Here is a 111,495-nt window from a genome sequence, read left to right on the forward strand (position 1 = left end):
GCGTGACCCCGTCTGTGGGGTCCCGTCTGTGGAATCCAGGCTGGCCTCAGCGGCGCACGACCACGCGGATCTCATGGATGGCGCGGCTGAGCCTTGCCCGCGTCTCGGCCGGTTCCTGCGCCACCGCATCCAGCATCGCGCGCATATCGGCGCGCGCACCGTGAAGCTGGTCGAGCAGCGACATGACCAGCCCCAAAGCCTCGTCATCAAGGGCGAATCCTTCGGTCAGATCGACCAGCAGGCTAAGCCGGGCAATGTCGATCTCGCGGAAAACCGGACCTTCCGCCGAGCTGATCGGCCTGACGACCCCGACCCGGATATAGCGGTCAAGCTGGCCTGACGACAGATCAGGCACGGCCACCAGAGTTTCCCGAACCGTGTAATGGCGGCTCATCAGCTCCTCCTGTGCGGATCATAGGCATGGGTTTCGCGCCATTTTTCGAAGAAGGCCGCGAGTTCATCGTCAATGACCGGCGGCATGACGATCCTGAGAACGACATATTGATCGCCGCGTTGGCCGCTGGCGCCCTTGATGCCCCGGCCCTTCAGCCGAAGCTTGCGCCCCGACGAGGCGCCACGCGGGATCGACATCATCACCTGACCATCAATGGTCGGAACCTCGACCTTGCCGCCCAGAACGGCCTCGTCGATGGTGATCGGAATGGTGATCTCGAGGTCATCCTCGGTCCGGACCCAATCGGGATCGGGCGCGACGGTCAGGGTCAAAAGCGCATCGCCCGGACCACCATCGCCCATGCCCGCGCCGCCTTTGCCACGCAGGCGGATGGTCTGGCCGTCATGGGCACCTTCGGGGATCTTGACCTCGAGATTGCTGCCGTCGGGCATGGTGATCCGGGTCGAGCCCCCCCGCGCGGCCGTCATGAAATCAATCTCGAGCGTGAAACGCTGATCGGGCCCGCGCATGTCGAAGCTTTGCGCGCGGCTGGAACGCCCGCCACCTGCCCCACCCGCACCGGCGCGCTGGCCGAAGAGATCGGAGAAGACATCGTTCAGATCGTCGAAATTGCCATATTGCTGGCGATAGGGATTGTCGCCGCTTTCGGCATATTCGCGGTAGTAATGGCGCTGTTGCTGACGCTCTTGCCCGGTCGCGTCGATTTCACCGCGGTCAAAGCGCGCGCGCTGCTCGGGGTCTTTCAGGAGATCATAGGCGGTCGAGGCCGCCTTGAACCGCTCGGTCGCGGCCGGATCGGGATTGAGATCGGGGTGATCGGTCTTGGCGATCTTGCGATAGGCCTTCTTGATATCGGCCTGGCTGGCCGTTTTGCCCAATCCCAATGCCTTATACGGATCGTCGGCCATCGCCCGTCCCTTTCACATTCTCCGCTCAACGTCCAAAGACGCCGTCGGTTTCACCCAATTTACACGCTGCCTTCCTTTGGGCCCTCAGTCAAACGCTTGCAAGCCCTGCGAGGGCGGGAGGCCTCGGCAGAGGGGGCTCTGCCCCCGTCCTGCGGACTCCCCCGGGATATTTGGGCATGAAAGAGGGGCGGTTCAGGTCTTGGGGCGGAAGGCCTTGATGCGGGCGGGGTCGGTTTCGATCCGGGCCGCGCCGATCAGGTCGAGGCAATAGGGCACAGCCGCGAAAACCGCATCGAGGCAGGTCGCGATCGCCGAGGGTTTGCCCGGGATGGTGATCATCAGCGTCGCGCCGCGGATGCCCGCGCTTTGGCGCGAGAGGATGGCGGTCGGGACTTCGCGCAGGCTGGCGCGGCGCATTTCCTCGCCAAAGCCCGGGAGTTCTTTCTCGATGACATCGGCCATCGCCTCGGGGGTTTCGTCGCGCGGCGCGGGGCCGGTGCCGCCGGTGATGAGAATGAGGTCGGCGCGCGGGAGATCGGCGCTGCCATCGGCGAGATCGCGGAGCGTGGCTGCGACATTCGCCCGCCCGTCGGGGATGATGCGGCGGGTGATCTGGACGGGCGAAGTCACCGTGGCGCGCAGCCAATCCTCGGCGCCCGGACCGCCCTTGTCCTCATATTCGCCGCGGCTGGCGCGGTCGGAGACGGTGACGATGGCAATATGAGCAGGGGCAGTCTGGGCGGTCTGGGTCACGGCGGGCTCCTGTTTTGCGGGTATCATGGCGGGGCCGCGCAGAAAAGGAAACGGGCCGCGAGGTGTCCCCCCCGCGGCCCGCTGTTGGTCTGGCGGTCCCTGGTCGGGCCGCTTATTTCGTCTTGGCGCGACGTGCGTTGCGAGCGGCGATCAGTTTGAGGCGCAGGGCGTTCAGGTGGATGAAGCCCGCCGCGTCTTTCTGGTCATAGGCACCGGCATCTTCCTCGAAGGTGACGTGCTTTTCGGAATAGAGCGATTCATCCGACCAACGCGCGACCGTGCGGGCGACGCCTTTGTAGAGCTTGAGACGGACGGTGCCCGAGACATGCTCTTGCGTCTTGTCGATCAGCGCCTGCAGAGCCTCACGCTCGGGCGAGAACCAGAAGCCGTTGTAGATCAGCTCGGCATAGCGCGGCATGATCGAATCTTTCAGATGGCCCGCGCCGGAATCGAGCGTGATCTGTTCGATGCCGCGATGGGCCTCGAGCAGGATCGTGCCGCCGGGGGTTTCATAGACGCCGCGCGATTTCATGCCGACGAAGCGGTTTTCCACGAGATCAAGCAGGCCGATGCCGTGCTTGCCGCCGAGTTCATTCAGGCGCGTCAGGATGGTTGCCGGCGAGAGCGCCTCGCCATTGATCGCGACCGCATCGCCCTTTTCAAAGGTGATCTCGACGAATTCGGCCTCATTCGGGGCGTCTTCGACCGGGACAACACGCTGGAGCACATAGTTCGGCGCTTCCTCGGCCGGATTTTCCAGCACGCGGCCTTCCGACGAGGTGTGCAAGAGGTTCGCATCGACCGAGAACGGCGCTTCGCCGCGCTTGTCTTTGGCGATCGGGATCTGGTTCTGCTCGGCGAACTCCAGCAGCTTGGTGCGCGAGCTCAGATCCCACAGACGCCAAGGCGCAATCACCTTGATCGCCGGATCGAGGGCGGCGACGCCGAGTTCGAAACGGACCTGATCGTTGCCCTTGCCGGTCGCGCCATGCGACACCGCATCGGCGCCAGACTTCTGCGCAATATCAACGAGATACTTCGAGATCAGCGGGCGCGCAATCGAAGTGCCGAGCAGATAGAGACCTTCGTAAAGGGCATTGGCGCGGAACATCGGGAAGACGAAATCGCGCACGAATTCTTCGCGCAAGTCGACGATGTGGATGTTCTCTTCCTTGATCCCCATCAAGAGCGCCTTCTGGCGCGCGGGCTCAAGCTCTTCACCCTGACCGAGGTCGGCGGTGAAGGTCACGACCTCGCAACCGTATTCGGTCTGAAGCCATTTCAGGATGATCGAGGTGTCGAGCCCGCCCGAATAGGCAAGGACGACTTTCTTGGGCGCGTCGGACATGCGGCTTATCCTTTGTCGAAATCCAGCCGGGCATAGGGCTTTTCCCCGCTTGTCACAAGAGGCTGGGCGCAGCTAGATCTGAAGCCAAGCAAAGAGCCTTCGCCCCGGCCAGACAGGGAGCCAAGATCCGCCATGCTTTCCGCAATAGCCACCCTTCGAGATTGGTATATCCGGCAGCGTCTGCGGCTGCGCGAGCTGCGGCGGATCTGCATGAAGCAGACCACGGTTGCGGCGCTGCTTTGGTTGATCGGGCTCATCGTGATCGTGCTGGTGCCCCTGCCCACGCTTGCTTTGACGCTTGCCGCGCTCTTCATCGCGCTGTTGCCGGTCTCGGTGCTGCTGCTCTGGCTGATCCATATCCCGGCGATCTGGAACATCCATGCGAGCCTTGTCGCGATCATCGTCTTTGCCTCGACCGCGCTGCTGTCGGTCGTTGGCCGCTATCTGTCCGGGGTGATCCTCAACGACATGTTCGCCGAAGCGCCGTCCTTCTTCCCCATCGCTTATGCGACCGGCACCTTCTTCGGCACGGTCTTTGCGATGGTGGTCCTGCTGGCGTGCTGCACCTTGGTGATTCTGTGCTTCAATCTGATCTTGATGCTGTTTTCGAGCGCGGCGCATCACCTCTCTTGGGTTGCAGGTCTGAGCCATCCCTACCGGCGGCGCGGCTGGTATAATCTTGGAAGCGCCCTCATCTTCATCTTGGCCTTCCTCGGGACAACCATCTCGGCCGCGGTGCTGCTGGAGCGATCAGAGACCGTGTTGCAATGGGTCGCGGTCGAGGCCGATTTCTTCCCCGACCACCATTGTGCCACCTCCGGTTGGCCCGAGGGCATCACCCGCGTGGCCTTTGTCGGGGATGAACAGGTGCTGGGCTATCTCGGCGTCGAGGATCGCATCGTGGTTCTTCCCTGCCAGCGCCGCCCCCTCCAAGGTGGCGCGCCGCGCTAGTTCCCCTTGCCATTTCAGGCGATCCGCTTCATTCGCTTTTTCATGAAAAACTTTGCCGACTCTGTCCGCCAGGCAGAGGCCGCGCTGCGCGACCTCTTCGAGCCGACCCCGCTTCAGAAGAATGACCACCTTTCGGCGCGATACGGCGCTGAAATCTGGCTCAAACGCGAGGATCTGACCCCGGTGCGCAGCTACAAGCTGCGTGGGGCCTATAATGCCATGCGCAAGATCGGCGCGGCGAACGGGCATTTCGTCTGCGCCAGCGCCGGCAATCACGCGCAGGGCGTAGCCTATGCCTGCCGCCATTTCGGCGCGAAAGGCACGATCTTCATGCCGGTGACAACGCCGCAGCAAAAGATCGCCAAGACGCGGATGTTTGGTGGCGAGAATATCGAAATCGTGCTGACCGGCGATTATTTCGACCAGACGCTGGCGGCGGCGCAGGAGTTTTCGCGGAAAACTGGCGCGACGTTCCTGTCGCCCTTTGACGATCCCGATGTCATCGAGGGTCAAGCGACGGTCGGACTTGAGATGCTGAGCCAGCTTGGCGGCGCCCCCGATCTGGTGATCCTGCCGGTCGGCGGGGGCGGTCTGTCCTCGGGCGTGGCCAAGCTGCTGGCCGAACTTGCACCCACGACCAAACTTGCCTTTGCCGAGCCCGAGGGCGGCGCGAGCCTCAAGGCCGCGCTGATCAACGGCGCGCCGGTCTCGCTGCCGCGGGTCGATAATTTCGTTGATGGCGCGGCGGTTGCGCGGGTTGGCGAGCTGACCTTCGCGGTGCTGGGCCAATACCAGCCCGAGCAGGTCTTTGCCGCGCCCGAGGACCGGATCTGCGCCACCATGCTCGACATGCTCAATATCGAGGGGATCGTGCTGGAACCTGCCGGGGCACTGGCGGTCGACGTCCTGCGCGATCTTCCCGATCTGGCGGGTAAGCGCGTGGTTTGCATCTGCTCGGGCGGGAATTTCGACTTTGAGCGCCTGCCCGAAGTCAAGGAAAGGGCGCAGCGCTATTCGGGTCTCAAGCGCTATTTCATTCTGCGCTTGCCCCAGCGCCCCGGCGCCTTGCGCGATTTTCTTGAGCTTCTCGGCCCCGATGATGATGTCGCGCGCTTTGAATATCTGAAGAAATCGGCGCGGAACTTCGGCTCGGTCTTGATCGGAATCGAGACCAGCAGCCCCGAGAATCTGACCGCGCTTTGCGCCCGGCTCGACGCGCAGGGCTTTGGTTATCGTGATATCACGCATGACCAGATCCTCTCTGAGTTCCTGATCTGACATCCTGCCAGCGCTGCCCGCTTAGGGTGGCACTGGCGCGATTGCGCGCCAGCTCGCCCATGAACAGCTGCTTGCTTTGGGCATAGATATCGAACACCCGGTCGAGGCGGACCTCGCCCATTCGCCCCGAAATCACCAATTGCTCGAATTCGTCGCAGATCGCGGCAAGTGCCCGGAATCCAAGGTTGCGCGCACATCCCTTGAGGAAATGGAAATCCCGCTCCATCCGCTGGGGGTCGTCACCCGCGAGCCGAAAGGCGATCGTCTCGATCTCGTCGAGGAAGAGTTCGAGGATCGGACGGAACTCGTCATCGCCAACCTCTCGCTGCATTTCCCGGACCCTGCCCCAGTCGATCATTGCCCACCTGATTCTTGCACTGCGCCAAGTCTTAACGCAGCCGGATTAGCGCCAGGTTAAAGGCGTGATTTCCTAGACTTAACCGATTTTTCATGGCCCCGACATAAGCTGCGGCAATGTCACGAACGAATCGCACTCCTGCCCGGGCCAGCCCTCCCCCCCCCAGTCGGCTGGTGCTGCTGGCCGATACCAGCACCGGGCAGCGCCGCATGTTGGCGGTCCAGCTCTTGCGCGCGAATTACCGCGTCGCTGAGGCTGCCTCGCTCGAGGAGGCCAAGGCGGTTCTGACCTGCTGCGACCCCGATATCGTGATTTCGGATTGGTATCTTGCCGGGGGCTCGGGGCTCGATCTGTGCCGTGAGCTGCGCGGTTCGGGCCGCACCAGCTACAGCTTTTTCATCCTCCTGACCTCGAAATCGACCAAGGAGGATCTTGCCGCCGGGTTGCAGGCCGGCGCGGATGAGTTTCTGACCAAGCCGATTTCCGGAGCCGAGCTTTTTGCGCGGCTGAGCGTGGCCGAGCGGATCCTGACCATGGAGGCACGTCTGCGGCGCACCAATACCGAGCTTCAGCAAGCGGTCGACCGGCTGAATGACGCGCAGACCGCAATGAACCTCGACCTGCGCGACGCGCGCGTCTTGCAGCAGCGCCTCATCCGCGAGCGCACCGGCCAGTTCGGCGATTTCCACATCTCGCTGCTGTTGCGTCCGGCCGGTCATATTGGCGGCGATATGGTCGGCTTCTTTCCGATCAACGGCCGCCGCATCGGTGCCTATGCCCTCGACGTGTCGGGTCACGGCGTGACGGCGGCGCTGCTGACGGCGCGGCTTGCAGCTCAGCTTTCCGATGCCAGCGATCAAAATCTCGCGCTGCGGATGAGCGAATATGGGCTTTATGACGCTTGCGCCCCGATCGAGCTGATGACGTTGCTGAACCGCCAGATGCTCGATGAGCTGCGTACCGATGCCTATTACACGATGGCCTATGCCGATCTTGACTACCTAACCGGGCAGGTCCGACTGGTTCAGGCGGGCCATCCGCATCCGGTCGTCCAGCGCGCTGATGGCCGGATCGAGCGGATCGGGCGCGGCGGCTTGCCCGTCGGCGTCGTCAAGGATGCTCAATTCGAGGAAATCTGCCTGCATCTCGCGCCCGGCGATCGCCTGCTTTTGGCCTCGGACGGGATCACCGATTGCGAAAATCCGGCGGGCCAGCCCTTGGGGGATGAGGGGTTGACCGCGATCTTGCGCACCAATGCCCGGGTGCATGGCCCGGGCTTTCTCGAATCCCTGTCCTGGTCGCTGTCGAATTACATCAACAGCAGCCGGGTCGATGATATGTCGGCGGTCCTGATCGAGCGCGCCTTGCCCGGAAGTGCGGCGCCTGCGGTCTCATAGCGATGCCAGATAGCGCCGCACCGTGTCACGCGAACCGGGATCGGGCAGAAGCGCCGGAACCTCGGCCAGATCGACCCATGCGGCGCGGTGCCCGGCTTCGACCGGCGGACCAAGGCAAAGGATCGGGCGCGCGATCCAGATGCTGCAGAGCTTCTCGGCCCAGAGATCGTAATCCGGCATATAGCAATAGCGCCGGTAGGTCGCGAAAAAGCGCGGCGCGGAAATCGTCCAGCCGGTTTCCTCGATCACCTCGCGATGAAGCGCCGGGATCGGCGCTTCTCCGGGCTCGATCCCACCGCCGGGCAGTTGAAACTCGGGCTCTGGCGCCTGCTGAAAGGTCAAAAGCGCGCGGTGATCGCGGATCAGCAGCGCATAAGCGCCGGGCCGACGGCGGTAGTGCCGGTCAGGACGGATCTCGCCAAATCTCGGGATCATTGCGGGCCTCGCTGTCTTTGCTGCCCTCTCTTTGGCGAGCGCGATGAGCAAAGACAAGCGGCCCCGACCACCTGTGAGATCGGAGCCAAATTGTCGCGTTCGCGTCAGCGATCAGGCGAAGGCCTGCAACCCCGTGATCGCGCGGCCAAGGATCAGCGCATGGACGTCATGCGTGCCCTCATAGGTGTTCACCGTCTCGAGGTTGACCATGTGGCGCATGATCTGGAACTCCTCGGAAATCCCGTTGCCGCCGTGCATATCGCGCGAGGCGCGGGCAATCGCCAAAGCCTTGCCGCAGTTGTTGCGCTTGATCAGCGAAATCATCTCGGGCGCAGCTTTGCCCTCATCCATCAGACGACCAACCTGCAAAGCGGCCTGAAGCCCCAGCGTGATTTCGGTCATCATATCCGCGAGTTTCAGCTGGAAAAGCTGGGTCTGGGCGAGCGGCTTTTTGAACTGATGGCGATCCAGCCCGTATTGACGCGCGGCGTGATAGCAGAATTCGGCCGCGCCCATCGCGCCCCAGGCAATGCCAAAACGCGCGCGGTTGAGACAGCCAAACGGCCCCTTCAGCCCCTCGACATAGGGCAGCAAAGCCTCTTCGCCGACCTCGACATTGTCGAGCACGATCTCGCCGGTGATCGAGGCGCGCAGGCTCAGCTTGCCCTCGATCTTCGGCGCAGTGAGACCCTTGGTGCCCTTCTCCAGCACGAAGCCGCGGATCTTGCCGCCATGCGCATCCGATTTGGCCCAGACGACGAAAACATCGGCGATCGGCGCGTTCGAGATCCACATTTTCGCGCCATTTAGGACATAGCCACCCTCGGTCTTCTTCGCCGTGGTGCGCATCCCCGCAGGATCAGAACCCGCATCCGGCTCGGTCAGGCCAAAGCAGCCGATCCACTGGCCCGAGGCGAGTTTCGGCAGATATTTCCGGCGCTGCTCTTCCGAGCCGTAAGCATAGATCGGATACATCACCAGCGAGCTTTGCACCGACATCATCGAGCGATAACCCGAATCAACCCGCTCGACCTCGCGCGCGACCAGACCGTAGCTGACGTAATTCGCGCCAAGCCCACCGTATTCCTCGGGGATGGTGACGCCCAAAAGGCCCATCTCGCCCATTTCGGCAAAGATCGCGGGATCGGTTTTTTCCGTGCGATAAGCCTCGATCACGCGCGGTTGCAGCTTGTCTTGCGCATAGGCGCGGGCGGCGTCGCGCAGCATGCGCTCATCTTCAGAGAGCTGGCTGTTCAGATCCAGCGGATCCTCCCAGTTGAAGCGCGAAAGCTCGGGGCGTTCCTTGGCTTTGAGCGGAGCAGGTTGTGTCATGGTCATCCCGTGCGGCTGAATATGCGGTTTGGGTCTAATCTAGCCCAAGTCTTCCTTGCAGAAAAATGAGAATCGATCCTTAGTTCATGTCAAATCCGCATGATCTGGTGACCATGGCCAAGGCCTATACCCCGACCCTGTCCGAGCTTCAGGCCTTTGTCGCCTGTGGCAAGACCCTGTCCACGACCGATGCCGCCAAAGAGTTGGGCCTGACGCAAAGCGCGGTCAGCCGGGCGGTGATTTCGCTGGAAAACCGCATGGGGGTCGCGCTCTTTCACCGCGCGCGCCAGCGGCTCAGCCTCTCAGACACCGGGCGAGCCTTTCTGCCCGATGCCGAGGCGATCCTGTCCGATCTCGACCGCTCGGTGCTGCGGGCGATGGCCTTTGGTTCCAATCAGGTCATTCGGCTCGCCTGCCTGCCGACTTTGGCCGAGCGCTGGCTGGTGCCGCGTCTGCACAGCTTCAGCCAGCTTGCCCCGCAGGTTACGTTCGACATCGCCTCGCGGCTCGATATGCCGGATTTCGCGAAAACCCCCTTCGATCTGGCGATCCACCATCTCGATCAGGCGCCTCCGGGCAGCGAGGCGACGCCGCTGATGGACGAATATCTGATCGCCATCGCCAGCCCCGCGCTCGCCCGCCAGATCCGTTTCGACACTCATGCGCAGGATCTGACCGAGGAAAGCCGGCTGCTCACGCGCTATCCGCTGCTGCAACAAGAGACCCGGCCGCATCTCTGGCTCGACTGGTTCGGCGCCAGCGCGATTGACCCGGTCACCTTCACCCGGGGCGCGCGCTTTGCGCATTTCGGCATGGTGGTGACGGCGGCGCGGGCGGGTATGGGCGTGGGCCTTGTGCCGGAACTGCTGGTCGAGGATGAGCTGCGGCTCGGCACGCTCGACCGGGTCAGCGATCGGCGGATGCGCGGCTCGACCTACGCTTTGATCGAGCCCGCCCGGCGTGGCGGGCCCGCCAGCGATACCGAATTCCGCGACTGGCTGATCCGCGAGGCGCAACGCCACGCGGATTAAAGCCCCGCTGCGGCGTCTCGCTACGCTGCCGCTTTTGCCGCCAAAGCCGCGATGATGCTCTCTTCAAAAAGGGCGAGCCCTTCTTCCAGCAGATCCTCGGGGATGGTCAGGGGCGGCAGCAGCCGGATCACCGTATTGCGCGTGCCGCAGGCCAGAAGGATCAGACCGCGCCGCTCGGCCTCGGCGATGATTGCGGCAACGAGCGCGGGATCCTCGGCGCCCTCGCTCCCGACCCGCCCGAATTCGACCGCATTCATAAGACCAAGCCCGCGCACCTCCAAGATGGCGTCACAGTCTTGGGCGAAGCCCTCCAACCGGCTGCGAATCCGCGCGCCAAGCCGGGTGGCGCGGGCAAGGAGATCCTCGTCTTCAAGCACGTCGAGCACGGCGCCCGCCGCCGCGACCGCTAGAGGATGCCCGGCATAGGTGCCGCCCAGCCCGCCAACCGGCGCGGCATCGACGATTTCGGTGCGGCCCGTGACCGCCGACAGAGGAAAGCCGCCCGCCAGCCCCTTGGCCATGGTCACGAGATCGGGCACGACCCCGGCATGGTCAAAGCCGAACATCCGGCCAGTGCGCCCGAGCCCCGCCTGCACCTCATCGGCGATCAGCACGATCCCGAACCGGTCGCAGAGCGCGCGCAGATGCGCGAGAAAACTCGGCGGCGCAATATTGAACCCGCCCTCGCCCTGCACCGGCTCGATGATGATCGCGGCAACGCGTTCGGGATCGAGATCCGACACGAGAAGCGTGTCGAGCGCGGCGCGCGCCTGCGCCTCGCTGACCCCGTGAAGCGGGTTCGGGAAGGGCGCATGGAAAATCTCGGCCGGCATCGCACCGAAGCCTTTTTTGTAGGAAACCTTCCCGGTCAGCGCCATGCCAAGCAGTGTCCGGCCATGAAAGGCCCCCGAAAAGGCGATGACGCCCGAGCGCCCGGTATAGGCGCGCGCCATCTTGATCGCATTCTCGACCGCCTCGACGCCGGTCGTCGCCAGCATGGTCTTTTTCGCGAAATCGCCCGGCGTCAGCGCATTCAGCCGCTCGGCCAGCGCCAGATAGCTTTCGTAAGGCGAGACGTGAAAGCAGCTATGGGTGAAATCCTGCGCCTGCGCCGCGACCGCCGCCATCACCTTCGGATGCCGGTGGCCGGTGTTCAGAACCGCGATCCCGGCGGCGAAGTCGATGTAGCGCTTGCCCTCGACATCCCAGATCTCGGCATTCTCGGCCCGAGCGATATAAATCTGGCGGGTCGAGACGCCTTTGGCGACGGCGGCATTACGGCGGGCAACAAGTTCGGATATGCTGGGCATGACAGGGCTCGATCAGGATAAAGGGCGAATCTGCGCAATATCCTGAGCGATCTTAAAGCCAAGTTACAGCCGAAATCGTCGGCTTCGCGCATGTTGGAGGAAAAATGGACGGATTCGACGTTGGCGAAAGGCTGCGCGCGCTGCGATCTGGCGCCGGACTTTCGCAGCGCCAGCTGGCCGAAGCATCGGGGGTCCCGCATGGCCAGATCTCGATGATCGAGACAAATCGCTCGAACCCCTCGGTTGCCTCTCTGCGCAAGATCTTGGGCGGGCTGAACATCACCCTGTCAGAGTTCTTCGAGCCCGATACCGATTTCGTGCAAGAGGTCTTTTTCGGCCCCGACGATCTGCGCAATCTCACCCAGCGGCTTTATTCTCGCGCCGCCGATGCCTCGGGGCGGATCACTTTCCTGCAGGTCGGCGACGCCCGCGCCCATAATCTGCAGATCCTTTACGAGCGCTACGAGCCCGGCGCGGATACCGGCGAGACCATGCTGGAGCATCACGCGAGCGAGGGTGGCATCGTGATTTCGGGCGAGATCGAGGTCACGGTCGGCGAGCGCAGCCGTGTGCTCAAGGCCGGGGACAGCTATCTTTTCGCCTCGAACCTCCCCCACCGTTTTCGCAATCTGTCCGACGCCGAGGCGGTGGTCATGTCGGCCTGCACGCCGCCCTATCTCTAGGCGTCAACGGCCCGAAGCTGCACGCAGTGCAAGCTCTTCCTCAAGTCGCGCCAGCAAATCGGTGCGGGTGACGATGCCGATGATCCGGCCACTTTCGAGGATCGGCACCGCCTCGCGCACGCCTTCGGCAAGGATCGGCAGCAAGGCGAAAGCGGGCGTGTCCGGGGCGAGCCGGGGCCCTTCGCTGCGCATCAGATCTTGCGCAGCCACGCCGCGCGACAGGCCGAAAAGCGAGCGCACCGCGCTTTGCATCCGGCGCCGGTCGGCCTGATTGTCCTCGACCCCGCGGCGGATCAGGTCGATCTGAAAGATCATCCCGCGAAAATTGCGATCGCCATCCGTGACCGGCAGCGCGGTAAAGGCGAGCTTGGCGAAGAGCTCGGCGACCTGCGGCAGCGTGGTCTGGACATCGACCGTCGCGGGGTTTCGCGTCATGATATCGCCGCAGGTCAGCGTGCCAAGCCGCATCGCCGCCGCACGGTCTTCAGCCGCCGCGATCAGCCGGGCGAGGTCCTCGACCCCGATATTGGCGCTTTGGCGGAAATCCGACAGCAGGTGACCAAGTTCCTCGCGGGTGAGGCCCAGAGGATCGCGCTGCGGCTCCTCTTCAGGTTCCGGCTCATGCGCGGGCTCGGTCTGGCGGAAAGGATAGCGCCGCCCCGTCAGGCTGGCATAAAGCGCGGCCAGCGCGACCAGCATGGCGGTGCCGAGCATGACCGGGCTCAGGACGAAATCAAAGCCGGTGTCGCGGATCATCTCGGGGCTGAGCGCGGCGGTCAGCGCGACCGCGCCGCCAGGTGGATGGAGCGCGCGCGTCAGATGCATCAGCAAGATCGCCCCGCCCAAGGCGGCGGCAAGGCTGAGCTCGTAATTCGGGATCCAGAGCGCCGCCGCGACGCCCGCAATCGCCGCGACGCCATTGCCCACAATCGCCGACCACGGCTGGGCGAGCGGGCTGTTCGGCACCGCGAACAGCAGAAACGAGCTCGCCCCGAACGGCGCGATCAGATGCAGCCCATGGGGCGAGCCAAGCCCGGTGACGCGCAAAAACAGCCCGACCACCAGCACCGCCGCAAAGGCCCCGAACGAGGCCCGCACCATTTCCCGGCCCGGCGCATGGCCCATGACCGGACCAAGTTGACGCAGCGAGAAACGGTGATGCGGCTGGCTCATCAGGGCAAGGCTCTGGTCTGGTAAAGGCGCACCTTCAGCCCGCCATGCGCGACATAGGGCCCGGCCTCGAAGGGCAGGCCGGTGGCTTTGGCAAGGCTTTGCTCGCTGGTGACAAGGGCGATGCGCCAGCCGGAAAAGCGCTCTTTCAGCACCTGCCCGAGCGCGCCGTGCAGTGCGAAAAGCGGCTTCTTGTTGCCGATACGCGCGCCATAAGGCGGATTGATGATCACGAGACCCGCCGGGCCTTCGGGCGGGGTGATCTCGCTGATCGGGCGGTTGTCGAACTGGGTCAGCTCAGTCACGCCCGCGCGTTCGGCATTCTTGCGGCTGGACGTGATCGCCCCGGCATCGCGGTCGCTGCCGTAAAAGCGAAAGCCCGGCGCGGACCGGGTTGCGCCGTGGTGCAGCTTCTCGAAGGCCGCCGGATCGAAACTGGCGAAATCCTGAAAGGCGAAGCTGCGCGAACGACCGGGTTGCAGGCCAAGCGCGATTTCGGCGGCCTCGATCGGAAAGGTACCCGAGCCGCACATCGGATCCAGCACCGGCTCGGTCCCGGTGAAACCGGCCTCGCGCAGAAACATCGCGGCCATGGTTTCGCGCATCGGCGCCTTGCCCACCGCTTCCTTATGGCCGCGCTTGTGCAGCGACTCGCCCGTGGAATCGAGCGAGATCGTGCAGAGATCATCCTCGATCCGCACCTTCACGACCAGCGTGGCCGCCGGATCAAGCACCGCGCCCAGTTCCTCGACCAAAGCGCGTTCGATGCGCTGGCTGGCCGCGCCCGCGTGATAGACCTTCGACTGTCGGCAGGTGGTTTCGACCTTGAGCCGCGTGCCCCGGTGCAGGAAATCGGCCCAGGGGAATTTGCGCGCCCGCTTGTCGAGCTGCGCCAGATGCAGCACGCGAAACGCGCCGATGCGCACCAGCACCCGCGTCGCCCCGCGCAAGTCGAGATTGGCGCGCCAGACCTCGGGCCAGCCGCCACGAAAGGCCACGCCGCCGTCGGCCAGTTCTGCGGGGAAACCGGCCTCGCGGGCCTCAGTGAGAAGCGGGGCCTCAAGCCCCGGCGTGGCGACCAGATAGATGTCGAATTGCGCGTCTTTTTCCATTTCGCCCGAATATAGGCTCTGGTGGTGAACGACCAGTTAAATCCGGCCGCCCGTCCGGTGTCACTCGCGCGAGAGATAGCGCTCGGCGAGATTGACCCAGAAGGCCGCGCCGACGCCGAGGGCCTCGTCGTTGAAGTCGAATTTCGGGTGATGGAGCCCCGGATCATTCGGCCCTTTCGCCGTGCCGAGGAAGAAATAAGTCCCCGGGCGCTCGACCAGCATATAGGCGAAATCTTCGCTGCCCATCATCGGGCGGGCGAAATCGACGGTCTTGTCCTCGCCCCAGACCTCGCGCGACAGATCGCGAGCGAAGGCGGTTTCCTCGGGATGATTGATCGTCGCGTCATAGCTGCGGCTGTAATCGACGGTCGCGGTCATGCCGAAGCTTTCCGCCTGCGCCGCGGCGATCAGCTTGATGCGGCGTTCAATCTCGTCGCGGACCTCGGGGTTGAAGGTGCGGATGCCGACGACGATTTCGGCGGTCGAGGGGATGATGTTCGAGACCGTGCCACCATGGAAGGCCGCGACCGTCACCACGGCGGGATCAAGCGCCGCGATATTGCGCGAGACAATGGTTTGCAGCGCCATGACGATCGAGGCGCCCGCCGTGATCGGATCGGCGGTGAGCTCAGGCGTCGAGCCATGGCCGCCATTGCCATGCACCCGGATCGTGCATTCATCGACCGCGGCCATAATCGGCCCATCGCGGAAGGTGAACTGACCAAAGGGCAGCGAGGGGTCATTGTGCATGCCAAAGACCGCGTCGCAGGGGAATTTCTGAAACAGCCCCTCTTCGACCATGATCTTGGCCCCACCCCAGTTTTCCTCGGCGGGCTGGAAGATCAGATGGATGGTGCCGTCGAAATTCTGGCGCTCGGCCAAGGTGCGCGCCGCCGCAAGCAAAGTCGCGGTATGGCCGTCATGGCCGCAGGCATGCATCAGCCCCGGGGTTTTCGAGGCATAGGCCGCGCCGGTTTCCTCGGTGATCGGCAGCGCGTCGATATCGGCGCGCAGCCCGATGGCACGGTTGCCGGTGCCGCAGCGCAAAGTCCCGACCAGCCCGGTTTTCGCCAGCCCGCGCGTGACCTCATAGCCATAGCTTTCGAGCGCGCGCGCGACGACATCCGAGGTCCGCTCTTCTTCCAGCCCGAGCTCGGGATGGGCGTGGAGGTCCTGGCGCAAGGCGATGAAATCCCCGAGCGCGACGATGTCCTTGGGCGAAACGAATGTCATGTCAGACACCTCTGGTCGGAATGCGGTTTTCGAAATAGCGGAAGATCAGCACGAGCACCGCCGTCAGCAGGAAATAGATGAGCCCAAGGAAGAGCAGCGGCTCATAGGTCAGCAGCGTGTTCGAGCGCACCCGCGAGATCACCCCGTAGAGATCGACCACGGTGATCGTCGCGACCAGCGGCGTCGATTTGAGCTGAAGCACGGTTTCGCCATTCAGCGTCGGCAGCGCGCGATGGAGCGCACGCGGCAGCCAGATGCGCCAGAAGAGCTTCCAGCGGCTCATCCCGAAGGCACGGCCTGCCTGCAGCTCTCCCGGAGGCACGCCGGCGAAGGCACCGCGCATGACCTCGGCCTCATAGGCGGCGAAGGAGATCGTCAGGGCGGCGACGCCATAGGGCCAGGCCTCGCGCAGATAGGGCCAAAGGAACGAGCTGCGCAGCCCCGGGATCATCGGAAAGAGCGAGCCGAGCCCGTAATAGAGCAGCCAAAGCTGCAAGAGCAGCGGCGTGCCGCGGATGACCGTGCAGAAGGCCTTGGCGGGCGCGGCCAGCCACCACGGCCCGGTGACCTGCACCAGCCCGATCGGTACCGCGAGCACAAAGCCAAGCGCGACGGTCGAAAACAGCATGGCCAGTGTCACCCAGAGCCCATGCCACATCAGCCCCTGATAATCCTTGAGCCAGTCCCAGCGGCCATACCAGACCGCCAGTGCAAAGCCCAAAGCGGCAATCGCAATCAGCACGATGCGATGGGGTTTCAGCCAGCGCTCGTTCGGGGCGACATGGGCGGGAATGTCGGGCGCGGTGACCGCGCGGGGGTCGAGATCGCTCATGCGCGCGCCTCCGCAATGCCGCGCCGTGCGCGCCGTTCAATCATGCGGATGATCACCGTCGAGACCAGCGTCAGCAGCAGATAAAGCATCCCCGCCGCGAGGAAGAAGGTCAGGTAATGCTTGGTCGCGCCCGCCGCCTGCCGCGTGACCAGCGTCAGCTCGGAGAAGCCGACGACAGCCAGAAGCGCGGTGTCCTTGGTCGCGATCAACCAGAGGTTGGCAAGCCCCGGAATGGCGAAGGGCAGCATCGCAGGCAAAGTCACGCGCCGCAGCACCTTGCCGGGCGACATGCCATAGGCGCGCGCCGCCTCGATCTGGCCGGGCGCGATGGATTTGATCGCGCCGCGCATGACCTCGGTTGAATAGGCGCCCTGCACCACACCGATGACGAAGATCCCGGCGGCGAGCCCCGAAATATCGACCGGCCCCTGTCCCAGCAGCGCCATGACCTGATTGAGCAGATCGGTGCCCGCGTAATAGAGGATCAGGATCAGCACGAGCTCGGGCACGGCGCGCACGACCGTCGTATAGACTTCCAGCAGATCGCGAATGACCGGCCCGCCGTAAAGCTTGCCCATCGCGCCGAAGATCCCGATCAGGATGCCAAGCGCATAGCCGCCGACAGCGATCTCGATCGAGTTGAGAAAGCCCGCCAGAAGCGCGCCTCCCCAGCCCGGCGGGTCAAGCGCGAGAAGTCCCCAGTTTATCGCCATGAATGTGGCATCCCGTAATTTGGCATTCTGATTTTGGCGCGGGCAGGTTCTCCCGCGCCAGCTTCGGGCAAGAAATCACCTGCCGTAGATGTCGAAATCGAAGTATTTCTTGCTGAACTCTTGATAGGTCCCGTTGTCGCGGATCGCGTGGATCGCCGCCGAGAGCTTATCGCGCAGTTCAGTGTCGGTCTTGCGCACGCCAATCGCCGAGCCGATGCCGAGAATATCCGGATCATCCGCGACAACGCCTTTGAAATCGCAGCAGTCCTTGCCCGCATCGCTGGCGACAAAGGCGCGCATGGCGACCTCATCGGCCTCGACCGCATCAATCCGGCCCGCAGCGAGATCGCTGTTGGCCTCGTCCTGGGTCTGATACTCGCGCACCGTCGCACCGGCGGTTTCGAAATGGGCCTGCGCATAGCGCAGATGGCGGGTGCCGACCTGCGCGCCGATGACCTTGCCGGCAAGACCTTCCGGCGTCACCTCGATCTTTTCATCCTTGAGCCCGATCACTGCGGAATTGGTGCGGTAATAGGGGTCCGAGAAATCGATGACCTTCTTGCGCTCGTCGGTGACCGACATCGAAGACACGATCATGTCGATCTTGCCGCTTTGCAGCGCCGGGATGATCCCGTCCCAAGCGACCGGCGTGATCACGCAATCGAGTTTCGCCTCGGCGCAGACCGCTTTGGCCAGATCGACCTCCCAGCCGGTCCAGTTGCCCGAGGCATCGGGCACGGTGAAGGGCGGATAGGGTTCGGCCGAGATCCCGACCTTCAGCGGATCGGCCGCCGCGGCCGACAGGCCTGCGAGGCTGCAGCTCGCCGCAAGGAAAAGGCCGGTCAGTACATTCTTCATGACATTCGTCCCGTAATCTGAGGTCCAACGCAAAAGGAGCAGCCCCGCAGCGTCCTGCGCTGCGGGGCGGTCACATCATTCGAAGATGTCGATATCGAAGTATTTCTTGTTGAACGCCGCATAGCTGCCATCCTCGCGGATGCCCTTGATCGCGGCATTGAGCTTTTCTTTCAGCGCGGTGTCGCTTTTGCGCAGCCCGATCCCGGCAGCGGTGTTCATCACCTCGGGATCATTGGGCACGGTGCCCTTGACGTCGCAGCAAGCTTCGCCCGTCGGCGATTTCAGGAAATCCTGCATGGCAATGGCATCGGCCTGCGTCGCATCAATCCGGCCCGCGACGAGATCGTTGTTCGCCTCGTCCTGGGTCTGATATTCGCGCAGGGTCACGCCCGCCGGAGCGAAATGCTTCTGGGCATAGGCCATATGCATCGTGCCGACCTGAACGCCCAAAACCTTGCCTTTCAGCTCTTCCGGGGTCGCGCCAAAGGTCTGTTCCTTCGGCCCGATGATCACCGCATTCGAGCGATAATAGGGATCCGAGAAATCAATGACCTTCGAGCGATCCGGCGTGATCGACATCGACGAGATGATCATGTCGATTTTGCCGGTGTTGAGCGCGGGAATGATCCCGTCCCAGGCGACCGGGGTGATGACGCATTCGAGCTCGGCCTTCTTGCAGACGGTTTCGGCGAAATCGATCTCCCAGCCGCTCCATTTGCCCGAGGCATCGGGCGAAGTGAAAGGCGGATAGGGTTCAGCCGCGACGCCGACCTTGAGAGGGGCCGCCGCCGCCGGAGCAAGGCTGGCCAGCCCCGCCAAAGCCGCGACAGACAAAGTTGCGAGCAGTTTTTTCATGATATCCCCTGTTGCTGTTGGACTTTGTTTTTCAGTCTTTATTTGGCTGTTTTCGGGATCAATGCGCCGATTGGATAAACCGCTTGAGCCGCTCTGATCGCGGCGCATCGAAGATCTGTTCCGGCGTGCCCTGCTCTTCGATCACCCCGCCGTGGAAATAGACGATGCGGTCGGCGACGTTGCGCGCGAATTTCATCTCATGGGTGACGAGGATCATGGTGCGGTTTTCCTTGGCCAGATCGCCGATCACGCTGAGCACCTCGCCCACCAGCTCGGGATCAAGCGCCGAGGTCGGCTCGTCAAAGAGCATCACCTCGGGATCGACGGCGACGGCGCGGGCAATCGCCGCGCGCTGCTGCTGGCCGCCCGAGAGAAAGGCGGGATAGGTGTCGCGCTTCTCGTAAAGGCCGACGCGGCGCAGCAGGGTTTCCGCCGTGGCAATCGCCTGATCCTTCGGCACGCCCAGGACATGGACCGGCGCCTCGATCACGTTTTGCAAAACCGTGCGGTGCTGCCAGAGATTGAAGCTTTGAAAGACCATGGCAAGGCGAGAGCGGATGCGCTCGACCTGCTTGCGGTCGGAGGGCACCTGCCCGCCGGCGCGGTCGGATTTCATCGCAATGGTTTCGCCGTGAACCATGATCTGCCCCGAGGTCGGGGTCTCGAGCAGGTTGATGCAGCGCAGGAAAGTCGATTTCCCCGAGCCGGACCCGCCGATGATCGCGATGACCTCGCCCTTGCGCGCTTCGAGCGAGACGCCCTTGAGCACCTCAAGCGCGCCGAAACGCTTGTGCAGATTGCTGACCTCGATTGCGTTCGCCGCTTCTGCCAAAGGCAGCCCTCCTCAGTTTTTGCTGTGGCCGACCGGGTCTCCCGTCCCTGTCCGCCGCTTTCCTCCTGCCTGCCGCGAATCACTTTCGCCACAGACATGCTCCGAAGATAACCGATCATTTCAAAAACTATACTCTTGAATAATTGTTATTCACTTGCATAGTTTGACGTTGAACGATCAAGAATCACTAAGCGTTTCCGGCAAGCGGGGGCAAGACCCCGCTTTCAGGGCCGGTCACAGACAGGAATCAGGCCCCGCATGGCAACAACCTTCCGCCGTATGCAGGATTTCGACCGCCGCGCCGAGCTGATCCGCGCGACGCTCGACTGCATTGCGGACAAGGGCATCCAGGGCACGACGGTGCGTGCGGTCGCGACTTATGCCGGGGTCAGCAACGGCTTGATCCGCCATCATTTCGCCTCGAAGGAAAACATGATCCTCGCCGCCTACCGCGAGACGGTCGAGATGATCACCGCGCCCGGACGCGCGATCATCGACGCCCCCGAGATGGAGCCACATGAGCGTCTTGCCCGCTTCGTGCGTGCCAGCATCGGCGGCGCGGTCGCTGATCCCCGGGTGTTTTCGCTCTGGGCGGCCTTTATCGCGCAGGTCAATGTCGATCCCGAAATGGCGCGGATCCATGACGACGGCCATTTGCCCTATCGCAGCGCGCTGGAACCGATGATCGCCGCCATCATGGCCGCGGAAAACCGCGCCCTGCCCGATCGGCGCCGCGAGCGGCTGGCGATTGCGCTCAATGCGGTGCTCGACGGGCTGTGGCTTGAGGGCTGCCTCTATAAAGAGGACCGTTGCCCCGAAGATTACGTCGAGCTTGGTCTCGAGACCGCCGAGGCTTTGCTCGGCACGACACTGCCCCGCATTGCGGAAAGGGAATAACCATGCGCTACGCTTCCGTCACCGATCGCCTTGCCAATCTTGGCTCTGACAAATGGGACCTGCATCTGCGCGGGCGGGAAATGGTGCGTCAGGGCCAGCCGGTCATCGAGCTGACCATTGGCGAGCCGGATCTGCCCCCCGATACCGGTCTGATCGAGATCTGCGCCGATGCGATGCGGCAGGGCCGGACGCGCTATTCGAACGGGCGCGGCGAGCCCTCGGTTCTGGCCGCGCTTTCCGCCAAATACACCGCCCGCAGCGGCCGCGCGATCGGCTCGGAAAACCTGCTCTGCTTCCCCGGCACCCAGACCGCGCTTTATGCGGTCTTCATGGGGCTGGTCGAGGCGGGCGACAAGGTTCTGGTGCCCGATCCCTATTACGCGACCTATGAAAGCGTCGTGCGCGCGCCCGGCGCAGAGATCGTTCCGGTCAAGCTGCGCAAGGAAAACCGCTTCCACCTGACCGCCGAAGACCTTGAGGCCGCGATCACCCCCGGCTGCCGCGCGCTGTTGTTGAACTCGCCGCATAACCCGTCGGGCGCGGTGCTGACGCTCGACGAGATCCGTGCGATTGGCGAGGTCTGCCGCAAGCATGACCTCTGGATCGTCTCGGATGAGGTCTATGAACAGCTGACCTTCGGCGCGGAATTCGCCTCGCCGCTTGATCTGCCGGAACTGGCCGAACGCACGGTCGTCGTCTCGTCGATCTCGAAATCCCATGCCGCGCCGGGCTTTCGCTCGGGCTGGGCGGTCGGGCCTGCCGAATTCTGCGAGCGCGTGCTGCCGCTGTCGGAATCGATGCTGTTCGGTGGCCAGCCCTTCATCGCCGATATGACCGCCCATGCGCTCAGCTCCGACGTGCCGACCGCCGCGATCATGCGCGAGCAATATGCCCGCCGCGCCGCATTGGTTGCCGCGCGTCTTGGCAATGTCGGCGGGCTCCAGCCGCTGCCGCCCGAAGCGGGCATGTTCATCCTGCTCGATGTCGCGGGCACCGGCCTCTCGGGCGAGGCCTTCGCCGAGACGCTGCTGCGCGATCAGCTGGTTTCGGTGATGCCGGGCTCGTCCTTCGGGGCCGAGGCCGAAAACCTCGTCCGCCTGAGCCTGACCGTGCCCGATGCGACCTTGACCGAGGCCTGCGACCGCATTGCCCGCCACGCCGATGCGCTGAGCGCGTCCCAAGATCTCGACGCGACCGACGCCCTCGTCTGAGCGCCGGACCACCTTTTCACGGGGCGCGGCGGCGGCAGAGGAGCCGTCCTGCATCCCGCCACAACATGAGGGGCGCCTGCGCCCAACAGGGAGAGAGCAGATGAATTTCGGCCTGACCGAAGAACAGGACATGATCGTTTCGACGGTCCGCACCTTTGTCGAAAACGAGATCTATCCGCATGAAGCCGAGGTCGAGCGCCTTGGCTATGTCCCCCATGAGCTTGGGGAAGAGATCAAGAAAAAGGTGCTCGATCTCGGCTTTTACGCCTCGAACTTCCCCGAGGAAGCCGGTGGCCCCGGCCTCTCGCATGTCGATTTCGCGCTGGTTGAGCGTGAGCTCGGCCGTGGCTCGATGGCCTTGACCCATTTCTTCGGCCGTCCGCAAAACATCCTGATGGCCTGCGAAGGCGAGCAAATCGCGCGCTACCGCGATCCGGCTGTGCGCGGCGAGCGCATGGACGCTTTGGCCATGACCGAGCCGGATGCCGGTTCGGACGTGCGCGGCATGAAGACCACCGCGCGCCGCGAGGGCGGCGACTGGGTACTCAATGGCACCAAGCATTTCATCTCGGGCGCGGAACATGCCGATTTCGTCATCGTCTTTGTCGCGACCGGCGAGGAAGTCGCGGGCAATGGCATGGTGAAAAAGCAGATCACCACCTTCCTCGTTGACCGCGGCACCCCCGGTTTCACCATCCGCGACGGCTATAAATCGGTCAGCCATCGCGGCTACAAGAACATGATCCTTGAATTCGAGGATTGCCGCCTGCCCGATGCGCAGGTTTTGGGCAAGGTCGGCGGCGGTTTCGAGGTGATGAACGACTGGCTTTACGCCACCCGCATCACTGTCGCGACCATGGCCGTTGGCCGCGCGCGCCGCGTCTTTGACATGATGCTCGACTATGCCGCACAGCGAAAGCAGTTCGGCCAGCCAATCGGCCGCTTCCAGGGCGTGGGCTTCCAGATCGCCGACAGCATCACGGAAATCGACGCCGCCGACTGGCTGACCTTGGCCGCCGCATGGCGTCTCGATCAGGGCCTGCCCGCCAACCGCGAGATTGCCTCGGCCAAGGTTTATGCGTCCGAAATGCTCGCCCGCGTCACCGACCGCGCCATTCAGGTCTATGGCGGCATGGGGCTGATGGACGACTTCCCGATCGAGCGCTTCTGGCGCGATGCCCGCGTCGAGCGCATCTGGGATGGCACCTCGGAAATCCAGCGCCACATCATCTCGCGCGATCTGCTGCGTCCGCTGGGGGCCTGAGATGAAGGACGAGATCATCCAAAAACCGGGCCGCGACCTCTCGCGCCTGTTGCGTCCGAAATCCATCGCCGTGATCGGCGGCGGCTGGTCGGTCGCGGTCATCAAGCAATGCAAGCGAATGGGCTTCGAGGGCGAGCTCTGGCCCGTCCACCCGACGCGCGACGAAATCGCGGGCTATCCCTGCTATAAATCTGTGGCCGATCTGCCTTCGGCCCCGGATGCGACCTTCATCGGCGTGAACCGCGACGCAACGCTCGAGGTCGTGCGCGATCTCTCTGCGCGCGGCGCGGGCGGGGCGGTCTGCTTTGCCTCGGGCTTTGCCGAGGTCGCCGACGGGGCCGAGCGCACCCGCGATCTTCTGGCCAATGCCGGTGAGATGGCGGTGCTGGGTCCGAATTGCTACGGCTTCATCAACTATCTCGACGGGGCGCTTTTGTGGCCCGATCAGCATGGCGGCAAGCGGGTCGAGACCGGCGTGGCGATCATCGCGCAAAGCTCGAATATCGCGATCAACCTGACCATGCAAAAGCGCGGCCTGCCTTTGGCCTATGTGCTGACGGCGGGCAATCAGGCGCAAACCGGGCTGTCAGGTCTGGCTGATGCGGCGCTCGACGACCCGCGCGTCACAGCGCTTGGTCTGCATATCGAGGGCTTTGACGATCTGGCGAAACTTGAGGCGGTCTTTGCCAAGGCCCGCGCCAAGAAGATCCCCGTCGTTGCGATCAAGGTCGGCACCTCGGCTGCGGCGCAGGCGATGACCATGTCGCATACCGCTTCGCTCTCGGGCGCGGATGCCTTGGCCGATGCCTTCTTTGCCCGCGTGGGCGTAGCGCGCGCCCGCTCGCTCGACGAATTTGTCGAGACGCTGAAGCTTCTTCACGTCCTTGGCCCCTCGCCGGATGCGACGCTCGGCTCGATGAGCTGTTCGGGCGGCGAGGCCTCGCTGGTTGGCGATCTCGCCGATGCCAATGGCCTGGATCTGCGCCCCCTGACCGAGGCCGATGCCGTGCGCGTCAAGGCGACGCTGTCGGATATGGTGACGATCTCGAACCCGCTCGATTACCACACCTTCATCTGGGGTGATGGCGCGCGGATGCAGGCGACTTATGCGGCTTTCCTTGAAAGCGGCTATGGGCTTTCGATGCTAGTGATCGACATCCCGCGCGACGACCGTTGCGAGGACAATGGCAGCTATGCCGCGATTGAGGCGGCGCTGGCGGCAGGTAAGGCGAGCGGACAACGCTTTGCTTTGGTGTCGAGCCTGCCCGAAAACCTGCCCGAGGCGCTGACCGATCAGGTCATGGCCGCAGGCATCGCGCCGCTGATGGGTCTGGAAAGCGCGATCCGCGCCGCGCGTCACGCCGCCGACATTGGCGCCGCTTGGGCGCGCCCCCTGCCCGCGCCGCTGGCCTTGGCCGGTGAAGGCGAGGCTTTGGCCGCGCTCGATGAGGCACGCTCGAAAGAGGCTCTGCGCGCCATCGGCATCCCGACGCCCAAGAGCAAGGTGGTCGACACCGCCGCAGAGACCGCCGCTGCCGCCGCCGAAATCGGCTTCCCGGTCGTCTTGAAAGGCGTGGGCGATCACCTGCTCCACAAGACCGAAATGGGCGCGGTCGCGGTCAATCTGAAAACCGCCGCCGAAGTCGAAGCCGCCGCCGCGCGCATGGCTGATCTGAACTGCCGCTTCCTTGTCGAGGAAATGGCGCAGGGCGTTGTCGCCGAGCTGATCGTCGGCCTGTCCCGCGATCCGCAATTCGGGCTCTTCCTGACCATCGGCGCGGGCGGGATTCTGGTCGAGATTCTGAAGGATTCGCGCTCGCTTCTGCTGCCCGCAAGCCGCGATCAGATCCGCGAGGCGCTGCTCTCGCTGCGCATCGCGCCGATCCTGCACGGCTATCGCGGCAAGCCCGGCGGTGATCTCGAAGCCACGATCGACGCGATTGCCCGGCTTGCAGACCATGCCGCCGCGCATGGCGACGAGATCGAGGAACTCGACATCAACCCCTTGATGATCCTGCAAAATAGCGTTGTCGCCGTTGATGCGCTGCTGCGTCCCAGAAAGGTTTCCCATGTCTGACACCACCTCTGATATCGTGAAAACCCGCCGTGACGGGGCCGTGCTCGAAATCACCTTCGACCGGCCCAAGGCGAATGCCATCGGCCAGCCTTCCAGCCAAGAACTGGGCAAAGTTTTCGCCGCTTTCCGCGACGATCCCGAATTGCGCGTGGCGATCTTCACCGGCGGCGGAGACAAGTTCTTCTCGGCCGGTTGGGATCTCAATGAGGCCGCCGATGCGGGCGGCTCGGGCTATGTCGCCGATTATGGCGTCGGCGGGGTCTATGGCTTTTCCGAGCTCGAAGGCCTGAACAAGCCGATCATCTGCGCGGTCAATGGCTATGCCATCGGCGCCGGGTTCGAGATCCTGCTCTCGGCCGATTTCGTCATCGCCGCAGAGAACGCGCAATGCTGGTTGCCGGAAACCACGCTTGGGGTTCTGCCCGATGTGGGCTCGTTCCTTTTGCCGAAAATGCTACCCAAGGTCATCGCCAATGAGGTGCTTTACGGCGGCCTGACCTTGGAGCCCGCCGATCTCTTGCGCTGGGGCATCGCCAATCAGGTCGTCCCGAAAGGTCAGGCGCTCGAGGCGGCGCGGGCGCTTGCACAGCGCATCCTACGCTCGGCCCCGCTTTCGGTCGAGGCCGCCAAGGAGACCGTGCGTCTGGCCGAAAAGATGAACCTGCGCGAAAGCTATGCCGCGATGCGCGCGGGCGAGTTTCCGGCCTTCCAGCGGCTCATCGACAGCGAAGACGCGCTCGAAGGTCCGCGCGCCGCCGTCGAAAAGCGCGATCCGGTCTGGAAGGGGCGCTAAGCCCCTTCTCCTTCCGATTTTGACCGCATTCCCGGACGGATCTCACCCGACTGATTCCGCCGAGGCCGATGCGAAAGGATTCTGACGTGAAAACTGTCGCCAAATATCTTCTGGAAAGCCTTGCCGCCTATGGCACGGATACCGTCTTCGGCATCCCGGGCGTGCATACGGTCGAGCTTTATCGCAGCCTGCCCAACAGCGGCATCCGCCACGTCACCCCCCGCCACGAACAGGGCGCGGGCTTCATGGCGGATGGCTATGCCCGCGCCTCGGGTCGGGTCGGGGTCTGCTTCACCATCACCGGGCCGGGGCTGACGAATATCGCGACGGCGATGGCACAGGCCTATGCCGATTCGATCCCGATGCTGGTGATCTCCTCGGTCAATTCGCGCGGGCGGATGAATTCGGGCGAGGGTTGGCTGCACGAGCTGCCGAACCAGCAGGCCTTTGCCCGCGAGGTCGCGGCCTTCAGCCAGACCGTGCTGACGCCCGAGGATCTGCCGCGCGCGCTGTCGCGGGCCTTCGCGCTCTTCCGCTCGGCGCGTCCGCGTCCGGTCCATATCGAGATCCCGATGGATGTCATGGGCCTCGATGCGAGCCATTTGCCGCGCCTCAACCCCGAGGCGCTGCCGCTCGCGCCGATGGCCGCGCCCGCCTCGCTCAAACGCGCGACCGAGCTGCTCGATGCAGCCAAAACGCCGCTGATCCTTGCCGGTGGCGGTGCGATTGACGCGGCAGATGAGCTGCGCGCGCTGGCCGAAAAGCTCTCGGCGCCGGTGGTGATGACGGTGAACGGGCGCGGGCTTTTGCCGCTCGGCCATCCGCTTGCAATCAATGCGAGCGCCTCGACAGCGGCAGTGCGCGAGGTCATGGCGCGCGCCGATTGCATTCTTGCGGTCGGCACCGAATGCGGCCCGACCGATTACGACATGTATGTCACGGGCTATCCGAAACTCGCCGCCAAGTTGATCCGGCTGGATATCGACCCCGAGCAGACCATGCGCGGCTTTGCCCCCGATCTGGTGCTGGTCGGCGGCGCGAAAGCCTCGCTGGCCGGGCTGGTTGATCTGGTGGCCACCGCCCCGGCACGCGATCACAGCGATCTGGCGACGGTCAGCGCCAAGGCGCGGGCCGAGCTCTCGGAGGTTTTGCAGGTCGGCGCGAAACTTGTGGACTTCATCCGCGACACGCTGCCCGAGGTGCCGATTGTCGGCGATTCGACCCAGCCGGTCTATGGTGCTCAGCTTGACTATGCCGCGCCCGCGCCGCGCCATTTCTTCTGCTCGGCCTCGGGCTTTGGCACGCTCGGCTATGGCCTGCCCGCAGCTTCGGGCGCGGCGCTGGCGGTCAAGGGGCCGGTGATCTCGCTGATCGGCGATGGCGGGATCCAGTTCACCATCGGCGAGCTTGCCGCCGCGCGCGAGCTCGACCTGCCGGTGATCGTCCTTCTGTGGAACAATTCGGGCTATCGCGAGATCAAGACCGCGATGATCGACATGGATGTCCAGCCCGAGGGCGTCGATATCTGGACCCCGGATTTCCAACTGCTCGCCCAAGGCTTTGGCTGCGTGGTGGAAAAGCCCGAAGCCCTTGCGGCTTTGCCCGATCTGCTGCACGCCGCCGCGCGCCGCGCCGGCCCGACGGTGATCGAGCTCGACGAGGCCATGCTGCTGCGCGATCTCGGGTAAGCTTTGGGTAGGGTGCGCTTCAGCGCACCCACCGCAGCTCAGGCAAACCGCACATCAATCAGCATTGGCCCGTCATGGGCCAAGGCTTCCGCCAGCGCGGCATGAAGCGCCTCGAGCGTTTCGACCGCGACGCCCCGCACCCCGAAGGATTGCGCAAGCCCCGCCCAATCGATGGCCGGGCGATCCAGCGACAGCATATCGAAGGCGGTCTGACCGGGATTGGCCCCAACCTTGGCATATTCGCCCAAGAGGATCGCATATTTGCGGTTGTTGAGCAGCAGCGTCGTGCAGGGCAGGTTCTCGCGCGCCTGCGTCCACAGCGCCTGCAGCGTATAGGCGGCCGAGCCATCGGCCTGAATGTCGATGACGCGGCGATGGCCCTCGCCTTGCTCGCGCGCGCCAATTGCCGCGCCGGTCGCCATCGGCAGGCCCTCGCCAATCGCGCCGCCGACCAAAGGCAGCCAATTGCAGGGCGCCGCCGCAGGCAGACGCGCCGGAAAACCACCGCCGAGGGTCAGCGCCTCGTCGATGACAATCGACTGATCGGGCAGCAGATCGCAAACGACTTCGGCAAAACCCTCGGGCTCGATCGGGCCGGTCATCGCGATCTTTTCGCGCGGGGCGGCGGCGGGCGGGGTCGCGGGCGCAATGCCAAGCGAAGCCATCAGCCCCTTGAGCCCGGCGAGCGCGTCCTGATCGCCGCGTGACAGCGTGATTACCTCGGCATCCGCGCGCATCACCAGACTCGGGCGGCCCGGATAGAGGAAAAACGCGGTCGGCGGCGGACAGTTCACCAAAATGACCGTGTCAAAGGGCGCAAGCGCGGCCATCGCCACCTCGACCACATAGGGCACGCGCGGGATCGCCATGCGCCCACGTCCCATCGGTTGATTGGCGACCAGCGGGCTTGCCATCAGCTCGATCCCGGCGGCCTTGAGCCCGGCGAGCAAGGGCTGGGCCGCGTCGCTCAGCGCGGGGGTGCCAAGGATCATGATGGTGCGACCGCCTTGCCGGATGCGGCCCGCGGCATGGTCGATCTGGCTCGGCACGACCGGCAAGGCGGCAATCGCGGGCAGCGGCGCGCCGATCTGGCCGCCCTCGCCCCAGGACACATCGGCGGGCAAGACCAGCGTCGCGATCTGGCCGTAACCTGCGCCTGCCGCCTGCACGGCACGCGCGGCATCCGGGCCGATCCGCTCGGGCGCGGTCGAATAGGCATACCATTGCGAACAGGCTCCGGCGAGCGCCGCGACATCGGCGGTCAGCGGGCTGTCGAAGGGCACATGCGCGATCGCATGATCGCCGACGACATTGACCACGCCAGCCCCGGCGCGGCGCGCGTTGTGGAGGTTTGCGATCCCATTGGCGAGCCCCGGCCCGCAATGCAACAGGGTCGCGGCCGGTTTGCCGGTGATGCGGAAATAGCCATCCGCCATTCCGGTGACGACGTTTTCCTGCAAGCCGAGCACGCAGGCGATGCCCGGAATCCGATCCAGCGCGGCGACGAAATGCATCTCGCTGGTGCCGGGATTGGCAAAACAGGTCGTGACCTCCGAAGCCAGAAGCGTGTGAACCAGAGCCTCTGCTCCGGTCATCGCCGGATCATGATTGGGCTCTGGGCTTTGATCTTGCATGATTTCCTCCTGTCCGGGGTCGCGGGCGATGCCCAGCCTAGGCCGAGGGCCCGCGCCGTGCCAACCCTCGCATCGCCTGAAAAATTGCTAGCCATAAATTTGTTGAACGTCCATCCAGATTTTCTGTTGACAGCTCGGCCCATTTCGTTGGACGACTATCCAATATTCTTTATCTGGGCATATGCCGTATCCGGGCTTGGGAGGGCCTCGCGGCAAGGGAGGAATGATGAAGAGAGTGCTGACCCGCTGCATTGCGGGGCTTTTGCTGACGACCTGTCCGGCCTTCGCCGAGGATGTCGTGACCTATGCATCCTACGGCGGCGCCTATCAGGAGGCGGTGCGCAAGGCCATTCTCGATCCGATCGAGAAGGACACCGGCATGAAGATCAAGGATAGCGCGATCTCGGCCGGGATCACCGAGGTCCGCACCCGCGTGAAAGGCGGCGCCAATGATCTCGACGTGGTCGAGCTTTACGGCGGCCAGTGCCAGCAGGCGGCCGATGAGGGTCTGCTCGTGGCGCTTGATTACGGGAAGCTGACCAATGCGGCGGGCGTGCCGAAAGAGCTGCAGGGCAAGGAATGGGTCGGCTTCACCGCTTATTCGACCGTCATCGCCTGGAACAAGGATGTTTATGGCGATCACCCTCCGAAGGACTGGAAGGACTTTTTCGACACCGAGAACTTCCCCGGCACCCGGGCGATGTCGGCCTATAGCGGGCAGACCAATCTTGAAGCGGCACTCATGGCCGATGGCGTCGCCCCCGATCAGCTTTATCCGCTCGATGTCGAGCGCGCCTTCAAGAAGCTCGACGCCTTCAAGCCCCATGTCGATGTTTGGTGGAGCTCGGGCTCGCAGGCGACCCAGCTTGCGACCAGCGGCGAATCCGACATGCTGACGATCTGGGCCGCGCGGATTGAGGCTGCGATCAAGGAAGGCGCGCCCTACGATTATACACTCAATCAGGGCATCATGGATGTCGAATGTCTGGTGATCCCCAAGGGCTCGCCCAATCCCGAAGGCGCGATGAAGCTGGTGAACCTGATGCTCTCGCCCGATTATCAGGCCAATCTGCCCAAATATATCCCCTATGGGCCGATGAATGCCGATGCCTTCAAGTCCGGAAAGATCACCCCGGAAGAGGCCGCGCGCATCATCACCTCGGATGAGAACCGCCCGAAACAGGTGATGATCAACTCGGCCTATTGGGCCGAACATGGCCAGAAGCTTCAGGAACGCTGGAACGCTTTCCTGCAATGACCGGGGCATGACCGAAGTTGGGGCGGCATCTGCCGCCCCGCCTGCCCGGTTCCCCATCCGTCCCGCTTCGATCCCCGTCCCTTCATCGAGAGGCTTTCGATGACCGTGCCTTCTGCGACCGCTCTGCCCGTCACGATCACGGCGCTCTCCAAGCATTACGGCGCCGTCCGCGCCGTCGATGACGTGAGCTTCGATGTCGCCCCGGGTGAGTTCCTGACCCTGCTTGGCCCCTCGGGCTCGGGCAAGACCACGCTTCTGATGATGATCGCGGGGTTTAGTCGTCCAAGCGCGGGCTCGATCCGCATTGCCGGGCAGGAAATCGTCCATCTGCCGCCGCATAAACGCAACATCGGCATGGTTTTTCAGAATTACGCGCTCTTTCCCCATATGAGTGTCGGCGAGAATATCGCCTATCCGCTGAAGCTGCGCGGCGTCGGCCGGGCCGAGCGTGAGGACTGCGCGCGGCGTGCGCTCGATCTCGTGCAGCTCGCCGGGCTTGAAAGCCGCCGCATCAGCCAGCTCTCGGGCGGCCAGCGCCAGCGCATCGCCTTGGCCCGCGCCATTGTCTTCGAGCCGCGCATCCTTCTGATGGATGAGCCACTGTCCGCGCTCGACAAGCAATTGCGCGAATCGATGCAGATCGAGATCCGTCGCATTCACGACCGGCTCGGGATGACCACGATCTCGGTGACCCATGACCAGCGCGAGGCGCTGACCATGTCCGACCGGATCGCGGTTTTCGCCAAGGGCAAGCTCGCGCAGATCGCGGCGCCCTCGGATCTTTACGAAAAGCCGCAATCGCGCTTTGTCGCGGAATTCATTGGCGAATCCTCCTTCCTGCCGGTCAAGCGCACCGCCGAGGGCTGGAGCCATGCCGGCCAGCCCCTGCACCTGCCTGCGGATACTTCGGCAGAGGGCGACGCGGCACTGTTGATGCTGCGCCCCGAACAATTGCGCCTGCGCCCTGTGGACAGCGCCACCCCCGAGCCCGATCTCAACCGCTTTCGCGGCCGCATCGAGGAGGTCGTCTATCAGGGCGAGAGCCTGCTGCTCGACGTGGCGCTCGACGGCGGGCGGGTGCTCTTGCGCCTACCGAACCGCGCGGGAGAGGCACGCTCTTGCCCGCCGCGCGGCGCAAGCGTCGATCTGTTGCTGCATCGCGATGACACGCGCCTTGTCGCGCAGGCCGGGGCAGAGGCATGAGCGCGCGCGCCCTCGCCCCCGGTCTGCTTGGCGACAACAGCGCGGATCTCGCGCAGGAGCGGCGGCGCGAAAACCGCATGATGCTGGCGCTGACGCTGCCTGCGCTGATCGTGGCGGGCGTCTTGATGCTGGTGCCGGTCGGTTGGCTCTTCTCGCTTTCCTTCGTCGGCGCTGACGGAGGGCTTTCCGTCGAGAATTACAGCCGGATCTGGACCGATGGCGCCTATGTCGCGATTTTCGTGACCACGTTCAAAATCGCGCTTCTGGTCACCGCGCTTTGCGTGGGATTGGGCTATCCGGTCGCCTATGTCATGGCGATCCTGCCCGAGCGCTGGTCGCGCCTCGTCATGCTTCTGGTGCTGGTGCCGTTCTGGACCTCGCTTCTGGTGCGCACCTATGCCTGGCTGGTTTTGCTGCAACGGCGCGGCGTGGTGAACACGCTGCTGCAAGACCTTGGCCTGATCTCGAAGCCCTTGATGCTGGTCAACAATATGACCGGGACAGTGATCGGCATGGTTCATGTCATGCTGCCCTTCCTGATCCTGCCGCTCTTCGCCTCGCTGCGCAGCATTGACTGCAATCTCACGCGGGCGGCGGCCAATCTGGGCGCGGGGCCGACGCGCGCCTTCTTCACCGTCTTCCTGCCGCTGACCATGCCGGGGCTGGTCGCGGGGACGATGATGGTCTTCGTGATGTGCCTTGGCTTCTACATCACCCCCGCGCTTCTGGGCGGCGGCAAGGTCAATATGATCGCCCAGCGCATCGAGCAATCGGTCTCGCTGTTCCCGACATGGGGGCCTGCCGCGGCGCTGGCCGTGGTGCTGCTTGTGTTGACCGCGGGATTTCTGGGCGCGAGCTGGCTGATCGTGCGCCGCCTGAAAGTCGAGGTCTGAGCCATGGAAAGCCATATCCCCCATCGCAACCGGTTGTGGCTTTACGCCCTGACCGCGCTGGTCCTGATCTTTCTGGTCCTGCCGACGCTGGTGGTCATTCCGATGTCCTTCACCTCGGCCAATTCGCTGGCCTTCCCGCCGCCCGGCTGGTCGCTCCGCTGGTATGAGAACTTCTTCGGTCAGGAGAAATGGCTGAGCGCGACCTGGGTCTCGCTGCGCATGGCCTTTGCGACCATGGTGATCTCGACCGCGATCGGCACGGCGGCGGCCTATGCTTTACATGTCGGGCGGTTCGCGGGGCAGAACCCGATCCGGGGCGTGCTGATCGCGCCCTTGATGATCCCGGCGATCCTGCTCGCAATCGGGCTCTTTTTCGTCTTCGCGCGGCTGGGGCTTTTGAACACGCTGACCGGGCTCGTGCTGGCGAATACTTTAGTCACCCTGCCCTTCGTCATCATCACCATGAGCGCCGGGCTGAAGAGCTATGACATGGCGCAGGAAATGGTCGCGCGTAGCCTTGGGGCAAACCGCTTGACCGCCTTTCTCACGGTGACGCTGCCGCAGCTCAAGCTCTCGCTCGCGGCCTCGGCGCTGCTCTCGTTCATCATCGCTTTCGACGAGGTCGTGCTCTCGGTCTTCATCTCGGGCGGAGACACCGCGACCCTGACCAAGGTCATGTTCACCACATTGCGCGATGATGTCGATCCGACGATTGCCGCCGTCTCGACCCTGCTCATCCTGATCGCGACCCTGCCGCCGGTGCTGGTCCAGATCCTCAGCCACAGCAAGGAGCCTAAAGCATGATCGACGCCCTGAATGCCGAATGCGCCGGCTATGTCGAACTGCACGCCCATGGCGCGGTTCTTGAAATCCGCATGGTCAAGGGTCCGGTCAATGCGATTTGCCGCCCGCTGAGCCGTGCGGTCGGTCGCGCCGCGAGTTTCCTGCAAGACAGCCCCGATTTCCGTGTCGGCCTCTTGACCAGCGGCTGCGCCCGCGCCTTTTCGGCGGGGCTCGATTTCACCGAACATGCGCGGGTGCAGGCGGGCGAGGAGCTTGGCGATTTCGGCCCGGGCGGCTTTGGCGGGATCTCGACGCTGTTCTCGCTGAAAAAGCCGCTGATTGCGGTGATCGAGGCCCCGGCGGTCGGGGGCGGGTTCGAGATCGTGCTCGCCTGCGATCTGATCCTCATGGCCGAGGAGAGCTGGCTTCAGCTGCCTGAAATGCAGCGCGGCATTATGGCTGATGGCGGCGGCATCCAGCGCCTGCCCCGCCGCCTGCCCTATAACCTTGCCGTGGCGAAACTGCTGACCGGCGATCCGATCACCCCGGACGAGGCCCTGCGCCACGGTCTTGCCTACGCCGTCACGCCGCGCGCGGAACTGGCAAAGGCGGCACAGGATCTGGCGCAACGGCTCGCGCGCGACGCGCCTCTGGCCCAGCAGGCGCTGAAAGAGGTGCTGCGCGCGATCGAGCACATGCCGATCGAGGAGAGCATGATGATCCACGGCCGCAGCGATCCCGGCTTTGAAACTTACGCCGCGATGTGGGCCTCGGAAGATGCCCGCGAAGGCCCGCGCGCCTTCCTGGAAAAACGCCCGCCCCGTTGGCGCGGCGCCTGAGCCCCGCCCACAGGGCCCGACCCCATTCCCTGATCTTTCATCCGGCCGCAGCGCGCGGCCCCAAAGGACGATTGCCATGACCAGCTTCATCGAAACCGAGCGCCACGGCCCCGTCGCCGTCATCGCGCTGAACCGGCCAGAGGCGCGCAATGCGCTTGGCATGGGCCTGACGCTTGAATTGCGCCGCGCCATCCGCGCCGCCTCCGAGGATGCCACCATCCGCGCCGTCATCCTGACCGGGCGCGGGCGCGCCTTTTCCGCCGGGGCGGATGTCCATGAATGGGCGGAAAAGCTTGAAGGGCGCGACCCCTATCCCGATCTCGACTGGGTTGAGGAAAGCCTGAAGCTTGTCCAGCAGATCCATGACATGCCGAAGCCCACCATCGCCATGATCGACGGGGCGGCGGTCGGCGCGGGGCTCGACATCGCGCTCGCCTGTGACTTTCGCTATGCCTCGCACCGGGCGAAATTCATCTGCTCTTACCTCAATGTCGGCTATGCGCCCGATTGCGGGGGCAGCTGGCTGATGCCGCGCATCATGGGGCTCGAGACCGCCAAGCGTTTTGCCTATGGCACCGAGGTCTGGGACGGCCAGCAGGCCTTCGAGAACCGGCTGGTCAGCCATGTCACCGCGCCCGAGACGCTCTGGGAGGAAACCCTCGCCTATGCAACTAGGCTCGCCAGCGGTCCGACCGTGGCGATCGGGCTGACCAAGGCGCTGATGCAGCAATCCTTCACCCGCTCGCTCGCCGATCAACTGATCGCCGAACAGGCCGCAGGCAAGATCTGCGGCAAGACCCAAGACCATGCCGAAGGGCTGGCCGCCGCCAACGCGCGCCGCGCCCCCGTCTTTACCGGCGCGTAACGGAGAACCATCATGGATTTCAGCCTGAGCTTCGAGCAGGATGCGATTGTCACCTCGCTCACCGATTTCATCACCCGCGAGCTTTACCCCCATGAAAAGCTCGTCGAAGAGCTGCGCCATGTCCCGGCCGAGATCGCGCAGGACATTCGCCAGAAGGCCCGCGCGGCTGGGTTCGGCGCGATGAACATGCCCGAGGAGCTGGGCGGCGCGGGGCTCGATTACGAGACGCTGATGCAGGTCGAGCGCGTCATGGGCAAGCCCTCGGCGCCGCTGGCGCTTCTGGTGCGCCGCCCGACCAAGATCCTCCTGAAATGCGAGGGCCAGCAGATCGAGGATTACCTGATGCCGGTCATCCGCGGCGAGAAAGAGGATTGCTTTGCCCTGACAGAGCCCGGCGCGGGTTCGGATGCGCGCGGCATCGTCACCAAGGCAGAGCGCGACGGCGGGCAGTGGATCATCAACGGGGTGAAACAGTTCATCTCGCACGCCGATATTTCGGATTTCATCATCCTGATCGCGGTGACCGGCTATGACGAGACGCCCAAGGGTCGTCAGAAGCGTTTCACCGCCTTCCTGATCGACGCCGATGCGCCCGGGGTGCGCATCGAGCCGATGAAGTCGATCTGCACGCGCGGCTATAATCCGAATATGATCTATCTCGACAATGTCCGGGTCGGCGATGACAAGATCCTTGGCCGCGAAGGCGAGGGCTTCAACTTCGCCAATGACTGGCTCTACGCGGGTCGGGTCGCCCTTTCGGCCCATTGCGTCGGGCGGGCAGAGCGGATCTATGACATGGCCTGCGACTGGGCCGCGAACCGGCGCGCCTTTGGCAAGAGCATCGGCGAGTTTCAGGGCACAGGCTTCAAGATCTCGGATATGGCGGTCGATATCAAATTGGGCGATCTCATGGTCAAGGAAGCCGCCTGGAAGATCGAGCAGGGCAAGATGGACCGGCGCGAAAGCTCGATGGTCAACCTTTACTGCTCGGAAATGGTCTTCCGCGTCGCCGACAATGCCGTCCAGATCTTCGGCGGCATGGGCATGATGGAGGATTTCCCAATCCAGCGCTTCTGGCGCGATGCAAGGATCGAGCGGATCTGGGAAGGCACCTCCGAGATCCACCGCGACATCATCGCCCGCGATACGTTGCGTTCCTATCGCAACTAGACCATTCTGCCATAAGGGATAGCAGTGATGAAACGTGCCGAAAAGCGATTGATGACAATGGAGAAACGCCGGGAGGATCTGATCCTCGCGGCCCTTGGCTCTATCCGCAAGCACGGTTTCATGAACTCGACCATCTCGACGATCAGCGCGGAATCCGGGCTGTCGCGGGGGCTGATCAGCCATTACTTCGAGAACAAGGACGAGCTTCTGTTTGAAGCCTTCCGCTATCTCATCCGCTCGCTCGAGGATTTCCACATCGCCGTGGTCTCGCAGGCCGGGGAAGACGCCTTCCGCAAGCTGCTCTATTCGGCTTTGGTGCCCTTCCTGCGCGATCAGCATTACCGCGAGGTCTGGCTGCACTTCTGGTCTTACGCCCAGATGCAGCCCGATCTGCTGGGCATCCACCGCGATCTTTGGGGGCGCTATCGCCGCTCGATCCGGCGGCGGCTCGAGCGTGCGGCGACAGAGCGCGAGGTGGCCTTCGATCTCGACACGACGACGCTGATTTATACCCAGCTGATCGACGGGTTGTGGATGGGGCTGGTGATGGAAGAGGCCTATGACCGCCACGATTGCTGTCGCATCCTGCGCGACTGGCTCTGTGCGCTCTTTGGCGAGAACCCGGCTGATTTCCCCTTCGACGAGATCGACCTAAGCGAGCTTTCGGATCTGATCGCGGTTCCCTGATCTCGCCGCGGGCCCCTGCCCGCCTGCGCTGTCCCTTATGGCCTGACTGCCTTTTCTCTTGCCGGTGCCCGCCGATGGGCCTCGGACCATTCAGTTCAGGGTATCCCCATGACCGCACCGAACCATCCCGCCCCCACCTCGGACATCTCGGCTTCCGGGCTCTCTGCCGCACGCCGCGCCAATCTTGGCCGCCTGCTGGCGCCCCGCCATATCCTCTTGATCGGCGGCGCGCAGGTCGAGGGCGCTTTGCGCAATCTCAAACGCCATGGCTATGCGGGCGAGATCTATGTCGTGAACCCAAAACGCGCCGAGATCGGCGGCCATCCCTGTTTGCGCAGCATTGCCGAAGTGCCGGTCGCGCCCGATGCGGTCTATCTGGGCATCAACGCCGATGCGACCATCGCCGCCCTGCACGAGCTGGCAGAAAAGGGCGCGGGCGGGGTCATCGCCTATGCTTCGGGCTTTTCGGAGCTCGGCGAGGCCGGGGCCGCGCGCAACCGCGCCCTGATCGCGGCCTCTGGCGAGATGGCAGTGGTCGGGCCGAACTGCTACGGGCTCGTGAACTACGTCAATGCAGGCTCGATGTGGCCCTCGGGCTATCAGCCGCTGACGAGCGGGCGCGGCGCGGCGGTGATTGCCCAAAGCGGCAATGTCGCGATCCATCTGAGCGCGAACCAGCGCGCCGTGCCATTTTCCTATCTGATTTCAGCGGGAAATCAGGCGGTTCTGGGCTTTGAGGACTATATCGACCATCTCGCCGATGATCCCCATGTGACCGCGATCGGGCTCTTTCTCGAAGGCATTCGCGACGTCCCGGCATTCGCGCAATCCTGCCTGCGTGCCAGTGCCAAGGGCAAGCCGGTGATCGTCTGCCGCTCGGGCCGGTCCGAGCTGGGCGCGGCGATGGCCGCCAGCCATACCTCCTCGCTCGCCGGGCAGAACGAATATTACGACGCACTGTTTTCGCGGCTGAACGTGATGAGTGCCGAGACCGTGCCGCAATTTCTCGAGCTTCTGAAACTCGCCTCAGCCGCGCCCGAGATCAAGGGCCTGCGCGCCGCGGCCTTTTCCAGCTCGGGCGGCGACAATGGTCTGGCCGCCGATTTCCTGTCCTTCGCAGGCTTCACCCTGCCGCCGCCGACGCCCGCGCAGACCGCCGCGATTGCCGCCTTGCTGCCCGATTATGCGCAGGTCTCGAACCCGCTCGATTTCACCGCTGGCTATTGGGGCAATGAGGCGCTGCTGACCCCGATCTTCACCGAGATGCTGACCGGCGAGGTCGATTTCGGTGTGATGATCATGGATCACCCCCATCCCAAGGTCGGCGAGGACAGCGGCGAGCCGATCCTCGCGATGATCCGCGCCCTTCATGCGGCGGGCAAGGCCAGCGGCAAGCCGGTCTTCATGGCCTCGGTCAATCCGGAATCGATCCCCGAGCCGGTGCGAGATTGGATGACCGAGATCGGCGTGACGCCGCTGCAGGGGCTCCATGATGCGGCCGAAGTGCTGGGGCGCTGGACGCGCTATCTGGCGCGGCGGGCCGAGCACCCCCTGCCCCCCGCGCGGCTGCCCTTGCTGGCCGCGCCCGCCCGCACGGTCAACGAAGGCGAGGCCAAGGCGCGGCTTGCCGCCCATGGCCTGCCGGTGCCCGCCGGTCGCATCCTGACGCTGGCCGAGCTTGCGGACTTGCCAGACGATCTGGGGGGACGCTTCGTCCTCAAGGTGCTCGACGACCGCCTGCCCCACAAGACCGAGGCCGGGGGCGTCGCGTTGAACCTCGCCACACGCGCCGATGTGGTCGCGGCGGCGGAAACCATGGTGCAGCGCGTTACCGCCCATGATCCCCGCATCACGCCCGAGCGCTTCCTCCTAGAACCGATGCAGCCCGCGCCTCTGGCCGAGCTGATCATCGGCGCCAAGCGCGATCCCCTGTTCGGCATGGTGCTGGTCATCGGCGCGGGCGGGATTCTGGTCGAACTGATGGCCGATGCCAAACCGCTCTTGCTGCCGGTGACCCGCGCCGAGGTCGAGGCCGCGCTGACCGGGCTCAAATCCTTCGCGCTTCTGGATGGGTTCCGCGGACGCCCCAAGGCCGCGCTCGCGCCGATTGTCGAGGCCGTCATGGCGGTCGCCGCCTATGCCGAGGCCCATGGCGACAGCCTGAGCGAGATCGATGTGAACCCGCTTATGGTCTATCCGGGTCATGTCGTGGCGGTCGATGCGCTGATCGTCGAAGGGTGATCTTGCGAAAAGGAAAGCCCCCGGAAAGGGGGCTTTCTGTCATCTTCGTCAGCAGCGCTGCCGCTCAGGTCAGTACTCAGACGGGTGCGAAGGCCGCCTGAGCGCGCGTGATCGCGGCGCGGCAATCGGCAACGATCCGCTCGATCAGCTCGGCGGCGCTTGGGATGTCGTCGATCAGGCCGATGCATTGGCTGGCCCAGACCAGACCCGCATCAACCTCGCCCTGCTCCAAAGCCTCGCGCCCGCGTGCGCCCGCGACGAGATGGTGGATGTCATTGAATTCGCAACCACCTTCGCGCCGCTCGATCGAGATCACCTCATCGGAGACCGCATTCTTCAGCACGCGACCGGTGTTGCGCAGGGTGCGGAAAATCAGGTTGGTGTCGCGCTCATTGGCCGAGACCAGCGCGGCCTTGATGCTGTCATGAATCGGCGCCTCGCGCGTGGCGCAAAAGCGCGTGCCCATATTGATGCCCTCGGCCCCCAGCATCATCGCCGCTGCCATCGCGCGCCCATCGGCAATACCACCCGAGGCGACCAGCGGCACTTTCACCGCGCGCGCGGCGGCAGCAAAGAGCACGAGCCCGCCGATATCATCCTCGCCGGGATGGCCCGCCGCCTCGAAGCCGTCGATCGAGATCGCATCGACCCCCGCGCGCTCGGCTGACAGCGCATGGCGGACCGCCGTGCATTTGTGAATGATCTTCGCGCCTTTTTCATGGGCGCGGGCGATGAATTCCGCCGGGCTGCGGCCCGCCGTCTCGATCACCTTCACCCCGCCCTCAAGCGCCGCTTCCAGATATTCGGCATAGGGCGGCGGGCTCGCGGTCGGCAGGATGGTCAGGTTCACGCCGAACGGCTGGTCGGTCATCTCGCGGCAACGGGCGATTTCGCGGGCCAGCGCCTCGGGATCGGGCTGGGTCAGCGCGGTCAGGATGCCAAAAGCCCCGGCATTCGAGACGGCCGAGGCCAGCTCGGCCCGTCCGACCCATTGCATCCCCCCCTGAATGATCGGGTAGCGCGTTCCGAGCAGCTCGGTGATCCGGGTTTGCATGATCTCTCCTCTCAAATTTCGGGCATCTGAGCCGCCGGTTAAGGATCTTGTCAAGAAATTTTGGCCAAACGTTCAAGCTTTCCTCTGCGCCTGCGAAATGACAACTTCGCCACCGCAGCACGGCGAGGCGCAGACGCTGCGCGGGAAGTGACGGAAATCCGCTCAACCGCTGGCCGCCATCTTGCGTTTTGTTGCGAGCGCACGGGCCGCTGTGTAAGAGATTAGGATGGGCACCCGGAGGTGCCCTCCCACCCTTTTCCGCAGTGAATTCCAGGAGGCTGCCCTGTCTGACGCATCGAGTGCAGGTGATCTGACGCGGATCTTGGACCGCGGCTTGGGCGGAGAGGATATGGGCTGGTCGCGCTCTGGGCGGATGATCGCGGCCTATCTGCGCGACAACTGGCGCAACCTGCCCTATGAGACCGGCGCCTCGATCGCCGCCGCCGTCGAGCTGAGCGAGATGACGGTGATCCGCTTCATTCGCCAGCTGGGTTATTCCAATCTCAAGGATGTCAAAGAGGCGCTCAAAAGCGCCGAGCCGCGCGAGGGGGCCGATGTCGAGGATCTCGCCCGTCGCCTGAATGTCCAGAACCTGCAAAACGAAGAGCTCGAGCAGGGCTTTCAGGACGAGGTCAGCGCGATCTCCGAGGTCTATAAGCTGACCGCTCTGCCGCGTTGGGGCTATTGCACCGATCTGCTCGCCCGGTCGGAATTCGTCAATATCGTCGGCTTCAGCTATGTCAAAGGCATGGCGCTGGATTTCGCGACGCGGTTGCAGCTGATGCGCCCGCAGGCCCGGTTCGTCGAAAAGGGCTGCGGCCTTTATCCCGAAATTCTCGACATGTCGGGGCGCAATCATTGCCTGGTGATCGTCGACACGTCGGAAAATCCGCGCAAGGCCGCCCATCTGGCCGAGCGCGTGCGCGCGCAGGCGATCCCGCTGATCATCGTCACCGACCGCCGTTCGAACTGGGCCTATGATTATACCGAGCTGGTGCTGCAAGCGCCCAGCCACCCGACCGCGCGCTGGAGCTCGCCCGCGCCGATGGCGATCGCGCTGAACCTGCTTCTGAGCAGCGTTTTCGCGGCGATTGGCCCGGCTGCGGCGACTCGCTATGGCCGTCTGACTCAGCCGACCGAACAGATCGATGAGCCGCCGCGTCCCGCAGGGCGGCAGCTCATTTTGGGCGATCTCTGATCAGACGGCGCTGACCTCGGCGCTCGCACTGTCGAGCAGGGCCAGATCCTCGGCGCCAAGCCGCAGGCTTGCCGATTTCGCAAGGCTCTCGAATTGCGCCACCGAGGTCGCGCTGGCAATCGGCGCGGTCACGCCCTTCTGGGCCATCAGCCAAGCGAGCGCGATCTCGGCGGGCTTGGCATCATGGCCGGCCGCGACCTGATCGAGCGCGGCGAGGATCGCGGTGCCGCGCGGGTTCAGATAGGTCTCGATCCGGCTGGCCCGAGACGAGCCCGCGACATCGCTCGCCTGACGGTATTTCCCGGTCAGAAAGCCCGCAGCCAGCCCGTAATAGTTCACCACGCCAATGTTTTCGCGCAGGCAAAGATCGCGCAGCGGCCCCTCGAAAGTGTCGCGGCTGTAGAGGTTATATTCGGGCTGCAGCACCTGATAGCGCGGCAAGCCGGTCTTGGCCGCCACTTCAAGCGCCGCGCCAAGCTGGGCCGCGCTGAAATTCGAGGCCCCAATCGCGCGGATCTTGCCCACCTCGAGCAGCTTTTGATAGCCCGCAAGCGTGTCCTCATGGGGCGCCTCGGGGTCGGGCCAATGCGAGAAGTAAAGGTCGATCTCGTCGATGCCCAGCCGTTTGAGCGAGCCCTCGACCGCCTCGGCGATCCAGCGCGAGGACAGCCCCTTTTGACCGGGACGGCCAAGATCAGAGCCAACCTTGGTGAAGATCACCACCTTCTCGCGCATTCCCGGCCGCGCCTTCAGCCAGCGCCCAATCACGGTTTCAGATTCACCGCCCTGATGGCCCGGCACCCAGGAGGAGTAGACATCGGCGGTATCAATCGCATTGAAACCATGGTCGACAAAGGCGTCGAGCAGATCGAAACTGGTCTTCTCATCTGCGGTCCAGCCAAAGACATTGCCGCCAAATACCAGCGGCGCGATCGAAAGCCCGGTAGAGCCAAGGGCACGCTTTTCCATCACGGATCTCCTGCATAAGACCTTGCCAATCTGGGCGGTCGGTCGGGTTGGCGCAAGGCGTGGCGGTGTTTAAACCGCCTCGTTCAGTCGTGTTTCCATCAGGTCGATTTCGCGCACCAGCTTGTTCACGGTTTCGCCGGGCAACTGACGACCACGGGCGAAGCGGTAGATCTCTTGCCGCTCGGCATTGAGCCCGGTCTTCCACAGATCAAGCTCGATCGCGAATTGCCTGCGGTTGAGATTGGGCGCGCCGGTTTCGGCATCATCCTCGCCGTCGAGCGCGTCAATGCGCTGGCGGTAGCGATCCATGACATGAGCCGCCGCTGCCGCCCAGATATCGGGCTCCTCGCTGATCGTGCTCAGGACATGTTCGCGCGCCTCGATCGCGCGCAAAGCCGCCTCGGCTGCGGCGATGCGGGCATGATCCTCTTCGCGGGCGTGATGGGGTTCAGGCGGCAGTTGCAGCCCCTTGAGGACGAACGGCAGGCCGATGCTGGCCAAGATCAGCGAGAGGATGATCACCCCCGCCGCCAGACAGATCGCCAGATCGCGCGCCGGAAAGGGCGTGCCGTCATTGAGCGTGAAGGGCAAGGTCAGGATACCGGCCAAAGTGACCGCGCCCCGCACCCCGGCGAGCGAGGTCGCCATGATCAGGCGACGGCTCGGACGGTTGGTCTTTTGCCCGGCGCGTCGTTGCCCCATCCGGAAGATGGTCAGCTTCAGCGATACCCAGACCCAGAGATAGCGTAGCACACCCAGAGCAAGCGTGATCGCCAGCACATAGATCAGCAACCAGACCGGATCGGTGTGCCCGGTCTCGCCGACGACCCCGATGGCACGGCGCACGATATGGGGCAGCTGCTCGCCCAGCAGAACGAACATCAGCCCGTTGAGCGTGAACTGGATCGCATCCCAGACCACGGCGCGCTGCACCCGGGTCGAGGCGAGATCCTGCCCGCGCAACTCGGAAAAGCCCATCGTCATCCCTGCCGAGACCGCCGCAAGAATGCCCGAGGCGCCGATTTCTTCGGCCAGCAGATAGGCCGAGAAGGGAATGAGCAGGCTGATCAGGATCTCGGATCCGGTCTCTTCGCCGAAGCGGCGGCTGACCCAGCCCTTGGCGATGCCGACCCCAAGCGTCACGAGCACGCCGCTGAGGATGCCGCCCACAACCATCCACAGAAAGCTCACCGCCGCCTCGGCGGGCGAAAAGACGCCGGTCAGCGCCGCGACCACGGCAAAGCGCATACAGACAAGGCCCGACGCATCATTGAAGAGCGCCTCGCCCTCAAGGATATGCATCAGCCGCTTGGGGATGCCGAGCCTGCCCGCAATCGACGAGACCGCGACCGGATCGGTCGGCGAAATGATCGCCGCCAAGGCAAAAGCGACCGGCAAGGGCATCGAGGGGATCATCCAATGGATGAAATAGCCGACCCCGAAGACCGTGAAAAAGACCAGTCCGAAGGCCAATTCAAGGATCGTCGCCTTGTTGCGGAAAAAGCCCTCCTTCGGCATCCGCCAGCCGTCGAGGAAGAGAAGCGGCGGCAGGAAGAGCAGGAAGAACACATCTGGCTCCAGCCGCACGCCGAAATCGGTGACCGAGGCGAGCCCGGCGCCAAGTGCGATCTGGATCAAGGGAAGCGGCAGCGACAGCCGGGGCATCCGCACGATCACGCCGCTGATGACCACCGCCACAAGCATGATCAGGATCGTCGAGATTGCCTGCATATGCCGCCCCTTTTGCCCGTCCGTTTCTTGTCCGTCACGGTTGAGCCGTCACGTTTCGCCGACCGGTGTATGCGCCCGGATTGCCCAACTCGGCGCGAGGCCATCCGCCTCCCGAGCAACCGCTTCGACCACCAGCCAGCGCGACGGAACAAGCGCCACTGCAAACCGGTTCCCGGCCCCGGCCCGATGCTCCGGCGAAAGTGAGCGCGCGCCCGGTCGCTCAGGTGCAATCCAGCCTGCGGCGCGCTATCTCTGAGGGCAAGGCCCTTTTCCATGGAAGGAGAATGCGATGAAGATCATCAAGGCAGAGGCGCGGCAATCAGGCCCCGGCCCGGCCGATTACTTCACCGGTCAAGTCACGATCACGCCGATCTTCACGGCCGAGGCGCCGGGTCGCGTCGCCAGCGCAAGCGTCAGCTTCGCCCCCGGCGCGCGCACCGCTTGGCACACCCATCCCGCAGGCCAAACGCTGCTGGTGACCGAAGGCCAAGGCTGGGTCCAACGCGAGGGCGGCCCGATCGAGGACATCGCGGTGGGCGATGTCGTCTGGTTTCCGGCAGGCGAGCGCCACTGGCATGGCGCGGCGCCGGATCAGGCCATGACGCATATCGCGCTGCAGGAAATCGTCGATGGCACCCCTGTCACCTGGCTCGAACTGGTGAGCGACGCCGAATACGGCGGCGCGGATTAAGTAAAGCGAAGGGGCCGGTCCTCGGACCCAGCCCTGCCGCATCTGCCGCTTATTCCGGCAAGGCGACCGGGCCAAGCTCGGCCCACAGCTCGCCCGGACCGGGGTTCTCGGCGTGGCTTGCGCCGCCCAGATGCGCCATGACGCCCCAGACCGCGTTCAGCGCCGTCTGAACCGCGCCCTCGACCCAAGCCGGCGTCCAGCTGATCCCGTCGCCGGCAAGGAAGATGCCGCGCTGCGAGGCCGGCATGTCGGCCTGCATGAAATGGCCATACATGCGGTGATTGTAGCGGTAATGGCCGGGCAAAGCGCCCTTGAACGCGCCAAGGAAGTTCTCGTCCGCCTCCCAGCTCACGCAGATCGGATTGCCGCGAATATGGCTGCGGATATCGACCCCGGGATAGACGCGGCCAAGCGCGGACAACGCCAACTCAACCCGCTTTTCGCAAGACAGAGGCAGCACCTTCAGCGCATCGGTCATCCAGGAATAGCTCAGGCAGATGACCGAGGGCTTGTCCGGGCCATTGTCGAAGAAATAGGTGCCGCGCGTCAGCCGGTCGGTCAGCGTCATCGACAAAACCGGGCGGCCGGTTGCCGGATCAATGTCCTTCCAGAACGGGCGATCGACCATGACGAAGGTTTTCGCCGCCTGCATATAGCGCGTGCGGTCCAAGGCCATCCAGAGCTTCTGGTCAAAGATCTCTTCATCGACCGCGACCGAGGTTGTCAGCAGATGGCTCTGGCAGGTCACGAGGACGGCGGCATAGCTGCGGGGATTGTCCCATTGATCGGTAACGGTAAAGCCGCCCTCGCCATTGCGCGCGATCTTGACCGCCCGCCCGAGCGTCGCCCCGCCGTTGAGGCTCGCCAAGGTCGTGCCCTCGGGCCAATGGGCGCAAGCGGCGGGCTGGCGCCAAAGCCGGTGCAGCACGTTTTCGACGCCGCCGACGATATAGCGCTGGTGGTCGTCGAGCTCGAGCAGGTTGACGCGCAGGATCTCCAGCATCGAATTCGGGAAATCGCTGTCCCAGCCGCCGGTGCCGAAACCGACTTGGCCAAAAACCTCGCGGTGCCGGAAGCTGAGGTTCTGGAAGGCTTTCGAGGACACGACGAAATCGTAAAAGGTGCGCTCGTCCCATTTCTCGACAATCGGGTCCCAGATCGCTTTCAGCCGCGCCACATCGCGGTCGCGCACGGCCTGCATCAGATTGGCGAAATCGGCGTGCTCCTCAAGCGCCGCGCGATAGGCCACCGCGACCTCGTGGTAGAGCTTCGGCAGATCGTCGAGCGTCTTGGCGAAATGCGTGTCGCCCTCGAGGTCGATCACAGTCGAGCCTGCCGCCTCGGTCAGCGGGTTCGGGAAGGGGCGGCTCTCAAGGCCGACCAGATCGACATAGTGGTAAAAGCCATGCGACGAGACCGGAAAGCGCATCCCGCCCAGCTCGGCAATCACATCCTCGGTGCCCTCGAAAATCTCGGAGCGCAGGCGGCCGCCGAACTTGCCGGATTCGTAGATGATCGGGCGCAGACCCAGCTTCATCAGCTCATATCCCGCGATAATCCCCGAAGCCCCTGCCCCGATCACCGCGATTTCCTGCCCGTGATGCGCCTTGGGAATCGCGCCGAGCCCGGCGGGATGTTTCAGCCAGTCGTCATAGGCGAAGGGGAAATCGGGACCGAAGGCGGTGACGGGTTTCTGTTCGCTCATGGCGCGCCGGGCTTTCTTTGGAGGCTGGAAAATGGCTAAACTTGCCGGGCTAGTATGGGCATGAGAGGGGCAAAAAGTGAAGTTGGCACTCTGGCAGACCGCGCCGACAAATGGCCGGATCGAGGCGGTTTTCTCGGCAGTTTGCAGTCAGTTGCGGGCAGCGGCGGCTGCGGGGGCAAAACTGCTGGTCGCGCCCGAGCTGGTTCTGCCGGGCTATAACCGCCCCGATCTGCACGCGGCTTTGGCGCAGCCTCTGGACGGGGAATGGATCACGCGCCTGCGCGATCTGGCGCGCGAAACCGGCTGCGGCATCTGCCTTGGCTGGGCCGAGCGCGCGGGCGCGGCCGAGCCCGCCGCCGTCTATAATGCCGCGACGGCCATCGGCCCGGATGGCGCGATTCTGGCGCATTACCGCAAGATCCAGCTTTTCGGCCCGATGGAGAGCGCGAGTTTCGCGCGCGGCGATCAGCTGTGCCCGGTGTTCGAGATCGAGGGCCGCCGCGCCGCCATGCTGATCTGCTATGACATCGAATTCCCCGGCCATGCCGCCGCTCTCGCGCAGGCCGGGGCGCGGCTGATCCTTGTCCCGACCGCCAATCCGACCGGGTTCGAGCATGTCCAGAACCGCCTCGTGCCCGCCCGCGCGCATGAAAACAACGCGACCGTCGCCTATGCCAATCTCTGCGGCAGCGAAAACGGGCTGAGCTTTGGCGGGCGCTCGCTGATCGCCGGGCCGGATGGCGAGCCCTTGGCGCAGGCCGGTGCGCGCGGCGAGGCCTTGCTGGTCGTTGACCTTGCCGCAGCCGATGCCGTCCCAGAGGAATTGCGCGGTGTGGTTGCGCAAGAATATCGCCCAGCCCGCGGCTGACGGTGCATTCAGACCCCGGTAACCTTCTTCTCAGATAGCGGCCCGCAAACGATCACGGAGAGTTGACTCACGGGTATAACCAAGGAAAATCAACGTGTTTTTACTTGGTTCGAGGCCCTTAGATGAAACTCTCCGTGCTCGTTAGTCTGTTCTTACTTGGCATTCTGGCCTCCTGCGGCCCAACCCAGCCCGTGATGCTGACCCCCGCAGAGGTTGAAAGCTCGGTGGTGGCTCAGAAGATTGGCCGGACCTGTTTTCAGCAGGGGCGGCTGCGCAATGAGGCCGCCTCGGTCGCGCTGATCAATCAGGTCGAAACCAATCTCGCCCGTCGCGCCAGCCCGACCGATGTCGCCGCAAGCCAGCGCAAGTTCGCCAATGAGCAGGTGAAGGTCGAACACTGCCGCAATTTCGAGATGCTGGCGCTGCAAAACCAGAACCAGATCGCTCAGGCGAATGCGAACCGGATCGCGCAGGCGGCGGAAGATCAGGCCAATGCCGCGCGGACGGCGAATTGGCAGCGCCAGTTGCAGGCGCAACAGGCGATCTATCAGCCGCGAACGACCCAGTGCCAATATTACAAATGGGGCAATATGACGAGCTGCTCCTCCTTCTGACCTCGCGCCGTCCAGCCCCGACGGCCAGCCCCATGCGCCTTGGCAACGGTCGCGCTTTCTCTGCGGCGGGACGCCGAGCTGTTCTTGAACTCGTCGCGTGATTGGCGCAGACCAATCGGGCCAGAGCGCGCAGGTTCAAGACGCTGCATCGCGCGGAACAGACAAGACAGACGGGCGGAAGCATTCATGGAAATCTTTACCGCAAGCGGGCTGACCGCGCTGGTCGAAGTCATCGGCATCGACCTTGTCCTCGCCGGAGACAATGCGGTGGTGATCGGCCTTGCCGCCGCCGGTCTGCCCGCCGAGTTGCGTGCCCGTGCCATTCTGGTCGGGATCCTCGCCGCGACCGTGCTGCGCATCGGGCTCGCGCTGATCGCGACCTGGGTGCTCGGCATTCCGGGCGTGATCTTTGCGGGCGGGCTGCTGCTCTGCTGGGTGTGCTGGAAGATGTGGCTCGAGCTGCGCGCCACCCCCGACGCCCATGGGACGGACGAAGATGCGACCCGCCCGGCCAAGGTCAAAACCTTCGGTCAGGCCGCACTGCAGATCGTGATTGCCGATGTGTCGATGTCGCTCGACAATGTGCTGGCGGTGGCAGGCGCCGCGCGCGAGCATCCGACCGTTCTGGTAATCGGACTGATCTTTTCGATCGCGCTGATGGGGCTTGCGGCCAATTTCATCGCGGGCCTGCTGAACCGGCACCGCTGGATCGCCTATCTTGGCTTGGCGATTATCGTCTATGTCGCGCTCAATATGTTGTGGCGGGGCGGTGAAGAACTGCTCGCTCTTGCGGGCTATCTTCCGGCCGCCCCCGCTCCACAGGGCTGAACGCCAAAGCCATTACGCCTTGCTGCGTGCAAACCAACCCGTCAACCGCGACCACATGCTTTGCTCCGAAGAACGGCGGCTGTGGCGGGGATAGCTGCTGCACCAAACCTCTTCGGGATAGACGACGCCGTAATAAACCGGCGTCACAGCATAGGCGAAATCGCGAGCTTCATAACGACTGGGCATCTTGTCCTCCTGATCATCTGCGGTCGTGTCGAGCGGAATTGCTTAATCACGACCCAACAACTCGATTAAAAGGGGATTTGATCTTTCGCGCCATTCCAAAGACAATCGGCACCAGAGAATAATCTTCTCTCTCGTTGTGGGATTTTAGCATGGCCCCCGAAGGCCCGCAGGCATATTCCATATTCACGATGAGAATTATCGTTATTAAGGAATAGTCATGTCAGGATTTCGCTTTGTCGGCTTTGCCGGTTCCTGGAGCGCCCCGTCCAAGACCCGCGCGCTTGTCGATCAGGCCGCCGAGCGCGCCACCGCCCGATTCGGCGGTTCGGCCCATGTCTTCGACCTGACCGATCTCGGCGAAGACTTCGCAGCCCTCAGCCATATCGAAAAGCCGACCGAGCGCACCCAGCGCCATCTCGAGGCGCTGAGGACTGCCGATGCGCTGATCGTCGCAAGCCCGGTTTTCAAAGGCAGCTTCACCGGCCTTTTCAAACATGTGATCGACCTCCTTGAGCCCGCGGCGCTCCAGGACAAGCCGATTCTTCTGGCCGCGACCGGCGGCGGGCATCGCCATGCCTTGGTGATCGAGCACCAGCTCCGCCCGCTTTTCGGCTTCTTCGAGGCCCGCACGCTGGCCACCGGCCTTTACGCATCGTCGAGCGATTTCGCCGAGGGTCGCCTCGTCTCGCCGGACGCCCTCGCCCGCCTCGACCGTGCAATCGGCCAGTTTGCACCCTATATTCCGGTCAAGGCCGAGGCTGTGTCTCAGCCTGAACCCCTCCGCGCCTGAGGCCCGCCATGTTCCCGCTCGCCGTTTCCCAGCCCAAGGTCATCGCCATCATCGGCGGTGGCTTCACCGGTGCCTCGGTCGCGCTTCATCTTGCGCGCGGCCTGTCGCTCGACACCGCCAGGATCGTCGTCATCGAGCCGCGCGCTGCGCTTGGCCAGGGCCTCGCCTATTCGACACCCGACCCAAATCACCGCATCAACGTGCCCGCGGTGCGCATCACGATGGACTGCGCCGCGCCCGGGCAGTTTCAGGCCTGGCTCGAACAATCCGGCCTCGAAATCAGCCCCGAAAGCCGATGTCCCGACGGCCGGATCTTCGCCGAACGTGCGCTCGTCGGGCGCTATGCCGAGGCCATGCTCGCGCCCTATCTCGCCGATGGGCGCGTCTCGCATTTGCAGGGCAGCGCAATCGCAGCGACGCCGCGGGCCGATCGAATGCGCCTCACGCTAGACACCGGCCAGACCCTGCTCGCCGACCGCGTGGTCATCGCAACCAGCCACCCGAAGCCCGGAATTCCCGGTGCCTTCCGCGCGCTCGAAGCCAATCCCCGCCTGATCGCCGATCCCTCCGACCCCGCCCGCATCGCCGAGCTTGCCCGCAGCGCGCGCAAAATCCTCATCATCGGCTCGGGCCTCACCTCGGCAGATGTGATCTCCAGCCTCGACGCCCAGGGCTTTCAGGGCGAGATCACAGCGCTGTCGCGCAACGGCCTGCGCTCGCGCGGCCATGCCACGATCCGCAACGCCGAAAGCCCCGCCGATTTCGCCGAAAACCCGGCCCGCACGGCGCTGGCGCTCCTGCAACGCATTCGTGCCGCCGTGGCGCTCGACGCCAAGGCGGGCCTGCCCTGGCAAGCCACCATCGACCGCGTCCGGGTTCAGGGGGCGGCGATCTGGGCCGCTTTGCCGCAATCCGAGCGCGCGCGCCTCGTCAAGCGCCTCCGCATCTGGTGGGACATCCACCGCTTCCGCATCGCTCCACAACCCGAGGCCGTGCTCACCCGGCTGATGGAAACCTCGCACCTGCGCTACATCGCGGCCCATCTCCAAAAGGCCGAAGCCAGCCCCGATGGCATCACCGTCACCTGGCGCGCGCGCGGCAGCGCCGAGACCACGGAAAGCCACTTCGATGCGGTCATCCTGACCACCGGTCCGGCCCATGACAGCATCATCAAAGCCTCGCCGCTCCTCGCCTCGCTGGCCGAGGCAGGCCTGATCGAGCCCGACCCCCTCGGCCTCGGCCTCCATGTCGCGCGGAGCTGCCGTGCCGTGGCATCCGACGGGCAGACCAGCGACCGGCTTTTGGTCGCCGGCCCGCTGGCGCGCGGCCATATTGGCGAACTCATGGGCATTCCCGAAATCACCGCCCATGCCGAAACCGTCGCCCGCGTCCTGATCGAGGACCAGCAGATGCAAAGCCCGCGCGACCGCGCCTTCGCCTCAGCCACCGCCTCTGGCAGCGCGACAGCGCCCAATGAAACCGCCGAGAACTAAGCGCGACCCTGCGTTTTCTTCATCATCCAAATACCCATGCCGAGCGCGCCACTGGCATGGGACCTGCCCTTTTCGCACCCGCCTTTGATCGCTCTGGCAAAGGACGGCCCGCTTCCCTTAGAAGGCTGAAGCTCAGAACAGATCTGCGAGGGACGAATGGGATTTTTCCCGAACTGGCGGCTGACCGCGAATGCGACGGTCCTGCCCGATGAACGCCTGCCTTGGGGAGCCGCGCTTCCCATGGGCATCCAGCACCTGCTGGCCATGTCCGGCTCGACGATTGTCGCGCCGCTCATCATGGGATTTGATCCCAATGTCGCGGTCTTCTTTTCGGGGATCGGCACGCTTCTTTTCTTCATCCTGACCGGAGGCCGGGTGCCGAGCTATCTTGGCTCGTCCTTCGCCTTTATCGCGGTGGTGTTGGCCGCGACCGGCTATGCGGGCTCAGGCCCCAATCCAAATATCGCGGTCGCTCTTGGCGGCATCGTCGCGGCGGGCGCGCTCTATGCGCTCATCGGGCTGATCGTCATGGCGGTCGGCACCGGCTGGGTCGAGAAGCTGATGCCCCCCGCCGTCACCGGCGCGATTGGCGTCGCGATCGGTCTGAACCTTGCGCCAGTCGCGGTCAGCCAGCTCAAGGGCACCGCCTCGCATATGAGCATCGCGCTTTTGACGGTGCTCTGCATGGCGCTGATCTCGACCTATGGCCCGCGCGCCACCCGCCGCATTGCGGTTCTGGCCGCGATCCTCGTCGGCTATGTCCTCGTCCTGATCCTCGGCAACGGCTTCGGCCTCGTCCCCGCGATCGACTTCACCCCGGTGCGCGACGCCGCCTGGTTCGGCATGCCCGCTTTCGTGCGCCCCGAGTTCCAGTGGACCGCGATCTCGCTGATCGCGCCGGTCGCCATCGTTCTGGTCGCCGAAAACCTCGGCCATATCAAAGCTCTGGGTTCGATCACCGGCCAGAATATGGACGGCTATATCGGCCGGGGCTTCTTTGCCGACGGGCTTGCAACCATGGTTTCGGGCGCGAATGGCGGCACGGGCGTCACCACCTATGCCGAGAATATCGGCGTCATGGCCATGACCAAGGTCTATTCGACCCTGATCTTCGTCATCGCCGCCTGCTTCGCCATCATTCTGGGCATGTCGCCGAAGTTCGGCATGATCTTGCAGACCATTCCGGGCGCGGTTCTGGCCGGTCTCGCGATCTCGGTCTTCGGGCTGATTGCCTCGGCGATGGCGCGGATCTGGGTCGTGAACAAGGTCGATTTCTCCGAGCCGCGCACGCTCTTCACCGTTGGCGTCGCGCTGATTTTCGGTGCGGGCGACTTCACCGTGAACATCGGCCAATTCGCGCTTGGCGGCATCGGCACATCGACGCTGGCCGCGCTAGTCCTGTGGCAGGTGCTCGGTCTGAAACGAGCTTAAGACGGGCCTGATCAACATGCGATGCGCGGGCGACAGGCCCGCGCATCCAACCCCAGGCCCTAGGCGCCGCGCGCGCGCAGGACCACGACCGCCTCGGTCGTCTGCATCTGGAAGGTCAGCGTCTCGTAAAGGTAAAGCGTCACCATCTCATTCGTGTGGCTTTGATAGCCGATCGAGAGATCCTGACCGAGATAGAGGTCGAAATCGCCGCCGCGCAGCGTCACCAAAGCGCCACCCTCGATCCCCTCGCTCCAGACGATTGGACGGTCGAGCAGTTCTTCCAGATGTTTGATGACCGGATAGCCCTCGTCATCGCCGCCCCGCGCCTTTTCGAACGGCTTGGTGCCCAAGACGAGCCCATAGGGGCCATTGACCCCCGCCAGTCGCAGCTCATTGAGCGCGCGCGACACGATCTCGGGATATTCGCCGACCTTGGCGGGCAGCGTCAGCACCGGATTGCTGCTTTGCGGCAGGATGCCGTTGATCCCGGCTTTCGCATAGCCCTCGAAAACCAGCCGATCCTCGGCCAAAGCAATCTTGCGCGCGGCATCCTTGAGCGGCTGCCAATCCGAATCCTCCGACCCTCGCGCGACATCGTCAATGGCAGCACGGGTCAGATCGAAGGGGATGCGGAATTCGACCAGCGGATCGACGACGCGTTGGCGGCTGTGCACGCCCGGCACCAGCTCCGGGATCGCCTTGATATGGCCGGTGCCGACAGCCGAGAAATCGAGCCCTTTCGGCCCATGCACATCGACCACCCGGCGCGCGCCGAGATAGCGTTTCAAGGTGCGCTTGGCCTCGGCGTCGATCTGCGCCCAGGCCTCAAGGCTGATTGGCGCAAGCTCGCGGTGGAGGTTGTTCATCTCTGATCCCCTTTCAATGAGCCAGTTCAGTGGTCCCGTTTCAGCGAGCCCAGCCCCAGCGAACCGTCAGCTTGCCCCTCGGGGGCGGGCGGTTCGGTTGTGGGCGGTTCCGTCGCTTGCGGTTCGGCGGTCTCTGCCGCGCCCGCAGGCTGGGGCAGATCCGCCAGAAAATCGGCGCTCGGCACGAAGAAAAGCGAGCCCGTCACCGGCGTCGAGACATCAAGCAGCCGGTCATAGTTTCCGGGCGGCTCGCCGATGAACATGCGGTCAAGCATCCGCTCGGTTCGGGTGACATCGCAGGCATAGCCGATGAAATAGGTGCCATTGTCGCCATTCTTGACTGAGCCGAAGGGCATGTTGTCGCGCAAGATATCGACCTCGACGCCGTTCTCGGTGATCGTGGTCAGCACATTATGGGCAAAGCTCGGCTTCTGCGCGTCCGGCATCTCGACATCTGAGAGCTTGAAGCGGCCAATGATGCCCTCTTGCCGCTCGGTCGGGATCGCATTCCATTTCGCGACATCATGCAGGTATTTCTGCACGATCACATAGCTGCCGCCCGTAAAATCGGGCTCTTGATCCGCGATGATCGCGGCGGCGGTGCGGTCGCGGCCATTGGGATTTTCCGTGCCGTCGACAAAGCCAAGGAGGTCGCGGTTGTCGAAATATTTGAACCCATGGGTTTCATCGGCAATATCGCTCACCTCTGACAGCCGCCCCATCAGAAGCGAGGCAAGCTCGAAGCAATAGCCCGGGCTTTCGGCACGGATGTGAAAGAGCACATCTCCGGGCGTCGAGGGCGCTTGATGCACGCCATTGATTTCCTTGAAGGGATGCAGCCCTTTCGGGCGCGGCAGGCCGGGAAAGAGCCTGTCCCACAGATCCGAGCCTAGCCCCACGACACAGCTGAGATCGGCGGCGAAGCTGCGAAACCCCACGGCGCGGACCAGCGCTGGCACATCGGCGAGCAGCGCGCGCAGCGTGGTCAGGCTCGCATCGCCGTCATGGACCGTCAGGACGAGAAAGATCGAAGCGCGGGTCAGATTTCCCTCGATAGGCTGGGGTTCGGCTGTCATGGCGGCGGGCTCCTTGCGGCGAGGGTCACCACCCTAACCGGAGCGGGGCGAGACCGGTTCCCACCATCGCCGAAACCGCAATCCCGTCGCTGGGAAAAAATCGCGCGGCTTCGGGATGAAGATGCGCCGCGGCTCCGTATACGAAAGATTGTTCCGTTTCAGAGGCCCTTTCCCGTGACCGTGACCCCAAACCGCTCGCCAGACCCTTCGTCCGACAGGCCCCGGTCCGACGAGCGCCAGCCCGACAGGCCCCAGTCTGACAGGCCCCAGTCTGACCAGACCTCAGAGCGACAGAACGCCGCCGCCCCAGACGCGCCCGCCCCCCTCGCCGCTGCCGCGCGCCCGCCCTATCCGCCGCTGATGGCTCTGCCCTCTCCGGGCGATGCCGCGCCCTATTTCCAACAGCGCACCAACTTCAATCCGCGCTTCAACTTCGACACGGTCGCGGGGCGCTATCTGGTTCTGGGCTTCATCGGCAGCGCCTCTGATCCGCGAGCGGCGCGTGGCCTTGCCGCCATTCTCGCCCGGCCCGACCTTTTCGAAGACCGCCATGCCGCCGTCTTCGCCGTGTCGCAGGATCCCGAGGACGAGGCTCTGGGCCGCATTCAGGACCGCACGCCCGGCTTTCGCGTCTTCTGGGATCAGGATTGCCGGATCGCCTCGCTTTATCGCGCGCTGCCCGCCGATCACAATCCGGCCCATGGCTGGTCGAAGATCCGGCAAAGCTGGGTGGTGATCGACCCGACCATGCGGATTCTGGCCAATATTCCCTTCGCGCCGGATGGCTCGGATACGGCGCGGCTGATTGATCTGATCTCGCGCCTGCCCCCGCCCGATCTCTTCGCCGGACGCGCTCTGCAGGCGCCGATTCTCTTCCTGCCGCGCGTGTTCGAGCCCGAGCTCTGCGCCCATCTCGTCAGCCTCTACGACACCCATGGCGGCACGGAAACCGGCTTCATGCGGCAGGTCGATGGACGCACGGTCGGGGTGATGGATCACAAGTTCAAGCGCCGCAAGGATTACGACATCACCGACCGCGATCTCATCACCGCGATCCAGCAGCGCTTCCTGCGCCGCGTCATCCCCGAGATTGCCAAGGTCCATGCCTTCCACGCCACCCGGATGGAGCGCTATATCGTCTCGTGTTACGCGGCCGAAGATGGCGGCCATTTCTCGGCCCATCGCGACAATACGACCTCGGGCACCGCGCATCGCCGCTTTGCCGTCTCGATCAATCTCAACGATGATTTCGACGGCGGGGAGGTGTCTTTCCCCGAATATGGCCAGCGCGGTTTCAAGGCGCCGCCCGGGGGCGCGGTGGTGTTTTCCTGCTCGCTGCTCCATCAGGTCAGCCGGGTGACACGCGGGCGCCGCTTTGCCTTCCTGCCGTTTCTTTATGACGATGCGGCAGCGCGCATCCGCGAGCAGAACCTGCGCTCGCTCGACGAGGAGAATCGGAGTAGAACGGCAGCGACGGCAGAGGCCGAAAGCCAGCCATGAATCCGGGAGGTTTCGCGTGAAGATCGAACCGCATCTCGAGCCAATGCGCCGTTACGCCCGCGTGCTGACGCGTCAGGCCAGCGATGCCGACGATCTCGTGCAGGGCGCCTTGCTGCGCGCCTATGAGCGGCGCGCGCAGTTTCGCGAGGGCGGCAATCTGCGGCTGTGGCTCATGTCGATCCTGCACAACCATTTCATCGATATGAAACGCTCGGACCAAAGCCTGCGCGCGCGTGAGGCCGATTGGGCCGGGCTCAATCCCGGCTTTGCCCCCTCAGCGGGCGAGGAAGCCGCACGGCTCGCGCAGTTGCGCACCGCCTTTCTCGCCCTGCCCGAAGAGCAGCGCAGCGCGCTGCATCTGGTCGGCGTCGAGCGGCTGACCATCGCCGAAGCGGCCGAGCTTCTCGCCGTGCCCGCCGGGACGATCATGTCGCGTGTCGGCCGCGCCCGCGCCGCGCTCAAGCGGTTCGAGGATGGCGAGCCCCGCGTTCAGCCCGGCCGCCCAACGCTCACCGTCATCGAGGGAGGAAGCTGACCTTGCGCGCAGATCCCCCCTCGGAAATCGAGATCGAAGCTTTCCTGATCGGCCAGCTCGACAGCGAAGGCCGCCTTGCGGTCGCGAGCTATCTCGAACGCGAGCCGAAAGAGGCCGCCCGTGTCATGGGCGAGCTGCGCGTGCTCGAAGGTCTGCGGCTGGCGCTTGGCGAGATCGACAGCCCTCCCAGCGCGACATTGCACGCCGCCGCCGCGCGGTTCGAACCGCCCCCGCCGAAACCCGCCTCGCGCCGTCCGTTTCTGGCCGCGCTGGCGGCGGTCTTCGCGCTGGGTTGGGGCGCGCAGATGCTGTGGTCAGCCACGCACCCGGATCCGCAATCCGAGTTTCAAAGCATGGCCGAGGCCGCGCTGGATGCGATGGCGGCGGTCGAGGTCAGCCGCGATCTCGCCCCCACGCCCACCCAGCCCGAGGCCGAACGGCTGGCCACCCGTCTGGGGCTTGCGATCCCCGATCTGCCACCGGGCTGGAAGATCCGGGCGGCTCAGGTGGTGGCGACGCCGACGCGACCGGGCGTCGCGCTGATCCTCGACACGCCGGATATGGGCGAGGTCATGCTGCTTTCGGTCTCGCGGGAAGAGGACCGCCCGCCCTCCGCGCCCCATGCTTTCGAATATCGCGGCAATGCGATTGCGATCTTCGGGCGCAACAAGGCGACCTATGTGCTGGTCGATAATGCCGGCGTGCCCGCCGAACTGGGCAATGGCGCGGAAAAGCTGGTCAGCCGCTTCAACTAGGTGCGTGTCCCTGCCGCCGCTGCGTGAATGCCGCGCGGCAGGGGCTTGCTCTCTCAGCCCTTGGCGCCCTGCCCCCGGGCATAGACATCCTCGTAGCGGATGATGTCATCCTCGCCCAGATAGGTGCCGGTCTGGACCTCGATCAGCACCATCGGCACTTTGCCCGGATTTTCCATGCGATGGACCGCACCGAGCGGGATATAGACCGACTGGTTTTCGGTCACGAGCCGCACGTCTTCATTGACTGTGACCCGCGCCGTGCCCTCGACCACGACCCAATGCTCGGCGCGGTGATGGTGGCTTTGCAGGCTCAAAGCCGCGCCGGGATGAACGACGATGCGCTTGACCTGAAAGCGCGGCCCCAGCGCCAAAGTCTCATACCAGCCCCAAGGGCGTTAATCGCGCAGAAGGCTTTCAGCCTGACGCACCTTGCGCGCCTTCAGCCGGTCAACCGCGATCTTGACCTCTTGCGCGCGGTCCTTATGCGCGACCAGCACCGCGTCGGGCATGGCGACGGCGATGATGTTTTCCAGCCCGATGCCGACGATCACCTGCGACTCGGCCTCCGAACGCAGCAGCGTGTCGTGGCAATCAATCGCCTCGGCGGTGCCAAAGGTGGCCACGCCCGCGGCATCCGGGCCCTGCTCGCGCCAGACCGCATCCCAGCCGCCCAGATCCGACCAACCTGCCGAGAACGGCACGACCGAGAGGTTCGCGGCCTTTTCCATCACGGCATAGTCGATCGAATTCGAGGGCGCGCGGGCAAATCCCGCAGGATCGAGGCGCAGAAAGCCCAGATCGACCTTGGCCGCGATCAGCGCAGCCTCGACCGGGGCCACGACATCGGGCGCATGGGCGCGGAAGGCCGCGACCAGATCCGCCGCCCGCGCCAGAAAGATCCCGGCATTCCACAGATAGCGCCCCGAGGCGAGCATCGCGACGGCCTGCGCATGATCGGGCTTTTCGACAAAGCGGCTCAGAGGCACCGGCCCCTCATCCGCACCGGGCGTCGCGCCGAGTTCGAGATAGCCATAGCCGGTCTCGGGCCGGTCGGGGGTGATGCCGAAGGTGACAAGCCGCCCCTCGGCCACGGCACCCAGCCCACGCTCGACCGCCGCGCGGAAAGCGGCGGCATCGGGGATGACATGATCCGAGGGCGCGACCAGCATCACGGCATCCGCATCGCGCGCCATCAGATAAAGCGCCGCCGCCAGAATCGCGGGCGCGGTGTTCTTGGGCTCGGGCTCGATCAGGATCGCGCCGGGATCGATCCCCGCTTCGGCGAGCTGCTCGGTCACGACAAAGCGGAAATCGCCCCCGGTCACGATCACCGGCGCGGTGAAGGAAAGCGTGGGCGAGCCCGTGGCAAAGCGCAGCGCCGCCTGCTGGAACAGCGATTGCTCGCCCATGATCGGCGCGAATTGCTTGGGGTAGGATTTGCGCGACAAGGGCCAAAGCCGGGTGCCGGAGCCGCCGGAAAGCAGAACGGGAGTGACTTGATTTACCGATGTCATGGCTTTGCTCTAAATATTGGCCACCGCCCTCCGGCAGCCGGTTCACCACCCAAGTTAGATCAGCCGCCCGCCCCGGTCCATGACCGAGGCGGTGCTTGGCCGCGAAAACCTGCGCAATGTCACATGCTTGCGCCCGTCTTGCCTCGGCGCTTCGCCCGGAACGCCCGGAAAAACCCGGTGCCGCGCCAGAAGGGGACCGCGAAAAAGCCGTGCATTTTTCGCGGCGCCCAAAGCCAAGGGCCGCAGGATCGCCCCGCGACCCGGTGGGGCCTAGCCCTTGAGCGCGGCCTTCATCGTCTCGGCCAGACGCAGCGACAGCGCGGCAATCGTCAGCGTCGGATTTGCCGTGGCCGAGCTTGGAAACACCGCCGAGCCCGCGACGAAGAGGTTCGCATGGTCATGGCTGCGCAGATCGGCATCGACGACCGAGCTTTTCGCGTCCTTGCCAGCCCGCAATGTGCCGATGATATGGCCCGCACCCTGCGGCACGTCCGAATGATGGATCTCGGTCACGCCCAGACGCTCGAAAATCGCCTGATGGGCCTTTTTCGCCTCGGCCATCCCGTTGCGGGTATAGTCATCGACCCGGAAATGGATGCGCGGCAGCGGCACGCCATATTTGTCCTTCTTGGCGGGGTCGAGGTCGATGCGGTTTTCCGCCAGCGGCAATTGCTCGACCAGCGAGGCCAGCCGGATCTGGCGCGCGGCCTGACGGCTAAGCTCGCGGTCGAGATCCTTGCCCCGCAGCCCCTGCATCGCCAGATCCTGCGCGGTGGTGATCGGCGCACCCGTGGGCCAGGACCAGCCGTCATTACCGATCTCGATGCGGAAAGCGCCGCGATCCTTGCGGAAATCACCATCGCGCAGATTCTCGATCCCCGAGGTCGAAAGCGGGCCGCGATAGGGATAAAGCGCGTCCTTCGACAGCGCCCAAGAGAGCTGCGAGGGATGGTCCATCAGATTGCGCCCGACCTGATCGGAGCTGTTCGCGACGCCCTTCGGCATCCGCTCAGAGGCCGAATTCAGCAAGAGCCGCGGGCTTTCGATCGCATGGGCCGCGAGCAGGAAGAGCTTGCCCGAAATGGCCCCCGTCGAGCCGTCCCAGCGCGTGAAATGCACCCGCGCGACCTTGCCGCTGTCATCGACCTCGACCGAAGTGGCGGTGGTTTTCTCAAGGAGCTGCGCGCCATTGTCCTTGGCGCGGTCGAGATGCACGGTCGCGTCATATTTCGCCTGAATCGGACAGACCGGAATGCAGCTGTTGTTGCCGCAGCAGGCCGGGCGGTCGCCGTCAACCGAGTTGCGCGCCTGCGGCGTGGCGGCGACATGATAGTCGCTGCCCTCGAGCGCCTTGATGAAGGCCTTGTCGAGATAGGTCTGCACGATATGGGCCATCGGATAATCGCCGTCGCGCGGCGATCCAAGATCGGCCGAGGCATCGCCCGAGACGCCGAGCTCGGCTTCGGCCTTGTCGTAAAAGCTCGCCAGCGCGTCATAGCCGAAGGGCCAATCCTCGCCGATGCCATAGCTGGTCTTGAGGCTGAAATCCTTGGGCACAAAGCGCAAGGCCGTGCCCAGCCAATGCCAGGTCGTGCCGCCAACCACCTTGATATAGCTGCTGGAAAACTTGTCCGGCCCCTGTTGCTGGTAATAGCCGTCAAGGTCATAGACCACCGGATGCATCGCCTCGGGGGTCAGCGGATAGGCCGATTCCGGGGTCTTGATCGGGTTGTTCCAATAGGTCTCGACCGCCTCGCTGCGGTCAACCTCGGCCCCGGCTTCAAGGATCGTGACCTTGACCCCGGCCGCGGCCAGCTCTGCTGCAACCAAGGCGCCCGCGACGCCCGAACCGATGATGACGACATCGGCCATAAGATCTTCGCTCATCTGTGCCTCCGCCTATTGCTCGGCCGGGGCATCGCCCCAATAGCCATATGCGCCGCCACACATTCCCCAGGGTTTGGAGAAACTCAGCGCCTTCCAGACCAGAGCCTCGGTGAAATCGGTGACGCCCTTGCCGTCCGGGGTCATGCCCGAATACCAAGCCGCGACGATCTGGTTCGCGACCTTTGCGCTGGCCTTGTCGGCGGGATCGGTGACGAGCTTCCCGATCGTCTCGCCCATGCCGGCGTCAAGGCAGGCCTCATAGACCGCGTTGCCCATGCCGCCATCGAGCGCGCTGCTTTCGGTCAGGGTCTTGGAAAGCGCCATGAACGCGTCGAGATCCGCCGCTTGGGCCGCCCGTGCCTCTCCCGGAAGTCCGATGCCCGTGAACCGGGCCGCCGCAATCAGCGCGACGCCTGACACAAACATTCGTCTTGAGATGGGTTGGAGCATTGAAATTCTCCGATCTGCATTTGTTGCGAAAAGCAGGTGAACAAAATTCAACGGATCAGACCGATCCGAGTTCCGTGCCAAAACAGCCGAAGTTGATGCCGATTTCTTTAGAAAATCAATTAGGTAATAAAGCGGGCCCTGTGCGACCCGCGACACCGGCCTAAGCCGGTGCCAGCAGATTCGCCATCAGCCGGAAGGCTCCGGGGACGAATTGCGCCATCTGGTGATGCAGCGTCAGCGCGACATGGCTGTGGCGTCCCTTGCCGAACCGCCCGGAAATCAGCGCGCCGGTCAGCGGCGCCTCGCCCGGATCGGACATGGCAAGCAGCGGGTGATAGGCGCTGTCCCAGCGCGCGGCAAAGTAAAGCCCGCGCTCTTTGTCCCAGCCCTGCCAATCCTCGGGCCCGATGCGGTTCGGCCCGGCCAGCAGCGGATGGGCGGGGTCGAGCAGCGTGACGGCGGCCTCGGGATCGGTGACGCGCCAGCGCAGCGAGGGCGTGCCGATGTCAAGGCGTCCGGGCCCGAGATCCGGGCTCCAGCCCTGATCGGGGCGCTGGTAGAAGGTCACGAGATGGCCGCCTTCGGCAACGAAGCGACGCAGCTCGGGCGCGGCCTCGCGCAGCCCCGCGACCATGCCGAAGGCAACGGTGCCGATCAGCACGGTATCGAACCCCGTCAGCGCGCCGGGCCCGGGCGCGCCGAGCAGCTCGGGCGCAAATCCCGCCAGCCGCAGCGCGCCAAGGCTATCGTCGCTGCCCGGAATATAGCCGATCCGCGCCTCTGGGAGCGCAAGATCCAGCGCGAGCAGCCGCACCCGACGCGGCGCGGCAAGATGCAGCGCGCGCCCCTCGGCGGTGGTGGCTTTTTGCCAATCGGTCAGGGGAATGCCCTGCCGCTGGGGCGTCAGATCAATCCGCCCGGCGGCCAAGCGGCGCAGGCCCGGCCCCCCGGGCGCGCCAAGGCTTGCCGGATCGGGCGCAAGCGTCACGCCTTCGGGCAGATCAAGCGGCAAGGGCCAAGCCACCTGCCCGTCCTGCCGCCGCAAGATCAGATCGCCTTGTGCCAGATCGCTTGCCGAGGCGGGCTTGATCTCGGGCGCCACGGCCAGATCCAGCGCCGCGCGGTAGATCCGCCCCTCGACGATCGCGCTCAGCCGCGCGGAAATCGCGCCATTGCCGCCCAAGGGCGCCCAGCCCGCGCGGAAACTTTCCGCCGCCACGACATCCGGCTGGGCCGCGAGCGAAAACCCCGCCTCGCCGACCTCGAGGCTCACGCCTTCGGGCAGCACCAGCTCGATCCCCTCGGCGCGGTCGATGTCGAGACCGACCCGCCTGCCTGCCGGAAGAACCGGCGCCATAGCGGCGATCCGGCGCGGCAGATCGCCCGACGCGAGAAGCATCGCCTGATCGAGCGCGCGTTTCTGCCAATCGAGCCGATGGCCATGGGTCGCAGCAAACTCCGGGGTTTGCGTCGCGCGCGCACCGGCAAGGCAGCGATCCGCCTCGCCCAGGATCGCGACCAGCTTTGCGCGCGGCGCGGCTTTCGCGGCGTCGAAAAGCTCGGCCAGTTCGCGCAGCTCGGCGGGACCATCCGGCAGATCCGAGAGCCGCAGCGCCAGGCCGTCGGCCAGATCGGTCTCGGGCCCGCCGTCAACTAGGTGCAGCGGCCAGTCCTGCGCACCGTCGCGCGTGGGATCGCCCATATCCTGCGAGGCATGGCAGAGCCGCGAGGCCTCGCCAAGACGCAGCCAGCTCGCCCCGGTCAGCGGCTCGACCCCTGCGGCGCGCAGGATCAGCGTCGCGGGCGGCGGCGGCACTTCGTCGTCATAGGTCGCGCCCCCGCCCGACCAGGCGGGCAGATAGAATTTCGCGGGCCGCCACGGCGCGAGCCCCGGCGTGACATGGCCGGGATCGCCCGCCAGATGCCAGGCCGCCAGCGCCGCCTCGGTCATGGCGCGGTGGTGCCCATGCTGGCCCGGCACATCGAGAAAGGTCGGCAAGACGACATCGGGCCGCGCCGCACGAAAGAGCCGCACCAGCCGGTCGGTGATCAGCGCCGGACCGCCCCAACGGCGCAACGTATCCGTGCCGCTTTTCGAAAAGCCGAAGTCATGGACAGGATCGGAGGGACCAAAGCCCAGCCAATGCAGCTCGGCATCGAGCACCTCGGCCGCGCGCTCCATCTCATGGCTGCGCAACAGGCCGAGCCGCCCGCCGCGTTCTGGCCCGCTGAGGTTCTGCCCGCCCTCGCCCCGCGTCGATGAGGCGATTGCGATGCGAAAGCCGCGCCCGAACCGCAGCCACGCCAGAAGCCCGCTATGCTCGTCATCAGGGTGGGCGCCGGTGTTCATGACAGAGATCACCGCGCCCAGCCGCGACAGCGCGCGCTCCAGCGGAAAGGCCAGAAAACGGCGCTGCAACGCCGCCAGATCGGCGCGGGTGGTGATCTCGCTGGTGCTCATGATCCGTCTCCTGCGCCCTCTCCCGCCTCGGGGGTCAGAGCGTCGTAAAAGGGAAGCGCCGCGGCCCCGAGTGCGGCGGTAAAGGCGCCATCCTGCCCGCGTTGCAGGCGCGGCAGGCGGCGCTCGGGCAGGGCCGCGACCGAGGGCTGAAGCGGCACCGCCGCGATCAGCGCATCGATGACCGGCCCGGGCAGTTGCCCACCGATGACGATGGTTTCGGGGTCGAACATATTCTCGATCATCGCGACGACGGGCGCGAGCCGCTGCCCGGCCTCGGCAAGCCAGCCAAGCAGGCGCGGATCGCCTTCCGCCCAGAGCCGCGAAACCGTGCCCGGGGTCAGCGCGATCCCCAGCGCCTCGGCCATAGCGTGGCGCGAGACATAGCGCTCGAGGCAGCCGTTCTGACCGCAGGAACAGGCCCGCCCGCCGGGCGCGATCACGATATGGCCGATCTCGCCCGCATTGCCGCGCGTGCCGCGCAACAGCCTGCCCGCGCTCAGCGTGCCAAGGCCGATGCCCTCGCCGAAATAGATCAGCGCAATGTCGCGCGCCTTGGCCCCGACCCCGAAAAGCGCCTCGGACAAAGCCGCCGCATTGGCGTCGTTTTCCATGCGCACCGGATGGCCGAGAGCCGCGCTGAGACAGGCGGGGGTAATGTTTTCCCAGCCCGGCAGGGTCGCGGGATCGCTGCCCGCGCTGGCGGCGGGCAGAAACGGGCCGGGCATGACCACGCCAATGCCCAGAAGTGCGCCCGAAAGCCCCGCGCCAATGCGCGCGATCTCGGCGGCAAGATGGGCCAGACAATCCTCGGGCGAAAGGCTTGCGGGCTGACTGCGGCTTTGCTCGATCGGGCGGCCGAGCAGATCGAGCACCACGGTCGCGATGCCTTTCACGCCGATCTCGAAGCCGAAGGTATGCGCGCCCTCGGGGTTCAGCCCAAAGAGGATCGCGGGCTGGCCGCGCCCCTCGCGCTTGCGGCCGAGATCGAGGATCAGCCGCTCGGCCAAAAGCTCGTCGAGAATATTGACCACCGCCGGTCCGGTCAGGCGCAAAGCCTCGGCGAGCTCCTTGCGGCCAAGCGGGCCATGCTGGCGCAAGAGGTCCAGAATGACGCGCCGATTGTGGTCGCGCGCCCGCACCGGGTTCTTGCCGATCCCCGCCCGCGCCCGGCCCCGTTCCTGCCTGACCACCAAATCCGCCTCCTGCCGCGTCCCTCCGCAGGACATTCTTCCAGCGGACCGGCTATACTTCAAGTTAATTTACTTATTGACAGGCCAACCCCGCTCTTTCACTTTCAGAGCAGGGACGAAAGCGGGGGAGAACAGCTTTCGCCTGTGCAAAATCGGGCCAGAGTGCCGCCAACGGAGGGGAATTCACCATGAAACGCATCGTTTTGGCTGGCCTTGTCGCCGGTGCCTCGCTGTTTGCCGTTCAAGCGGCAAGCGCGGTCGAAATCGAATATTGGCAATATGTCTTTGAAACCCGCGTCAAGGCGATGGACAAGCTGATCGAGAATTTCGAGAAGGCCAATCCCGACATCACCGTCAAGCAGATGACCTTCCCCTATGCCGATTATCAGACCCGCGTGGTCGCGGCGACCATGGCCAAGAAGGGCCCGGATGTGATGCAGCTTTTTTACGGCTGGACCGACCAGTTCGTGAAGGGCAAGGTCATCCAGCCGCTCGATCCCGCCGCTTTCCCCCATGACAAGATCGAGGCCGAATTCTTCCCGATCGTTTCGGCGATGAAGCGGGGCGAGGATTATTACGGCCTGCCGACGGCGGTGCGCTCGCTCGCGCTCTTCTACAACAAGAAGCTCTTTGCCGATGCGGGCATCGCCGAGCCGCCGAAGACGCTCGACGAGATGGTCGCCGATGCCAAAAAAATCGCCAAATCCGATGCCGCCGGGAATTTCGAGATCGAGGGCATCACGCTCGATATGGCCGGTCAGGACCATCACTGGTGGCGCGAGGTTCTGGTGCGCCAGTTCGGCGGCGCGCCCTATACGGATGACTACCGCACCGTGACCTATAATGATGCGGCGGGCGAAAAGGCGCTCGATTTCTACACCGGGCTGCAAACCCGCGAGAAGGTCGGCATGTCGGGCTTCATGGATGAGGGTCAGGCCGCGTTCCGCGCCGGTCGCGCCGGCATGACCATCGACGGCACATTCCGTCTGGGCGCCTTCCGCGACATCAAGGATTTCGAATGGGGCGTGGCCGAGCTGCCCGAACAGGACGGCATCCGCTCGAACTATGCGTCCTATTTCGCCAATGCGATCGGCTCGGGTGCGAAGGGCGAAAAGCTTGAGGCGGCGCAGAAGTTTCTGGCATATATCTCCTCGGAAGAGGCGATGAAAATCTGGCTCGACGAGGTCGGCGAGCTCCCTGCCCGCCGCGCGGCTGCCCTGACCGACGAAAACCTGCAAAACCCGGTCTATGCGCCCTTCCTCAAGGGGCTCGACTATGCCCATACGACGCTTTTCGTCGAGGAAAACGCGCAGCGCCAGATTGCGACCGATATGGTCAACCGGGTCTTGCTGCAAAACCAGCCTGCCGCGGAATCGCTGAAAGAGGCCGCGACGGCCGAGCAGGCGGTGCTCGACAAGGCGGCGAAATAAGGCGGCCAAGTAAGGTCCGCGTTCCGGGGCGCGCGCCGTAAGCGCCGCCCCTCATCGCCACAGCCGGGGCCGGACACGGCCCCGTTTGCTGCTCTCGCGGCAACGCAAGCACTGGCCGCGCCAGAAAGGAAAGCAGGATGGCAGACGCTTCCGCCGCCCCCCATACCCCTCCGGCTCCCCGCGCCCCCGAGCCTGCCCCGACGGCCCGGCGCGGGCTCAGGATGCGCACGAAACGCCTGCTCTGGGTCTGGAGCTTTCTGGCGCTGCCCGTGCTCTTTTACAGCGTCATCCGCTTTTATCCGACCATCGAGGCCTTCTGGCTGTCGCTGACGAATTGGGATCTGCTGTCGGATCCCGAATATATCGGGCTTGAGAATTACCGCCGTCTCTTTGCCGATCCCCTGTTCTGGCAAGTCTTTGGCAATACGTTCAAATATCTGCTGATCGGCACGCCGGTCTCGCTGGTTCTGGCCTTCACCATCGCCTATTTCCTTGACCGCATCCGCTTTGGCCATACCTTCCTGCGCGCGCTTTATTTCCTACCCTTCATCACCACGGCCTCGGCCATGGCCTGGGTCTGGCGCTGGTTCTACCAGCCCGCGCCGACGGGCATCATCAACAATGCGCTCGGCCAGCTAGGGATCAGCCCGATCCCCTTCCTGAAATCGACCGAGCTTGCGCTGCCCTCGATCACCTTCACCGCGATCTGGGCCGGGCTTGGCTTTCAGATCATCATCTTCATGGCCGGTCTGCGCGCGATCCCCTCGACCTATTACGAGGCCGCGCGCATCGACGGGCTGAACGAGCGTCAGATTCTGCGCAAGATCACCTTGCCGCTGCTGAAACCGACCACGGTCTTTCTGGTGGTCTTTTCCTCGATCGGCTTTCTCAGGATCTTCGATCAGGTCTTCAACATGAGCTCGATCGACCCGGGCGGGCCGCTCAATTCGACGAAACCTTTGGTGCTGATGATCTATCAGACCGCGTTTTCGTCTTATGAAATGGGCTATGCCGCCGCCCAGACGACGGTGCTCTTCTCGATCCTTCTGGTGATCTCGCTTGTGCAACTCTGGCTGATGAGGGATCGCTGAGATGACCGCCCGCACCCTGTCCTATGGCAAAATCGCGCCCGGCAAGATCATCACCTGGACGCTGCTCTTCATCGGCGGCGTCGCCATGGTCACGCCGCTGCTCTTCATGTTCTCGACCTCGCTCAAGACGGCGGGCCAGATCTATGACCTGCGCTTGATCCCGGCCGAGCCGACGCTGCAGAACTATGTCAAAGTGCTCTCGGACGGGCGCTTCCTGCGCTGGTTCCTGAACTCGATGTTCATCGCCTGCGCCGTGACCTGCTCGAACCTCTTCTTCGACAGCCTCGTCGGCTATACGCTGGCGAAATTCGAGTTCCGGGGCCGCAAGTTCATCTTCATCGCGATCCTGTCGACGCTGATGATCCCGACCGAGATGCTGGTGATCCCGTGGTATCTGATGAGCGCCAATCTCGGCTGGCTCGACACCTATTGGGGCATCATGTTTCCGGGCATGATGACCGCGTTTGGCACCTTTCTGATGAAGCAATTCTTCGAGGGCGTGCCCGATGATTTCCTCGAAGCCGCGCGCATCGACGGGCTCAATGAATTCACCATCTGGTGGCGCATTGCCATGCCGCTGGTGACGCCCGCGCTGTCGGCGCTCGCGATCTTCACCTTCCTTGGCAATTGGACGGCCTTCTTCTGGCCGCTGATCGTCACCACCAGCGCCGAGCATTACACCTTGCCGATCGGGCTGACCTCTTTCGCGGTCGAGCAATCCATCCAATGGGAAATGATTATGACCGGCGCCGCGCTTGCGACGCTGCCGACGCTGGTCGTCTTCCTTCTTCTGCAACGCTATATCGTGCGCGGCGTAATGCTGGCGGGCCTGAAAGGCTGACCCATGACCACCCTTCCCCCCGATACCTCGGTCTTTCCCGATCCGGTCTATAAAGACACCGTGCTGCGCCCGCTTTTTGACGGGGCCAAGACCCATCACGTCGCGGGCTTTCGCGCCATCGACCGCGCCCATCTGGTGATGCTGGCGGAAACCGGGATCCTGCCGCGCCAAAGCGCCAGCGCGATTGCCCGCGCCTTGGTCGAGATCGAGGCCGAGGTCGATCCCGCCACGCTGACCTATACCGGCGAGGTCGAGGATTATTTCTTCCTGACCGAGCAGATGTTGAAAGCGCGCCTCGGGCCCGATCTTGGCGGGCGGCTCCATACCGCGCGCTCGCGCAATGACATCGACCACACGCTCTTCAAGCTGGCGCTGAAGCCGCGCATCGACGCGATGCTGACCGAGGCGCGCGCGCTTCTGGCCGCGATGATTGCCAAGGCCGATGCGGAAGCCGCGACGCTGATCGTCGCCTATACCCATGGCCAGCCCGCCCAGCCCTCGACGCTTGGCCATTACCTCTCGGGCGCAATCGAGATCCTCGCCCGCGACATCGCCCGGATGGAAGAGGCGCGGGCGATTGTCGATCTTTGCTCGCTGGGAGCAGCGGCGATCACCACCTCGGGCTTTCCGATCGACCGCGCCCGCGTCGCCGCCCTGCTGGGCTTTTCCGCGCCGCAAAGGAACAGCTATTCCTGCATTGCCGCGGTCGATTACATCACCTCGACCTATGCCGCGATCGAGCTGCTTTTCCTCCATCTCGGGCGGCTCATTCAGGATTTCCAGTTCTGGACCGCCTTCGAGGTCGGCCAGCTGCACGTCCCGAATGCGCTGGTCCAGATCTCGTCGATCATGCCGCAAAAGCGCAATCCCGTGCCGATCGAGCATCTGCGTCACCTCTCGTCCCAAACCCTGGGCCGCGCGCGGACCATGCTGACGATCATGCACAACACGCCCTTCACCGATATGAACGACAGCGAGGGCGAAAGTCAGGAGGCGGGCTATCAGGCCTTTGCTTCGGGAAGCCGGGTGCTACGGTTGCTGACCGCGCTGATCGCACAGGTTCAGGTCAATCCCGCCCGGGTGCGCGCCAATATCGACCGCGCCTGCATCACCATCACCGAGCTTGCCGACAGTCTCGTGCGGCGCGAGGATCTCTCGTTCCGCCAGGCCCATGAGATCGCCGCCGACACCGCCCGCGCGGTCGTCGCCGCCGAGACCAGCCTGTCGGCGGGCGGTCTCGCCCCCTTCCGAGCCGCGTTCGAGGCCCATACCGGCCGCGCGACGCGGCTCAGCGAGGCGGACTTTGCCGAAATCGTCAGTCCCGAATATTTCGTTGCCGTCCGCGCCCGCTTTGGTGGCCCCGCGCCCGAACCGATGGCCGAAGCGCTCGCCGCCTATCGCGAAAGCCTGAGCGCCCTCGATCACCGCATCGCGGCGCGCGCCACACGCGAGGCCGAGGCGGCCCGCACCCTCGACACCGCCTTCTCGGCTTTGCTGGAGGATCGCTGATGGCGACCATCGAACTTAGAAAACTCGTCAAATCCTACGGCAAGACCGATGTCATCCACGGCATTGATCTGGGCATTCAGGACGGCGAATTTGTGGTCTTCGTTGGCCCCTCGGGCTGCGGCAAATCAACGACGCTGCGCATGATCGCGGGCCTTGAAGAGATCTCGGGCGGCGAGATCCTGATCGGCGGCACCGTCGTCAACGAGCTCGATCCCAAGGCGCGCAATATCGCGATGGTCTTCCAGAATTACGCGATCTATCCGCATATGACCGTGCGCCAGAATATCGCTTTCGGGCTTTATACCTCGAAAGCGCCCAAGGCCGAGAAAGACGCTCGCGTCGATGAGGTCGCGGCGATCCTTGGCCTGACGCCCTATCTCGAGCGCCGCCCCGCAGCCCTGTCGGGCGGTCAGCGCCAGCGCGTCGCGATTGGCCGCGCGATGGTGCGCAATCCTTCGGCCTTTCTCTTTGACGAGCCGCTCTCAAACCTCGACGCCCAGCTGCGCGCGCAGATGCGGATCGAGATCAAGCGCCTGCATCAGCGCCTTGGCACGACCATCGTCTATGTCACCCATGATCAGGTCGAGGCGATGACCATGGCCGACCGTATCGTGGTGATGAAGGACGGCCATATTCTGCAAGCGGGCGCGCCGATGGAGCTTTACGAAAGCCCCGTCGATGTCTTCACCGCGCGCTTCATCGGCAGCCCCTCGATGAACATCCTGCCCGGTCGTGCGACGGGAACGGGCTTTGCGCCGGACCCTGCGGGCGATCTGCTGCTTGGCCTGCGCCCACATGATCTGACGGTCGGCGTGCCGGTCTCGGACCCGATCCTGACGCTTGCGGGCAAGGTCACGGCGGTCGAGCCGCTCGGCCCGGAAACGCTGGTCCATTTCGAGGTCGCGGGAGAAAGCATCATCGGCTCGGCCCCCGGCACGCTGGTCCCGGCCATCGGCGCCGAGGTCAGCGCCAGCCTGCCGCGCGGGCTTTTGCATCGGTTCGATCGGCAAAGCGAACGCAGCCTGGGCCGGGTCTGAGCCATGGTGGCAGAGGTTTTTCTCGGCGTCGATGTCGGCGGCACCAAGGTTCATGCGCTGCTGACCGATCCAATGGGCACGGTTCTGGCCGAAGCGCGCGAGCCGACCGCCCCGACCGGCGGGCTCGCCTTGGCCGATCAGATCGCGCAGCTGGCGGACCGGCTGTGCGCGCAGGCGGGCTGCGCCCGGCCCGTCGCTGCGGGCATCGGCCTGCCCGCCTCGGTCGATCCGGTGACGCGCGCGCTCAGCGTCATCCCGAATATTCCCGAGATGGCGGGCACCGGCTTTTTCCCGGCTCTGCAAGCGCGGCTCGGCGGCCGGATCGCGCTGGAAAATGACGTGAGCGCGGCGGCGCTTGGCGAGGCCTGGCTCGGCGAAAGCGGCGATCCTTTGGCCTTTGTCGCGCTTGGCACCGGCATCGGCATGGGGCTGATCCATCGCGGCGAGATCTTTCGCGGCTGTCGCGGCGGCGCGGGCGAGATCGCCTTCCTGCCGCTCGGCGCCGATCCGGCTGATCCGGAAATCCGTCAGTCAGGCGCGCTGGAAGAGGTGCTCGGCGGCAAGGGCTGGCGGCGCGCCTATCAGGCGGCGAAGGGCCAAAGCGAACCCGATCTGGCGCAGCTTTTCGCGGCAAATGACCCGGTTTTCGAGCTTGTGATCACAAATCAGGCGGCACTTCTCGCGCGCGCGCTTCTGTCGGTGTCAGCGCTGGTCGCGCCCGAGGTGATCGTGCTCGGCGGCTCTATCGGGATGCAGCCGAAGCTCATCGCCGCGACCACCGCCGCGCTGGCCGAGATTTGCCCGCATCCGCCCCGGATCTGCCCCTCGCGGCTTGGCCCGCGCGCGGGCGCCTTGGGCGCGGCACGCGCGGCGATGCTCGGCTGAGAAACGCCAAAAAGCCGCGCCTCCCCCAAGGAAGGCGCGGCGATTTTCACGTCAATCGCGCCGATCAGGCGGCGATTTGACGGGCTTTTTCGACCAGAACTTCGGCCTGACGGATCGACGCGTAATCGATCAGACGACCGTCGAGCGAGACCGCGCCTTTGCCAGCGGCTTCGGCTTCGGCCATCGCCTTCAGGATCTTCTGCGCGCGCTCGATTTCAGCAGCCGAGGGGCTCATCACTTCGTTCGCCAGCGCGATCTGGCTCGGGTGGATCGCCCATTTGCCTTCGCAGCCCAGAACGGCGGCGCGGTAAGCCGCGGCTTTATAGCCATCGGGATCCTGGAAGTTGCCGAAGGGGCCGTCGATCGGACGCAGGCCGTTGGCGCGGGCCGCGACGACCATGGTCGCCAGCGCGTGGTGCCACATATCGCCCCAATGGATCTGGCGCGAGCCATCGGCCAGCGGGTCGGTCAGGACCGAATAATGCTCGTTCACGCCACCGATGACGGTGGTGCGGGCACGGGTCGAGGCGGCATAGTCAGCCACGCCGAAGTGAAGGCTCTCGTTGCGCTTCGAAGCGCCCGCGATCGCGGCAACGTTCTGCATACCAAGCGCGGTTTCGATGATGTGCTCGAAGCCGATGCGCTTTTTATAGCCCTTCGCGTCTTCGATCTGGGTCACCATCATATCGACGGCATAGACGTCGGCGGCGGTGCCGACTTTCGGGATCATGATCAGGTCAAGACGCTCGCCCGCCTGTTCGACGACGTCGACGACATCGCGGTACATGTAATGCGTGTCGAGGCCGTTGATTCGCACGGAGAGGGTTTTCTTGCCCCAATCCATCTCGTTCAGCGCCTTGATGATGTTCTTGCGCGCCTGCGCTTTCTCGTCGGGAGCGACAGCATCCTCGAGGTCGAGGAAGATCACATCGACGTCGGATTCTGCTGCCTTTTGAAACATTTGCGGCTGGCTGCCGGGGACGGCCAGTTCACTGCGGTTCAGCCGCGCGCGGGCCTGTTCGATCGGATGGAAGCTCATCTTGGGATGCTCCTGGCAGGATGTTGGGAATGCCGTCAGGAGTGAAGCAATTTTCTTTCCTGTCAACATCGAACCTCGAACTATTATTATTCTTCATGCTTAAGTCTCGCTCGAAGAACTCCCGCTGATCCCGGCCCGGCCATGCTTGTGGGAATAGTAAAATGCGATCGCCTGAGCGCGATTCTTGAGCGAAAGCTTGTCGTAAAGATTGGACAGGTGGAACTTCACCGTGTTGGTCGTAATCCCGAGATGGGTGGCCAGTTCGCGATTGGTCAACCCGGTCGCCAGAGCCTCGAGCATCTTGGTTTCGCGATTCGACAAAGCCTTCAGCGGATCGTTCTGAAGCTTGCGAACATCGACATAGGGAAAGACCATCCGCCCCGAGGCCACCGCCGCGCAGGTGTCGAGCAGGCTGTCGACCGGCCCGTTGCGGGCAACGAAACCGGCGGCCCCCGCCCCCATCGCGGCAAGATGGGCCTCGCTGCCCTCGTCGGCATAGATCACGACCCGAGGCGCGCGTTCCTGTTCGCGCAAAACCTCAAGCAGCCGCGCCCCGCCAAGTGCAGGCAGGTTCCAGTCGATGATGCCGACATCGGCGGGAACGCGCATCGCAAGGCCGAGAAAACCTTCCGCCGTGGCCGAGGTCGCGACGAGGGAAAACTGGGGGTGCCGCTCGAAAACCTCGGCCATGGCGCTCAGGACCAGCGGGTTGCTGTCGGCAAGCATGATCGAGATTTGTGCCGGTTTTTTGTCCATTTTGATCACTTTTCTCCCTTTTTTCCTACCCATTTAGGTGGATACATCTCCACCAAAACTCGTATTCCACCAGAAAGGATAGGTAATTTCCCACCCATAAGAATATCACTTGGCAGGAGAAACTACCGTTGTGAGATTCGCGGTTCAATTATTTTCTCAATCCAAAGGTTATCGATCGAAGGGAAACTCGAATGAGCGAAGCAACCATCTTCGGACAACTGGAAATCCCCCAGACTCTCGCTGCGGGACCGGGGCCGGGCAATACCGATCCGCGGGTTCTGCAACGTTTTGCTGCGGCAGGCGTGGCTGACCACATGCAGGCCGACGTTCTGCGCGGCATGGTCGAAAGCAAGCTGATGCTGCGCGAAGTCATGGGCACCTCGAACGTCTACACGTTCGGCGTCGCCGGCACCGGCTGGAGCGGGCTCGACACGCTGTTCAGCGCGATCATGCCGGGCGAGAAAGTCGTCGTCTTCGTGAACGGCACCTTCTCGGGCATCGATGGTCTGACCATCCGCATGAAGGCCGCGACCGCTGAAGAGCTCGCAGCCAATCCGATGGACCCGCAGCCCGCTTCGGTCACCATCATCAACGTGCCGCACGGCCAGTCGGTCACCGGCGAGCTCGTCGAGCAGGCTTTGGCCGAGCACAAGCCGCAATGGGCCGCGATGGCGCATTGGGAAACCGGTTCGGGCCGCATCAACGACATCCGTGGTTTCTCGGATGCCTGTGAAAAGCACGGCGTGATGGGTCTGGTTGACGCAGTCTCGTCGCTTGGCGTCGAAGATTTCGCGATCGACGATTTCCCGGGCGTCGCTGGCTGGGCCTCCTGCCCGCAAAAAGGCATCTGCTGTCTGCCGCTGACCTATGCGCCGGTCTCGTTCACCGATGCCTATATCGCGAAACTGCGCAAAACCGGCACCCGCACCTTCGTGCATCACCCGATCCTCGAAGCCCGTCACTGGGGTATCGTCGACGGCAAGGATGTCGAAAAAGGCGTCTACCACCGCACCCACAGCGCTTATGCCGTCTCGGCTTTCCACGAAGCCCTGCGCATCACGCTGCAGCAGACCGTCGAAGCCCGCGCCAAGCAATATGCCTTCCACGAGGCCGCGCTGCGTGACGCCGTCACCGCGATGGGCTGCAAGGTCACCTCGAACATGACCTCGCTTGTCGTGCTGAACCTGCCCGACGGGCTGGCTGGCCGCGAACAAGAGCTCGTGCAGTCCTGCCGCTCGAAAGGCTTCGGCATCTGGCCGACGCTCTCGGCTCCGGTTCAGGTCCGCATCGGCATTCTCAACCTGCTGAACGAACGTGCCATCACCGAAATCGTCGAGCGCTTCGCCGCCGAGATGACCCTGATGGGCGCCAATATCGACATGGAAACCGTCCGCGCCGGGCTTGAGCGTCACTACGCATCCGCCGCAGCCGCCGAGTAAGCGCATCCTTGGGAGGAGGAAAACATGGATATTCATGAGTATCAGGCGAAAGAGATCCTGAGCAATTTCGGGGTAGGCATCGCGCCCGGCGCGCTGGCCTACAGCCCCGAGCAAGCGGCCTACCGTGCCCGCGAACTGGGCGGGGAGCGCTGGGTCGTCAAGGCTCAGGTCCACGCCGGCGGCCGCGGCAAGGCCGGTGGCGTCAAGATCTGCAGCAGCGACACCGAGATCCAATCGGTCACCGAAGAGATGTTCGGCCAGAAGCTGGTCACGCATCAGACCGGCCCGGAAGGCAAAGGCATCTATCGCGTCTATGTCGAAGCCGCTGTGCCGATCGCGCGTGAGATCTATCTGGGCTTCGTTCTCGATCGCGGTTCGCAGCGCGTGATGATCGTCGCTTCGGCCGAAGGCGGGATGGAGATCGAGGAAATCTCCGAGAACCGTCCGGAAAGCATCGTGCGCGCCACGGTTGAACCGGCGGTCGGTCTGCAGGACTTCCAGTGCCGCGAGATCGCTTTCGCGCTTGGCGTGTCGCCGAAACTCGTGCCGCAAATGGTCCGCACCCTTCAGGGCTGCTACCGCGCGTTCCGCGAACTCGACGCGACCATGGTCGAAGTCAACCCGCTGGTCATCACCTCGGACGACCGCATCCTGGCGCTCGACGCGAAAATGACCTTCGACAACAACGCGCTCTTCCGTCACCCGCAGGTGGCCGAGCTGCGCGACAAGTCGCAGGAAGATCCGCGTGAATCGCGTGCTGCTGACGGTGGCCTCTCCTACGTCGGCCTCGACGGCAATATCGGCTGCATCGTGAACGGCGCCGGTCTGGCCATGGCCACGATGGACACGATCAAACTGGCGGGCGGTGAGCCTGCGAACTTCCTCGACATCGGCGGCGGTGCAACGCCCGAGCGTGTGGCAAAAGCCTTCCGTCTCGTGATGTCGGACAAAAACGTTCAGGCCGTTCTGGTCAACATCTTCGCCGGCATCAACCGTTGCGACTGGGTTGCCGAAGGCGTGGTCAAGGTTCTGCGCGAAAACCCGGTCGATGTGCCGGTGGTTGTGCGCCTTGCCGGCACCAATGTCGAAGAAGGCCAGAAAATCATCGCGCAAAGCGGCCTGCCGCTGATCCGCGCCACCACCCTGAACGAAGCTGCCGAGCGGATCGTCGCCGCATGGCGCAGCGACACCAACCGCAACGCCAATCTGAAAGTCGTCTGAGATGAGCATTTTTCTGGATAGCGACACCCCTGTCATCGTTCAGGGCATCACCGGCAAGATGGCCCGTTTCCACACCAAGGAAATGATTGAATACGGCACCAATGTCGTCGGCGGCGTCGTCCCCGGCAAAGGTGGCGAAACCTGCGAAGGCGTTCCGGTGTTCAACACGGTCAAGGAAGCCGTCGAAGCCACCGGCGCCGAGGCCTCGCTCGTCTTCGTGCCGCCGCCGTCTGCGGCCGACTCGATCATGGAAGCCGCCGATGCGGGCATCCGTTATTGCGTCTGCATCACCGACGGCATCCCGGCTCAGGACATGATCCGCGTCAAGCGCTACATGTACCGCTACCCGAAAGAGAAGCGGATGGTGCTGACCGGACCGAACTGCGCAGGCACGATCAGCCCCGGCAAAGCCATGCTCGGCATCATGCCCGGCCATATCTACCTGCAGGGCAACGTCGGCATCATCGGCCGTTCGGGCACGCTCGGCTATGAAGCCGCGGCACAGCTCAAAGAGCGCGGCCTTGGCGTCTCGACCTCGGTCGGCATCGGCGGCGACCCGATCAACGGTTCGTCCTTCCGTGACGTGCTCGAGCAGTTCCAAAACGACCCCGACACCCATGTCATCTGCCTCATCGGCGAGATCGGCGGGCCGCAGGAGGCTGAGGCCGCGGAATATATCCGTGACCACATCACCAAGCCAGTCGTCGCCTATATCGCGGGTCTGACCGCTCCCAAAGGCCGCACCATGGGCCATGCGGGCGCGATCATCTCGGCCTTTGGCGAAAGCGCTTCGGAAAAGGTCGAGATCCTGACCGCAGCGGGCGTCACCATTGCCGAAAACCCGGCTGTCATCGGCGAGACCATTGCTCGCGTGATGCAGTAATCTCACAGGAGGCCAGAATGGCAAAACCCCGGGTTCTTGTCACCCGTCGCTGGCCCGCAGCCGTCGAAGCGCGTCTTAACGACCTCTTCGACGTGCAGCTCAACCGCGACGACACGCCCATGCAGCCCGAAGATTTTCGGGCTGCCATGGGACAATATGATGCGATCCTGCCGACGGTGACTGACAAGCTCGGCGCACCTTCGCAGGAGATCGAACGCCCCCAGACCCGCATCTTCGCCAATTACGGTGTCGGCTTCAGCCATATCGACATCGACCGGGCAACGGGTCACGGCATCACCGTCACCAATACGCCCGACGTGCTGTCCGAATGCACCGCCGATATCGCCATGACGCTGCTTCTGATGGTCGCGCGTCGTGCCGGTGAAGGCGAGCGCGAGCTGCGCGCCGGCAAATGGACCGGTTGGCGTCCGACGCATCTGATCGGGACGAAAGTCACCGGCAAGACCCTGGGGATCATTGGCTACGGACGCATCGGGCAGGAAATGGCCCGGCGCGCTCACTTCGGCTTCGGCATGAAGATCCTCGCCTATAACCGCAGCCCGGTTGCGCCCGAAGTTCTGGCGCAATGCGGGGCGACCCAGGTGGCGAGCGTCGACGAGCTGCTGCCGCAATGCGATTTCGTGTCGCTGCACTGCCCCGGTGGCGCGGCGAACCGGCACCTGATGGACTCGCGCCGTCTGGGGCTGATGCGGCCCGATGCCTTCCTCATCAACACCGCGCGCGGCGAGGTCATTGACGAGACGGCTCTGTCGCAGGCGCTCTGGTTCGAAACCATCGGTGGTGCCGGGCTCGATGTCTTTGACGGCGAGCCGAACATCAATCCCGCCCTGATGGGCAGTGACCGTCTGGTCATGCTGCCGCATCTTGGCTCGGCCACCCGCGAAGCACGCGAAGCGATGGGCTTCCGGGTCATCGACAATCTCGAGGACTTCTTTGCCGGCCGTGAGCCGCGGGATAGGGTGAACTGATGGATGACGCTGTTGCTCGGATTGAAGCGGGGCCGGTGACGGTCACTCAGACGGATTACGCCAGAGGGCTGCGGCGCGAGCTGCGCGAGCTTTGGCGCAGCGTTCTGGCGCGACGCGCGCCACAGGTCCTGCCCTCGCTTTCGGGCGAGTTGAAGGGCCTGCCCGCCGAAGCGAGCATCACCGAATATCTGCAGGGGCTGAACATCTGGTTTCAGCTTCTGCGGATCATCGAAGAAAACGCCGCGACCCGTGCGCGGCGGATGACCGAGGTCGAGACCGGCCCCGCCGGCATCGAGGGCAGCTTTGCCCGCGTCATGGAAACCACCGGCGATTTGGCCGAAGAGCAGTTCCGCGCCACCGCGCAGCAGCTGTCGGTCGGCCCGACGCTCACCGCCCATCCGACCGAGGCCAAACGCGCCACGGTTCTCGAAATTCACCGCCGCATCGCCCATGCTCTGGCCGAGCTCGAAAGCAGCCGCCTGACCAAACGCGAGCGCGATACGCTGATCTCGGGCATCGAATGCGAGATCGACCTTCTGTGGCTGACCGGCGAATTGCGCCTCGAACGCCCGACGCCCCATGACGAGATCGGCTGGGGTCTGCAATTCTTCCGCGACAGTATCTTCGACGCGGCCGTCGAGGTCACCGGCTCCTATCAGGACGCCGTCAGCCAGCGTTTCGGCAATTCCGAAGAGGTCGCGCCCTGCTTCGACTTCCATTCCTGGATCGGCGGCGACCGCGACGGCAACCCCGGCGTGACGGTCGAGACCACGGCGGCGGCGCTGAAACAGGCCCGCGCTGCCGCGATCGAGCGTCATCAGCAGGATCTGATCCGCGCGACCCAGCATCTGAGTATCTCCAGCACGATCTCGCATCTGCCCGATCCGGTGCGCGAAAGCCTGCAAACCGTGATCGACGCGGCCCCCCTGCCCGAAGATGCACCGCGCCGCAATCCGGGCGAATATTTCCGTCAGGCGCTAAGCGCGATTACCCGCCGCATCGTGGCGACGGGCACGGGCGAAGGCCCGGCCTATCCCCATGTTCGCACCTATATCGCCGAATTGCGCAAGGTCGAGGCCGCGCTTGAGGCCATCGGCGCGGCGAAACTCGCCCGCCGCATGATCCGCCCGCTGCGCTGGCAGGCCGAGATCTTCGGCTTCCGCACCTTCATGCTGGATGTGCGCCAGAACTCCTCGGTGACGACGCAAGTGATCTCCGAGATCTGGGGCGAGGGCGCGCCGGAATATGGCACGCCCGAATGGACCCAGCGCCTGCGCAGCGAAATCGGCATGGCCGAGCTGCCCGCGCTCGACATCGACGCGCTTGGCCCGCAAGCGCAGGAACTCATCGCCCTTCTGGCGCTGATGTATCAGACCCGGCTTGGCGCCGATCCGCGCGCCATCGGCCCCTTCATCCTGTCGATGACCCGTTCGAGCGACGATCTTCTGGGCGTCTATCTGCTGGCGCGCTATGCCGGGTTCGGCTCGGAAAAGCTCGACCTCAAGGTCGTGCCGCTCTTCGAGACCATCGGCGACCTGCGCGCCGCGCCCCAGATCCTGACCGAACTTTTGCGCGTCCCGCTGGCCCGGCGCAGCTTGGATGACGGCAACCACCGCATCGAGATCATGCTGGGCTATTCGGACAGCAACAAGGATGGCGGCTATCTGACCTCGAGCTGGGAGCTCGGCAAGGCGCAGCGCTCGATCAAACAGGCGCTCGCCGATTTCCGGCTGACGCCCAGCTTCTTCCACGGTCGCGGCGGCTCGGTCAGCCGTGGCGGCGCACCGACCGAACGCGCGATCGCGGCCCAGCCGCGCGGCACCGTGAACGGCCAGCTGCGCACCACCGAACAGGGCGAGGTGATTTCGGCGAAATTCTCGAACCGCCCGACCGCCCAACACGAGCTGGAACGGCTGGCCTCCTCGGTCCTCGCCCAATCGCTCGACGGCCGCCGCATCCCGATGGTGCCCGAGTTCATCGACACCTTCGAGGCGCTGTCGGGGATCTCGCAGACCACCTATCAAGAGCTGCTCCGCCGCCCTGGCTTTATCGATTACTTCCAGCAATCGAGCCCGGTCGAAGAGCTCGCCAAGCTCAAGATGGGCTCGCGCCCGACCCGGCGCTTCGGTGCAAAAAGTCTCGAAGATCTGCGCGCGATTCCCTGGGTCTTCGCCTGGTCGCAAAACCGCCATCTCATCACCGGCTGGTATGGGATCGGGACCGCGATCTCGGAATTCCGCCGCATCCAGAACAATGACGAGCTGTTGCTGCGCATGTTCGAGAAATCGCGGATCTTCCGGCTGATCGTCGACGAGGTCGAGAAATCGCTCTTCCACGCCGATCTCGACATCGGCGCGCAATATGCGACGCTGGTCGCCGATCCGGCGGTGCGCGACGACATCTTCGGGCGCATCCGCAAGGAATATGACGCGAGCCGCGAGGCGATCATGTTCCTCAACGGCGGCACGCCGATTGGCGAGCGCTTCCCGATGATGTCCGCGACCTTTGGCCGGGTTCAGGCCGATCTGGCGCGGGTGCATGATCTTCAGATCAGGCTTTTGCATGACTACCGAGACCGCCCCGGTCGCGACATTCTCGTGCCCTTGATGCAGACGATGAACTGCATTTCGACCGCACTTGGCTGGACCGGCTAATCCCTCAGGAGGAGACGAGATGAATATCCACGAACCTTTGCACGGCTTCTTCACGGAAGATCTTTCCACCCGCGATACCGCGATTTTTGACGCGATTGAGAAGGAGCTCGGTCGTCAGCGTCACGAGATCGAGCTGATCGCGTCCGAGAACATCGTCTCGAAGGCGGTGCTTCAGGCCCAGGGCTCGGTGCTGACCAACAAATATGCCGAGGGCTACCCGGGCAAGCGCTACTATGGCGGCTGCCAATTCGTCGACATCGTCGAGGATCTCGCGATCGAGCGCGCGAAAGAGCTGTTCAACGCGGGCTTTGCCAACGTTCAGCCGAACTCGGGCAGCCAGATGAACCAGGCCGTGTTCCTGGCGCTTCTGCAGCCGGGCGACACCTTCATGGGGCTCGACCTGAATTCGGGCGGCCACCTCACCCATGGCTCGCCGGTCAACATGTCCGGGAAATGGTTCAACGTCGTCAGCTACGGCGTGCGCAAGCAAGACCAAGTCCTTGATATGGAAGAGATCCGCGCCAAGGCGCTCGAGCACAAGCCGAAGCTGATCATCGCCGGCGGCACCGCTTACAGCCGCGTCTGGGATTGGGCTGCCTTCCGCAAGATCGCGGATGAAATCGGTGCCTATCTGATGGTCGACATGGCCCATATCGCGGGTCTCGTGGCCGGTGGCCAGCATCCCTCGCCGCTGCCGCATGCCCATGTCGTGACCACCACGACCCACAAATCGCTGCGCGGTCCGCGGGGCGGCATGGTGCTGACGAACCACGAAGACATTGCGAAAAAGATCAACTCGGCGGTCTTCCCGGGCCTGCAGGGCGGTCCGTTGATGCATGTCATCGCCGCCAAAGCCGTGGCTTTCGGCGAGGCGCTGCGCCCCGACTTCAAGGACTATGCGGCTCAGGTCGTGAAGAACGCTCAGGCCATGGCCGATGAGCTGATGAAGGGCGGCATCGACATCGTTTCGGGCGGCACCGACAACCACCTTTGCCTCGCCGACCTGCGTCCGAAAGGCGTGACCGGCAAGGCGACGGAAGCGGCGCTCGGCCGTGCCCATATCACCTGCAACAAGAACGGCGTGCCGTTCGACCCGGAAAAGCCCTTCGTGACCTCGGGCGTGCGTCTGGGCGCACCGGCGGGCACCACGCGCGGCTTCAAGGAAGACGAGTTCCGCCAGATCGCGCGCTGGATCGTCGAAGTTGTCGACGGGCTCGCCAAACATGGCGACGCGGGCAATGCCGAGATCGAGGCCAAAGTGAAGGCTGAAGTCGAGGCGCTGTGCCAGCGCTTCCCGCTCTATCAGGGCATGTAATCGCAGTGAGTGCGGGGGTCTAAAGGCTCCCGCGCTCGACCAAGATCCAGATCGCGACCCCGCCGATCACGACCAGGCCAAGCGCCAGAGCCGCGCCCAAATGCAGCGCCCGCTCCCGCCACCGCGCCCCTTTGCCAACACCGTTCAGATGTGACACCAACGCGCGATGGGCGGAATGCGCGCGGGCGAGATCAATCTGTTTGCCCAGCCGTGGCTGATCGACGCGCTGATCCGCCTCGGCCAGAAAAGCGGCCTCGCGGCGCAGCTTGCGCGGTAGCGCCCCGCCGCGGCGACGCACCATCACCGACAGATCCGCCGATCGTCCCCGCCGCACCCCGCCAAACCGCGTCCCCATCAGCGACGCGACCTCATCGGCCATGCCGCGCACATCCTCAACCGCCATCCGCTCCGTCCTCTGAACTGAGCGCAAACTATCGCCACTGGTCGCGCTGCGCCAGTGGCGATAGATTTGCCGAAAAAGGGGCCGCGAGATGCTGAATTTTACGACAATGGGCGAGGCGAATGGCCTGCCGCCGGTGGTTCTGGCGCATGGGCTGTTCGGGTCGAGCAAGAATCTCGGCGGGGTCGCGCGGCGGCTGGCGCAAGAGCGGCGGGTGCTCTCTGTCGATATGCGCAACCACGGCGACAGCTTTCACAGCCCCGACCATAGCTATGCGGCGCTGGCCGCCGATCTGGCCGAGGTCATCGCGGCCGAGGGCAGTCGCGCTGATCTGATCGGGCATTCGATGGGCGGCAAGGCCGCAATGACGCTCGCTCTGTCGCGGCCCGAGCTGCTGCGCAGGCTTGCGGTGCTCGACATCGCCCCCCTCGCCTATCAGCACAGCCAAAGCGGGCTGATCGACGCGATGGAGGGGCTTGATCTTGCGGGCGTCACGCTGCGCTCCGAGGCGGACCGCCGTCTGTCTGCCCGGATCGAGACGCCGGGCGTGCGGGCCTTTTTGCTGCAGTCGCTTGATCTCAAAAGCGATCCGCCGCAGTGGAAGATGAACCTTCCCGCCCTGCGTGCCGAGATGGACAAGATCACCGGCTGGCCGGACGATCTGGCGCCCGCGGCCTTTGGCGGGCCGGTTCTGGTGTTGGCAGGGGCCGAGTCGGATTATTGCGCAGGCCCCGCAGTCGCGGCGATCACGCAGTATTTCCCGCAGGCCGAGATCGAATTCATTCCCGGCGCGGGCCATTGGCTTCACGCTGAAGCGCCCGCAATCGTCAGCGAGCGACTGGCCGCCTTTCTGGCCTGAGCCCGGTTAGGTCCAGCCGCAATGGAGCGACATTCGCGCCTCTCCGGTTTCGCCAGGCAGGCGCGTTCGGAAGCTGTCGCGCAGCACGCGGCAGCCGGTGGTTTGTTCGACCGCCCGGATCATCAACAGCGGAACGGGCCTGCGCTGTTCGCGGGTGAGGTAGCCCAGACGGATCACCTCCGCCCGGTTGTCCTTGTGGAAGACCGCGAAATGGATGCCCTCTAAGGTGACATCATGGCGCCTGGCCCCAGCAAATTCCGGCGCCGAAGACGCACAGGCCGACAAAAAGAGGAAGAGAAGAAGAATCCGCATGGCACAGGCCTATCAGACGAGGTTTAACAAGGTGTTAAGTGACGCCCGTCCTGCCAATCCCGGAACCCTTTTCTCGCAAAAGCGTTAACAGCGAGAGATCCCAAAGCCGTCCCTGAAAGGAAATGCCATGCGCCGCCTTCTGAACCTCACCCCGCTTCTGCTGCTCATGGCTGTCGCCGCTTGCGAAACCGTTCAGGGTGCGGGCCGCGATATTCAGGATGCCGGTCATACCATCACCCAGGAAAGCCGCGACGCGCAGGCGAAGCTGTAAGCCCCGGCTCGTTTCGTGCCGCGCCATGTCGTGCGGCATAGGGGGAATCTTGCCGATCGCGTCCGACCCGAGCGGCCTCGCGGCTTTTTGCGAAGAACGTGAGCGCGGCGAGTGGTTAACTGCCCCTCAGGACAGTGAAAGGACGATCAATGCGCAAACTCTCTCTTGCCCCGCTTCTGGCGTTGCTGGCGCTTATGGGCTGCGAGACCATGCAGGGCGCCGGGCGCGATCTGCAAACGGCGGGCCAACTGATGACCGAACAAGGCGCAGCAGCGCAGACCCAAATGAACAACCAGCCCTATAATTAGGGCCGGTCGCTCTGGCCGAAGATTCCGAACCGGCGTTCGGACCGGGTCCGCGAGAAAAGGCCTTTCGCTTGGCAGTTCAGCAGCAAAAAGGGCGCCGAAGCGCCCCTTTTCTTAACTGTCCATCTTGAGCGCCTGAATGAAGGCGGTCTGCGGGATTTCGACCTTGCCGAACTGCCGCATCTTCTTCTTACCGGCCTTCTGCTTTTCCAGCAGCTTCTTCTTCCGCGTGGCGTCGCCGCCGTAGCATTTCGCGGTCACGTCCTTGCGCATCGCGCTGAGCGTTTCGCGCGCGATCACCCGCGCACCGATAGCGGCCTGGATCGGGATCTTGAACATGTGGCGCGGAATCAGCTCTTTCAGCTTTTCGACCATGACGCGGCCGCGCGCTTCGGCACGGTCGCGGTGGACCATGATCGAAAGCGCATCGACCGGCTCGTCATTGACGAGGATCGACATTTTCACGAGGAAATCCTCGCGGTATTCGCTGAGCTGATAGTCAAAGCTCGCATAGCCCTTGGTCACCGATTTCAGGCGGTCGTAGAAGTCGAACACCACTTCGGCCAAAGGCAAGTCATAGACCGCCATGGCGCGGTGACCGGCATAGGTCAGGTCGAGCTGGATGCCGCGACGGTCCTGACAGAGCTTGAGCACATCGCCGAGATATTCGTCCGGCACCATGATCGTCGCCTTGATGCGCGGCTCTTCGATGTGATCGACATAGGTCAGATCGGGCATATCGGCGGGGTTGTGCAGATCGCGCACCTCGCCGTCTTTCATATGCAGCTTGAAGACCACCGAAGGCGCGGTGGTGATCAGGTCGAGATCATATTCGCGCTCCAGACGGTCGCGGATCACCTCGAGATGCAGCAGCCCAAGGAAGCCCATGCGGAAACCAAAGCCAAGCGCGGCCGAGGTCTCCATCTCGTAGCTGAAAGACGCGTCGTTCAGCGCGAGCTTTTCAATCGCGTCGCGCAGGGTCTCGAAATCATTGGCATCGACCGGGAAGAGGCCGCAGAAGACCACCGGCTGGGCGGGTTTGAAGCCCGGCAGCGGCGTATCCGTGCCCTTTTTCTCGTGGGTGACGGTATCGCCGACGCGGGTGTCGCGGACCTGTTTGATCGAAGCGGTCAGAACGCCGATCTCGCCCGGGCCGAGCTCGGCGATATCTTGCATCTGCGGGCGCAGAACGGCCAACTTGTCGATGCCGTAGATCGCGCCGGTTTGCATCATCTTGATGCGGTCGCCCTTGCGCACGACGCCGTCCATGACGCGGATCATGACGACAACGCCGAGATAGGCGTCATACCACGAATCGACCAGCATTGCCTTCAAGGGCGCGTCGCGGTCGCCTTTCGGCGCGGGCAGACGGGTGACGATGGCTTCCAGAACATCCGGGATGCCAAGGCCGGTCTTGGCCGAGATCTCGATCGCATCCGAGGCGTCGATGCCGATCACATCTTCGATGTTTTCCTTCACCCGGTCCGGATCGGCGGCGGGAAGGTCGATCTTGTTCAGCACGGGCACGATCTCGTGGCCCGCGTCAATCGCCTGATAGACGTTGGCCAACGTCTGCGCCTCGACACCCTGCGAGGCATCGACGACCAGAAGCGAGCCCTCGACCGCGCGCATCGAGCGGCTGACTTCATAGGCGAAGTCAACGTGGCCGGGCGTGTCGATCAGGTTCAGGATATAGCGTTTGCCGTCCTTGGCCGGATATTCGATCCGCACCGTGTTGGCTTTGATGGTGATGCCGCGCTCACGCTCGATATCCATGCTATCGAGCATCTGAGCTTTCATATCGCGGTCGGCCACCGTCCCCGTCATCTGGATCAGACGGTCGGCAAGGGTGGATTTCCCGTGGTCGATATGGGCCACGATCGAGAAATTGCGGATGAGGTCAAGGTCGGTCATGGCGAGGCTATACTGGGCGAAAGGGCTTCTGGAAAGGGGTTTCGAGCGGGGCCGGTCAGGTGGTTTGCAAGCGTGTCAGTCGGAAGCGGTCAGGAAACCGGCCTCGGTGAGTTTCTGGCGCCGCAACTGCGCCTCGCGCCACATGGCATAGCAGCCCGAAGCCACGATGATCGCCGCCCCCACGAAGGTCAGCGTATCGGGGATCTCACCAAAGACGAGATGGGCAAGGATCAGCGCGAAAACAAGGCGGACATAGCGATAGGGCGCCAGAGCCGAGGCCTCGCCGACGCGGGTCGCGGCGACCAGAAGCGCATAGCCCCCCACGCCGACCAGCATACAGCACAGGAAAGTCAGCCATTGCAGCGCGCTCGGCCAGACGAAGCTTTGCCCCAGCACGACGCCCAACAACACCGCCGCCACCGCGATGGCCGCGAAGGCCGAGGCCGCAAGCTGATCCGAGGGGATATGGCGCGGCACATGGCGCGTCGCCAGATCGCGGATTGCCAGACCGATCACCGCGGCAAGCGCGGCAAGGCTCACCGGCTGAAAGCCCGCAAGCCCCGGGCGCACCACCAAAAGCACGCCGAGAAAGCCCGCGATGATCGCGGTCCAGCGCCGCCAGCCGACCGGCTCTCCCATCAAGGCCGCGCCAAGCACGATAGCCAAGGGCAGCGCCTGCATGATCGCCGAGGTGGTCGAGAGCTCGGACAGAGCCAGCGCGACGATAATCCCAAGCGAGCCGACGATTTCCCCGAAGTTGCGCACCACAACGACCGGGCGCAGCACATCGCGCGTCCAGAGCCGTCCGCCGCGCAGCTTGAGCATGGTTGCGAAGGACACGAATCCCAGCACGCCGACAAGGGTCAGCACCTGAGCATAGGGCAGCTCCTCAGAGAGAAGCTTGATGAACATATCCTCGACCGCGAAGAGGACCATCGAAATGATCATCAACATCGCACCGCGAAGGTTTTCGCTGACCATTGTCCTGCCCATTTCAAGCTGTCGGGAGAGTCTTCTGCCAGCTTTGCTGTGACCTTCTGTCACGCTAAGGTCAAGGGCAGCAGAAGGAAAGGAAGCCCCGATGAGATTCATCGTGAACGACATGAGCTGCGGTCACTGCACCGCCACCATCGAAAAGGCCGTCACCGAGGCCGGCGGACGCGCGACGACCGATCTGGCCGATCACTCGGTCACGGTCGAGGGCCTCGACGCCGAGCGCGCCGCGCAGGTGATTCGGGACGCCGGATACACCCCGGAAGCGGGCTGAGAGGTACATTTTGTATGTCTCCCCCATGAGTCCAACGACTTGCGGGGGAGACTCGCCGTGATTGAGGCGAGTTAACGTTTCTGTTATGGTTTCGTGGTTAAGCAAGGCGGATACCAGAGGGCGTTCAGCCCCTTCACCGCCGGGGAAGACCGAGGAGACAGAGATGATGAACCGCTTCGCGATCGCCGCAGTGGCGGTGGTTTTGACCACGCCTTTTGCCGTCGCCGGCCCGATTGATTCCGCTTGTGTCCGTTCGGATCGCGGCACCCAGAATGGCCCGCTCTGCGGCTGCATCCAGCAAGTCGCCGATATGACCCTGTCGCGCGCCGACCAGCGCCGCGCCGCCGGTTTCTTCAAGGATGCCGATGCCGCTCAGCATGTGCGCATGTCGAAAAGCGATGCCGACAACGCCTTCTGGGCCCGCTACAAGAACTTCGCGACGACGGCCGAAGCCTACTGCGCCAACTGATCTTTCATGCGGATTGCCGTTCTGACCGGCGCTGGCATTTCAGCGGAAAGCGGGATTCGCACCTTCCGCGCCAGCGACGGCTTGTGGGAAGATCACCGGATCGAGGATGTCGCAACGCCGGAAGGCTTTGCCCGCGACCCCGATCTGGTCCATCGCTTCTATAACCAGCGTCGCGCGACCGCCGCTGCGGCTGAACCCAATGCCGCCCATCGCGCGCTGGCCCGGCTCGCGGGCCATGCGCAGCTGACGCTGATCACGCAAAACGTCGATGATCTGCATGAACGCGGCGGCTCGGAGGCGGTGATCCATATGCATGGCACGCTCACCGGCGCGCTTTGTGCGGCTTGCGATCACCGCTGGCAGGCTCCCGCCGTGATGTCGCCCTCCGACCCCTGCCCCGCCTGCGGCAAGCCAAGCACCCGCCCCGATATCGTCTGGTTCGGCGAAATGCCCTATCGCATGGAGGAGATCTGGGAGGCCGTCGCCAAGGCCGATCTTTTTGCGGCCATCGGCACCTCGGGTCAGGTCTATCCGGCGGCGGGCCTTGCTCAGCACGCGCGCCGCTGCGGTGCGCGCACGGTCGAGCTCAATCTCGCGACCTCGGCGGTCAGCCGCGATTTCGACGACCATCTCGTGGGCCCGGCCAGCGAGATCGTGCCGCTTTGGGTCGATCGCCTCATTGCCGAAAGCCGCGCCTAACGCAGAGGCCGCAGCTTCGCGGGGCCGGAGGTGGTCGGCCTCTTCCGCCGCATGCCCGCCGCGCAAACGAAACGCGCCCCGCCGATCCGGCAGGGCGCGATCATCCTTGGTCAGCCGCTGCATCTGGCGCGGCGACCTACAAGCTAGCGGTCAGATCTTGTCGCCGAGCTTGCCCTTGACGGTGCCAACGGCGCTTTGCACCTCGCCCTTGGCTTTTTGCAATTCGCCCTTCGCTTCAAGCTCGGGGTTGTCGGTCATCTTGCCAACTTCGGCTTTGACGCTACCGGCGGCCTTGTTCGCCGCACCTTTGATCTTGTCGGTCAGTTCGCCCATGAGGTCCTCCGAATGAGATCTGTTACACGCCAGACCAACCCCCGGGGGCCGTGATTGGTTCCCTCGCCGCACCCGCAGCAGGCGGCGCGCAGCCTAGGGCACCAGCGAACCGCCGGTCTCGGGACGCATCACCAGCGAGACCCGCTCGGCCACAAACCAGGTTGTGCCATACTCGACCGGCACGCCCGCAACATCGCGGTTCACCCCCCGCGTCACCATCAAAAGCGCGCCCTCGCGCAGATGCAGCCGCCCGGCCTGAACCGGAGTCGCGGGCTCTGCGTCGATCCGGGTCTCGGCGCGGGTATAGTCGGAAATCCCGCTTTCGCGCAGAGCCTCGGTGACAGAGGACAGCCGCCGCAAGAGCTCGTCAAAGCCCGGAAGCCGCTCGGCCGGAAAGACTGCGCGAAAGGCCGCAATCGGATGCTCATCGGCGGTCGAGATCCCTTCCGAGACATAGACCGGCGCGCCCGGCGCGATCTCAAGCGCCTCGGCCTCGATCCGGCTTGCGGCCTGAAGCCGGACGAAATCGAGCCGACGCCCCGGCAGCCGCCCGGCAAGCGCGAGGTTCTTGTGAAAGCGCACGCGCCGCCCCAGCGGATATTCCACCGGCTGCATCGCCACGAAAACCCCGGCGCCGCGCCGCGCCCGCACCAACCCGGCCTCGGCCAGATCGGCCAAGGCGCGGCGCACGGTATGCCGGTTCACACCGAAGCGCGCCGAGAGCTCTGCCTCGGTCGGGAGCTGGTCACCGGGCTGTAACGAACCTTCGCTAATGTCGCGGCGCACGGCGTCGCGGATCGATTCCCAGATCGCGATACGGGTTTCAGTCATGGAAAATTCACAACTCTCTTGTTGAGTCGAAGCACTTGTCGAGTTATCTGTTGTCTAGTTGTATAGAACACTGGACAGACTCGCAAGATGTCTAATGCACCCGAGATGACGCGACGCGATTGGATGGGCCTTCTGGCCCGCGCGCAGCCTGCCCGTCTGGCAGAGCTTTTCCCCGAACTTCCCGCCCATCGCCTGACCCGCGCCCCCGAAATTGGCACCGTCATGGTGCAGGGGCGTACGGGCGGCACCGGCGCGCCTTTCAATCTGGGCGAGGTCACGGTCACGCGCTGCGCGTTGCAGCTCGGTGACGACCGCGTCGGCCATGCCTATGTGCAGGGCCGCGACAAGAGCCACGCTTTGCGCGCTGCCGCCGTCGATGCGCTGCTGCAAGGCGCCGAGGCCGCGAGGCTGCACCGCGACGTGCTCGCCCCACTGGCCGAGGACGAGGCGCAGGCCCGCCAAGCTCTGGCCGAGAAGGCCGCCGCCACCCGGGTCGAATTCTTCACCCTCGTCCGAGGAGAGGACGCATGACGCTGCATTCTTCCGCTTTGAGCGGCGGCTTTGCCGATCCCGCGCCGCAATCGGCCCGCGCCTTCCGCGAGGTGCTGCAAGCCCTCTCGCGTCCGGGCCAAGCGCGCGACATCGAGGGCGCCGAGCCGCCCGCGCCGCTCTCGATCGCAGGCGGCACCGTGGCGCTGGTGCTTTTCGACCGCACCACGCCGGTTCTGCTGGCGGGCGCGCATGATTGTCCGGCCTTGCGCGATTGGCTGACCTTTCACACCGGCGCGACGCTCACCGCGAACCCGGCCGAGGCCGCGTTTGCTCTGGGCGATTGGGAGAGCCTTGCGCCGCTTTACGCTGCTTTCCCGATTGGCACGGCGGAATATCCCGACCGCTCGACCACGCTGATCGTCGATGGCGTCACATTGGGCGAGCCGGTCACGATTTCCGGCCCCGGTCTGGCCGCGCCCCGCGATTTCGCTTTGCCCGAGCCTGCGCTTTTTGCCGAGAACGCGCGGCGCTTCCCGCTCGGGCTCGACTGCTTCTTCACCCAAGGCGCGCAGGTCACCGGCCTGCCGCGCTCGACGACCATCGAGGTGCGCTGATGTATGTTGCCGTCAAAGGCGGCGAGCGCGCGATTGCCGCCGCGCATCGCTGGCTCGCCGATGAAACCCGCGGCCCGCGCGCCGAGCCCCGCCTCAGCGCCGCCCAGATCGAGGGGCAGCTCGCGATTGCCACCGCCCGCGTCATGGCCGAAGGCTCGCTTTACGACCCAGAGCTCGCCGCTCTGGCGATCCAGCAATCGCGCGGCGATCTGATCGAGGCGATTTTCCTCATCCGCGCCTACCGCACCACTCTGCCGCGCTTTGGCAGCTCGACCCCGATCGAGACCGCCGAGATGGCGGTCTGCCGCCGGATCTCGGCGACGTTCAAGGATGTGCCGGGCGGCCAGATTCTGGGCCCGACCTTCGATTACACCCACCGCCTGCTCGATTTCGCGGCCATGGCCAATGGCGATGCGCCCGAGGCTGCGCGGGTCGAGGCAGATCCCGCGACCATCCCGCATGTGCTTGATTTCCTGAACAAGGACGGGATCATTCAGGACGAGCCGCGCGAAGAGACCACGCCGCCAGACCTGACCCGCGCCCCTCTGGAGCTGCCTGCGAACCGCGCCTTGCGCCTGCAAGCCTTGGCGCGCGCTGATGAGGGCTTCATCCTTGGCCTCGCCTATTCGACCCAGCGTGGCTATGCCCGCAACCACGCCTTTGTCGGCGAATTGCGCATCGGCGAGGTCGCGGTCTCGATGGAGATCCCCGAGCTTGGTTTCGCCATCGACTTCGGCCGGATCGAGGTCACCGAATGCGAGACGGTGAACCAGTTCGGCGGCTCGAAGAAAGAGCCGCCGCAATTCACCCGCGGCTATGGGCTCAGCTTTGGCCAGACCGAGCGCAAGGCGATTTCCATCGCGCTGGTCGATCGGGCGTTGCGCTGGGAGGAACTCGGCGAGGATTTCGCCGGCGCCCCCGCGCAGGACGAGGAATTCGTGCTCTCTCATTGCGACAATGTGCAGGCGACGGGCTTTCTCGAACATATCAAACTGCCCCATTACGTCGATTTCCAGTCTGAATTGGAACTGATCCGGCGTCTGCGGCGCGAGGCTTTGGAAGCGGCTGCGCCCGCCGGTGCCACGGAGAATGAAGATGCGTGATCAGGCCTATAATTTCGCCTATCTCGACGAAGACACCAAGCGCATGATCCGCCGCGCCATCCTGAAGGGGATCGCCGTGCCGGGCTATCAGGTGCCTTTCGCCAGCCGCGAAATGCCGATGCCTTATGGCTGGGGCACGGGCGGCGTGCAGGTGACGGCGGCCTGTCTGATGCCCGAGGACGTGCTGAAGGTGATCGACCAGGGCGCGGATGACACGACGAATGCGGTGTCGATCCGCGGCTTTTTCGCCCGCACCGCCGGGGTTGAAACCACCGAGCGCACGGCCGAGGCCACCGTCATCCAGACCCGCCACCGCATCCCGGAACAGGCTTTGAGCGAGGATCAGATCCTCGTCTATCAGGTCCCGATCCCCGAGCCTTTGCGCTTTCTCGAGCCGCGCGAGACCGAGACCCGGCGCATGCATGCGCTTGAGGATTACGGGCTGATGCATGTGCGTCTTTACGAAGACATAGCCCGTCACGGCGCGATTGCCACGGCCTATGCCTATCCGGTCAAGGTCGCGGGGCGCTATGTCATGGACCCCTCGCCGATCCCGAAATTCGACAATCCGAAACTCTCGATGAATGCCGCCGTGCAGCTATTCGGTGCGGGGCGCGAACAGCGCATCTATGCGCTACCGCCCTATACCGAGGTCGTGAGCCTCGATTTCGAGGATTATCCTTTCGAGGCGAGCAAGGCCCAGCACAGTTGCGCGATCTGCGGCGCGGATGACAGCTATCTCGATGAGGTCATCACCGATGATCAGGGCGGGCGGATGTTTGTCTGCTCGGACACGGATTACTGCGCCTCGCGTCAGGAGGACCGGGCATGAATGCGGCACATATCGGAGCCTCCGGCGGGGATATTTCAGGCATGAAAGACATGGGTGAGGCAAGCGGGCCGCTGCTGCGCGTCGGGGGTGTGACCAAGCTTTACGGGGGGCGCGTCGGTTGCCGGGACGTGAGTTTCGATCTTTGGCCGGGTGAGGTCATGGGGATCGTTGGCGAAAGCGGCTCGGGAAAATCGACGCTGCTCTCTTGTCTCGCCGGGCATCTCGCGCCCGATCAGGGGCGGGTGATTTACGGCGGACGCGATACCGTCGCCATGGCCGAGACCGAGCGGCGCCATCTGGGTCGCACCGATTGGGCCTTCGTGCATCAGAACCCGCGCGACGGGTTGCGCATGGGCGTCAGCGCGGGCGGCAATGTCGGCGAGCGGTTGATGGCGGTGGGCGCGCGCCATTACGGCGCGATCCGCGAGACTGCCGAGGATTGGCTCGGCCGCGTCGAGATTGATCCGGGTCGCATTGATGACCGGCCGCGCCAGTTTTCCGGCGGCATGCAGCAGCGTTTGCAGATCGCGCGCAATCTGGTCACGGGACCGAAGCTCGTCTTCATGGACGAGCCGACCGGCGGGCTCGATGTCTCGGTTCAGGCGCGGCTGTTGGATCTTTTGCGCGGGCTCGTGCGGCGCATGGGGCTTTCTGCGGTGATTGTGACCCATGATCTGGCCGTGGTGCGCTTGCTTGCCGACCGGCTGATGGTGATGAAAGGCGGCAATGTCGTGGAATCGGGGCTGACCGATCAGGTCCTTGACGATCCGCGCCATGCCTATACGCAGCTTCTTGTATCCTCTGTCCTGCAGGTTTGACATGATCCATATTACTTCCGCAGGCAAGGAATTCGTCCTGCACAATCAAGGCGGTGTCGTGCTGCCGGTTCTGGTGGGTGCCGATCTTGAGGTCGCTTCTGGTGAATGCGTCGGGCTGACCGGCGCCTCGGGCTCGGGGAAGTCGACGCTGATGCGCATGGTCTGGGGCAATTACCGCACCGATCAGGGCGCGGTCGTGGTCGGCGATCTCGATCTCGCGCAGGCCGAGCCGCGCCAGATCATCGCGCTGCGCCGCCAGACCCTTGGCTATGTCAGCCAGTTCCTGCGCGTTGTGCCGCGCGTGCCGACGCTGGAGGTCGTGGCCGAGCCTTTGCTGAACCTTGGCGTGCCCGAGGATCAGGCGCGGGCGCGGGCAGCCGAGCTGCTTGCCCGGCTGAACATCCCCGAGGCTTTGTGGTCCTTGTCGCCCACGACCTTCTCGGGCGGTGAGCAGCAGCGCGTCAATATCGCGCGCGGTTTCGCTCATCCTTATCCGGTCCTGTTGCTCGATGAGCCGACGGCGAGCCTTGATGCCGCCAATCGCGAGACCGTGCTGGCACTGATCGAAGAGGCCAAAGCGCGCGGCGCCGCGATCCTTGGCATCTTCCACGACGAGCCCGCCCGCGCCCGCGTCTGCGACCGGCTGGTCGATGTCTCGGGCTTCACGCCAAGGCGGGCCGCATGACCGGCGCCGCGCAGGAGACCGGGCTTGCCATTGCCGTGGTCGGCCCCTCGGGGGCGGGCAAGGATACGCTGATGGCGGCGGCACTGGCGCGCGATCCTCGGCTGCATCTGGCGCGTCGGGTCATCACCCGGCCCGCCGATGCCGGGGGCGAGGAGTTCGAGGCCGCGAGCGTCGCGGATTTCGAGGCCCGCCGCGCGGCGGGCGATTTCGCGCTCTCCTGGTGGGCGCATGGGCTCTTTTACGGCATCCCCGCTTCGGTCCGCCAAGAGGTCGCCGAGGGCCGGATTGTCCTGATGAACCTGTCGCGTGGCGCCTTGGCCGAGGCCGCCGCCCTCTTTCCGCGTTTTCTGACGCTTTACATCCATGCCCGTCCCGAGATACTCGCCGCCCGTCTGGCCGCGCGTGGCCGCGAAAGCGGCGAGGATCTGGCCGCCCGTATCCGGCGGGCCGGGCAATGGGCCGAGGGGCTCGCTGTCCCCGTCACCACAATCGACAATTCGGACGGGATCGACCCCGCCCTCGAGCAATTCATGTCCGCCATCCGCAAGGCCCTGAAATGACCCGCACGATACTTGCCAATGCCCGCCTGATCCTTCCCGAAACCGTCGAAACCGGAGGCGTCATCCTTGAAAACGGGCTGATCTCCGAGATCTTCCTTGGCGACAGCCTGCCCGCCGGGGCGATTGACCTTGGGGGCGATTATCTCGCGCCCGGCATGGTCGAGCTGCATACCGACAACCTCGAAGGCCATCTCCAGCCGCGTCCGGGCGTCAACTGGCCCCATGCGAGCGCCATTCTCGCCCATGATGCCGAGCTTGCGGGCTGCGGCATCACCACGGTCTTCGATGCCATGCGTGTCGGCTCGATCACCAAGGACAGCCCGGCCGATTACGCGCAATATGCCCGCGCGCTGACCACCGAGCTGATGGAGATCCGCGCCAAGGATGCCCTGCGCATCAGCCATTTCCTGCATCTGCGCGCCGAGGTCTGCTCTGAAACGCTGATCGCCGAGATCGACGAATTCGGCCCCGAGGACCGCGTCGGCATCATCAGCCTGATGGACCACACCCCGGGCCAGCGCCAGTTCCGCGATGTCTCGAAGCTCGCGCAATATGTGAAGGGCAAGCACGGGCTCGATGACGCGGGCTTTGAGGCGCATATCCAGCATCTGCAGGGCCTGCGCGAAGAATTCGGCGATGCACATGAGGCCCATGCGGTCGCCAAGGCCAAGGCGCTTGGCGCGGTGCTGGCCAGCCATGACGACACCACCGCCGAGCATGTCGCGACCTCGGCGAGCTATGGCATCCGTCTGGCGGAATTCCCGACCACCGCCGAGGCGGCGGCGGCCTGCCATGAGCATGGCATCATGGTGATGATGGGTGCGCCGAACCTGATCCGGGGCGGCTCGCATTCGGGCAATGTCTCGGCGGCGGAGCTGGCGCGGAACGGGCATCTCGACATTCTCTCGTCGGATTACGTCCCGGCGGGGCTCTTGCCGGGCGCGATCATTCTGGCCGGGATCTGGGACGATCTGCCGCGCGCCATTGCCACGGTCACCGCCAATCCGGCCAAGGCGACCGGTCTGAGCGATCGCGGCCAGATCCGGGCAGGGTTGCGCGGCGATCTCATCCGCTTCCGCATGTTGGGCGAGACCCCGGTCCTGCGCGAAACCTGGGTCAAAGGCGCGCGCGTCTAAGGCGCCTGCCACCGAACCTCGTTGTCGGAGCCGGTTCTTTCCGGCCCCGGCGGCGCGGGTCTAATCCGCTCTTTGGCGAAACAGCGCCTCCGGGCGCAGGATGCGCAGGAATTTGCGCCCGGCCTCGATCGCGCCCTCGCGGCCAAGTTTCGCTAAGCCGCGACTGACCGCCTCGCGGTTCGCGCCGACGATATTGGCGATCTCGGCATGGGTCGGGACATCATGGATGACCGAGCCCGCATCGAGCCCGCCCCGTTCCAGCGCCAGCCGCACCAGATAAGAGCGCAGCCGATCATCGACGCCGAAAACCGTCAGCTCTTCGACGCGGTCGCTTAAGGAATGAATGCGCTCGACCAAACCGCGGATAATCGCCTTGCGCACCTCGGGGTTGATGTCGATCAGCTCATGCATCAACTCGCCGGGCATTTCATAAAGCCTGCAATCACTGCGTGCATATAGCGACAGCGAGCGCAGCCCGCCGGTCAGCACGGAAAGCTCGCCAAAGGCACTGCCCGGACCGATGTCGCTATAGACGATCTCGCGCCCGGCCTGCGTCCAATGCACGGCCAGCACCCGGCCTTCGAGCACGAAATGCACGGTATTCCCCGGCGTGCCGCGCTCAAAAATAAGCTGGCCCTGCTCGAACCGGCGCAGGGTCAGGGCGGCCTCGATCGGCGCAAGATCGGCCGGTTCCAGGCCGACGAACCAGTCCATATCCTTCAGACCGAGCATAGCCCGCACGCCTGCATTCCATCCCCTCCGGCAGCCTCGCGACCTGCGCCGCGCTCAACTCTCAGCTGAACGTGCGCTAGCGCACAGATTGTCTCTGCCCAGAATGCTATCAAATAGCCAGCGGAATCAGATCAATCCGGAGAGCGTGTCAGATGACGGACCGGAATGTCGCATCACACAGCCCAACTGAACGACTGCCCGCCCTGGCCGAAGCGGTGCAGGCGGCCGGGATGATCTCCTTGCAATTGCAGGCGCGCGCCAATGCCAGCCATGCCCCGCCGGGCTTGTTTCCTGCGCTTCCGGCCTCGGCGCTCGCCCGGGTTGCGGCCGAGGCACAAAGCAGCTTGCAGGCCGCCGCGCATCACGACCTTCAATCGCTTCAGCCCCGCAGTCAGGCGCTTCTGACCGCCATCGAATCGCTGGCCCGCTCGGCGATCGCATTGGATGAGGGCGCCGATCTGGCGCTGGGACTGCGCGGTCTGGCGGTCGATCTGGACCATTGCCGCGTCGAGGTCCGGGCGCTGACCCGCGCCGTGGCGCAGCAGGCTGAAATGATCCGCGTCAGCGAACAAAAGATCTGGGGCGCGCTTGCGACCGAGCTTGACCGCGTCGAGGGGCCGGACGGACCGTTGATGGCCAGCTGCGAAAGGATCGAGGCCATCGGGCTTGAGATCGCGGGGACGGCACGCGCGGCGATGACCGGTCTTGGGATCTCGCTGTCGCATTGCCACGAGATCAGCGCCGCGCTCTGCGGCCTTGCCAATCGCGCCGTGCTTTTGCCGCGCGCCAAACCCGAGGCGCTCACGCTCGACGGGCCTTTTGTCGATTTCCCCGAGCTCTGCCAACCGGTCTGGGCGCTCCTTGGTGAATATCACGCCTTGGCCAGCGAAGCGCAGACCGTTGCGATTGCTTTGGCTTTGGCCAGCCGTGCGGCGGCGCAGTCGAATTTTTCCGATGACTACGCAGAATGCCTGCATCTTCTCGAAGAGCTTTTCACCAGTTTTGCCGTGGAATATCGCGCTTTGGCCGTGGCGGTTCTGCGCAAGTCGCGTCACGACAAAGCCGTCGCCCGTCTCGCTGTTGACCGCAGACTTTGGCAGGCAGCAGCCGATGCCGTTTCCGAGATCCTCCGCCGTGACCGCGCCGGAGATGAGGGCAAACGGGCGATCCTGCCCGCCGATGCCCAAGCCGCCTGACGCCGAAAACCACAGTTACCCCAAAAGAGGTTGCCCACCGATTTCAGAGTGTTTCCGATTGTCCTGTTAGTTTGTTTTCTCTGAAAGATCCCGGGGGCATGCGCGTCGCAACGGCCTCCGGGATCATTTTTTCCGCATCCCGCACATCAGCAATCCTGCCGCGCGGCGGCGCGGCTTAATCCTTTTTCTTGCCCTTTTTGCCCGAGGGCGGCGGGGTCTCGTGGGGTTTGCTGCCGTAGCTCATTCCCCGGAAGCTCATGCCTTGGAAACTCATGCCCTGAAAGCTCATCCCGGGTGAGCTCATGCCGGGCGAGCTCATCCCCGGTGAACTCATGCCCGCCGTCGGCAGGTTGCGCGGATCGAACGAACTGGCGATCAGCGCCTCAAACGGGCCGGTCTGGACATCCAGCCGGATCGAGACATCGCCGCGATCCACGGCCCAGACCATGAAATCGGGCGGACAGGGCGGGCAGGCCCCGCCATCGCGCGCAAAAAGACTGGCGGGCGAAACGCCCTCGCCCTGAACCAGAAACAGCGCGGGGCGCGGCAGGACGTGATAAAGCCCGTCATGGCTGAAACCATAGATCCGCGCAAAGGCCGAGGCCGCGCTACGCAGCTGCCGCTCGACCAGCCCTGCCGAGCCGCCTTCGGGGTTTTCCTCTGCGCCGCTGACGATCTTAAGATCATCGACGACTCGCCCGAAAAGATAAACCTCGGACGGTCCAACAAGGGATTCAGGCATCACGATTCTCCGAAAAAGCATCAGGCCATGGTGCGCCTGACCCATGCCCCTGCCCCGCCGAACTGGCAGAAGGAGCCTCTATTCAACGACTAACCAAGCTCGAAAAGCCTGTCGAACAAATTCAACGGGAGCGGAGCGAGAATCGCTCAACCAGAGCGCTTTTCACCCTAAGATTGAGCGCACAGCCGGTATTCGGCGACCAACGCCTCGCAAAATCCGTCAAGCCCGGCAAAGCCATGCTGCGCGGCATAGGCGGCCAGATCCTCGGGGACGGCACGCCCGAGCCGCGTGCCGAAATACCAGCCGATCAGGACGGGCACCGGCGGCGCGGCAGGGCGGCGCTCGCAGCTCAGATCGGCCTTGCGGCTGGCCCGTGCGCGCAGATCCGCATAACGATTGGCCTCGCGCAGGCTCGCGATCAGCTCGGGGCCAAGGCTGGCATCTTCGCGCCGCGCCAGCCCCTCAAGACCGGCGCGCTCAGCGATCAGAGCCTCAAAGCCCAGCTGGGTCAGCCCGTTGTCGGCGCACCATGCCGCAAGATCGGTCTGCCGCAACAGACCGAGCGGCAGGCGAAAGGCGAGCTTCGCCTCAGCCAGCTCGGCGGGCGGCAGCGCGGCGCCCTCTAATGCCTGCCGGGCGAGCCGCCGCAACAGGGCCGCGCGCCGGGTCTCGAGATAGCTGTCCCCCTCAAGCCGCAGCTCGGTCAGGATCGCCTCATCCACGGGATCGCCCGCGATGCGCCACGGCGCCTTGGCCCAGGCCTCGGTCCATTCGAAATGAACGGGCGGCGGTTCGGGCCAATCATCCGCTTCCAGATGGGCGCGCAGGCGGCTGACCAGTTCCTGCGCATCCGCCCGTTTCTGATCCTGCCGGTTCTCGCGCAGCCAAAGGCGCACCTCGCCCGCGCGCGCCGGGTCAAGCCCAACGGCCAGCACGCTGTCCCATGTCCGGTCCTGATAGAACTGCGCCTGACCGGCAGCCAGCAATGCCTGCGCCTCATCGGGCCGCAGCGCCGCCAGCCGTTGACCATAATCCAGCGTCGCGCGCAGATTGACCAGCGGCAGGCTGAGGCCGAGATAGCCGGTCTCGGCCGGGCCATGGACCAGCGCCACCTCATCGTCGCGGGTGAGGATGCCGTCCCGGTAGTCGGCGAAGATCCGGCCAAGGCCGATCATGCCGAAGCTTGCCATTTCAGCGGCGCGCAATGCGCCCATGCTGGCCGCGCCAAAAACCGGGATGCCTTGGGCGAGCGCCCAGAGAAGCTCTTTGTGCGACACCGCAGGCACGCCATCGAAAAAGCCGTCGACCAGCCCGATCGCACGCGGCTGGCGGCAGGTCGCGCGGTAGATATCGCCCTGCCGGGCCGGCGGCAGCAGCTCGATCCCCGCAGCCGCGTCAAGGTCGCCGGGCCGAAGCGAGGGGCCCGCGAAAAGAAGAACGCTCATGCCCGCCCCTCCAGCACGGCGCGCGCGCGCGGGCCGGGTTGATAGGCGGGATGGTCGTGCAGGCCTTCCAGCCCGGCAATCACCACCCGCACCACGGCAAGGCCGAGCGCCGGTTTGCCCAGATCGACCGCGACGACCTCGGTCAGACCCGCCCCGCCCAGGCGCCCGAGCAGCCAGTCGAGATCCTCGGCGAAGCTGTCGCTGATTTGGCCCGGCACCGCGTCAAAGCGGCGGATCGCGCGGTGATCCTCGCGCCAGCGCTGCGCGGTTCGGGCGCGGCGTTGGCGTTCGCACGGCAGATATTCAGCGGCGGTCAGATCGTCACGCGCGCCCGAAATATAGGTCATGCGCACCTGCACCGCCTCGGTCAGCGCACGCAAAAGCGCAATCTCGCGCGTCGGATGGGTGCCCGCGCCAAGGCCCAGATGCTGATCGGGCGCGCGCCGGTCCGAGATCAGCGCGAAGAAAGACGCAATCCCCAGATCGGTCGTAGTTTCCCAGACGAGCACGTCGAAATCGGCGGCCTCCAGCCGGGCCAGAACCTCGCGGCAGGCGGGATCATCGACGCTGCCGAGATCAAGCCCAGTGGCGCCTTGCGCCTCTGGTCCACGCGCATGCCAAAGCGCGGTCCCATCGCGCTCGACAAGCTCGCAGATCGCATGACAGATCGCCTCGATCGTCGAATTCCCCGAGGCGAGCCCGTTGGTACCGCAATCGAAACAGCCGCTGCCGGGCGGCGGCGGCAAAGTGAAATTGCCGCGCACCGATTCAAAGGGCAGCCAGCGCGCGGCGCCGCTGACCAAATCCCAGCCCTCGACCCAGAGCATGACGAGATCGGGGTGAAAGAGATCGGAAATCCGGGGCAAGCGCGCGAGATCGGCGAAGGCGAGGCTGGCCGAAAGCTCATTCACAGAGCCAAGCCGCAAGGGCAGCTCGATATGTTCGGCATGATAGAACTCGGCCGCCTCCATCACCCCGGACGCCGTCGCCGCCTCAATCGTCAGCCCCTTGCCCTGCGACACTGCCAGAGAGCGCGCATTCGGGCGGCACACCATCGCCACCGGCACGCCGATGCGGTCGAGCCCGGTCAGATCGGCGATGCGGGTGATGCCCATCGCGGGCAGAAGCGGGCGCAGCCGCGCTACGGTTTCGGCGGGCGGAATGCGGCGATGACAGCCCAGACGGTGGCCCTTGGCGCTGCCCTCCTGCGCCAATTGCGACAGGATCGGAATGGCGGAAAACCTGTCGTGAGGCGTGATGGTCTCTGCCGCCATGATCCCTGCCGTCTCCCTGCCTGCTGACCGGCCGAGATTAACCAAGCGCACCGTCTCTGGAAAGCGCCCTGCGCGGGTATCCTGCCCTGTGTCGATCAGCCTTGCGTTGCGGCGGTCGCTGTGGCGGTCGAGCCCGGATTCCAGACCATATCGATAATCGGCGAGACGCTGGGGTCGATGACGGCAAAGCCCAAGCGCCGGTAAAGCCCGATGGCGCGGTTGTTGCGCACCGCCGACAGCGAGACCGTCCGGCCCTCCTGCCCCGCCTTGGCCAGCAGATCCGCCATGATGACCGAACCGATGCCCAAGCCACAATATTCGTCGAGAATTTGGATCTGGGCGATGTTATAATCAAAATCGCGCTCGGCGATCTGCAACCAGCCGATGTCGCGTCCGTCATAGACGATGACCCGAGAATCGCTGGTCTTGAACGAGCGCCGGATCGCCGCGCGCCGCAAAGGTTCGTTCCATGCGCCAAGATCCTCGAGCAGAGGCCGCATCGCATTCAGATGCAACGCCTCCGCAAAGGGAAACTCATCCTGACGGATCGGACGAAGATGGAATTTCGGTCGCTGATTCATGGGAGGAACTATATCCGGGCCCGCCCGCATGTCACGGACTTCGTTCCGCCGTGGCGGCTAGACTTATTGAGATAAATAACTCGCATCTCTGTCATTTCCACGGGAAATCTCGCATCATCTCTTGATACGTTGGCCCGGCTCCGGGCTTGACAGATCACATCAAGGTGAGGTTGACATGCCCCGCCGATTTCCGCCGCTCTTTCGACCGTAAGATGAAAGGGCATTCACCGCGCCGAGGGCCAGCCAGAAGGAGCCACGAGACGCAATGTCCGCGACACCTAACTTGACCGGGCCGCAGCTGCTGACCGTGCTCTATGCCGATATTCATGGCTATACCGGGCTGATCGAGCGCAACGAGACCGCGACCATCGCCTGGCTGACGCGCTCGCTGGCGATGATCCGCGATCTGGTTGCCGATTATGGCGGCGCGGTCGTCAATACGGCGGGCGATGGGCTGGTCGCGGTCTTTCAAAGCGTGCAGCAGGCCATGCATTTCGGGCTCGAGATGCAGCGCGAGATTTCTCAGGATCGGGTCTGGCGCGACGATCACGACCCGATCGCCTATCGGATCGGCATCTCGATGGGCGATACCTTCGCCGGGCAGGACGGGGTCTACGGCCATAGCGTCAATCTGGCGGCGCGCATTCAGGGCTTTGCCGAGCCCGGCGGAATCTGCGTCACCGATGCGGTCTATCAGGTGCTGCGCAACAATGCCGATCTCGCCTTCGAGCCGCTGGGGGCCAAGCAGCTGAAAAACATCTCGACCCCGGTCGAGGCCTATGCCGTCCGCCGCGCCGCGCCCGAGGTGCTGATGCCGCAAGCCATCGCGCGGCCAAGCGCCCCGCTTGCGCCGCTGGCGGCAAACCCGCTTTTGCCCGATGCCTCGCTGGCGATCTTGCCCTTCGACAGCCTGTCGAGCGATCCGAGCGACCTGCATCTCGCCCGCGGTCTGGTCGCCGATCTCATCACCAACCTCAGCCGCTTCCGTTCGCTGATGGTGATCGCCCAGCGCTCGGCGGTCTATGCCAGCGCCCAGGGTGGCTCGCTTCATGCGATCGGGCGCGAGCTCGGGGTGCGCTATCTGCTGACCGGGAGCTTCCGGCGCAGCGGTCAGCGGCTGCGCATCTCGGTCGAGCTGGTCGAGGCCGCAAGCCAGACCACGATCTGGTCCGAGCGCTATGACGGCCAGCTGGGCGAGATTTTCGAGTTTCAGGACGATGTCGCGGCGATGACCTCGACCCGGGTGGCGCTTCAGATTGATGCCGCAGAGCAGCAGCGTCTGGCGGTGCTGACCCATCCCTCGCTTTACGCATATGGGCTGGTGCTGCGCGGGCAGGACATGGGCTTCCGCTTCCGCCCCGAATCCAATCTCCACGCCCGCCGACTCTTCGAGCAAGCGCGCGAGATCGACCCGAATTATGGCCGCAGCTATGCCGCCATGTCGCGGACCTTCAACGTCGAATGGCGCTATAACTGGTCAGCCGATCCGAAGGCCTCGCTGAACGAGGCGCTCGATCTCGCGAAACGCGCGGTGCAATGCGACCGGATGGATTCGCGGGGCTTTTCGGAAATGGGCCTCGCCCATCTCTATCTCAAACGCCACGATGAGGCGCTCGCCGCCTATGAACATGCGCTTGAACTGAACCCGAATGACGCCGATCTGCTGGCCTATATGGGCGATTGTCTGGCCTATGTCGGGCAGGGCAACCGCGCCGTCTCGCTGATCGAGCGCGCGATGAAGCTCAACCCCTATTTCCCCGATTCCTATCTGTGGTTTCTGGGCGACGCCTATTTCCACAGCGGCCAATATGCCGAGGCAATCGGCGCGCTGCACCGGATGCAGGACCAGTCCGAGGCCCATCGCCTGCTGGCCGCGAGCCATGCCCTGCTCGGCAATCTCGACGAGGCCGGGCATCACGCGCAAGAGGTCATGCGCGTTCACCCGAATTTCACCGTCGAGCATTGGCGCACCGTGCCGCCGCTGCAAAATATCGAGGATCTCGATGTCTATATCGAGGGCCTGCGCCGGGCCGGGCTGAACTAGACCCGCCCCGCTTTGGCCCCCCGCGTCTTAAGATCGGCTTAGATCCAGCCGCCATCGACGACGAATTGCTGGCTCGTGCACAACCGGCTGTCATCGGCGCCCAGAAACAGCGCCATCCGCGCGATATCCTCGGGCTGGACCTTGTCGCGCAGGCATTGACGTTCGCGGATCTGGCGCTCGCCAGCCTCGTCGAGCCAGAGCTCTTGCTGGCGCGCGGTCATCACCCAGCCGGGCAAAAGCGCGTTGACGCGAATACCCTCGGGGCCGAATTCGCGCGCCAAGGCTCGGGTGAGCCCCCAGATCGCCGCTTTCGCCGTGACATAGGCCGGGCAATCGGCATCGCCGACCATCCAGGTGATCGAGCTGAAATTGATGATCGAGCCGCCCCCTGCCGCGCGCATCATCGGACGCACGGTTTGGGCGGCGAAGAATTGATGATCGAGATTGACCGCCATGCGGTCGCGCCAATAGCCGGGCGTGACCGTCTCGCTCGCATGGCGGTCGTCGTTTCCGGCATTGTTGCACAGGACCGTCACCGGCCCATGCGCCGCAGCGGCCTCTTGGATGCGCGCCTGTAAGGCCTCGATCTCGCGCAGATCGCAGTTGAGGTAAAGCGGCGCGGCCATGCCCTGCCCCGCGATTTCGGCGACGAGTTCCTGCGACGGCCCATCGGCAATATCGACAAAGGCCACCCGCGCACCTTGGGCGCAGAAATGGCGCACGAGGCTCGCGCCAATGCCGCTGCCGCCTCCGGTGACAAAGACGCTTCGGTCGTGAAGGCTGGGATAGGTGGCGAAGTTTTGGGCCATCTGGGCTTTCTCCGTTCCGGCTGATGTCGCCTTGTGCCGCAGATGGCGCGGCCAAAAAAGCCCCGCTTAAAGACAGGCGAAAAAATGCAGCGCCGTCATATATTCGCATTATTCATAATTTATCTCGGCCGCGACGATTGCAAAGAACCGGCGCGAATCTGCTGCTGGTGGAAAGCGGAAGATGCGCGGACGGGACATAGACACCAAAGCCACAGCGGCTTGCGAGCTGGCCAAGATCGGCGGCGCCATTGCCTTGACCTCGTTTCGCAGCGCGGCTTTGGGGCTGCGTGAAAAGGCGCCGGGCGATCTGGTGACCGAGGCGGATCTGGCGGTGGACCGCCGCCTGATCGCCGAGATCCGCGCCCGCTTCCCCGAGGATGCCATTCTGACCGAGGAATCGGGCGGGAGCGCGCCCGAACGGGTCTGGGTGATCGACCCGATCGACGGCACGACCAATCTCTCGCGCGGTCTGGCGCGTTTCGCGATCTCGGTCGCTTATTGCGAAGAGGGCCGCCCGGTCTGTGGCGCGATCCTCAATCCGGTCTCGGGCGAGCTTTTCCATGCGCGGCTTGGCCATGGCGCCTATTTGGGCGACACCGCGCTGCGCGTCGCGCAAACCCCGGCCCGGCTGATCGAGCTTGGTCACGGCAATCCCCAAGACGCGGCTGGCATCGACGAAAGCTATCTGGCGCTCTCGCGTGCAGGGCTTCAAGCGGGGTGGGATCTGCGCAATGCAGGTTCGGCAGCACTCGCGCTGGCCGATGTCGCGGCGGGCCGGATCGACGGTTTCGCCGAGGCCTCGCTCGCCAGTTGGGATGTGGCGGCGGGGCTTTTGCTCGTGACCGAAGCGGGCGGGCGCGAGGGGGATTTTTTTGCCGCCGGATCTGATCTGACACGGCGTGGCCCGGTGATCGCGGGCAGTGCAGCGGCCTTCCCCGCGCTTCAGGCGGCCTATGCGGCCCTGCCCGCGCAGGTGCGCGCATGAACCACCATCCCCTTGATCCGCTTGGCTATACCGCTTTGAGCGAGGGCACGCGCGGCGGCAGTCTCCATGCGATGCTGGTGCGCCGTCTGGGGCAGATGATCGTCTCGGGCGGCTTTGCGGCGGGCGATGTCCTGCCCCCGGCAGAAGAGCTCTGCCGCCGCTTCGAGGTCACCCGCAGCGTCTTGCGCGAGGGGCTCAAAGTGCTCTCGGGCAAGGGCATGATCGAGGCGCGCCAAAAGACCGGCACCCGCGTGCGGCCGCGCGCCGAATGGAACCATCTCGACCCCGATCTGCTGATCTGGCGCTTTGCCGCGCCGAAACTCGATGATGTCGTGGCGCTGTTCGAGCTGCGCCGCGCCATCGAGCCCGAGGCCGCCGCGCTCTGCGCGCGTCGTGCCGATCCCGCGCAGATCGCCGAGATCGCGCGCCTGCTCGCCCAAATGGAGGCCACCGCCGAGGACAATGCCGCCTTTGCCGGGCCGGATTTGCAGTTCCACCTCGCGATCCTGCGCTGCACCGGCAACGATCTGATCGGCAGCCTCTCGGGCATGATCGAGGTCGCGCTTTTGATCAGCTTCCGGCTCTCGGACGATATGGCCGGGGATCAGCGCCATGCCATCCCGCTCCACCGCGCGCTTTTGGCCGCAATCACGGCGCGGGACGAAACAGCGGCGCGCGCGGCCGCCCTCGCCCTTCTGGAAGGGGCCGAGGCCGATGTGCGCCGCGTCATCAACAGAAGTTTGGAACGGAAGGAGGACAGGTCATGAGCCATATTGCACTGACCGGTCTGGCCAAGGATTACGCGGGAAGCCCGGCTTTGCGCGATTTCAGCCTGACGATCGCCAAGGGCGAGTTTGTCTCGCTGCTCGGGCCCTCGGGCTGCGGCAAAACCACGACCTTGCGCATTCTCGCGGGCTTTGAGACGGCGAGCGCGGGCGAGGCCCGGATGGGCGATCAGGACATTCTCCGCTTGCCCGCGCACCGCCGCCGCATGGGCGTGGTCTTTCAAAATTACGCGCTCTTTCCGCATCTGACGGCGGCCGGGAATATCGCCTTCGGCCTCAAGATCGCGCGTCGCCCGGCCAGCGAGATCGCGGCGACCGTTGCCCGGATGCTCGATCTGGTCGGCCTGCCCGACAAGGGCGATCACCTGCCCGCAGAGCTTTCGGGCGGCCAGCAGCAGCGCATCGCGATTGCCCGCGCGCTCGCGACCGATCCGGCGATGCTGCTGCTTGATGAACCCTTGAGCGCGCTTGATGCCGTTGTCCGGGTCGAACTGCGGGACCGCATCCGCGAGATCCAGAGCGCGCTCGGCATCACCACCGTCTTCGTCACCCATGATCAGGAAGAGGCGCTCGCCGTTTCAGACCGCATCGTCGTCATGCGCGCTGGCGTGATCGAGCAGGTCGGCACACCCGAAGACATCTATCTGCGCCCCGCGACCCGCTTTGTCGCCTCGTTCATCGGGCGGATGAGCCTGATCGACGGGATCTGGCGCAATGGCGCGCTCAGTGCGGGCGATTTGTCGCTGCGCGTCGCCACCGACCAACCGCCGCGCGACGGCATGGGTGCGACCCTGCTCTTGCGCCCCGAGGCCCTGCGCCTGACCGATCCCGCCACCTCGATTGCGGGCTGGAACAGCCTGCTCGCCCGCGTGCGCGCCTCGGTCTTCCAAGGCGGGATGCGGCGGCTGACGCTGGAGGCGGCGGGCCAGGAATTCCTCGCCGATCTGCCAAGCGATCAGGGCACAGCGCCCCGCGGCACCGAGCTGCGGCTGAACTTCGCCCCCGATGCCTGCCGGTTGCTGCCCCGCGAAACGGAGGCCGCGTGATGCGTCTGAGCATTCTTGGCGCGGGCACGATCCTGCCGCAACCAAACCGCAGCCCCGCCTGTCATCTGCTTGAAATCGCGGGCAGAAAGCTGGTCTTCGACCTGGGCCCCGGCGCTGTGGCGCGGCTCGCGGCGGCAGGGCTCGACCATCGCGAGATCGACACGGTCTTCATCTCGCATCTTCATCCCGATCATGTCCTCGATCTGGTGACGCTCTTGCAGGCGACCAATGCGACGCCCAGCTGGGAGCGGCGCGCGCCCTTGCAGCTGATCGGCTGTCGCGGGCTTGCCGCTTTCACCGAGGCGCTTCTGGCGATCTTCCGCGATGCCCGCCCGGAAACCTATGCGCTCGAAATCCACGAGCTCGAACTTGGCGCGAACGAGGTCGCGGGGCTGAATATCCATGCCGCGCTGACCGGGCACACCTCGAACAGCCTCGCCTTGCGGCTTGAGGCGGAGGGCCGCGTCTTTGCCTATTCGGGCGATGCCGCCGATCTGCCCGCTTTGGTCGAGATCGCGCAAGACGCCGATCTCTTCCTGTGCGAGGCCTCTTTCCCCGACGGCCAAGGCACGCCCGACCACCTGACCGCGACGCAAGCGGCCAGCATCGCCGCGCGCGCCGGAGTGCGCCACCTCGTTCTGACCCATCTTTACCCGCAGGCTGATACGCAAAACATGCGCGCCGAGGCAGAGGCCCAGTTCAAAGGCCGCCTGACCATCGCCCAGGACGGCACAGAGGTCCGCGCATGAGCCTGCGAACCACCTTGCGCAATTGGGCCGGGCTCTTGCCCTTCCTTGCCTTCGCGCTCGCCTTTGAGCTTGCACCGATCGGGGTTCTGATGCGCTCGGCCTTCACGGTCGAGGGCAGTCTCGGGCTTGGCAACTTCAGCCGCGCGCTGACCCCGGTCATGCAGCAGGCCTTCGTCAACAGCCTTGGCCTTGCCCTCGCTTCGGCGCTGCTCGGGACCGCGCTGGGTCTGATCGTGGCGCGCGCGATCACCACCAGCCGCTCGGCGACCACGCAGAACATGCTGACCGCCTTGGCCGATGTAACCGCGAATTTCGGCGGCGCGCCTTTGGCCTTTGCTTTTGTGATCACACTCGGCTCGACCGGGATCATCACGCTGCTGCTCAAACAGGTGGGGATCGATCTTTACCCCGCTTTCCGCATCTATTCGCTGAGCGGGCTGGTCATCGCTTACACCTATTTCCAGCTGCCGCTGGCGATCTTGCTGATGATCCCGGCGCTTCTCGGCCTGCGCCGGGAATGGAGCGAGGCCGCGACCAGCCTTGGCGCGACGGGCCGCGATTACTGGCTGCGGGTCGCTTTGCCGATCCTGCGCCCCTCGCTTCTGGGCTGTTTCTTCCTGCTTTTTGCCAATGCCTTCGGCGCTTATGCGACGGCTTGGACGCTGACCGGCTCGGCGGTCAATCTGGTTACGGTCCAGATCGCGGCCTTGGCGCGCGGCGAAGTCCAGTTTGATCCGGCCTTGGCCGATGCTTTGGCCACGCTCTCGCTGGCGGTGATGCTGGTCGCGGTCGGTCTTTGCCAGATGATGATGCGGAGGCGCGCATGAGCCGTAATCTTTGGCGCCCGACCGTGCTCTCGCTGTTTCTCGCCTTCATGATCGTGCCGGTGCTGGCGACCGCGCTTTTCTCGATCTCGGTGCGCTGGGACCGCTCGCTTTGGCCCGAGGGGCTGACGCTCGAGTGGTGGCAAAAGGTCACCGCGAAAACCGCCTTCCGCCGGGCGCTGTGGAACTCGCTCTGGGTGTCTGGGCTGACGGTGGTGATCTCGGCCGCGCTGGTCGCGCCGACGGCTTGGCTGGTTCATTCGCGCCTCAAACGCGCGCGCTGGCTGGTCGAGATTCTGGCCATCCTGCCCTTCGGCCTGCCGGGCGTCGTGCTGGCTTTGGGTCTGATCCGGCTTTACGCGGGCAATACGGTGATGGGCATGTCCACGCTTTTGATCGCGGCCTGCGTGACCATCACCCTGCCTTTCATGTATCGCGCCATTGCCAATGCGCTCGAGGCTTTGGACATCCCGACCCTGACCGAGGCCGCGCAAAGCCTTGGCGCAACGCGGGGCCAGATCTTCCTGCGGGTAATCTTGCCCAATATCCGCGCGGGTCTGGTCAATGGCTGCCTGCTGGTCTTTGCCGCGACCTTCGCCGAATTCGCGCTGGCCAATCTGCTGATCGGGACGCGAATGAAAACCTTCCCGATCTATCTTGTCGAATTCACGCGGTTCGATGCGCGGCAAGCAAGTGCTCTTGCCTGCCTGAGCTTCGCCATCGCGTGGATCATCTCGCTTGCGATCCTTTGGGTCGCGGGGCGCCGCCGCAAGGGCGGTGCCGGGGCGGGATGACCCATGGGGCGCTTGCCCTTCCTCACGACCTCCACCTCCTCCTCCCCAATTCCAATCTGGATGATCGAACATGATCGCGACGACTTTCAAATTCTGGCTCAACGCCGCTGCTCTGACGGGGCTTGTCACCGTCTCGACCGCAGCCCACGCGCAAAGCTCTGCCGAGATCACGGCAGCGGCGAAAACGGACGGCCAGCTTGTCAGCTATGGCATGTCGGATGACTGGGTGAACCTTGGTGCGATCTTCGAGCGCATCGGCGAGATCTATGGCGTCGAGCATGTCGATACCGACATGACCTCGGCCGAAGAGATCAGCCATCTGCTCGCAGAAAAAGACGCGCCGGTGATGGATATCGCCGATATCGGCTATGATTTCCTGGGCACGCTGCTCGAAAACGATCTGGCCGCGAGCTACAAGAACGCGAACTGGGACAAGATCAAACCCGAGTTCAAAGATCCCGATGGCCGCTGGTCCTCGGCCTATTGGGGCGCGATTGCGTTTCTTGTGAACACCGATCTGGTCAAGGACAAGCCCGCGACCTGGAACGACCTGCTCAAGCCCGAATATCACGACAAGGTCTGCTCGCGCGATCCGCGCATGTCGAGCTATGCGACCGCCTCGGTTCTGGCGGCGGCCTATGCCAATGGCGGCGGCGAGGACAATGTCCAGCCCGGTCTCGACTGGTTCAAGCAGCTGCGCGACAGCGGCAACCTGCGTGACGGCGTCGTTCTCAACGTCGCTTCGGTTCAGAAGGGCGAATGCCCGATCTCGCTCGTCTATGACTTCGACGGTCTGGCCAAGCGCGACGCGACCGGCCTGCCGCTTGAGGTCATCATTCCCTCGGATGGCACCGTCGGCATGATCTTCGCGCAATATGCCAATGCCCGCGCGCCGCATCCGAATGCCGCACGCGCCGCTCTGGACTTCCTGACCTCGGACGAGGGTCAGGTCATGCTCGCGACCGGCTATGCCCACCCGACCCGCGACATCGAGCTGCCCGCCGAAGTCGCCGCGAAAATGCTGCCGACCGAGGCTTATGGCAAAGTCCATTTCCCGTCCTCGCTCGACGGTTTCTCGGGCGCGGTGAAAAAGATCGTCGACGGCTGGAGCGCCGTTGTCGGCGGCTGATCTCGCCTGAACCACAGGTGTCGCCCCCTCGGGGCGGCACCGCTTCGATCAAGGATCGCCTTCCGCCGCGCCCTTTGTCGCAAACAGCGGATAGGCCGAGGGCGGCACGCCGAAGTGACGGCGAAACATCGCGGTAAAGGCGCTTTGGCTGGCATAGCCGCAGTCAAAGGCCGTATCGATGATCCGCGCCCCCGCCGCGAGCCGGGTCAGCGCCGCCAAAAGCCGCGCCTGTTCGCGCCATTGCGCAAAGCTCATCTGCACCTCGCGCGCGA

The 111,495-nt window shown here is 64.5% G+C and carries 109 protein-coding genes and 1 pseudogene (1 of these 110 only partly in view); 66 read left to right on the forward strand and 44 right to left on the reverse strand.

The genetic code is table 11. The features are described from left to right. Window positions 1–46: 46 nt before the first annotated feature. From JCM7686_RS13615 to JCM7686_RS13630, 4 genes are all read right to left on the reverse strand, one after another. Window positions 47–394, reverse strand: a complete 348-nt coding sequence (locus JCM7686_RS13615; protein WP_020951390.1) for a hypothetical protein — start codon at window positions 392–394, stop codon at window positions 47–49. After that, on the reverse strand, window positions 394–1,323 hold the full coding sequence (locus JCM7686_RS13620; RefSeq protein ID WP_020951391.1) for a DnaJ C-terminal domain-containing protein: 930 nt from the start codon (window positions 1,321–1,323) through the stop codon (window positions 394–396). The genes JCM7686_RS13615 and JCM7686_RS13620 overlap by 1 nt, the downstream gene beginning before the upstream one ends. A gap of 192 nt (window positions 1,324–1,515) precedes the next feature. Beyond that, window positions 1,516–2,076 (reverse strand): molybdopterin adenylyltransferase, encoded by a 561-nt coding sequence (gene mog / locus JCM7686_RS13625; protein ID WP_236635838.1) that lies wholly within the window; start codon window positions 2,074–2,076, stop codon window positions 1,516–1,518. A gap of 112 nt (window positions 2,077–2,188) precedes the next feature. After that, entirely contained in the window at window positions 2,189–3,424 is a 1,236-nt protein-coding gene (locus JCM7686_RS13630) for an argininosuccinate synthase (RefSeq protein ID WP_020951393.1), read from the reverse strand. Between the two features lie 132 nt (window positions 3,425–3,556). Here JCM7686_RS13630 and JCM7686_RS13635 point away from each other — a divergent pair, with 132 nt between their 5' ends. Both JCM7686_RS13635 and ilvA read left to right on the forward strand, forming a co-directional pair. Next, window positions 3,557–4,375 (forward strand): hypothetical protein, encoded by an 819-nt coding sequence (locus JCM7686_RS13635; protein ID WP_020951394.1) that lies wholly within the window; start codon window positions 3,557–3,559, stop codon window positions 4,373–4,375. Between the two features lie 42 nt (window positions 4,376–4,417). Beyond that, window positions 4,418–5,653: a threonine ammonia-lyase IlvA gene (gene ilvA, locus JCM7686_RS13640; protein WP_020951395.1), complete on the forward strand. Its 1,236-nt coding sequence runs from the start codon at window positions 4,418–4,420 to the stop codon at window positions 5,651–5,653. On the opposite strand, the gene JCM7686_RS13645 is transcribed toward ilvA, so the two are convergent. Further along, the gene (locus JCM7686_RS13645; protein WP_020951396.1) at window positions 5,616–5,984 is read right to left on the reverse strand and encodes an Hpt domain-containing protein; all 369 of its coding nucleotides are present in this window, start codon (window positions 5,982–5,984) and stop codon (window positions 5,616–5,618) included. The two genes, ilvA and JCM7686_RS13645, sit on opposite strands and share 38 nt — an antisense overlap. 200 nt (window positions 5,985–6,184) lie before the next feature. On the opposite strand from JCM7686_RS13645, the gene JCM7686_RS13650 reads away from it, so the two are divergent. After that, on the forward strand, window positions 6,185–7,408 hold the full coding sequence (locus tag JCM7686_RS13650; protein ID WP_236635839.1) for a PP2C family protein-serine/threonine phosphatase: 1,224 nt from the start codon (window positions 6,185–6,187) through the stop codon (window positions 7,406–7,408). On the opposite strand, the gene JCM7686_RS13655 is transcribed toward JCM7686_RS13650, so the two are convergent. After that, window positions 7,403–7,843, reverse strand: a complete 441-nt coding sequence (locus JCM7686_RS13655) for an NUDIX domain-containing protein (RefSeq protein WP_020951398.1) — start codon at window positions 7,841–7,843, stop codon at window positions 7,403–7,405. The two genes, JCM7686_RS13650 and JCM7686_RS13655, sit on opposite strands and share 6 nt — an antisense overlap. A gap of 111 nt (window positions 7,844–7,954) precedes the next feature. Further along, on the reverse strand, window positions 7,955–9,175 hold the full coding sequence (locus tag JCM7686_RS13660) for an acyl-CoA dehydrogenase (RefSeq protein ID WP_020951399.1): 1,221 nt from the start codon (window positions 9,173–9,175) through the stop codon (window positions 7,955–7,957). Window positions 9,176–9,261: 86 nt separating this feature from the next. Here JCM7686_RS13660 and JCM7686_RS13665 point away from each other — a divergent pair, with 86 nt between their 5' ends. After that, window positions 9,262–10,206: a LysR substrate-binding domain-containing protein gene (locus JCM7686_RS13665; protein ID WP_020951400.1), complete on the forward strand. Its 945-nt coding sequence runs from the start codon at window positions 9,262–9,264 to the stop codon at window positions 10,204–10,206. A 20-nt stretch (window positions 10,207–10,226) separates the two neighbouring features. On the opposite strand, the gene gabT is transcribed toward JCM7686_RS13665, so the two are convergent. Next, complete coding sequence (gabT, locus tag JCM7686_RS13670; protein WP_020951401.1) at window positions 10,227–11,516, reverse strand: 4-aminobutyrate--2-oxoglutarate transaminase; 1,290 nt, start codon at window positions 11,514–11,516, stop codon at window positions 10,227–10,229. A gap of 104 nt (window positions 11,517–11,620) precedes the next feature. Here gabT and JCM7686_RS13675 point away from each other — a divergent pair, with 104 nt between their 5' ends. After that, the gene (locus JCM7686_RS13675; protein ID WP_020951402.1) at window positions 11,621–12,199 is read left to right on the forward strand and encodes a cupin domain-containing protein; all 579 of its coding nucleotides are present in this window, start codon (window positions 11,621–11,623) and stop codon (window positions 12,197–12,199) included. A gap of 3 nt (window positions 12,200–12,202) precedes the next feature. On the opposite strand, the gene JCM7686_RS13680 is transcribed toward JCM7686_RS13675, so the two are convergent. From JCM7686_RS13680 to JCM7686_RS13715, 8 genes are all read right to left on the reverse strand, one after another. Next, on the reverse strand, window positions 12,203–13,372 hold the full coding sequence (locus JCM7686_RS13680; protein ID WP_020951403.1) for an HPP family protein: 1,170 nt from the start codon (window positions 13,370–13,372) through the stop codon (window positions 12,203–12,205). Continuing rightward, window positions 13,372–14,481, reverse strand: a complete 1,110-nt coding sequence (locus JCM7686_RS13685) for a THUMP domain-containing class I SAM-dependent RNA methyltransferase (RefSeq protein ID WP_020951404.1) — start codon at window positions 14,479–14,481, stop codon at window positions 13,372–13,374. Before JCM7686_RS13685 ends, JCM7686_RS13680 begins: the two co-directional genes overlap by 1 nt. 60 nt (window positions 14,482–14,541) lie before the next feature. Continuing rightward, window positions 14,542–15,714, reverse strand: coding sequence for a M20 aminoacylase family protein (locus JCM7686_RS13690; protein ID WP_020951405.1), 1,173 nt, complete (start codon window positions 15,712–15,714; stop codon window positions 14,542–14,544). Between the two features lies 1 nt (window position 15,715). Continuing rightward, a complete protein-coding gene (locus tag JCM7686_RS13695; RefSeq protein WP_020951406.1) occupies window positions 15,716–16,546 on the reverse strand; it encodes an ABC transporter permease in 831 nt (276 codons plus the stop codon). Beyond that, complete coding sequence (locus JCM7686_RS13700; RefSeq protein WP_020951407.1) at window positions 16,543–17,259, reverse strand: ABC transporter permease; 717 nt, start codon at window positions 17,257–17,259, stop codon at window positions 16,543–16,545. Before JCM7686_RS13700 ends, JCM7686_RS13695 begins: the two co-directional genes overlap by 4 nt. Window positions 17,260–17,334: 75 nt before the next feature. Continuing rightward, window positions 17,335–18,117, reverse strand: coding sequence for a transporter substrate-binding domain-containing protein (locus JCM7686_RS13705; protein WP_020951408.1), 783 nt, complete (start codon window positions 18,115–18,117; stop codon window positions 17,335–17,337). A gap of 75 nt (window positions 18,118–18,192) precedes the next feature. Further along, window positions 18,193–18,972 (reverse strand): transporter substrate-binding domain-containing protein, encoded by a 780-nt coding sequence (locus JCM7686_RS13710; protein WP_020951409.1) that lies wholly within the window; start codon window positions 18,970–18,972, stop codon window positions 18,193–18,195. A gap of 58 nt (window positions 18,973–19,030) precedes the next feature. Next, window positions 19,031–19,804, reverse strand: a complete 774-nt coding sequence (locus JCM7686_RS13715; protein ID WP_020951410.1) for an ABC transporter ATP-binding protein — start codon at window positions 19,802–19,804, stop codon at window positions 19,031–19,033. Window positions 19,805–20,062: 258 nt separating this feature from the next. Here JCM7686_RS13715 and JCM7686_RS13720 point away from each other — a divergent pair, with 258 nt between their 5' ends. The 6 genes from JCM7686_RS13720 (at window position 20,063) to JCM7686_RS13745 (ending at window position 27,734) form a co-directional block, all read left to right on the forward strand. After that, complete coding sequence (locus tag JCM7686_RS13720) at window positions 20,063–20,701, forward strand: TetR family transcriptional regulator C-terminal domain-containing protein (RefSeq protein WP_020951411.1); 639 nt, start codon at window positions 20,063–20,065, stop codon at window positions 20,699–20,701. A 2-nt stretch (window positions 20,702–20,703) separates the two neighbouring features. After that, a complete protein-coding gene (locus JCM7686_RS13725; RefSeq protein ID WP_020951412.1) occupies window positions 20,704–21,912 on the forward strand; it encodes a pyridoxal phosphate-dependent aminotransferase in 1,209 nt (402 codons plus the stop codon). Between the two features lie 100 nt (window positions 21,913–22,012). Next, window positions 22,013–23,176 carry an acyl-CoA dehydrogenase family protein gene (locus JCM7686_RS13730; protein ID WP_020951413.1) on the forward strand — a complete coding sequence of 388 codons (1,164 nt, stop codon included), beginning with the start codon at window positions 22,013–22,015 and terminating at the stop codon, window positions 23,174–23,176. Window position 23,177: 1 nt separating this feature from the next. Next, window positions 23,178–25,253, forward strand: a complete 2,076-nt coding sequence (locus tag JCM7686_RS13735) for an acetate--CoA ligase family protein (RefSeq protein ID WP_020951414.1) — start codon at window positions 23,178–23,180, stop codon at window positions 25,251–25,253. After that, window positions 25,246–26,046 carry an enoyl-CoA hydratase-related protein gene (locus JCM7686_RS13740; RefSeq protein WP_020951415.1) on the forward strand — a complete coding sequence of 267 codons (801 nt, stop codon included), beginning with the start codon at window positions 25,246–25,248 and terminating at the stop codon, window positions 26,044–26,046. The genes JCM7686_RS13735 and JCM7686_RS13740 overlap by 8 nt, the downstream gene beginning before the upstream one ends. Before the next feature lie 86 nt (window positions 26,047–26,132). Next, the gene (locus JCM7686_RS13745; protein ID WP_020951416.1) at window positions 26,133–27,734 is read left to right on the forward strand and encodes a 5-guanidino-2-oxopentanoate decarboxylase; all 1,602 of its coding nucleotides are present in this window, start codon (window positions 26,133–26,135) and stop codon (window positions 27,732–27,734) included. A 38-nt stretch (window positions 27,735–27,772) separates the two neighbouring features. Here JCM7686_RS13745 and JCM7686_RS13750 read toward each other — a convergent pair whose 3' ends face one another. After that, window positions 27,773–29,368 carry an acetolactate synthase large subunit gene (locus JCM7686_RS13750; RefSeq protein WP_020951417.1) on the reverse strand — a complete coding sequence of 532 codons (1,596 nt, stop codon included), beginning with the start codon at window positions 29,366–29,368 and terminating at the stop codon, window positions 27,773–27,775. 226 nt (window positions 29,369–29,594) lie between these two features. On the opposite strand from JCM7686_RS13750, the gene JCM7686_RS13755 reads away from it, so the two are divergent. The 9 genes from JCM7686_RS13755 to JCM7686_RS13795 all read left to right on the forward strand — a co-directional run bounded on the left by JCM7686_RS13755 (window position 29,595) and on the right by JCM7686_RS13795 (window position 39,307). After that, window positions 29,595–30,626 (forward strand): ABC transporter substrate-binding protein, encoded by a 1,032-nt coding sequence (locus JCM7686_RS13755; protein ID WP_020951418.1) that lies wholly within the window; start codon window positions 29,595–29,597, stop codon window positions 30,624–30,626. Between the two features lie 99 nt (window positions 30,627–30,725). Then, entirely contained in the window at window positions 30,726–31,829 is a 1,104-nt protein-coding gene (locus tag JCM7686_RS13760) for an ABC transporter ATP-binding protein (RefSeq protein ID WP_020951419.1), read from the forward strand. Beyond that, entirely contained in the window at window positions 31,826–32,722 is an 897-nt protein-coding gene (locus JCM7686_RS13765; RefSeq protein WP_020951420.1) for an ABC transporter permease, read from the forward strand. Before JCM7686_RS13760 ends, JCM7686_RS13765 begins: the two co-directional genes overlap by 4 nt. Window positions 32,723–32,725: 3 nt before the next feature. Next, window positions 32,726–33,526, forward strand: coding sequence for an ABC transporter permease (locus JCM7686_RS13770; protein WP_020951421.1), 801 nt, complete (start codon window positions 32,726–32,728; stop codon window positions 33,524–33,526). Beyond that, on the forward strand, window positions 33,523–34,344 hold the full coding sequence (locus JCM7686_RS13775) for an enoyl-CoA hydratase-related protein (RefSeq protein WP_020951422.1): 822 nt from the start codon (window positions 33,523–33,525) through the stop codon (window positions 34,342–34,344). The genes JCM7686_RS13770 and JCM7686_RS13775 overlap by 4 nt, the downstream gene beginning before the upstream one ends. 76 nt (window positions 34,345–34,420) lie before the next feature. Beyond that, entirely contained in the window at window positions 34,421–35,209 is a 789-nt protein-coding gene (locus JCM7686_RS13780) for an enoyl-CoA hydratase/isomerase family protein (RefSeq protein WP_020951423.1), read from the forward strand. A 12-nt stretch (window positions 35,210–35,221) separates the two neighbouring features. After that, the gene (locus JCM7686_RS13785; RefSeq protein WP_020951424.1) at window positions 35,222–36,379 is read left to right on the forward strand and encodes an acyl-CoA dehydrogenase family protein; all 1,158 of its coding nucleotides are present in this window, start codon (window positions 35,222–35,224) and stop codon (window positions 36,377–36,379) included. A gap of 27 nt (window positions 36,380–36,406) precedes the next feature. Next, window positions 36,407–37,066, forward strand: a complete 660-nt coding sequence (locus JCM7686_RS23540) for a TetR family transcriptional regulator C-terminal domain-containing protein (RefSeq protein WP_020951425.1) — start codon at window positions 36,407–36,409, stop codon at window positions 37,064–37,066. 108 nt (window positions 37,067–37,174) lie between these two features. Beyond that, window positions 37,175–39,307 carry an acetate--CoA ligase family protein gene (locus tag JCM7686_RS13795; protein WP_020951426.1) on the forward strand — a complete coding sequence of 711 codons (2,133 nt, stop codon included), beginning with the start codon at window positions 37,175–37,177 and terminating at the stop codon, window positions 39,305–39,307. A 76-nt stretch (window positions 39,308–39,383) separates the two neighbouring features. Here JCM7686_RS13795 and JCM7686_RS13800 read toward each other — a convergent pair whose 3' ends face one another. Beyond that, window positions 39,384–40,361, reverse strand: a complete 978-nt coding sequence (locus JCM7686_RS13800; protein WP_020951427.1) for an NAD(P)H-dependent flavin oxidoreductase — start codon at window positions 40,359–40,361, stop codon at window positions 39,384–39,386. Between the two features lie 349 nt (window positions 40,362–40,710). Between JCM7686_RS13800 and JCM7686_RS13805 the strand changes: the two genes are divergently transcribed. Continuing rightward, the gene (locus tag JCM7686_RS13805) at window positions 40,711–41,559 is read left to right on the forward strand and encodes a MurR/RpiR family transcriptional regulator (protein ID WP_041527370.1); all 849 of its coding nucleotides are present in this window, start codon (window positions 40,711–40,713) and stop codon (window positions 41,557–41,559) included. Here JCM7686_RS13805 and JCM7686_RS13810 read toward each other — a convergent pair whose 3' ends face one another. Continuing rightward, entirely contained in the window at window positions 41,560–42,528 is a 969-nt protein-coding gene (locus JCM7686_RS13810; RefSeq protein WP_020951429.1) for an aldo/keto reductase, read from the reverse strand. It abuts the gene before it with no gap. Window positions 42,529–42,597: 69 nt separating this feature from the next. Beyond that, entirely contained in the window at window positions 42,598–44,259 is a 1,662-nt protein-coding gene (locus tag JCM7686_RS13815; RefSeq protein ID WP_020951430.1) for a Na+/H+ antiporter, read from the reverse strand. Between the two features lie 289 nt (window positions 44,260–44,548). Here JCM7686_RS13815 and JCM7686_RS13820 point away from each other — a divergent pair, with 289 nt between their 5' ends. Then, entirely contained in the window at window positions 44,549–44,950 is a 402-nt protein-coding gene (locus JCM7686_RS13820; RefSeq protein WP_020951431.1) for a (R)-mandelonitrile lyase, read from the forward strand. 49 nt (window positions 44,951–44,999) lie between these two features. Here JCM7686_RS13820 and JCM7686_RS13825 read toward each other — a convergent pair whose 3' ends face one another. Further along, window positions 45,000–46,655, reverse strand: coding sequence for a flavin monoamine oxidase family protein (locus JCM7686_RS13825; RefSeq protein WP_020951432.1), 1,656 nt, complete (start codon window positions 46,653–46,655; stop codon window positions 45,000–45,002). Between the two features lie 76 nt (window positions 46,656–46,731). Here JCM7686_RS13825 and JCM7686_RS13830 point away from each other — a divergent pair, with 76 nt between their 5' ends. The 3 genes from JCM7686_RS13830 to JCM7686_RS13840 all read left to right on the forward strand — a co-directional run bounded on the left by JCM7686_RS13830 (window position 46,732) and on the right by JCM7686_RS13840 (window position 48,965). Next, the gene (locus JCM7686_RS13830) at window positions 46,732–47,523 is read left to right on the forward strand and encodes a nitrilase-related carbon-nitrogen hydrolase (protein ID WP_020951433.1); all 792 of its coding nucleotides are present in this window, start codon (window positions 46,732–46,734) and stop codon (window positions 47,521–47,523) included. Between the two features lie 194 nt (window positions 47,524–47,717). Continuing rightward, on the forward strand, window positions 47,718–48,137 hold the full coding sequence (locus JCM7686_RS13835) for a hypothetical protein (protein ID WP_148292630.1): 420 nt from the start codon (window positions 47,718–47,720) through the stop codon (window positions 48,135–48,137). A gap of 186 nt (window positions 48,138–48,323) precedes the next feature. After that, entirely contained in the window at window positions 48,324–48,965 is a 642-nt protein-coding gene (locus JCM7686_RS13840) for a TerC family protein (RefSeq protein WP_020951435.1), read from the forward strand. A gap of 12 nt (window positions 48,966–48,977) precedes the next feature. Here the strand turns inward: JCM7686_RS13840 and JCM7686_RS24740 are convergent, their stop codons facing one another. After that, a complete protein-coding gene (locus tag JCM7686_RS24740) occupies window positions 48,978–49,151 on the reverse strand; it encodes a hypothetical protein (protein ID WP_158442368.1) in 174 nt (57 codons plus the stop codon). Between the two features lie 217 nt (window positions 49,152–49,368). On the opposite strand from JCM7686_RS24740, the gene JCM7686_RS13845 reads away from it, so the two are divergent. From JCM7686_RS13845 to JCM7686_RS13855, 3 genes are all read left to right on the forward strand, one after another. Further along, window positions 49,369–49,941 (forward strand): NAD(P)H-dependent oxidoreductase, encoded by a 573-nt coding sequence (locus JCM7686_RS13845; RefSeq protein WP_020951436.1) that lies wholly within the window; start codon window positions 49,369–49,371, stop codon window positions 49,939–49,941. An 8-nt stretch (window positions 49,942–49,949) separates the two neighbouring features. Then, on the forward strand, window positions 49,950–51,434 hold the full coding sequence (locus JCM7686_RS13850; RefSeq protein WP_020951437.1) for an FAD/NAD(P)-binding protein: 1,485 nt from the start codon (window positions 49,950–49,952) through the stop codon (window positions 51,432–51,434). Window positions 51,435–51,590: 156 nt separating this feature from the next. Continuing rightward, the gene (locus JCM7686_RS13855; RefSeq protein WP_020951438.1) at window positions 51,591–52,865 is read left to right on the forward strand and encodes a solute carrier family 23 protein; all 1,275 of its coding nucleotides are present in this window, start codon (window positions 51,591–51,593) and stop codon (window positions 52,863–52,865) included. A 59-nt stretch (window positions 52,866–52,924) separates the two neighbouring features. Here JCM7686_RS13855 and JCM7686_RS13860 read toward each other — a convergent pair whose 3' ends face one another. Then, window positions 52,925–53,731 (reverse strand): family 1 encapsulin nanocompartment shell protein, encoded by an 807-nt coding sequence (locus tag JCM7686_RS13860; RefSeq protein ID WP_020951439.1) that lies wholly within the window; start codon window positions 53,729–53,731, stop codon window positions 52,925–52,927. A 26-nt stretch (window positions 53,732–53,757) separates the two neighbouring features. Continuing rightward, window positions 53,758–54,807: a Dyp-type peroxidase gene (locus tag JCM7686_RS13865; RefSeq protein ID WP_020951440.1), complete on the reverse strand. Its 1,050-nt coding sequence runs from the start codon at window positions 54,805–54,807 to the stop codon at window positions 53,758–53,760. 360 nt (window positions 54,808–55,167) lie between these two features. Here JCM7686_RS13865 and JCM7686_RS13870 point away from each other — a divergent pair, with 360 nt between their 5' ends. The 3 genes from JCM7686_RS13870 to JCM7686_RS13880 are packed head-to-tail and all read left to right on the forward strand — an operon-like array spanning window position 55,168 to window position 57,597. Continuing rightward, window positions 55,168–56,307 carry a 2OG-Fe(II) oxygenase gene (locus JCM7686_RS13870; protein ID WP_020951441.1) on the forward strand — a complete coding sequence of 380 codons (1,140 nt, stop codon included), beginning with the start codon at window positions 55,168–55,170 and terminating at the stop codon, window positions 56,305–56,307. Window positions 56,308–56,323: 16 nt separating this feature from the next. Beyond that, window positions 56,324–56,842, forward strand: coding sequence for a sigma-70 family RNA polymerase sigma factor (locus JCM7686_RS13875; RefSeq protein ID WP_020951442.1), 519 nt, complete (start codon window positions 56,324–56,326; stop codon window positions 56,840–56,842). 2 nt (window positions 56,843–56,844) lie between these two features. Continuing rightward, window positions 56,845–57,597: an anti-sigma factor gene (locus JCM7686_RS13880; RefSeq protein ID WP_020951443.1), complete on the forward strand. Its 753-nt coding sequence runs from the start codon at window positions 56,845–56,847 to the stop codon at window positions 57,595–57,597. A 53-nt stretch (window positions 57,598–57,650) separates the two neighbouring features. Here the strand turns inward: JCM7686_RS13880 and JCM7686_RS13885 are convergent. From JCM7686_RS13885 to JCM7686_RS13905, 5 genes and pseudogenes are all read right to left on the reverse strand, one after another. Next, a pseudogene (locus JCM7686_RS13885) lies at window positions 57,651–59,111 on the reverse strand (mannose-1-phosphate guanylyltransferase/mannose-6-phosphate isomerase). Between the two features lie 270 nt (window positions 59,112–59,381). Further along, a complete protein-coding gene (locus JCM7686_RS13890) occupies window positions 59,382–60,998 on the reverse strand; it encodes a GMC family oxidoreductase (RefSeq protein WP_020951447.1) in 1,617 nt (538 codons plus the stop codon). A gap of 12 nt (window positions 60,999–61,010) precedes the next feature. Continuing rightward, the gene (locus JCM7686_RS23545) at window positions 61,011–61,424 is read right to left on the reverse strand and encodes a sugar dehydrogenase complex small subunit (RefSeq protein WP_051201575.1); all 414 of its coding nucleotides are present in this window, start codon (window positions 61,422–61,424) and stop codon (window positions 61,011–61,013) included. Window positions 61,425–61,608: 184 nt separating this feature from the next. Next, complete coding sequence (locus tag JCM7686_RS13900; RefSeq protein WP_020951449.1) at window positions 61,609–63,909, reverse strand: PIG-L family deacetylase; 2,301 nt, start codon at window positions 63,907–63,909, stop codon at window positions 61,609–61,611. Next, complete coding sequence (locus tag JCM7686_RS13905; protein ID WP_020951450.1) at window positions 63,906–65,099, reverse strand: ROK family transcriptional regulator; 1,194 nt, start codon at window positions 65,097–65,099, stop codon at window positions 63,906–63,908. The genes JCM7686_RS13900 and JCM7686_RS13905 overlap by 4 nt, the downstream gene beginning before the upstream one ends. A 188-nt stretch (window positions 65,100–65,287) precedes the next feature. On the opposite strand from JCM7686_RS13905, the gene JCM7686_RS13910 reads away from it, so the two are divergent. The 6 genes from JCM7686_RS13910 (at window position 65,288) to JCM7686_RS13935 (ending at window position 71,892) form a co-directional block, all read left to right on the forward strand. Further along, the gene (locus JCM7686_RS13910) at window positions 65,288–66,529 is read left to right on the forward strand and encodes an extracellular solute-binding protein (RefSeq protein WP_020951451.1); all 1,242 of its coding nucleotides are present in this window, start codon (window positions 65,288–65,290) and stop codon (window positions 66,527–66,529) included. Between the two features lie 137 nt (window positions 66,530–66,666). After that, window positions 66,667–67,620, forward strand: a complete 954-nt coding sequence (locus tag JCM7686_RS13915) for a carbohydrate ABC transporter permease (RefSeq protein WP_020951452.1) — start codon at window positions 66,667–66,669, stop codon at window positions 67,618–67,620. A 1-nt stretch (window position 67,621) separates the two neighbouring features. Further along, entirely contained in the window at window positions 67,622–68,461 is an 840-nt protein-coding gene (locus JCM7686_RS13920) for a carbohydrate ABC transporter permease (RefSeq protein ID WP_020951453.1), read from the forward strand. A 3-nt stretch (window positions 68,462–68,464) separates the two neighbouring features. Beyond that, the gene (argH, locus tag JCM7686_RS13925; protein WP_020951454.1) at window positions 68,465–69,970 is read left to right on the forward strand and encodes an argininosuccinate lyase; all 1,506 of its coding nucleotides are present in this window, start codon (window positions 68,465–68,467) and stop codon (window positions 69,968–69,970) included. Further along, window positions 69,970–71,007, forward strand: coding sequence for an ABC transporter ATP-binding protein (locus tag JCM7686_RS13930; protein WP_020951455.1), 1,038 nt, complete (start codon window positions 69,970–69,972; stop codon window positions 71,005–71,007). The genes argH and JCM7686_RS13930 overlap by 1 nt, the downstream gene beginning before the upstream one ends. Before the next feature lie 3 nt (window positions 71,008–71,010). Beyond that, on the forward strand, window positions 71,011–71,892 hold the full coding sequence (locus JCM7686_RS13935; RefSeq protein ID WP_020951456.1) for an ROK family protein: 882 nt from the start codon (window positions 71,011–71,013) through the stop codon (window positions 71,890–71,892). A 64-nt stretch (window positions 71,893–71,956) separates the two neighbouring features. Here the strand turns inward: JCM7686_RS13935 and JCM7686_RS13940 are convergent, their stop codons facing one another. Together JCM7686_RS13940 and JCM7686_RS13945 are read right to left on the reverse strand one after the other, a co-directional pair. Next, window positions 71,957–72,931 carry an HpcH/HpaI aldolase/citrate lyase family protein gene (locus JCM7686_RS13940; protein WP_020951457.1) on the reverse strand — a complete coding sequence of 325 codons (975 nt, stop codon included), beginning with the start codon at window positions 72,929–72,931 and terminating at the stop codon, window positions 71,957–71,959. 99 nt (window positions 72,932–73,030) lie between these two features. Next, window positions 73,031–73,687, reverse strand: coding sequence for a response regulator transcription factor (locus JCM7686_RS13945; RefSeq protein ID WP_020951458.1), 657 nt, complete (start codon window positions 73,685–73,687; stop codon window positions 73,031–73,033). Between the two features lie 191 nt (window positions 73,688–73,878). Here JCM7686_RS13945 and JCM7686_RS13950 point away from each other — a divergent pair, with 191 nt between their 5' ends. The 6 genes from JCM7686_RS13950 to glyA are packed head-to-tail and all read left to right on the forward strand — an operon-like array spanning window position 73,879 to window position 82,188. Further along, a complete protein-coding gene (locus JCM7686_RS13950) occupies window positions 73,879–75,126 on the forward strand; it encodes an aminotransferase class V-fold PLP-dependent enzyme (protein ID WP_020951459.1) in 1,248 nt (415 codons plus the stop codon). Window positions 75,127–75,150: 24 nt separating this feature from the next. Beyond that, window positions 75,151–76,347 (forward strand): malate--CoA ligase subunit beta, encoded by a 1,197-nt coding sequence (locus tag JCM7686_RS13955; RefSeq protein ID WP_020951460.1) that lies wholly within the window; start codon window positions 75,151–75,153, stop codon window positions 76,345–76,347. Between the two features lies 1 nt (window position 76,348). Further along, entirely contained in the window at window positions 76,349–77,230 is an 882-nt protein-coding gene (gene sucD / locus JCM7686_RS13960) for a succinate--CoA ligase subunit alpha (RefSeq protein WP_020951461.1), read from the forward strand. Between the two features lie 17 nt (window positions 77,231–77,247). After that, window positions 77,248–78,219 (forward strand): 2-hydroxyacid dehydrogenase, encoded by a 972-nt coding sequence (locus tag JCM7686_RS13965; RefSeq protein ID WP_020951462.1) that lies wholly within the window; start codon window positions 77,248–77,250, stop codon window positions 78,217–78,219. Continuing rightward, window positions 78,219–80,873 carry a phosphoenolpyruvate carboxylase gene (locus JCM7686_RS13970; protein ID WP_020951463.1) on the forward strand — a complete coding sequence of 885 codons (2,655 nt, stop codon included), beginning with the start codon at window positions 78,219–78,221 and terminating at the stop codon, window positions 80,871–80,873. Before JCM7686_RS13965 ends, JCM7686_RS13970 begins: the two co-directional genes overlap by 1 nt. Window positions 80,874–80,892: 19 nt before the next feature. After that, window positions 80,893–82,188 carry a serine hydroxymethyltransferase gene (gene glyA / locus JCM7686_RS13975; RefSeq protein WP_020951464.1) on the forward strand — a complete coding sequence of 432 codons (1,296 nt, stop codon included), beginning with the start codon at window positions 80,893–80,895 and terminating at the stop codon, window positions 82,186–82,188. Window positions 82,189–82,207: 19 nt separating this feature from the next. On the opposite strand, the gene JCM7686_RS13980 is transcribed toward glyA, so the two are convergent. Continuing rightward, window positions 82,208–82,591 (reverse strand): hypothetical protein, encoded by a 384-nt coding sequence (locus JCM7686_RS13980; RefSeq protein ID WP_020951465.1) that lies wholly within the window; start codon window positions 82,589–82,591, stop codon window positions 82,208–82,210. Window positions 82,592–82,679: 88 nt separating this feature from the next. Between JCM7686_RS13980 and JCM7686_RS13985 the strand changes: the two genes are divergently transcribed. Further along, on the forward strand, window positions 82,680–83,447 hold the full coding sequence (locus JCM7686_RS13985) for an alpha/beta fold hydrolase (protein WP_020951466.1): 768 nt from the start codon (window positions 82,680–82,682) through the stop codon (window positions 83,445–83,447). 6 nt (window positions 83,448–83,453) lie between these two features. On the opposite strand, the gene JCM7686_RS13990 is transcribed toward JCM7686_RS13985, so the two are convergent. After that, window positions 83,454–83,759: a hypothetical protein gene (locus JCM7686_RS13990; RefSeq protein ID WP_020951467.1), complete on the reverse strand. Its 306-nt coding sequence runs from the start codon at window positions 83,757–83,759 to the stop codon at window positions 83,454–83,456. A 127-nt stretch (window positions 83,760–83,886) separates the two neighbouring features. Between JCM7686_RS13990 and JCM7686_RS13995 the strand changes: the two genes are divergently transcribed. Then, window positions 83,887–84,030: an entericidin A/B family lipoprotein gene (locus JCM7686_RS13995; protein ID WP_020951468.1), complete on the forward strand. Its 144-nt coding sequence runs from the start codon at window positions 83,887–83,889 to the stop codon at window positions 84,028–84,030. Between the two features lie 149 nt (window positions 84,031–84,179). After that, complete coding sequence (locus JCM7686_RS24065; RefSeq protein ID WP_084621088.1) at window positions 84,180–84,338, forward strand: entericidin A/B family lipoprotein; 159 nt, start codon at window positions 84,180–84,182, stop codon at window positions 84,336–84,338. Window positions 84,339–84,449: 111 nt separating this feature from the next. Here the strand turns inward: JCM7686_RS24065 and lepA are convergent, their stop codons facing one another. Next, the gene (gene lepA, locus JCM7686_RS14000; protein WP_020951470.1) at window positions 84,450–86,249 is read right to left on the reverse strand and encodes a translation elongation factor 4; all 1,800 of its coding nucleotides are present in this window, start codon (window positions 86,247–86,249) and stop codon (window positions 84,450–84,452) included. A gap of 75 nt (window positions 86,250–86,324) precedes the next feature. Then, window positions 86,325–87,230, reverse strand: a complete 906-nt coding sequence (locus JCM7686_RS14005) for a DMT family transporter (protein WP_020951471.1) — start codon at window positions 87,228–87,230, stop codon at window positions 86,325–86,327. A gap of 100 nt (window positions 87,231–87,330) precedes the next feature. Here JCM7686_RS14005 and JCM7686_RS14010 point away from each other — a divergent pair, with 100 nt between their 5' ends. The 3 genes from JCM7686_RS14010 to JCM7686_RS14020 all read left to right on the forward strand — a co-directional run bounded on the left by JCM7686_RS14010 (window position 87,331) and on the right by JCM7686_RS14020 (window position 88,684). Next, a complete protein-coding gene (locus JCM7686_RS14010) occupies window positions 87,331–87,516 on the forward strand; it encodes a heavy-metal-associated domain-containing protein (protein ID WP_020951472.1) in 186 nt (61 codons plus the stop codon). A 163-nt stretch (window positions 87,517–87,679) separates the two neighbouring features. Further along, window positions 87,680–87,985, forward strand: a complete 306-nt coding sequence (locus JCM7686_RS14015) for a hypothetical protein (RefSeq protein WP_020951473.1) — start codon at window positions 87,680–87,682, stop codon at window positions 87,983–87,985. Between the two features lie 6 nt (window positions 87,986–87,991). Then, a complete protein-coding gene (locus JCM7686_RS14020) occupies window positions 87,992–88,684 on the forward strand; it encodes an NAD-dependent deacylase (RefSeq protein WP_020951474.1) in 693 nt (230 codons plus the stop codon). Between the two features lie 150 nt (window positions 88,685–88,834). Here JCM7686_RS14020 and JCM7686_RS14025 read toward each other — a convergent pair whose 3' ends face one another. Together JCM7686_RS14025 and phnF are read right to left on the reverse strand one after the other, a co-directional pair. Then, entirely contained in the window at window positions 88,835–89,017 is a 183-nt protein-coding gene (locus tag JCM7686_RS14025) for a CsbD family protein (protein WP_020951475.1), read from the reverse strand. Between the two features lie 93 nt (window positions 89,018–89,110). Beyond that, on the reverse strand, window positions 89,111–89,848 hold the full coding sequence (phnF, locus tag JCM7686_RS14030; RefSeq protein ID WP_020951476.1) for a phosphonate metabolism transcriptional regulator PhnF: 738 nt from the start codon (window positions 89,846–89,848) through the stop codon (window positions 89,111–89,113). Window positions 89,849–89,935: 87 nt separating this feature from the next. Between phnF and phnG the strand changes: the two genes are divergently transcribed. Genes phnG through JCM7686_RS14070 form a run of 8 tightly spaced genes read left to right on the forward strand, consistent with a single transcriptional unit; the run spans window position 89,936 to window position 96,088 of the window. Then, window positions 89,936–90,379 (forward strand): phosphonate C-P lyase system protein PhnG, encoded by a 444-nt coding sequence (phnG, locus tag JCM7686_RS14035; RefSeq protein ID WP_020951477.1) that lies wholly within the window; start codon window positions 89,936–89,938, stop codon window positions 90,377–90,379. Next, a complete protein-coding gene (gene phnH / locus JCM7686_RS14040) occupies window positions 90,376–90,954 on the forward strand; it encodes a phosphonate C-P lyase system protein PhnH (protein ID WP_020951478.1) in 579 nt (192 codons plus the stop codon). The genes phnG and phnH overlap by 4 nt, the downstream gene beginning before the upstream one ends. After that, window positions 90,954–92,057, forward strand: a complete 1,104-nt coding sequence (locus tag JCM7686_RS14045; RefSeq protein WP_020951479.1) for a carbon-phosphorus lyase complex subunit PhnI — start codon at window positions 90,954–90,956, stop codon at window positions 92,055–92,057. The genes phnH and JCM7686_RS14045 overlap by 1 nt, the downstream gene beginning before the upstream one ends. After that, entirely contained in the window at window positions 92,050–92,889 is an 840-nt protein-coding gene (locus tag JCM7686_RS14050; RefSeq protein WP_020951480.1) for an alpha-D-ribose 1-methylphosphonate 5-phosphate C-P-lyase PhnJ, read from the forward strand. The genes JCM7686_RS14045 and JCM7686_RS14050 overlap by 8 nt, the downstream gene beginning before the upstream one ends. Window positions 92,890–92,939: 50 nt before the next feature. Continuing rightward, entirely contained in the window at window positions 92,940–93,707 is a 768-nt protein-coding gene (gene phnK / locus JCM7686_RS14055; RefSeq protein WP_148292677.1) for a phosphonate C-P lyase system protein PhnK, read from the forward strand. Between the two features lies 1 nt (window position 93,708). After that, entirely contained in the window at window positions 93,709–94,392 is a 684-nt protein-coding gene (gene phnL, locus JCM7686_RS14060) for a phosphonate C-P lyase system protein PhnL (RefSeq protein WP_020951482.1), read from the forward strand. Continuing rightward, on the forward strand, window positions 94,389–94,952 hold the full coding sequence (gene phnN, locus JCM7686_RS14065) for a phosphonate metabolism protein/1,5-bisphosphokinase (PRPP-forming) PhnN (RefSeq protein ID WP_020951483.1): 564 nt from the start codon (window positions 94,389–94,391) through the stop codon (window positions 94,950–94,952). Before phnL ends, phnN begins: the two co-directional genes overlap by 4 nt. Further along, window positions 94,949–96,088 (forward strand): alpha-D-ribose 1-methylphosphonate 5-triphosphate diphosphatase, encoded by a 1,140-nt coding sequence (locus JCM7686_RS14070; protein ID WP_020951484.1) that lies wholly within the window; start codon window positions 94,949–94,951, stop codon window positions 96,086–96,088. The genes phnN and JCM7686_RS14070 overlap by 4 nt, the downstream gene beginning before the upstream one ends. A 60-nt stretch (window positions 96,089–96,148) precedes the next feature. Here JCM7686_RS14070 and JCM7686_RS14075 read toward each other — a convergent pair whose 3' ends face one another. Next, window positions 96,149–96,820, reverse strand: a complete 672-nt coding sequence (locus JCM7686_RS14075; protein WP_041527372.1) for a Crp/Fnr family transcriptional regulator — start codon at window positions 96,818–96,820, stop codon at window positions 96,149–96,151. Between the two features lie 152 nt (window positions 96,821–96,972). Here JCM7686_RS14075 and JCM7686_RS14080 point away from each other — a divergent pair, with 152 nt between their 5' ends. Beyond that, window positions 96,973–98,016 carry a hypothetical protein gene (locus tag JCM7686_RS14080; RefSeq protein ID WP_020951486.1) on the forward strand — a complete coding sequence of 348 codons (1,044 nt, stop codon included), beginning with the start codon at window positions 96,973–96,975 and terminating at the stop codon, window positions 98,014–98,016. A 175-nt stretch (window positions 98,017–98,191) separates the two neighbouring features. Here JCM7686_RS14080 and JCM7686_RS14085 read toward each other — a convergent pair whose 3' ends face one another. The 4 genes from JCM7686_RS14085 to JCM7686_RS23550 all read right to left on the reverse strand — a co-directional run bounded on the left by JCM7686_RS14085 (window position 98,192) and on the right by JCM7686_RS23550 (window position 102,058). Further along, the gene (locus tag JCM7686_RS14085; protein WP_020951487.1) at window positions 98,192–98,758 is read right to left on the reverse strand and encodes a hypothetical protein; all 567 of its coding nucleotides are present in this window, start codon (window positions 98,756–98,758) and stop codon (window positions 98,192–98,194) included. Window positions 98,759–98,925: 167 nt separating this feature from the next. Beyond that, entirely contained in the window at window positions 98,926–100,203 is a 1,278-nt protein-coding gene (locus tag JCM7686_RS14090) for a TfuA-like protein (RefSeq protein WP_020951488.1), read from the reverse strand. Further along, window positions 100,200–101,477, reverse strand: coding sequence for a YcaO-like family protein (locus JCM7686_RS14095; RefSeq protein WP_020951489.1), 1,278 nt, complete (start codon window positions 101,475–101,477; stop codon window positions 100,200–100,202). Before JCM7686_RS14095 ends, JCM7686_RS14090 begins: the two co-directional genes overlap by 4 nt. Window positions 101,478–101,572: 95 nt before the next feature. Further along, the gene (locus JCM7686_RS23550; RefSeq protein ID WP_051201577.1) at window positions 101,573–102,058 is read right to left on the reverse strand and encodes a GNAT family N-acetyltransferase; all 486 of its coding nucleotides are present in this window, start codon (window positions 102,056–102,058) and stop codon (window positions 101,573–101,575) included. Between the two features lie 265 nt (window positions 102,059–102,323). Between JCM7686_RS23550 and JCM7686_RS14105 the strand changes: the two genes are divergently transcribed. Then, a complete protein-coding gene (locus JCM7686_RS14105) occupies window positions 102,324–104,102 on the forward strand; it encodes a tetratricopeptide repeat protein (protein ID WP_020951491.1) in 1,779 nt (592 codons plus the stop codon). 38 nt (window positions 104,103–104,140) lie between these two features. Here JCM7686_RS14105 and JCM7686_RS14110 read toward each other — a convergent pair whose 3' ends face one another. Then, window positions 104,141–104,911 carry an SDR family NAD(P)-dependent oxidoreductase gene (locus JCM7686_RS14110; protein WP_020951492.1) on the reverse strand — a complete coding sequence of 257 codons (771 nt, stop codon included), beginning with the start codon at window positions 104,909–104,911 and terminating at the stop codon, window positions 104,141–104,143. Between the two features lie 181 nt (window positions 104,912–105,092). Between JCM7686_RS14110 and JCM7686_RS14115 the strand changes: the two genes are divergently transcribed. The 7 genes from JCM7686_RS14115 to JCM7686_RS14145 all read left to right on the forward strand — a co-directional run bounded on the left by JCM7686_RS14115 (window position 105,093) and on the right by JCM7686_RS14145 (window position 111,223). Next, complete coding sequence (locus tag JCM7686_RS14115) at window positions 105,093–105,896, forward strand: inositol monophosphatase family protein (RefSeq protein ID WP_020951493.1); 804 nt, start codon at window positions 105,093–105,095, stop codon at window positions 105,894–105,896. Then, complete coding sequence (locus JCM7686_RS14120) at window positions 105,893–106,663, forward strand: FadR/GntR family transcriptional regulator (RefSeq protein WP_020951494.1); 771 nt, start codon at window positions 105,893–105,895, stop codon at window positions 106,661–106,663. Before JCM7686_RS14115 ends, JCM7686_RS14120 begins: the two co-directional genes overlap by 4 nt. Beyond that, window positions 106,660–107,727, forward strand: coding sequence for an ABC transporter ATP-binding protein (locus tag JCM7686_RS14125; protein ID WP_020951495.1), 1,068 nt, complete (start codon window positions 106,660–106,662; stop codon window positions 107,725–107,727). Before JCM7686_RS14120 ends, JCM7686_RS14125 begins: the two co-directional genes overlap by 4 nt. Then, entirely contained in the window at window positions 107,727–108,476 is a 750-nt protein-coding gene (locus JCM7686_RS23555) for an MBL fold metallo-hydrolase (RefSeq protein WP_020951496.1), read from the forward strand. Before JCM7686_RS14125 ends, JCM7686_RS23555 begins: the two co-directional genes overlap by 1 nt. After that, a complete protein-coding gene (locus JCM7686_RS14135; RefSeq protein ID WP_020951497.1) occupies window positions 108,473–109,303 on the forward strand; it encodes an ABC transporter permease in 831 nt (276 codons plus the stop codon). Before JCM7686_RS23555 ends, JCM7686_RS14135 begins: the two co-directional genes overlap by 4 nt. Then, window positions 109,300–110,094, forward strand: a complete 795-nt coding sequence (locus JCM7686_RS14140) for an ABC transporter permease (RefSeq protein WP_020951498.1) — start codon at window positions 109,300–109,302, stop codon at window positions 110,092–110,094. The genes JCM7686_RS14135 and JCM7686_RS14140 overlap by 4 nt, the downstream gene beginning before the upstream one ends. 70 nt (window positions 110,095–110,164) lie before the next feature. Further along, complete coding sequence (locus JCM7686_RS14145) at window positions 110,165–111,223, forward strand: ABC transporter substrate-binding protein (RefSeq protein WP_020951499.1); 1,059 nt, start codon at window positions 110,165–110,167, stop codon at window positions 111,221–111,223. Between the two features lie 48 nt (window positions 111,224–111,271). On the opposite strand, the gene JCM7686_RS14150 is transcribed toward JCM7686_RS14145, so the two are convergent. Then, on the reverse strand, window positions 111,272–111,495 hold the end of the coding sequence (locus JCM7686_RS14150) for an AraC family transcriptional regulator (RefSeq protein ID WP_020951500.1). Its footprint extends 583 nt past the window's final position; 224 of the gene's 807 nt are visible here — the last part of the coding sequence; its start codon lies beyond the right edge, outside the window; the stop codon is at window positions 111,272–111,274.

The sequence above is a fragment of the Paracoccus aminophilus JCM 7686 genome, assembly GCF_000444995.1.
In the GTDB taxonomy this organism is placed as follows: Bacteria; Pseudomonadota; Alphaproteobacteria; order Rhodobacterales; family Rhodobacteraceae; genus Paracoccus; species Paracoccus aminophilus.

Coding starts and splice junctions, on each gene's coding strand:
- sucD (WP_020951461.1), top strand. CDS start 76,349: ATGAGCATTTTTCTGGATAGCGACACCCCTGTCATCGTTCAGGGCATC.
- JCM7686_RS24740 (WP_158442368.1), bottom strand. CDS start 49,151: ATGCCCAGTCGTTATGAAGCTCGCGATTTCGCCTATGCTGTGACGCCG.
- gabT (WP_020951401.1), bottom strand. CDS start 11,516: ATGCCCAGCATATCCGAACTTGTTGCCCGCCGTAATGCCGCCGTCGCC.
- JCM7686_RS14145 (WP_020951499.1), top strand. CDS start 110,165: ATGATCGCGACGACTTTCAAATTCTGGCTCAACGCCGCTGCTCTGACG.
- JCM7686_RS13665 (WP_020951400.1), top strand. CDS start 9,262: ATGTCAAATCCGCATGATCTGGTGACCATGGCCAAGGCCTATACCCCG.
- JCM7686_RS13785 (WP_020951424.1), top strand. CDS start 35,222: ATGGATTTCAGCCTGAGCTTCGAGCAGGATGCGATTGTCACCTCGCTC.
- JCM7686_RS13775 (WP_020951422.1), top strand. CDS start 33,523: ATGATCGACGCCCTGAATGCCGAATGCGCCGGCTATGTCGAACTGCAC.
- JCM7686_RS13810 (WP_020951429.1), bottom strand. CDS start 42,528: ATGGAAAAGCGTGCCCTTGGCTCTACCGGGCTTTCGATCGCGCCGCTG.
- JCM7686_RS23545 (WP_051201575.1), bottom strand. CDS start 61,424: ATGTTTGTGTCAGGCGTCGCGCTGATTGCGGCGGCCCGGTTCACGGGC.
- JCM7686_RS13900 (WP_020951449.1), bottom strand. CDS start 63,909: ATGAGCACCAGCGAGATCACCACCCGCGCCGATCTGGCGGCGTTGCAG.
- JCM7686_RS13620 (WP_020951391.1), bottom strand. CDS start 1,323: ATGGCCGACGATCCGTATAAGGCATTGGGATTGGGCAAAACGGCCAGC.
- JCM7686_RS14135 (WP_020951497.1), top strand. CDS start 108,473: ATGAGCCTGCGAACCACCTTGCGCAATTGGGCCGGGCTCTTGCCCTTC.
- JCM7686_RS14015 (WP_020951473.1), top strand. CDS start 87,680: ATGATGAACCGCTTCGCGATCGCCGCAGTGGCGGTGGTTTTGACCACG.
- JCM7686_RS13835 (WP_148292630.1), top strand. CDS start 47,718: ATGCTGACCCCCGCAGAGGTTGAAAGCTCGGTGGTGGCTCAGAAGATT.
- JCM7686_RS13725 (WP_020951412.1), top strand. CDS start 20,704: ATGCGCTACGCTTCCGTCACCGATCGCCTTGCCAATCTTGGCTCTGAC.
- JCM7686_RS13655 (WP_020951398.1), bottom strand. CDS start 7,843: ATGATCCCGAGATTTGGCGAGATCCGTCCTGACCGGCACTACCGCCGT.
- JCM7686_RS13865 (WP_020951440.1), bottom strand. CDS start 54,807: ATGACAGCCGAACCCCAGCCTATCGAGGGAAATCTGACCCGCGCTTCG.
- JCM7686_RS13645 (WP_020951396.1), bottom strand. CDS start 5,984: ATGCAGCGAGAGGTTGGCGATGACGAGTTCCGTCCGATCCTCGAACTC.
- JCM7686_RS23550 (WP_051201577.1), bottom strand. CDS start 102,058: ATGAATCAGCGACCGAAATTCCATCTTCGTCCGATCCGTCAGGATGAG.
- JCM7686_RS13695 (WP_020951406.1), bottom strand. CDS start 16,546: ATGAGCGATCTCGACCCCCGCGCGGTCACCGCGCCCGACATTCCCGCC.
- JCM7686_RS14075 (WP_041527372.1), bottom strand. CDS start 96,820: ATGCTCGGTCTGAAGGATATGGACTGGTTCGTCGGCCTGGAACCGGCC.
- JCM7686_RS13890 (WP_020951447.1), bottom strand. CDS start 60,998: ATGAGCGAAGATCTTATGGCCGATGTCGTCATCATCGGTTCGGGCGTC.
- JCM7686_RS14010 (WP_020951472.1), top strand. CDS start 87,331: ATGAGATTCATCGTGAACGACATGAGCTGCGGTCACTGCACCGCCACC.
- JCM7686_RS14005 (WP_020951471.1), bottom strand. CDS start 87,230: ATGGTCAGCGAAAACCTTCGCGGTGCGATGTTGATGATCATTTCGATG.
- phnF (WP_020951476.1), bottom strand. CDS start 89,848: ATGACTGAAACCCGTATCGCGATCTGGGAATCGATCCGCGACGCCGTG.
- JCM7686_RS13950 (WP_020951459.1), top strand. CDS start 73,879: ATGAGCGAAGCAACCATCTTCGGACAACTGGAAATCCCCCAGACTCTC.
- JCM7686_RS14080 (WP_020951486.1), top strand. CDS start 96,973: ATGACGGACCGGAATGTCGCATCACACAGCCCAACTGAACGACTGCCC.
- JCM7686_RS13815 (WP_020951430.1), bottom strand. CDS start 44,259: ATGCAGGCAATCTCGACGATCCTGATCATGCTTGTGGCGGTGGTCATC.
- JCM7686_RS23540 (WP_020951425.1), top strand. CDS start 36,407: ATGAAACGTGCCGAAAAGCGATTGATGACAATGGAGAAACGCCGGGAG.
- ilvA (WP_020951395.1), top strand. CDS start 4,418: ATGAAAAACTTTGCCGACTCTGTCCGCCAGGCAGAGGCCGCGCTGCGC.
- JCM7686_RS13820 (WP_020951431.1), top strand. CDS start 44,549: ATGAAGATCATCAAGGCAGAGGCGCGGCAATCAGGCCCCGGCCCGGCC.
- JCM7686_RS13770 (WP_020951421.1), top strand. CDS start 32,726: ATGGAAAGCCATATCCCCCATCGCAACCGGTTGTGGCTTTACGCCCTG.
- JCM7686_RS13635 (WP_020951394.1), top strand. CDS start 3,557: ATGCTTTCCGCAATAGCCACCCTTCGAGATTGGTATATCCGGCAGCGT.
- JCM7686_RS13795 (WP_020951426.1), top strand. CDS start 37,175: ATGACCGCACCGAACCATCCCGCCCCCACCTCGGACATCTCGGCTTCC.
- JCM7686_RS13760 (WP_020951419.1), top strand. CDS start 30,726: ATGACCGTGCCTTCTGCGACCGCTCTGCCCGTCACGATCACGGCGCTC.
- JCM7686_RS14070 (WP_020951484.1), top strand. CDS start 94,949: ATGACCCGCACGATACTTGCCAATGCCCGCCTGATCCTTCCCGAAACC.
- JCM7686_RS13965 (WP_020951462.1), top strand. CDS start 77,248: ATGGCAAAACCCCGGGTTCTTGTCACCCGTCGCTGGCCCGCAGCCGTC.
- JCM7686_RS13940 (WP_020951457.1), bottom strand. CDS start 72,931: ATGAGCTTCCATCCGATCGAACAGGCCCGCGCGCGGCTGAACCGCAGT.
- JCM7686_RS13755 (WP_020951418.1), top strand. CDS start 29,595: ATGAAGAGAGTGCTGACCCGCTGCATTGCGGGGCTTTTGCTGACGACC.
- JCM7686_RS13870 (WP_020951441.1), top strand. CDS start 55,168: ATGGCTCTGCCCTCTCCGGGCGATGCCGCGCCCTATTTCCAACAGCGC.
- JCM7686_RS13750 (WP_020951417.1), bottom strand. CDS start 29,368: ATGCAAGATCAAAGCCCAGAGCCCAATCATGATCCGGCGATGACCGGA.
- JCM7686_RS13765 (WP_020951420.1), top strand. CDS start 31,826: ATGAGCGCGCGCGCCCTCGCCCCCGGTCTGCTTGGCGACAACAGCGCG.
- JCM7686_RS13630 (WP_020951393.1), bottom strand. CDS start 3,424: ATGTCCGACGCGCCCAAGAAAGTCGTCCTTGCCTATTCGGGCGGGCTC.
- JCM7686_RS13685 (WP_020951404.1), bottom strand. CDS start 14,481: ATGGAAAAAGACGCGCAATTCGACATCTATCTGGTCGCCACGCCGGGG.
- JCM7686_RS14140 (WP_020951498.1), top strand. CDS start 109,300: ATGAGCCGTAATCTTTGGCGCCCGACCGTGCTCTCGCTGTTTCTCGCC.
- JCM7686_RS13660 (WP_020951399.1), bottom strand. CDS start 9,175: ATGACACAACCTGCTCCGCTCAAAGCCAAGGAACGCCCCGAGCTTTCG.
- JCM7686_RS13705 (WP_020951408.1), bottom strand. CDS start 18,117: ATGAAGAATGTACTGACCGGCCTTTTCCTTGCGGCGAGCTGCAGCCTC.
- JCM7686_RS13935 (WP_020951456.1), top strand. CDS start 71,011: ATGGTGGCAGAGGTTTTTCTCGGCGTCGATGTCGGCGGCACCAAGGTT.
- JCM7686_RS13825 (WP_020951432.1), bottom strand. CDS start 46,655: ATGAGCGAACAGAAACCCGTCACCGCCTTCGGTCCCGATTTCCCCTTC.
- JCM7686_RS14090 (WP_020951488.1), bottom strand. CDS start 100,203: ATGAGCGTTCTTCTTTTCGCGGGCCCCTCGCTTCGGCCCGGCGACCTT.
- JCM7686_RS13970 (WP_020951463.1), top strand. CDS start 78,219: ATGGATGACGCTGTTGCTCGGATTGAAGCGGGGCCGGTGACGGTCACT.
- JCM7686_RS13675 (WP_020951402.1), top strand. CDS start 11,621: ATGGACGGATTCGACGTTGGCGAAAGGCTGCGCGCGCTGCGATCTGGC.
- JCM7686_RS13995 (WP_020951468.1), top strand. CDS start 83,887: ATGCGCCGCCTTCTGAACCTCACCCCGCTTCTGCTGCTCATGGCTGTC.
- JCM7686_RS13915 (WP_020951452.1), top strand. CDS start 66,667: ATGGCAGACGCTTCCGCCGCCCCCCATACCCCTCCGGCTCCCCGCGCC.
- JCM7686_RS14120 (WP_020951494.1), top strand. CDS start 105,893: ATGAACCACCATCCCCTTGATCCGCTTGGCTATACCGCTTTGAGCGAG.
- JCM7686_RS13720 (WP_020951411.1), top strand. CDS start 20,063: ATGGCAACAACCTTCCGCCGTATGCAGGATTTCGACCGCCGCGCCGAG.
- JCM7686_RS14045 (WP_020951479.1), top strand. CDS start 90,954: ATGTATGTTGCCGTCAAAGGCGGCGAGCGCGCGATTGCCGCCGCGCAT.
- JCM7686_RS14025 (WP_020951475.1), bottom strand. CDS start 89,017: ATGGGCGAACTGACCGACAAGATCAAAGGTGCGGCGAACAAGGCCGCC.
- JCM7686_RS14085 (WP_020951487.1), bottom strand. CDS start 98,758: ATGCCTGAATCCCTTGTTGGACCGTCCGAGGTTTATCTTTTCGGGCGA.
- JCM7686_RS13990 (WP_020951467.1), bottom strand. CDS start 83,759: ATGCGGATTCTTCTTCTCTTCCTCTTTTTGTCGGCCTGTGCGTCTTCG.
- phnK (WP_148292677.1), top strand. CDS start 92,940: ATGGGTGAGGCAAGCGGGCCGCTGCTGCGCGTCGGGGGTGTGACCAAG.
- JCM7686_RS24065 (WP_084621088.1), top strand. CDS start 84,180: ATGCGCAAACTCTCTCTTGCCCCGCTTCTGGCGTTGCTGGCGCTTATG.
- JCM7686_RS13735 (WP_020951414.1), top strand. CDS start 23,178: ATGAAGGACGAGATCATCCAAAAACCGGGCCGCGACCTCTCGCGCCTG.
- phnG (WP_020951477.1), top strand. CDS start 89,936: ATGTCTAATGCACCCGAGATGACGCGACGCGATTGGATGGGCCTTCTG.
- JCM7686_RS13680 (WP_020951403.1), bottom strand. CDS start 13,372: ATGAGCCAGCCGCATCACCGTTTCTCGCTGCGTCAACTTGGTCCGGTC.
- JCM7686_RS14110 (WP_020951492.1), bottom strand. CDS start 104,911: ATGGCCCAAAACTTCGCCACCTATCCCAGCCTTCACGACCGAAGCGTC.
- JCM7686_RS13980 (WP_020951465.1), bottom strand. CDS start 82,591: ATGGCGGTTGAGGATGTGCGCGGCATGGCCGATGAGGTCGCGTCGCTG.
- argH (WP_020951454.1), top strand. CDS start 68,465: ATGACCACCCTTCCCCCCGATACCTCGGTCTTTCCCGATCCGGTCTAT.
- JCM7686_RS13780 (WP_020951423.1), top strand. CDS start 34,421: ATGACCAGCTTCATCGAAACCGAGCGCCACGGCCCCGTCGCCGTCATC.
- JCM7686_RS13700 (WP_020951407.1), bottom strand. CDS start 17,259: ATGGCGATAAACTGGGGACTTCTCGCGCTTGACCCGCCGGGCTGGGGA.
- JCM7686_RS13955 (WP_020951460.1), top strand. CDS start 75,151: ATGGATATTCATGAGTATCAGGCGAAAGAGATCCTGAGCAATTTCGGG.
- JCM7686_RS13690 (WP_020951405.1), bottom strand. CDS start 15,714: ATGACATTCGTTTCGCCCAAGGACATCGTCGCGCTCGGGGATTTCATC.
- JCM7686_RS14095 (WP_020951489.1), bottom strand. CDS start 101,477: ATGGCGGCAGAGACCATCACGCCTCACGACAGGTTTTCCGCCATTCCG.
- JCM7686_RS23555 (WP_020951496.1), top strand. CDS start 107,727: ATGCGTCTGAGCATTCTTGGCGCGGGCACGATCCTGCCGCAACCAAAC.
- glyA (WP_020951464.1), top strand. CDS start 80,893: ATGAATATCCACGAACCTTTGCACGGCTTCTTCACGGAAGATCTTTCC.
- JCM7686_RS13740 (WP_020951415.1), top strand. CDS start 25,246: ATGTCTGACACCACCTCTGATATCGTGAAAACCCGCCGTGACGGGGCC.
- JCM7686_RS13840 (WP_020951435.1), top strand. CDS start 48,324: ATGGAAATCTTTACCGCAAGCGGGCTGACCGCGCTGGTCGAAGTCATC.
- JCM7686_RS14050 (WP_020951480.1), top strand. CDS start 92,050: ATGCGTGATCAGGCCTATAATTTCGCCTATCTCGACGAAGACACCAAG.
- phnH (WP_020951478.1), top strand. CDS start 90,376: ATGACGCTGCATTCTTCCGCTTTGAGCGGCGGCTTTGCCGATCCCGCG.
- JCM7686_RS14020 (WP_020951474.1), top strand. CDS start 87,992: ATGCGGATTGCCGTTCTGACCGGCGCTGGCATTTCAGCGGAAAGCGGG.
- JCM7686_RS14105 (WP_020951491.1), top strand. CDS start 102,324: ATGTCCGCGACACCTAACTTGACCGGGCCGCAGCTGCTGACCGTGCTC.
- phnL (WP_020951482.1), top strand. CDS start 93,709: ATGATCCATATTACTTCCGCAGGCAAGGAATTCGTCCTGCACAATCAA.
- lepA (WP_020951470.1), bottom strand. CDS start 86,249: ATGACCGACCTTGACCTCATCCGCAATTTCTCGATCGTGGCCCATATC.
- JCM7686_RS13855 (WP_020951438.1), top strand. CDS start 51,591: ATGGGATTTTTCCCGAACTGGCGGCTGACCGCGAATGCGACGGTCCTG.
- JCM7686_RS13730 (WP_020951413.1), top strand. CDS start 22,013: ATGAATTTCGGCCTGACCGAAGAACAGGACATGATCGTTTCGACGGTC.
- JCM7686_RS13845 (WP_020951436.1), top strand. CDS start 49,369: ATGTCAGGATTTCGCTTTGTCGGCTTTGCCGGTTCCTGGAGCGCCCCG.
- JCM7686_RS13910 (WP_020951451.1), top strand. CDS start 65,288: ATGAAACGCATCGTTTTGGCTGGCCTTGTCGCCGGTGCCTCGCTGTTT.
- JCM7686_RS14125 (WP_020951495.1), top strand. CDS start 106,660: ATGAGCCATATTGCACTGACCGGTCTGGCCAAGGATTACGCGGGAAGC.
- JCM7686_RS13710 (WP_020951409.1), bottom strand. CDS start 18,972: ATGAAAAAACTGCTCGCAACTTTGTCTGTCGCGGCTTTGGCGGGGCTG.
- JCM7686_RS13930 (WP_020951455.1), top strand. CDS start 69,970: ATGGCGACCATCGAACTTAGAAAACTCGTCAAATCCTACGGCAAGACC.
- JCM7686_RS13850 (WP_020951437.1), top strand. CDS start 49,950: ATGTTCCCGCTCGCCGTTTCCCAGCCCAAGGTCATCGCCATCATCGGC.
- JCM7686_RS13860 (WP_020951439.1), bottom strand. CDS start 53,731: ATGAACAACCTCCACCGCGAGCTTGCGCCAATCAGCCTTGAGGCCTGG.
- JCM7686_RS13800 (WP_020951427.1), bottom strand. CDS start 40,361: ATGCAAACCCGGATCACCGAGCTGCTCGGAACGCGCTACCCGATCATT.
- JCM7686_RS14115 (WP_020951493.1), top strand. CDS start 105,093: ATGCGCGGACGGGACATAGACACCAAAGCCACAGCGGCTTGCGAGCTG.
- JCM7686_RS13615 (WP_020951390.1), bottom strand. CDS start 394: ATGAGCCGCCATTACACGGTTCGGGAAACTCTGGTGGCCGTGCCTGAT.
- JCM7686_RS13805 (WP_041527370.1), top strand. CDS start 40,711: ATGGGCTGGTCGCGCTCTGGGCGGATGATCGCGGCCTATCTGCGCGAC.
- phnN (WP_020951483.1), top strand. CDS start 94,389: ATGACCGGCGCCGCGCAGGAGACCGGGCTTGCCATTGCCGTGGTCGGC.
- JCM7686_RS13945 (WP_020951458.1), bottom strand. CDS start 73,687: ATGGACAAAAAACCGGCACAAATCTCGATCATGCTTGCCGACAGCAAC.
- JCM7686_RS13920 (WP_020951453.1), top strand. CDS start 67,622: ATGACCGCCCGCACCCTGTCCTATGGCAAAATCGCGCCCGGCAAGATC.
- JCM7686_RS13985 (WP_020951466.1), top strand. CDS start 82,680: ATGCTGAATTTTACGACAATGGGCGAGGCGAATGGCCTGCCGCCGGTG.